This window comes from Pseudomonas oplopanacis, from assembly GCF_057128725.1.
The window spans coordinates 1-115,343 of the sequence record NZ_JBSKHV010000009.1 but is presented as its reverse complement, the minus strand read 5'-3'; the positions used below and the strand labels follow the sequence as shown (position 1 = coordinate 115,343).

Below are 115,343 nucleotides of genomic sequence, written 5' to 3'. Positions count from 1 at the left end.
CAGGGCTTGATCAACGCTCGAACCACGCTTCGGGTTCGTCTTAAAGATCGGCAAGGTCGCCTGGACTCTCTCGTTACCCAAATGAGCGACAACGACAAGAAAGTCAAACAGCTGACCGATACGAAAAAGGTGATCGAACCGCGCAATACGTATGCGGATGAAACGAGCAACATTGTCGAAGCGGTGTCGCTGTTTCTTGAGGCCATCACCGAGGATACCCAAGGCGATATCGTCAAAAAGGGCCGCAAGCTGATAGCGCAAGCCAAGCCTTTCAAACGCTACCTGGAAAACCTTAAAGGCCAGTGGTTGCGCGGTTAACTCAATGGCTGAGCGAGTTGGGAGGCACGCTGGTGATATTCCTGAGCCATCGCTCGAATCCTGGGGTGTGGGGCGTTGTTCAGCGCCTCACCACTCACCCGCAAAAAGTTCTGGTTACCGGCGGCCAATGCCCGACGTAGCCAGGACAGCGATTCGTCAACATGCCCGTCATCGGCCAGCAGGGCCGCATAACTGAACTGCCCACGAAAATCTCCGCCTTCGGCAGAGCGTCGATACCAGACTCGTGCTGCGAGTGGATCGGCGAGGCAAACCTCACCTTCTTCCAGATAACGCCCCAGCAGGTTCATGGATTTAGCATGGCCCAGTTCGGCCGCCTCTCGATACAGACTCAAGGCTTGCGCCTGATTCACCAGCACTCCCCGTCCGGTGGCGAGCAGGTTGGCGTAGTTGTACATCGCCCAATCCAGCCCGGCTTCTGCTGCGATTCGGTAGTGCCGTGCAGCAACCGAAGCATCCGCCGCACAACCCCAGCCGTGTTCGTGACAACGGCCGAGCATGTTGCGCGCCATCAGGTGCCCGCCACGAGCGGCAATCTCGAACCAGCGCAATGCCAACGGCTGATCCAGCGCGATGCCGTTGCCGTCCAGCAGGATTTGCCCAAGCAGCGCCTGAGCATCGAGTGTGCCTTCGCGAGCCGCGATCAAAATCGCCTGGGCTGCGCGCGCCGGGCTTTCCGCCAGCATGGCCTTGAGCGCATCACCGTCGAGAACTTCCTCGCGGCGCAGTTGATAGCTCATACCTCAACCCAACGACGCAGCAGGTTGTGATACGTGCCGGTGAGGCGGATCAGCGAGGGGTGATCGGGCATGTCCTGGGTCAGTTGCTGGATCGCGCCGTCCATCTCGAACAGCAAGGCGCGCTGACTGTCTTCGCGCACCAGGCTTTGCGTCCAGAAAAATGAAGCGTAACGCGTACCGCGAGTGACGGCGTTGACCTTGTGCAGGCTGGTGCCCGGATACAAAACCATGTCGCCGGCGGGCAGCTTCACCCGTTGTGTGCCGAAGGTGTCCTGGATTTCCAGCTCACCGCCGTCGTAGTCCTCAGGCTCGCTGAAAAACAGCGTTGCCGACAGATCAGTGCGCACTCGCTCGATGCTGTTTTTGGGCTGGCGCACCGCGTTGTCGATATGGAAATCGAAACTGCCGCCGGCCGTGTAACAGTTCAGCAACGGAGGAAACACCTTGTGCGGTAACGCCGCGGACATGAACAACGGATTTTTCCACAGCCGTTCCAGCATCGCCGCGCCGACTTCCTTGGCCAGCGGATGGCCTTCAGGCAGCTGCAAATTGTGCTTGGCCTTGGCCGACTGGTAACCGGCGGTAATCTTGCCGTCCGCCCAATCGGCCTGCTCCAGAGCCTCGCGGATGCGCTGCACTTCTTCTTTCGCGAACAAGCCGGGAACGTGCAGCAGCATGGCAAAGGCACCTGGAACCAAAGGGGCGCTAATGGTATTGATTCTTATTGCTCGTGTAAAACCCTTGCGACGGACGAAACAGCAAAAACCGTAAGGTTAAATTGTAAAGAATGTAAATTCTTCGCGAATAATAACGTTTCGCAATTGATACAAATACGCGTCTACCCTATATTCCGCGGCCTCAAATCCTTGGGGAGGGGAATTCAAATGTCACGTCAACAACCACACGTACCGGTCAGTTCACCACGTTTGCTCGCGTCGGCCATCGGCATGGCGATTACTGCCGGCTCTGCGGGACACATGGTTTTCGCGGCGGAAAAAGCCGACGAAAAGGCACCGAGTAATGTGATTTCGCTGGGCGCAACCGCCATCACTGGTGAGGCCCAGGACGAGACTTCGTACAACGTCGAAAAAGCCTCCTCATCCAAGTACACCGCGCCGCTGGTAGATACCCCGCGCTCGATCACCGTTATTCCGCAACAGGTCCTCAAGGACACCGGCGCCCTCAATATGCAGGACGCGCTGCGCACCGTACCGGGCATCACCTTCGGTGCCGGTGAAGGTGGCAACCCGCAAGGCGATCGTCCGTTCATTCGCGGTTTCGACGCCCAAGGCGACACTTACCTGGACGGCGTGCGCGACACCGGTTCGCAGAGCCGCGAGATCTTCGCCGTCGAATCGATTGAAGTCAGCAAAGGCCCGAACTCGGCCATCGGCGGCCGTGGCGCTGCCGGCGGCAGCATCAACCTGGTGAGCAAAAAAGCCCACTTGGGCAATTCGAATGACGCTGGTTTTACCTGGGGTTCGGACCAGACCCAGCGCTTCACCCTGGACAGCAACTACCAGTTCACCGACACCGCTGCGGGCCGCCTGAACCTGTTGAGCCACGAAAGCAACGTCGCGGGCCGTGACAGCGTCGACTACGACCGCTGGGGCATCGCGCCGTCGCTGGCCTTTGGCCTGGGCACCGACACCCGTGTGAACCTCGATTACTACCATCTGGAAAGTAACGACACCCCGGACTCGGGCATTCCGTACACCATCCCGGTGGCCGGTTCGGCTGCGCGCACCAAGTCCAACCCAGACAAACCAAACGATGGCGGCGACAGCTCAAACTTCTACGGCCTGAACGACCGTGACTTCCGCAAGGGCCGCACCGACACCGCGACCTTCGCCATCGAGCACGACCTGAACGACGCGCTGACCGTCAAGAACACCCTGCGTCACGGCACCAGCATGCAGGATTACATCCTGACCCAGCCGGACGACAGCAAGGGCAACGTCAACAATGGCAGCGTCTGGCGCCGGGCGAATACCCGTGTCAGCAACACCGAGACCACGACCAACCAGACTGATCTTTTCGGTGACATGTACATCGCCGGCTTCAAGAACAGCTTCGCCACCGGTATCGAGTTCACGCACGAGGAAAGTCAGAAATCCTCGTACAACGTCAACACCGACACCACCCCGAGGACAGCAGCCGCCACCACCAACTGCTCCCCGGCCTTGATCGGCGCGCCAAGTGGTTACAACTGCACCTCGCTGTCCAACCCCAACCCGAACGATCCATGGAACGGCGCGATCTCGCGTAACTACGCCGGCACCGACACCAAGGCCAACACCTACGCACTGTATGTGTTCGACACCCTGGAATTGTCCCAGCAGTGGCTGGTAAACATGGGCCTGCGCTACGACCATTTCGACACCGACTACAAAACCTTCAACGGTTCCGACGTGACCACGTCCAAGGGCGATGACACCAGCGAGTTCGTTACCGGCCAGTTCGGCGTGGTGTACAAACCAGCGGAAAACGGCAGCATCTATGCGTCCTTCGCAACGTCTGCCACGCCACCGGGCAACACCCTGGGCGAAGGTTCGGAAGGCAACCCGTTGGGCGGCACGCCGGATCGCAACGGCAACTTGCTGAAAAGCGACCTGGAGCCGGAAACCACCAAGAACTACGAAATCGGTACCAAGTGGGACTTGATGAACGATCGTCTGTCCCTGACCGCCGATATCTTCCGCACCGAGAAAGATAACGCCCGCGTCCAGGTCGACACCACGACCTATGAAAACGCCGGCAAAACCCGCGTGCAAGGTGTCGAACTGTCGGCCACCGGCAAGCTCACCGACAAATGGCAAGTGTTCGCCGGTTACGCCTACATGGACAGCGAGCAAGTCGACGGCGGCCCGCTGGGCGCAGCCAACGATGGCAACGAACTGCCTAACACGCCGAAAAACAGTGCCAGCCTGTGGACGACCTATCAGGTCACGCCGAAGCTGACCATCGGCGGCGGTGCGTTCTATGTCGACGATGTCTTCGGCAGCGTGGCCAACACCACCATGGTTGATTCCTACGTTCGATACGACGCGATGGCGGCCTACAAGCTGAGCAAAAACGTCGACCTGCAACTGAACGTGCAGAACCTGACCGACGAAACGTACTACGACAAGGCCTTCTCGACCCACTTCGCCAACCAGGCAGCGGGCCGTACGGCATTGCTGAGCACCAACTTCCACTTCTGATAGAAGCGGGACGAAAAAGCCCTGCTCATTCGTGAGTGGGGCTTTTGTACGTAAAAAAGAATGTTTCTCGACAACCCACGGCATAATGCGCGCCGTGATGATAATTTTTGAACGAACAAGGCGAGTGACGTGTTGAAGAAAACCCTGTTCCAGTTGCACTGGTTTTTCGGCATCAGCGCCGGGCTGGTCCTGGCCCTGATGGGCATCACCGGGGCGACGGTGTCGTTTCAGGATGAAATCCTGAACGTACTAAACCCTTCCGTGTTGCAGGTCGAGAAGCAGGTCGCCGGCGTCCTGCCGCCCGTCGAACTGGTCGAGCGCATCGAAGCCGCGTCCGGCAAGAAAGTCTCGATGCTCTCCGTCGAGACCGACAGCGGCCACGCGGCCAAGGTGTTTTTCACCCCGCCGCCGGGCCAACGCCGTGGCGAGATGCGCTACTTCGACCCGTATACCGCCGAGCTCATGGGCGATGCCACCGGCCAGGACTTCTTCGGCTTCGTACTGCAACTGCACCGTTTCCTCGCCATCGGCGACACCGGGCGCAACATCACCGGCGCGTGCACGCTGATCCTGGTGTTCTTCTGCCTGTCCGGTCTGTACCTGCGCTGGCCGCGCCAGTGGAACAAATGGCGTGCCTGGCTGACCCTGGACTGGAAGAAAAAGGGCCGCAGCTTCAACTGGGACTTGCACTCGGTCGCCGGCACCTGGTGCCTGGTGTTTTACCTCCTGGCGGCGCTGACCGGGTTGTCCTGGTCGTATGAGTGGTACAACAAAGGCCTGACCCGATTGCTCTCCGACGCCCCGCAAAACGAGCGCGTGCGCGGTGGCCGTGGTCCGGCACCAAGCGGTCCGGCGCCAACCGCCGACTACGCGGCCATCTGGAGCAGCGTCTACAGCGCCGCAGGTCCCGCACTCAGCGCCTACAACATCCGTATGCCGCCCGTGGCCGGCCAGCCGGCGACTGTGTACTACCTGCTGAAAACCTCACCCCACGACCGCGCCCTGAACCAGATCACCCTTGACCCGGCGACCGGCATCGTCAAGCAGCACGATCGCTACAGCGAAAAGAGCCTCAAGGCGCAATTGCTGACCAGCATTTATGCACTGCATGTCGGCAGCTACTTCGGCATTGTCGGGCGCATCATCCTGACCATTACCGCACTGACCATGCCGTTGTTTTTCGTCACGGGCTGGATGCTGTACCTCGATCGTCGGCGCAAGAAAAAGCAGATCAAGGACGCGCGTAAAGGTCTCGAACAACCGGGCAGCGATGCACCGGCATGGCTGATCGGCTTCGCCAGCCAGAGTGGATTTGCAGAGCAATTGGCGTGGCAGACCGCCGGCCAATTGCAGGCCGCCGGCGTGCCGGTGAACGTGCAGCCGCTGGCGAGCGTCAGTGAACAGGATCTGCTGAACTCCACCAATGCACTCTTCGTGGTCAGTACCTTCGGCGACGGTGAAGCACCGGACAGTGCGCGCGGCTTCGAACGCAAGGTGCTGGGTCGGGCGTCGAGTCTTGAGCGTTTGAACTACGCGGTGCTCGGCCTCGGTGATCGCCAATATCAACATTTCTGCGGCTTCGCCCGACGCTTGCACACCTGGCTGGACGAGCACGGCGGCAAAACCTTGTTCGCCCCGGTGGAAGTCGACAGCGGCGACCCGTACGCCTTGCGCCACTGGCAGCAACAACTGGGCCTGTTGACCGGGCAAACGCCGGTCGACACCTGGCAAGCACCGAGCTACGACAACTGGACGCTGACCCGCCGCGAATTGATGAACCCGGACAGCATTGGTTCACCGGTGTACTTGCTCGGCCTCGCCGCCCCGTCCACCAGCAGTTGGCTGGCGGGTGATCTGGTGGAAGTGCTGCCTCGTAACTGCCCGTGGGCCATTGAGCATTTCCTCGACGGCCTGGGAATCGACGGGCGCGCTGCGGTTGCATTGGATGGCTTGTCACAACCGCTGGAGCAAGCCCTCGCCACGCGCCAACTGCCGGAGAACAGAGCCCATCTGGTCGGCCTGCACGCCCAGGCACTGATCGATGCGCTGGTGCCGTTGGCCATGCGCGAATACTCCATTGCTTCGATTGCGGCCGACGGCATTCTGGAACTGATCGTGCGTCAGGAAATGCACGCCGATGGCAGCCTGGGCATCGGCTCCGGCTGGCTGACCGAACACGCTCCCGTAGGTGGCACCATCAGCCTGCGAGTGCGGCGCAACAGCGGGTTCCATCTGCCGGCCGAGCCGGTGCCGATGATCCTGCTGGGCAACGGCACCGGTCTGGCCGGGCTGCGCAGTTTGCTCAAGGCGCGCATTGCCGACGGGCAACAACGGCACTGGCTGTTGTTTGGCGAGCGCAATCGGGAACACGATTACCTGTGCCGCGATGAGCTGGAGGAGTGGTTGATTTCAGGTGACCTCGAGCGACTGGATCTGGCGTTCTCGCGGGATCAGGCCGAGAAGATTTATGTTCAGGATCGCCTGCGTGAGTCGGCGGATGAGTTGAAGAAATGGTTGGCGGATGGCGCCGTCATCTACATCTGCGGCAGCTTGCAGGGGATGGCGTCGGGGGTGGATCACGTGCTCAATGAAGTGCTCGGGATTGCAGAGGTCGATCGCCTGATCGAACAAGGCCGCTACCGCCGCGACGTCTACTGACACCACGCATTCCCTGTGGGAGCGAGCCTGCTCGCGAAGGGGTCATTACATTCAACATCTCGTTGACTGTAAGATCGCCTTCGCGAGCAGGCTCGCTCCCACAGAGGGCGGGTGTACAGACATTAAACCGGCTGCACCTTCTGCTCAAACACCGAGACCCCATCCAGATCCCGCAACACCACGCTCATCTCCCCCGTCTGCCCATCAATATTCACTTCGCCAAAAAACTGAAACCCGGCAAACGGTGAAGTGTTCTGCGCCGGCGGTGCCTTCTCGAATACCACCTGGGGCCCGAACGTTTTATCCAGCGGATTCGGCCCAAAACTCCCCGCGTTCAGTGGCCCGGCGACAAACTCCCAGAACGGTTCAAAGTCCTGGAACGCGGCACGATCCGGGTGGTAGTGATGCGCCGCGCAGTAATGCACATCCGCCGTCAAAAACACGAAGTTACGCACCTGCTGCGCCCGCAGGAAACCCAGCAACTCAGCGATTTCCAGTTCCCGCCCTTGAGCCGGTCCCGGATCGCCATTGGCCACCGCTTCCCAGCGCGCCACACCCGGGCTGACCTCACCGTCGGGCACGCCCAGACCAATCGGCATGTCGGCGGCAATGACTTTCCACTGGGCTTGCGAGCCTTTCAATGCCTGCTTGAGCCAGTCCAGTTGCTCACGCCCGAGAAAGGGTTTGGCCGCGCCGAGGTTGTCGTCGTTGGCGCCGCGGTAACTGCGCATGTCGAGCACAAACACATCGAGCATCGGCCCATAGCTGAGCTTGCGATAGATCCGCCCGCCGTTGTCGGCGCTCTGCAAACGCATCGGTGCATATTCGAGCCAGGCCTGGCGCGCGCGGCCGACGAGGGTGTGGATATCTTTCTCCTGATAGCGCACATCGAGTTGTTTGCCCGGCGACCAGTTGTTCACCACTTCGTGGTCGTCCCATTGCCAGATCTGCGGGACTTCGGCGTTGAAGCGGCGGATGTTCTCGTCCATCAGGTTGTAGCGGTAGTTACCGCGAAAATCGTCGAGGTTTTGCGCGACCTTGCTCTTGGCTTCAGTAGTGATGTTGCGCCACACCCGACCGCTTTCGGTGGGCAGTTGCGCGGGCACCGGGCCGTCGGCGTAGATGGTGTCGCCGCTGTGGATAAAGAAGTCCGGCAGGCGCAATCGCATGGCTTCGTAGATGCGCATACCGCCGATGTCCGGGTTGATGCCGAAGCCTTGGCCAACGGTGTCGCCACTCCAGACAAACCGAATGTCGCGACGGGTTTGCGGCACGCTGCGCAAATGGCCAAACCAGGGTTCGCTGGCGACACCGCTTTGGGCATCTTCGAAGGTCACGCGATAGAAAATCGCCTGATCGGCGGGCAGGCCGGTGAGTTCGACCCGCGCGGTGAAATCGGTGCGCGCATCGGCCAGCGGGGAAACAAATCGACGCGGGTTGCTGAACAGGCTGCGAGTGTCCCATTCCACGACCATTCGCGCGGGGCGGTCGCTGCGGCTCCAGACCATCGCCCGGTCGCCCAGCAGGTCGCCGGACTGCACGCCGTCGGTGAGTAGCGGACGATCCTTGACCGAAGCAATCACGGCCGGCGCCAGCGCCGGCAACAACAGCCCGACGCCCACCGCTTGCATGACCCGACGGCGACCGAGGTCGAATTCGCTCATGGTGTTCTCCCTGAAAAGGAAAACTAAAGCACATACGCATGAAATGACTGTGACATAGCCCCTTGTGGGAGCGAGCAGGCTCGCTCCCACAAGGGTTGATGGGGTTTCAGGCGTTGGCGGGTTCCAGTGCCAGCTCGGCCGCTTCAGGCCGTTTGAGCAGCGCATACGCCACGGCCGTCAGCAAACTCCCGGCAACAATCGCCAGCAAGTACAGCAGCGCATGATTGATCGCATTCGGGATCGCCAGCACAAACAAACCACCGTGCGGCGCCATCAGCTTGCAGCCGAAATACATCGACAACGCCCCGGTCAGCGCACCACCGGCAATGCTCGCCGGAATCACCCGCAGCGGGTCTTTCGCGGCAAACGGTATCGCGCCTTCAGAGATGAAGCACAACCCCAGCACCAACGCCGCTTTACCGGCCTCGCGCTCGGCTTGGGCAAACTTGCGCCGTGCGATGAACGTGGCGATGCCCAGGCCAATCGGCGGCACCATGCCGGCGGCCATGGTCGCGGCCATCGGTGCATAACTCTGTGACGCTAGCAGCCCCACCGAGAACGCGTAAGCGGCCTTGTTGATCGGCCCGCCAAGGTCGACGCACATCATGCCGCCCAGCAACACACCGAGCAGAATCGCGTTGGTGGTGCCCATGCTGTCGAGGAAATGCGTCAGCCCTTCGAGCATCCCGGCCACCGGTTTGCCGACCACGTAAATCATCACCAGGCCGGTGAACAGGCTCGCCAGCAAGGGGATGATCAAGATCGGTTTCAGCGCCTCGAGACTCTGCGGCAAACGCGCGTAGCGGTTGATCGCCTGCGCCGCGTAACCGGCGATAAAACCGGCAATGATCCCGCCGATAAAACCGGCCCCGAGGGTGCTCGCCAGCAGACCGCCAATCATCCCGGGCGCCAGGCCCGGACGGTCGGCAATCGAGTAGGCGATGTAACCCGCCAACAGCGGCACCATCAACTTGAACGCGGTCTCGCCGCCGATCTGCATCAGCGCTGCCGCCAACGTGCCCTGCTCCTTGAAGGCGGTGATGCCGAACACAAAGGACAACGCGATCATCAAGCCGCCCGCCACCACCATCGGCAGCATGAACGACACACCGGTCAACAGGTGTTTATAGACGCCAGTCTTTTCTTGCTTGGCCGGGCCTTGGGCACCGCTGGCAGCGGTTTCCTGCCGACCTTCGGCCAGCGCTTTGTTCAGCGTCGCTTCGGCCTGTTTCAGCGCAATGCCGGTGCCGCAGCGGTAAATCTTCTTGCCGGCGAAACGCTCGGTGGCGACCTCGATATCACAGGCCAGCAGCACCACATCGGCATCGGCAATCGCCGCCGCGCTCAACGGATTGCGCGCGCCCACCGAGCCCTGGGTTTCCACTTGCAGGTCATAGCCCAGACGCTTGGCCGCTTGCTGCAAGGCTTCGGCGGCCATGAACGTGTGCGCGACGCCGGTCGGGCACGCGGTGATCGCGACCAGTCGTGGCGCGTTTTTTGTGGGAGCGACGGGCTCGGCGACCGCTTCGGGGGCCACGTACACCTGAGCCTCTTCAGCACCGCGCCGCAGCACCGCTTCAACTTCTTGCAGGGCTTGCGCCGGGGTGCTCTGAAACACGCGTTTGCCGACGAATCGCGTCATGTCCACCGGCACGCTGCTCACCAGCAACACCCACTCGGCGCCTTCGATCGTGGCCGCCGACAACTGACGCTCCGGATGCGTCGCATCCACCACTTCGACACACGTCATCCAGCCCTGACGCTGAGCCGCCGCATCGAGCAAACGGGCGCACAGCACACTGGTGACCATGCCGTTCGGGCAGGCCGTAACAATGGCTAACTTCATCACAATCCCTCTTATTGTTCTGTCAGGGGGCGCACGCGCACACCCTGTTCGAGCTGCGCCAATTGCGCGGCATCGCCGATGCCGAAACCGATCTGGGTGACCGCCATCGCGGCAATCGCCGTGGCGGTGCGCAGGGTCTGTTCAGGCGTGTCGGCACTGAGCAAACCATGGAGCATGCCGGCCAGTAACGAATCGCCCGCGCCGACCGTGCTGGCGACGCTGACCTTGGGCGGCGTGGCATGCAGCGCCGAGCCGACACTGAACCAGTTCACGCCTTCGGCACCGTGAGAGATCACCACATGCTCGATGCCTTGAGCGTGCAAGCGGCTTGCAGCCTCGGCTTGTGCCGCGACCGAAACAACCTCGCAGCCGAGTGCATCGGCCAGCTCTTCGGTGTTCGGTTTGATTAGCCATGGGCCGGCCTTGAGCGCGGCACGCAACGCTTCGCCGCTGGTGTCGAGGGCGACGTTCAGACCGAGTTTTTTCAAGCGCACGATCAACGCCTGCAACCAGCGCGCACTGACGCCCAGCGGCAGGCTTCCGGCGACGACCACGGCGTCATGCCCCGGGGCGATTTGCTCGAGACGATCAAGCAACGCCTGCTGCGCCGCTTCACTCACCCGCGGTCCCGGGCCGTTGACGTCGGTGATGCGCCCGTCGCTTTCCGCCAGCTTGATGTTGCTGCGAATCTCGCCGGGAACACGGATAAACGCGTCGACAAAACCGCGTTTGGCAAACAGGGTTTCGAACGCCTGCAGATTGTCCTCACCGAGGAAACCGCTGACGGTCAGTTCATGACCAAGGTCCGCCAGCACTTGCGCCACGTTCACGCCTTTGCCGGCGGCGTGGGTGTGCATGGCGTCGCTGCGGTTGACCTGGCCGGGTTCAAGGCGCGGCAACTGGACGGTCAGGTCCAATGCCGGGTTGAGGGTCAGGGTTAAAATCCGGGCCATTACAGAGCCTCCACTAATGCGCGCACTTCATTGGCGCTGCCCACGGCCAAGGCCTCTTGGGCGAGAATTTGCGTCTGGGCGAGGCTGAGTTCGCGAATACGCGCCTTGACCTCGGCAATGCTGCGCCCCGACACGCTGAGTTCGTCCACGCCCAGCCCGACCAGCACCGGCACCGCCAGCGGATCGGCCGCCAATTCGCCGCACACGCCGACCCATTTGCCATGGGCATGCGCCGCACGCACGGTGATGTCGATCAGTTGCAGCACCGCCGGGTGCAAGCCGTCGGCCTGGGCGGACAAGGTCGGATGACCACGGTCGATGGCCAGGGTGTACTGGGTCAGGTCGTTGGTGCCGATGCTGAAAAAGTCGACCTCTTTGGCCAACACCGGCGCCAGCAACGCCGCCGACGGCACTTCGATCATGATCCCCAGTTGCAGATCGGCGACCGGGATTTCCAGGCGCAGGCGCTCGGTCATGTCCCGCGCCTGGCGCCATTCATCGACACTGCCGACCATTGGAAACATGATCCGCAGCGGACGGTTGTCGGCGGCCCGCAGCAAGGCACGCAATTGCGCTTCCATGATTTTCGGACGTTGCAGGGTCAGGCGAATACCGCGCACGCCAAGGAACGGGTTTTCTTCTTTTTCGATCGGCCAATACGGCAGCGGTTTGTCGCCACCGACGTCGAGGGTGCGCACCACCAGCGGCCGACCGGCCAGACCGTCGAGAACGCGACGGTATTCGACTTCCTGGGTGGCCTCGTCCGGGGCTTGCGTATGGGCCATGAAAATCAGTTCGGTGCGCATCAAGCCAATGCCTTCGGCGCCCTGTTCTACCGCACTGACTACACCGGCGCTCTCGCCAATGTTGGCGAACACTTCGACCGCGTGACCGTCGGTAGTCAGCGCCGGTTGATGACGTTGTTCGGCAGCCACTTTCAGGCGCTGTTCGCGGGTGTCGCGTTCTTCGGTGGCGCGCTGCAAGGTCAGCGCATCGGCGTCCACATGCAGGCGCCCGCGCTGGCCATCAATCAGCAACGGCGTGCCCGGCGCCAGCAGCAACACGGCTGCCCCGGCACCGACCAGCGCCGGAATGCCCAGCGCCCGCGCGACAATCGCGCTGTGCGCCGTGGCGCCACCGCGAGCGGTGAGAATGCCGGCGACGCGGGCCGGGTCGAGACGCGCAACGTCGGACGGCCCGACTTCGTCCATCACCAGAATGTAAGGCTGGTCTGGCTCGCTCGGCGTTTCGACGCCGCTCAGTTGCGCCAGCACGCGCCGGCCGATGTCACGCAAGTCCGCCGCACGCTCGGCGAGCAACGCGTCCTGCAACGATTCCTGTTGTTTAGCCGCCGCTTCGATCACCGCCATCCACGCCGCTTCGGCGCTTTCGCCTTGCTTGAGGCGAGTGTCGACTTCATCGGTCAATTCCGGGTCGTCGAGCATTTCCTGATGGGTGATGAAGATCTCGCGGATCGCCTTGGACGTGCTGCGTTCAATCAGGCCTTCGATGTCGCGACGTACCTGCGCCAGCGCCTGTTTCAGACGCTCGCGCTCGATCGCTGCAGACTCACCGCGCAGCGGGTATTCGATGGTTTGCAGCACTTGAATATGCGCCGGTCCGATGGCAATGCCTGGGGCTGCAGCGATGGCTTGAATCAGGCTGCCGGACGCCGGGGCGAGTAGCACTTCGGCGATCTCTGCGATTTCTTCGCGCTGTTGGCTCACGGACGGCAAAGGCTCGACTTCTTCGCCGAGGCCTTCTTCGATGGCGGCCAACAAGGCCGGCAAGGCATCGGCGGCGATGCTCGGCTCGGCAATGAATTCCAGCACCTGACCCCGACGGGCGCCGAGGCTGAGCAGTTTGCTCAAGCTCTTCACCGACACCGCGCTGTCCTGGCCGTCGACGATGCGTACGCGAATTTCGCCTTCAAAACTTTTCGCTAACTGGGCGAGGATCTTCGCCGGGCGCGCGTGCAAACCGTGGGCGTTGGCCAGTGCGATGCGCCCGCTCGGCCAGTCCGCCGGCAGTTCACCGCCAAGGACTTCGAGCACTTTGCGGCTGCTGGTGGCGCGGCCCAATTCGTGGCCACGGCCTTCAATCAGCAACGCACACAGACGTTCGAGCAAGGCCTGATGGGCTTCACCGAGGCTGGCCAGGCAGAACAAGCCGCTAAGCGGCTGGCCGAGGTAGCGCATAGGTTTGTCCGGGGTGACGAAGGCCAGGCCCGGACGCTTGACCGTTTGTTCGCTGTGCAGCCACCACAAGCCATCGCCCAGCGGCAACGCTTCGACCTGTTGCAACACAGCGGAGAAACCGTTGCTCACGCAATCGGCCTGGCGCAGCAAGCGAGCACCACGCCAGACCAGTTCTTCGAAGTCATCGGCCGACACACCCAAGCCGATCATCTGCGCATCCAGCGCCAATTCCTGCGGCGCGCCTTGCAGCAGTTTCAACAAGGCTTCGGCGGAGCTCGCACGACGCAACGCCTGGCCCAGGTCGGTTTCGCCGAGAGCGCGAGTCAACAGTTGCAGCAAGCGTAAATGTTCATCGGACTTGGCCGCGATGCCGATCGCCAGGTACACGATCTGACCGTCGCCCCAATCCACGCCCTCGGGGAACTGCATCAGCCGCACGCCAGTGGAAAACACCAGGTCGCGGGTTTGCGGTGTACCGTGGGGGATGGCAATACCCTGACCGAGAAAGGTCGAGCCCTGAGCCTCACGCGCCTGCAACCCGGCGAGGTACCCGTCGGCGACCAGGCCATCGGCGACCAGATGCTCGGCCAGTAGCTGCAACGCAGCGGACTTATCCACAGCCGACTGGCCCATGGATATCTGCTCTAGAGTGAGCTCGAGCATGCTTTCTCCTTTTTGGCGTCTGAGGGCGCCAGGTATTGTTTTGAATGAATCAGCTTAAGCGCTTAACCGTCACTTTTGGCGGTTTCACGGCAGAACCGGCCAAGGGTGCGTATAACCCTGAAAATACGCTTGCTGAAACGTTTAATCTAGAACACTTGGCACGTTACTCGATAATGTCGCATCCTTGAAGCCCAACTTGTCGGATGTGCTTGGACAATAGTCGCCTGCCGGATTCGGGTAGGATTGGCGAAAATGTCGGGGCAAGCTCGAAAAAACAAGGAAATCCCGAGTTGAAACTCAGTGATATCGCACAGCTGGCCGGTGTGTCCGTAACCACCGCCAGTTATGTCATTAATGGCAAGGCCGAACAGCAACGCATCAGCAGTGCCACCGTCGAGCGCGTGCGCGCGGTCGTCGAACAGCATGGCTTTACGCCCAACCCTCAAGCGGCCGGGTTGCGCAGTCGGCATACGCGCACCTTGGGTTTTATTCTGCCGGACCTGGAAAACCCCAGTTACGCGCGAATCGCCAAACTGCTGGAACAAGGCGCCCGGGCGCGCGGCTATCAGTTGCTGATCGCCAGCTCCGACGATGCACCCGACAGTGAGCGGCAATTGCTCAAACTGTTCCGCGCCCGGCGCTGCGATGCGCTGATCGTCGCCAGTTGCCTGCCGACGGATGACGACAGCTATCGCCAGTTGCAGGCCAAAGGCATGCCGATCATCGCCATCGACCGGGTCATGGAGCCCGAGCACTTTTGCTCGGTGATCAGTGACGACCGTGAGGCCAGCCTGCAATTGACCCGCAGTCTACTGGACCCGCTGCCCAAGCAGATCGCCTTGATCGGCGCGCGCCCCGAGTTGAGCATCAGCCAGGAACGCGCGGCCGGCTTCAAAGAAGCGCTGGACGGGTTCAAAGGCGAGGTGCTGATCGAGCACGGCGAATCGTTCAGCCGCGAGTGCGGCAAACAGTTGATGGAAGAAATGCTCCAGCGTCTGGGCCATCTGCCGGACGCCCTGGTGACCACTTCCTACGTGTTGCTTCAGGGGGTGTTCGATGCCTTGCATGACTACCCGCTGAAAACCCGTCCGTTGCGCCTCGGTACGTTCGGTGACACGCAGCTGCTGGACTTCCTGCCGCTGCCGGTCAACGCCATGGCCCAGCAGCATCAGTTGATCGCCGATAAAGCCCTGGCGCTGGCGCTGGCCGCCATCGAGCAGTCCGATTACCAACCCGGCGTGCAGGCCATCGCGCGGACCTTCAAGCAGCGTATTCATCGGGACTGAACCGTGGAGCTGATCGACAGCCACACTCATCTGGATTTTCCGGATTTCGACGCGGATCGTCAGGCGCTGCTGGCCGAAAGCCGCGCCCTGGGCGTGCGTCGAATGGTGGTGCTGGGGGTGTATCAGGCGAATTGGCAGCGTGTCTGGGACCTGGTGCAAAGCGATCCCGACTTGCATGCGGCATTCGGTTTGCACCCGGTGTATCTGGAGGATCATCGACCTGAAGATCTACTGGAACTCGGTGATTGGCTGACGCGCCTGTCCGGCCATCGGCAGTTGTGCGCCGTGGGCGAGATCGGTCTGGATTACTTCATCGAAACCCTGGACCGCGAGCGCCAGCAGGCGCTGTTCGAGGCGCAACTGCAACTGGCGGCGGACTTCAATCTGCCGGCGCTGATCCATGTGCGGCGCAGCCATGCGGCGGTGATTGCCACGCTGAAACGCTTTCGATTGAAACGTGCCGGGATTATCCACGCCTTCGCCGGCAGCAAAGAAGAAGCGCGCGAGTACATCAAGCTCGGTTTCAAACTGGGTCTGGGCGGCGCCGCCACCTGGCCGCAGGCGCTGCGCATGCACCGCGTGCTCGCCGAACTGCCGCTGGAGTCCGTGGTGCTGGAAACCGACTCACCGGACATGGCACCGGCCATGTTTGCCGGCCAACGCAACAGCCCGGCGCACCTGCCGGCGATCTGCTCGGCACTCGCGCAGATCATGGCGATCAGCCCCGAGCAGTTGGCCGCCGTCAGCACGGCCAATGCCTGCGAGCTGTTCAACTGGTAATTAGTCGGCGTGGGCCTTGGCGGCTTCCAGAATCAGCGTGATGTGTTGCCGGTGATGGGCGAACTGTATAACGACGAAGTAAACCAGAATCGCGGCCAGCGAAAAATTCAGCTGTTCGACGACGCTGAGCATGCCGATCCATTCCATGACCAACGCCACCAGGACTGCCGTGCACACCATCACCAGCGTGCTCGCCCGCAGCAAGCCGAGTGAGTCGAGCGATTTGAAGCGTTTGATCTGTTTCGGGTCGCTCAATTGCAAGGCTTTGTGGCAGTGCGTACAGGCGAATGATTCGTTGATTGCAATCGCGTTGAGTTGCCAGGCTTCCAGCCGCAGGGTGTTCCCGCAGTGCGCGCAGTGCCCCTGTATTCCCATTGTTGCAACAGACATAACCGCGCCTCCTCAGGGCTGGCCAGAGTGAATGATCTTCCTTCATTGAAGACGAAAAATCAGAGCACGGAGGAAAACAGGACATTGCCTGCCTGAAAATGGAAAAAGTACTACAGATTCTGCGTAAAACCTGTGGGAGCGAGCCTGCTCGCGAAAGCGGTGTAACAGTCAGCAAATGTGTTGAAAGTTAAACCGCTTTCGCGAGCAGGCTCGCTCCCACAGAGATATTTTTACACCCGGAAGGCGCTGATCAAGTGCTTGAGTTCTACCACCTGGGCCGACAACGCGCGGCTGGCATCCTCGGTCTGGTGCGCCCCTTCGGCGGTACGCTCGCCAGCGCGGTTGATCTCGACGATGTTCTGATCGATGTCGTGGGCGACGGCGGTCTGCTGCTCGACCGCAGCAGCAATCTGCTGGTTCTGGTCCACGATCATGCCGACGGCGCCGAGGATATTTTCCAGCGCCTGCTGGACCTTTTCCGACTGCCCAACCGTGCCATCAGCCACCTGATGGCTGATGCCCATAGCCTTCACCGCCGCGCCGACGCCGCTGTGAAGCTTGCTGATCATCTGCTCGATTTCTTCGGTCGATTGCTGAGTGCGCTTGGCCAGCGTGCGGACCTCATCGGCCACTACCGCAAACCCGCGCCCCTGCTCACCGGCCCGAGCGGCTTCGATGGCCGCGTTGAGGGCCAGCAGATTGGTCTGCTCGGCGATGCTCTTGATCACTTCCAGCACACGGCTGATGGACTGACTGTCGCTGGCCAGTTGGTTGATTACGATCACTGATTGATCAATCTCACTGGCCAACTGCGCGATGCTGCCCTGCTGGGACGCCACCAGACCGCGACCGCTGATGGTCTCGTCGTTGACGCTGTGGGCGCTGCTGACGGCGGCAGCGGCACTGCGCGCCACCTCAAGGGAGGTCGCCGACATCTGGTTCATGGCCGTGGCGACCTGCTCGATCTGCGAACGTTGCCCCGCCACCGCCTGGTTGCTTTGGGTAGAAACGCTTTGCACCTGCCCGGCCTGGCGCTCGACCTCATTGACGGTCTTGCCGACGCGCTCGATCAGGTCATGGATTTTCTTCACGGTGCCGTTGAACACCTCACCCAACTCGCCGAGCTCATCACGGCTTTCCGCGCGGAAGGTCACCGTCATGTCGCCCGCAGCGACCGTGTCCATCATGGCGCCAAGACGCTTGAGCGTGGTGCGGGTCGACGCGTAGAAGCCGCCGTACAGGTAGAAAATCAACACGAACACCACCGACAACGCCACAGCCTGCAAAACCATGTGGGTGCGGTTCTGTTCCAGTCGCTGCTGCAACTGGGTGCCGAGGAACTTCAGGGTGGCTTCGTTGAGTTGGTAAGTCTGGTCCATCAGGCCGGTGACCTGATCGTAAAAGCCCTGCCAGGGTGCATCGAGGGTGTCGGCCATCACCACTTTTTCTTCGAACAGCTCACTGGCTTTTTTCAGCGACGCCTTGCTGCTGTCGGCTTGAGCGGCGAGGGTTTCACGCGCCGCTTTGCTGGAACCCAGTGCGTCCTGCAACTTCAGGCCGTATTCGCCCTGGAGCTTTTCGATCTGCGCCAACAGCTCATCGAATCGAGTGCTCGAAGCCGAGTTGAGAAAGCCTTGCCCAAGGGAAAAGGAACCCATCGCCCGGCCTTCGCCCAGCAGTTGAGTCACCGGTGGGGTGACGTTGGTAATCAGCTCGCTCAGTTGCCGCATGTCGCTTTGGCTGTCGCGACTGAGGCCGGCCTGGGTGGCGATGATCTGGCTGAAAATCTGTGCGTTGCCCAGCAGTTTGCCGATCATTCCACTTTTGCTTTGCAGGGAAGTTTCCGTTTGCTGGGCCTTGAACGCGGCGATCATTTCATCGCGTTTGCCGTCGAAAACCGTGATCTGCTCAGGATCGGTGGTCATCGCGGTCAGCCCTTGCAGGCGCGCCAGAATACTTTGCTCCAACGTGCCGATCTTCGACTCGACGTTGCCGGCCTTGCCGGACTGGCCGAGCGTGACGTTGATCTGCACCAGATTGTTCAGGGTCTCCAGGTCACGCCGCAGCGTCAGGCCGCTGCCCAGCAGGTCGAGGCTTTGCAGCTCGACTTGCGTGCCCTGAAACTCGCGATAGGAGTCACGCACCAGATAAAAGTTGGTGACCAGCATGGGCACAAGGAACAGCACGCTGATCAAACTGAACTTCATGCCGAAGCTCAGGCGGTTCATCAGTGCGACGGCGGGATAGAGCAAGCTCTTCACTGGAAGTCTCCCATTGCATTCTTATTTTTATTTGGCAGGCGCGGCTCAGCGGCAGATAGCCACTATTCAGCGCTATCCCTGTATATCTTAAATCGGCAGGGGGTTTTGTAACTTAAGGTTAACGAGGGCAGGCAAATCCCTGTAGCCACTGGCGCAGGCTGCGCCAGTGGTTACAGGGATCGGTGTGTTAAGGGAGGACCGTCCACAGCGCAAAACCGGCGTACCAGAGCACTGCCGCCCGCAACAGTAGCTCCCAGATCCGGTCCAGGCTGTTGATGCCATCCGGTCCGACGACCGGTGCCGGGATTTCACCGGCCACCATCCCGACCTTCTCGATCAACTGAGCGGCGCTGATGTTCCAGTTCAGCAATTCATGCAACATCACCCGGCCGACCGCCACAAAGTTGCCGACCAGTGCAAAACTCGCCGCCAGCAACCGCACGGGCACCCAATCAAAGGCGTGACGCAATTGTGCCGCGCGTTCGACCACGGCCGGATTCTGTCCGTGCTCTTCGGCCAGCGCCAGCAAGCGATAGCTCAGGGCGGCCACCGGACCCAGCAGGAAGTACCAAAAAATGACCGCAAAGAAACTCTGGTAAGCCTCCCAGAGCAGGTGCGCTTCGACCCGTTCCAGCAATTGCTCGCCACTTTCGGCGCAAATATCCAGGTCTCGTTTGGCCACATGCGCGGCGGCTTGCAGGTCCTCGCGGCGCCAGGCATCGCGAAACGGCCCCAGCCCGGCCAGCAGATCGCCGCGTCCGAGACTGTAAATCACCACCAGCAAATGCACCGGCAGTGCCAGCAGACCGTAGGCCACCGGCTCCAGCACCACCAGCAGCAATCCCAGCAGCGCGACCGGCAACAACACCATAATGACCAAAACCAGCCAAGGCCGGTTGATCAGGCGTGGCATGACCTCAAGCTTGTTCAGCTCGCGTACCCAACCGCCATCACGCTGAACCCGATGGCGCAGTGCCGAGAACTTCTCGATCCATACCGCCAACAGCAACACCAGAAAACTCATTGTCCTTCCTCTTTTGCCAGGGCCGCGCGATAGCGTGCCCAATCGAACGCCGGTCCTGGATCGGTCTTGCGCCCCGGGGCAATGTCGCTGTGCCCGCAAATGCGCTGCGCAGTGATGCCGGTGTAGGCGTTTTGCAGCTGTCGGGTCAAGGCCGTCAGCGCGTGATACTGAGCATCGGTGAACGGCAGATCATCCGTGCCTTCAAGTTCGATGCCCACGGAAAAATCGTTACAGGTTTCCCGGCCCTCGAAAGTCGAGACACCGGCATGCCAGGCGCGCTCAAGACAAGAGACAAACTGAGTGACCGTGCCGTCACGCTCAATCAGAAAGTGCGCTGACACCCGCAAGTCAGCAATACCTTCAAAATAAGGATGCTCCGTGACATCCAGACGATTCTGGAAGAATTCCTGCACTTTGCCGGTCGCGAACTGCGCTGGCGGCAAGCTGATGTTGTGGATCACCAGCAGGGAAATTTCGCCCGAGGGGCGCGCATTGAAGTTGGGTGAGGGGCATAAACGCACGTCCTGGCACCAACCGCTCGCGGGGTCCAACTGCATACAGGTTCCTTCAACGACGACTGTGTTGGCGCCCAGTATGCCGCGATAGCCCATCGGGACGCGATCACTTGCCGCGATTGAGGCGGCGCAAGTCACCGAGCACCGAGGCCAGCGCCCGGTCAAACAGCAAGGTAGTGTCCAGCGTGCGCACCGCGCCGCGACGAAATTCCAGCGCGAGGCCAGTGCGGCAGCGCTCCAGGACTTTCAGGCCGGTGCGATTGACGAAGATGTAGTTGCCGGTGCCTTCAATGATCGCGGCCAGCTTGCAGCGCAGAGTGTTTTCGTCGTCTTCCTGAAACTCGACCCAGCAACCGGGATGCAGTTTATCCACTTGCAGCAAGCTGGCGTCGTCCACCGGTAAACGGGCGAATGGCGTCTCGACCGGTCCTTCGTCGGCGGTTTGCAGGACGATTTCCTGCGTCATCCGGACCATCACCGGCGCCTCGAAAGACCCGTCGTTTGCCTGCTCCGGATACGTGAACAGTTGAACGTGCAAGGTTTCCAGCGCGCTGAAAAACTCGCTGGTGGCGAAAGGATCGAATGCCGAACTGTTCAGCCCGTCACGCAATGACTTCAGTAGCCCAGGCACCAGCGCCAGCAGGCGCTGGCTCGAATCGGGCTCCTCGTGGCGTTGCACACTCCAGATCAGTTGCTCCATGGTGTGGACATCCGCTCGCCATTCAGCCGACTGATCACCGTGTTTGAGGCAGGTCAACAGCAGCACTTTGCTCCAGGCCTCCTGGACAAACACCACCACCGCTTGCGGCAACACTTTGCCCAACAACGCCTGATTCAGCGCCTGCTCGACGCGCTGGCGAGCCAGTTCGGTCCTGGCACGGCCCTCTTCGGCGTCGCGGGTGCGCTGCTCCAACAATTCACTGCGACGGCGCTCATCACTGGTAAAAGCGAGAAAATCCGCCAGCAGCTCGGAAAAAATCGCCGGGTCGTCAGCAAAGTCATTCAACAGACGCTGCACCACCTGCTCGATGCGCAGGTACAGGCTGTCGCGTTCATGGTCATCGCACTCGCCCCAGCCCATGGCCGCGGCGGCGATTTCATTGAGCAAGCGTCGGGCGGGATGACTGCTTCGGCTGAAAAAACTCTTGTCGAGCACCGCCACTTTCAGCATCGGGATCTGCAGACGACCGATCAGCGCCTTGAGCGAATCCGGCAGGTTGCGGTCATCAAGCATGCATTCAAACAGCATGGCGATCAGGTTGATCACGTCCTCATCAGCGACTCCGACCACGCGCGACTTGCCGCTTTTGACGCTGACCCGCGTTAGCAGTTGTTCAAGCTGGTTACGCAGATCGAAATCGTCCTGAGCCGCCAGTGCCGGCACGTGTTGCTGCAGGTGCGAGAGCATGCGCAACAAGTCCTGCGTGGAAATGGGTCGTGTCTCGGCGCTGGCCTCAAGGGTCGGCGCGACACTGCCGCGCACAGGCAGCAGCAGCTCCTGCAACGCAGCGAACACCTCGTCGATCTGTGCCGAGTCCGAGCGCACGTTCGCCGGTAAAGGCTCATCATCCGCGACGGACATCGTGCGATCTGTCGCACGCCGTCTGGGCGCAGGCTTGAGCTCGGGCAATACGCCGGTGGCGACGAGTAATTGATTGGATTGAGCGTAGAGCTGATCGGCGCTACTGAGCACATAGCGCTCGAACAACTTGAGGATGATCAGCTTGACCTTGATCTCCACCCCGAGATTTCGCCCGGCCTGCAAGAAATACTCGCACAGCATCGCCGGCCCCACGGGGTTGCGCTGATCGTCCAGCGGCTTACCGAGCAACACACCGAGCCGCGCGGTGAGCTGACCAAGGCCAACGCCTTCACGGTTCAGCACTTTATTGACCATCGCCTCCACCGCGACGCTGCGCTCCATGTCGTCGTTGGGGCGTTGTGTCGAGGCGTCAAGGGTCAATGCCTGGGGCAAGGCAGGATGAGTGGTGTCGTATTGAGTGAGGCTGACAAACGCCTCGAAGAAGTGCTCGAGGAACCCGCGCTCGATACTTTTACGCTTGAGGCGCAAGTCGCGCATGGCTTCGAAATAGAGGTTCTGCTCAACGTCATTGCGGGCCCGATCGGCCATTTCGAACAAGGTGTCGTCGGCGTTATCGAACAGATCCTGCAATCCCTGCCGCAGCTGCAGTGCAACCTTGTCGCGAACCTGAAGCAGAATCACAGGCAGGCGGGCGAGCGGCGAGTGCGTCGCCTGATCGGTAGCGCCTTTGTGCAAAGGCACTACATTCCCGTCGTTGTGCATCCAAGCCTCCTGAAAGGGTCATTTCCGGACAGAAAACCATCCAATAAGCACGTCAAAGCCATGACGTCAAAAGCAAGGCGGATTATCTTGCAAGATGTGCCTGCTGTGCCAGCAGACTCTTCATCTCCCCTTCAAATAGACGCAACGGACGGGCGCCGACTTAGGCGATAAATCGACCAAATGCAGGGTTCAGCGCAAACGGAAAGCCTCTGACGCCTTGGGTTGGCTGGTGCCATACCCCTATAATCGGACCACTTTGTTTGTGGAGTCCGTTATGCCGAATCTACGTCTCGCCGACTTGACCGCCGAAATCGAAGCCAACGTACGCCGTGCGCTGCTCGAAGACGTCGGCAGCGGCGATATCACCGCACAGTTGATCCCGGCCGAACGCCTGGCAAAAGCCACCATCATCACGCGTGATGCCGCCGTCATTGCCGGCACGGCGTGGGTCGATGCAGTGTTCCGGCAACTGGACCCGCGGGTCGCAGTGCATTGGCAGGTGCGTGATGGCGAACGGGTGCAACCCAATCAGGCGCTGTTTCACCTCGAAGGTCCGGCGCGCTCGCTGCTCACGGGCGAACGCAGTGCATTGAACTTCCTGCAAATGCTGTCGGGTGTGGCCACGCGTGCGCAGCATCTGGCGGACTTTGTCGCCAGCACCCAGGTCAAGTTGCTCGACACCCGCAAAACCCTGCCGGGCCTGCGCCTGGCGCAGAAGTACGCGGTGACGTGCGGTGGCTGCCACAACCACCGCATCGGTCTCTACGATGCCTTCCTTATCAAGGAAAACCATATCGCCGCCAGCGGTGGCATCCCTGAAGCCATTAATGCCGCGCACAAGATTGCCCCGGGCAAACCGGTGGAGATCGAAGTGGAAAGCCTCAAGGAGCTCAAGGAAGCGCTGGCAGCGGGCGCTGACATCATCATGCTCGATGAGTTGAGCCTGGATGACATGCGTGAAGCCGTGCGCCTGAACGCGGGCAAGGCCAAACTCGAAGCCAGTGGCGGGATCAACGAAAGTACGCTGCTGCCGATCGCTGAAACCGGGGTGGATTACATCTCGATTGGCGCGATGACCAAGGACGTGAAGGCTGTCGATCTGTCGATGCGGTTAAGCCTCTGATCAAGCGTTGTAGAACGAAAAACGCCAGCCTTGTTCAGGCTGGCGTCTTTGTCAGACCACCAGATTGTTCATCTCGCAGTACTCTTCCCACTCGACGCCCAGCACCTCGGCTGCCTCTTTGTGCAGCACCAGGCGCGCAGCCTCGAACTCTTCCGGGGTCGAGGTGTACTTGAGCGTCAATTCCCACGGCTGCAAGCCCTGGGACTCTGCCTCATCCTCGAACGCCCATTGAATCTGGTCTTTCTGATCGTCGGCCGGCAGGTCCTTGATCTCTCCGGCGAGCTGGGGCGAATCCAGCAAGTACTTTTTGAGCGCTTCTTCGTGTCTGGCTTCTTGGGTCAATTCTTTAACGGTCATGTCGTTCTCGCTGATCTGGGGAATGGAAGATGGATCTGGATCATCAAGGATCTCTCTGACGCAAAAAACCGTGTGAAGCCCGGTTTGTCTGGCCTTCAGAACCATTCGGGGATCATCTGAAAACTGCAAGGTGATGCGTGTGCAGGCTCCGAATATAGGACGTTTGGTTGGCGATTTATACGGACTTTTACATCAAATCTACAAAAAAACGCTGGAGGGTACTTTTTGAAAATATTGTCTCGCGTCGCAGGAACAACGCGACAAAGGCAAAGTCATAGCAATGTGCCACCTAGGCACTTCACAAGGAACCCTAGTGATGTCCAGTCTTGCAAAGCGTTCGTCAGCCCTTCTCGCAACCAGCACGGCGGTCGTTCTTCTCGGCAGCCTGGCACTGTCCAGTACCGCCCAGGCCGGTTTGGAGTTCAGCTCCGACAGTTCCAGTTCCAGCGACAAATTCCTCACCTTTCACAATCTGTACGGCAAAGATGTGATGACGAGAAGCGATATCAGTATCGACATGGTGACCCAATTACAGAGCACCGCTAAAACCAACACGGCTGACATCGAGAACCTTGAGAAAACCGTCAAGGAGCAAACCAGACTCATCGAAGAGCTCAAGAAGAATACGGGGTCCAGTTCAAGCTCGAGTGCCAGCGAAGTGAGCGACCTCAAGCGAACTGTCAGTGCACAGAACAGCGAGCTGAAAAGGCTCGCCAGCCAGGTGGAAGACCTCAAGCGCAGTGCCGGATCGAGTTCCAGCTCAAGCTCCAGTGACCTGTCCAGCCTGAAGCGCGAAGTCAGCGATCAGGACAAGCAGCTGGATCAGCTCAAACGTACCGTGGATGACCTGAGCAGAAAGGTGAAATAACAGGGGATGGTGCCCGAGACAGGAGTCGAACCTGCGACCTTCGCGTTACGAGTGCGCTGCTCTACCAACTGAGCTACACGGGCAGTGGGCTAAACCTAGCACCGGGTTCGAAGGCCAGCAACTTCACACCCTGTTTCGCAGACAAAAAAATGCCCCGCAGCGTTCACTGCGGGGCATTTTTTATAACGTTGAAGCAGTCAGGCGTGGGGAGTGATTAAACGCCCGAAGCCTTGGCTGCTGCTACGTCTTTGATGGACAGCTTGATACGGCCGCGGTTGTCCACGTCCAGTACCAGTACTTCCACTTCCTGGCCTTCTTTCAGGATGTCGGTCACTTTCTCAACGCGAGCGTCGCTCAGCATCGAGATATGAACCAGACCGTCCTTGCCTGGCAGGATGTTGACGAATGCGCCGAAGTCGACGATGCGCTCAACCTTACCCACGTAGATTTTGCCGATTTCAGCTTCTGCGGTGATGCCCAGAACGCGCTGACGTGCTGCTTCAGCCGCTTCCTTGGTTTCGCCGAAGATCTTGATCGAGCCGTCGTCTTCGATGTCGATCGAAGCCTTGGTCTCTTCACAGATCGCACGAATGGTCGCGCCGCCTTTACCGATGACATCACGGATTTTGTCGGTGTCGATTTTCATCGCGATCATGGTCGGAGCGTTTTCCGACAGTTCGGTACGCGACTGGCCAATGATCTGGTTCATCTGACCGAGGATGTTCAGGCGCGCTTCCAGGGCTTGGCCCAGAGCGATTTCCATGATTTCTTCGGTGATGCCTTTGATCTTGATGTCCATCTGCAGCGCGGTAACACCTTTAGCGGTACCGGCTACTTTGAAGTCCATGTCGCCGAGGTGGTCTTCGTCACCCAGGATGTCGGTCAGGATGGCGAATTTCTCGCCTTCTTTAACCAGACCCATGGCGATACCGGCAACCGGTGCCTTCATCGGGACGCCAGCGTCCATCAGGGCCAGGGAAGCGCCGCAGACCGAAGCCATGGAGCTCGAACCGTTGGATTCGGTGATTTCCGATACAACACGGATGGTGTACGGGAACACGTCGGCGGCAGGCAGCATGGCTGCAATCGAACGACGGGCCAGACGGCCGTGACCGATTTCGCGACGACCAGCGCCACCCATGCGACCACACTCACCTACCGAGAACGGAGGGAAGTTGTAGTGCAGCATGAACGGGTCTTTTTTCTCGCCTTCCAGGGTGTCCAGCAGTTGTGCGTCACGGGCGGTGCCCAGAGTTGCAACAACCAGAGCCTGGGTTTCGCCACGGGTGAACAGAGCCGAACCGTGGGTCTTTGGCAGAACACCGACTTCGATGTTCAGAGGGCGTACAGTCTTGGTGTCGCGGCCGTCGATACGTGGCTTGCCGTTTACGATGTTTTCGCGAACGGTGCGGTATTCGATTTCGCCAAACGCTGCTTTGACTTCGCTGGAAGAAGGCTGGCCTTCTTCACCGGACAGCTTGGCAACCACCTGGTCTTTCAGCTCACCCAGGCGAGCGTAACGATCGGCCTTGATGGTGATGGTGTAAGCCTGGGAGATCGCGTCGCCGAACTCGGCACGGATAGCGCCCAGCAGAGCCGTGGCTTCAGGCGCAGGAGCCCAGGTCCAGGTCGGCTTGGCAGCTTCAGCGGCCAGTTCTTTAACGGCTTGGATCACAACCTGGAACTCGTCGTGAGCAAACAGTACCGCGCCCAGCATCTGGTCTTCGGTCAGCTCTTTGGCTTCCGATTCAACCATCAGAACGGCTTCCGAAGTACCGGCAACGACCATGTCCAGGCTCGAAGCTTTCTGTTGTTCGTAAGTCGGGTTCAGCAGGTAACCGGTGCTTTCGTGGAACGCAACGCGGGCAGCGCCGATCGGGCCATCGAAAGGAATGCCGGAGATGGCCAGGGCCGCCGAGGTACCGATCATCGCAGCGATGTCCGGATCGGTCTTCTTGCTGGTGGAAACGACGGTGCAGACAACCTGCACTTCGTTCATGAAGCCTTCTGGGAACAGCGGACGGATCGGACGGTCGATCAGTCGGGAAGTCAGGGTTTCTTTCTCGGAAGGACGGCCTTCGCGCTTGAAGAAACCGCCAGGGATCTTACCGGCAGCGTAAGTCTTTTCCTGGTAGTGAACGGACAGAGGGAAGAAGCCCTTGCCTGGATCGGCTTGTTTGGCACCGACTACGGTCACCAATACGCTGACGTCGTCGTCAACGGTGACCAATACTGCGCCGGAGGCCTGACGGGCGATACGGCCAGTCTCGAGGGTAACGGTCGACTGACCGAACTGGAATTTTTTGATTACCGGGTTCACGGTGTCCTACCTTCTTTTGTGGCTCTTGGGGAACTTGTCTTCTTGCGAAATTCTTGGGCAATGTCGGGAGTCGGCCCAACGCCTGTCCAGGCTAAAACGTGTATCCAGATAAAACTTGAGGCTGGGAGCCTGCCATGCGCCAGCGGGAAACCCGCTGACGCACGACAGACAACCAACCTCTAGCGCAATCGCTTATTAGCGACGCAGACCCAGGCGACCGATCAGAGCCTGATAACGACCCAGATCCTTGCCTTTCAGGTAGTCCAGCAGCTTACGACGCTGGTTTACCATGCGGATCAGACCACGACGGGAGTGGTGATCTTTACCGTTGGCCTTGAAGTGACCTTGCAGCTTGTTGATGTTGTGGGTCAGCAGTGCAACTTGCACTTCTGGCGAACCAGTGTCACCAACAGCTTGCTGGTAGTCAGCTACGATTTGAGCTTTTTCTTGAACGTCGAGAGCCATGAGGCAATCCTTTTATCAGGAAACTGTTTCAGAAAAACAGTTTCAACAGGCCAGGGACAAATCCCTGTATCTAAAAATGAGTAGTGACCGTGCCTGTTGACAGCCACCCTCGTCCGGTCATTCTGACCGAATCAGTCGACGTGGCGCGATGCGCCCGTCTTCGCTCACTTCACCGATACCGATGAAGCGACCATTGTGATCCTGTACCCGTACCATGCCGAACTTCGGTGCATCCGGGGCTCGAACCGGCTGGCCGTTAAGCCAGTAGAACGAGCTGTGCTCCGAGAACTGCAACAGTGGCCAATCCAGCAGGCCGCTGTCCGATGGCATCAGGAAGCGATCAACCGCTTCATTGCCGCCTTCGGCATGTACCGCTTCCAACTCTTCCAGCGTGACCGTCTGCGCCAAGGTGAAAGGCCCGGCCTGGGTACGTCGCAATTCAGCAACGTAAGCGCCACAACCGAGTTTCTCACCGATATCCTCCACCAGGGTGCGGATATAGGTGCCTTTGCTGCAATCCACCGCAAGCCGCGCAGTATCACCCTCGAAGGCCAGCAATTCCAAGCGCGCAATAGTAACAGAACGCGGTTCGCGCTCCACTACTTCGCCAGCACGGGCCAGCTTGTACAGCGGCTGCCCGTCACGCTTGAGCGCCGAGTACATCGGCGGTATCTGACTGATTTGCCCACGAAAACCGGGCAAAACAGCTTCGACATCGACGCGACCAACGGTCACCGGGCGTTCCTGCAAAACTTCACCCTCGGCGTCCGCCGTGGTGGTGGTTTTGCCCAATTGCGCCAGGGTTTCATAAGCCTTGTCAGAGTCGAGCAGATACTGCGAGAACTTGGTCGCCTCACCGAAGCACAACGGCAACACGCCGGTGGCCAGCGGATCAAGACTGCCGGTGTGCCCGGCCTTCTCGGCGTTCAGCAACCAGCGAACCTTCTGCAACGCGGCGTTGGAGGTGAACCCCAGCGGCTTGTCGAGCAGGATAATGCCGCTGACGTTACGACGGATACGTTTGACCTGAGCCACCGATTACTCCTTGGCGTCTTCGGGTTCAGCCGCTACCGGGTGCTGATTGTCTTCAGCCACCGCACGCTCGATCAGGGCCGACAGGTGCGCACCACGCACGACGCTTTCGTCGTAGTGGAAGTGCAACTGAGGAACGCTGCGCAACTTCATTTCGCGAGCCAGCTGCATACGCAGGAAACCGGCGGCGGAGTTGAGCACCTTGATGCTTTGTGCAATGTCTTCGGCGTTGTCCTGCCCCATCACGGTGATGAAGATCTTGGCGTGACCGACGTCACGGCTGACTTCAACAGCAGTAATGGTGACCAGGCCGACGCGCGGGTCTTTGACTTCACGACGGATCAGTTGTGCCAGCTCACGCTGCATCTGATCGCCGATACGTTGGGTACGGCTGTATTCTTTTGCCATGTCTTGTTACCTGTTACTGCCCCACGGTGAAACCCGAGGGGTCTGAAAGCGGCAAACGCCCGGCCTGACAAAAGCCAGACCGGGCGTTGCGTTTAGAGTCCTGACGCGGTGCCGCGCATCTGCATGCGGCGGCTCGCCGTGGCCCTTGAAGTGCGCGAGTCAGAGGCTGCGAGCAACCTGAACCTTCTCGTAAACTTCGATCTTGTCGCCAGGTTTGACGTCGTTGTAGCTCTTGACGCCAATACCGCATTCCATGCCGGCACGTACTTCGGAAGCGTCATCCTTGAAGCGGCGCAGGGATTCCAGCTCGCCTTCGAAGATAACGATGTCTTCACGCAGTACACGGATTGGACGGTTACGGTGAACAACACCTTCGATAACCATGCAACCGGCGATCGCGCCAAACTTCGGCGAACGGAACACGTCACGCACTTCAGCGATACCCAGGATGTTCTCGCGAACATCGCTGCCCAGCATACCGGTCAGGGCTTTCTTGACGTCTTCGATGATGTCGTAGATCACGTTGTAGTAACGCATATCCAGACCTTCCTGCTCGACGATCTTGCGAGCGCCAGCATCGGCACGCACGTTGAAGCCGAACAGTACAGCGTTGGAGGCCAGTGCCAGGTTAGCGTCGGACTCGGTGATACCACCCACGCCGCCGCCGACAACACGCACTTGCACTTCGTCGTTACCCAGGCCGTTCAAGGCACCGTTCAACGCTTCCAGCGAACCACGGACGTCGGATTTGAGGACGATGTTGAGCGTCTTCTTCTCTGCCTGGCCCATGTTTTCGAAGATGTTTTCCAGCTTGCCGGCGTGAGCACGGGCCAGCTTGACTTCGCGGAACTTGCCTTGACGGAACAGAGCCACTTCACGGGCTTTCTTCTCGTCCGACAGCACGCTCATCTCATCGCCAGCGTCCGGGGTACCGTCCAGGCCGAGGATCTCGACAGGGATGGAAGGACCGGCTTCCTTGATCGGCTTGCCGTTCTCGTCGAGCATGGCACGCACACGGCCATAGTTCGAACCGACCAGCACCATGTCGCCTTGGCGCAGGGTACCGTCTTGAACCAGAACGGTTGCAACCGGGCCACGACCTTTGTCGAGACGCGATTCAACCACGACGCCACGGCCAGGAGCCGATGGAGTCGCTTTCAGTTCCAGAACTTCGGCTTGCAGCAGAACAGCTTCGAGCAACTCGTCCACACCAGTACCGACTTTCGCCGAAACCGATACGAACGGGGTGTCGCCGCCCCACTCTTCCGAGGTCACGCCGTGAACCGACAGTTCGCTACGGATGCGATCAAGATCAGCGCCCGGCTTGTCGATTTTGTTCACTGCAACAACCAGTGGTACACCGGCAGCCTTGGCGTGCTGAACGGCTTCAATGGTCTGCGGCATCACGCCGTCGTCCGCTGCAACCACCAAGATCACGATGTCGGTCGCCTTGGCACCACGGGCACGCATTGCGGTAAACGCGGCGTGACCCGGGGTGTCGAGGAAAGTGACCATGCCGCGATCAGTTTCAACGTGGTACGCACCGATGTGCTGGGTGATACCGCCGGCTTCGCCAGCAGCTACCTTGGCGCGACGGATGTAGTCGAGCAGCGAGGTTTTACCGTGGTCAACGTGGCCCATTACGGTCACAACCGGTGCACGGGAGAACGTTTCACCTTCAAACTTCAGGGACTCGGCCAGGGAATCTTCCAGGGCGGTGTCGCTGACCAGGGTCACTTTGTGGCCCAGTTCTTCGGCTACCAGCTGAGCAGTTTCCTGATCAAGCACCTGGTTGATGGTCGCTGGAGTACCCAGTTTGAACATGAACTTGATGATTTCAGCAGCCTTGACCGACATCTGATTGGCGAGATCGCCAACAGTGATGGTCTCGCCAATCTGCACATCACGCACGACAGGGCCGGTTGGGCTCTGGAAACCGTGGGCGTTGCGTTTCTTCAGCTTGGCCTTGCCGCGACCACCACGACGGAAGCCATCGCTTTCTTCGTCGGTAGTACGTGGCGCAACACGTGGCGCAGGCGCTTTCTCTTTGACCGAAGCACGATGCGGAGCGTTTTTGCGCTCGCCATCTCCACCGCCGCTGCGACGATTGTTATCGTCGGCACGTGGTTTGTCCGGACGGCGCTGTTCGTTCTGCTTGTTGCGAACGTCAGCAGACGGTGCTGGTGCAGCCGCTACAACCGGCGCGCTTTCACGCACAGGTTCAGCAACTGCAGCAGGCGCTGCAACAGCGTCAGTCGAACCGTTTTGCGCAGCAGCAGGCTGGCGACGCGCTTCTTCTTCGGCGCGACGCTTGGCTTCTTCTTCAGCCTTCTGACGGGCAGCATTTTCTACTGCGCGGCGTTCATCCAGTTCGCGTTTGCGCTCGGCTTCGATTTCTTCCGGGCTGCGCTGTACGAAAACTTTCTTTTTGCGGACTTCAACGCTGATGCTTTTGCTGCCAGCAACACGCAGGGTGCTGGTGGTTTTACGCTGCAGCGTGATCTTGCGTGGTTCTTCCACTTTCGCCTTGTGGCTGCTTTTCAAGTGAGTCAGCAACGATTGCTTCTCACTGTCAGTCACACTTTCTTCGGCGGCGGTGTGCGGCAGACCTGCCTCACGCATCTGCTGCAACAGGCGCTCTACCGGTGTTTTGACCTCATCGGCCAGTTGTTTCACCGTGACTTGCGTCATGCACTTCTCTCCTCAGGCCGCGCCTAATTACTCGAACCAGTGGGCTCGGGCGGCCATGATCAACTTGCCGGCACGATCATCGTCAATGCCGTCGATGTCGAGCAGGTCGTCAATAGACTGCTCGGCCAGGTCTTCGCGGGTAATTACGCCGCGCACCGCCAGTTCCATCGCCAAATCCTTGTCCATACCCTCAAGCGAGAGCAGGTCTTCGGCCGGATGGGCGTCTGCCAGCTTTTCCTCAGTAGCGATGGCTTTGGTCAACAAACGATCCTTGGCACGAGCGCGAAGCTCGTTGACGGTTTCTTCGTCAAAGCCGTCGATGTTGAGCATTTCTTCCAACGGTACGTAGGCAATCTCTTCCAGGCTGGTGAAGCCTTCATCTACCAGCACCTGTGCCAGGTCTTCGTCGACTTCCAGCTCGTCGATGAAGTTGCGCAGGATGTCGCCGGTTTCTGCTTGCTGCTTAGCCTGGATGTCCGATTCGGTCATCACGTTCAGGGTCCAGCCAGTCAATTGGCTAGCCAGACGCACGTTCTGACCACCACGACCGATGGCCTGAGCCAGATTGTCTGCGCCAACGGCGATGTCCATTGCATGGGCATCTTCGTCAACGATAATTGCCGCCACTTCAGCCGGCGACATTGCATTGATCACAAACTGAGCCGGGTTGTCGTCCCACAGGACGATATCTACACGCTCACCGCCCAACTCACCCGACACTGCCTGGACGCGCGAACCGCGCATACCGATGCAAGCGCCCTGCGGGTCGATGCGTTTGTCCTTGGAGCGGACCGCGATCTTGGCACGCGAACCCGGATCACGGGACGCAGCCATAACTTCGATCAGGCCTTCAGCGATTTCCGGCACTTCGATGCGGAACAACTCGATCAGCATTTCCGGCGCGGTACGCGACAGGATCAGCTGCGGGCCGCGGTTCTCGGTGCGGATTTCCTTGAGCAGCGCACGCAGACGCACGCCGACACGGAAGGTTTCGCGAGAAATGATGTCTTCACGAGCCAGCAACGCTTCAGCGTTGTTGCCCAGGTCGACGATCACGTTGTCGCGAGTCACTTTCTTCACGGTGCCGGAGATGATTTCCCCCAGGCGCTCGCGATAGGCGTCAACGACTTGAGCGCGCTCGGCTTCACGAACTTTTTGCACGATGACTTGCTTGGCAGTCTGTGCAGCGATACGGCCGAACTCGATGGATTCGATTTTTTCTTCGACTACATCGCCAACCTTGGAACCAGGATGCGTCTCGGCAACCTTGCTCGGCCAGGTTTCAATGGCCGGATCGTCCAGGTCTGCTTCTTCGACGACCGTCCAGCGACGGAATGTCTCGTAAGCACCGGTGTGGCGATTGATTTCCACACGCAGATCGACTTCGTCCTCAAAACGCTTTTTGGTAGCAGTGGCCAGAGCCAGCTCCAGCGCTTCAAAAATTACGTTTGCCGGTACGCCCTTTTCATTGGATACCGACTCAACAACCAGCAGTACTTCTTTGCTCATCGTACGCCTCGCCTTTCGCAAGCCATTGGATCCGCGGGATCCGCGTCTCAGTCAAAACTGGGAATAATGTTGGCCTTGTCGATCATATCGATCGGCAACAGGAACTCATGGTCTTCTACCTGCACCACGACGTCCTGCTCTTCTACACCGCGCAGAAGGCCCTGAAAGTTGCGCCGTCCTTCAAAAGGCGAGCGCAGCTTGATCTTCACTTGTTCACCGGCAAATTTTGCAAACTGCTCAATAGTGAACAGTGGGCGTTCCATGCCAGGCGAGGAAACTTCAAGGGTGTATTCAACGGCGATCGGATCTTCAACATCCAGGACACCGCTGATCTGACGGCTGACAATGGCACAATCGTCCACCAGCACACCGCCCTCTTTATCGATATAAACGCGCAACATCGAGTGACGACCTTGAGCCGAAAACTCAATACCCCAGCATTCATAGCCCAGGGCCACGACCACCGGGGCCAACAAGGCCTGCAACTCTTCTAGCTTGCTCGACACCTGAACCCCCTCGTGCATGTATGTGCATGCTATGCAAAATAAAAAAATGGGCGAAACGCCCATCCTTGAAACGCCGTCGAACAGCGGCGTAGAAAGTGTCCAGCTAACAAAAAGCCCCTTAAAAGGGGCTCCTTAAACTGGTTGCGGGGGCCGGATTTGAACCGACGACCTTCGGGTTATGAGCCCGACGAGCTACCAGACTGCTCCACCCCGCGACAAAGCTGGGGCGGAAGTATACGACCGATCCCTAACAGGGTCAATGTAACCTTCCACCTACAAGAAAGCCCGCAACAGCGGGCTCTCCTGATAATTGGTACCGAGAAGGGGACTCGAACCCCTACACCCTATGGGCACAACCACCTCAAGGTTGCGTGTCTACCAATTCCACCACCTCGGCAATACTACGTTTGAAACCCTTCTTACTTTTGCTCTTGAGCTGGAGGCACGTCAGTCGCTGGAGTAGCCGACTTTTGCTCTTGAAGCACCGGGACATCATCAGAAGCCGGTTGTTGCTTTGGAACTTCCAACACTGCTGGATTTGGGAGACCTACTTGAGTCAGCTGGTGAGCTTTCTCTTTAGCAAAGTAACCTAACCCTAAGCTGGTTATGAAGAAACCTGCGGCAAGTATAGCAGTAAACTTACTAAGAAAGGTAGAGGAACCTTGGCTTCCGAACACAGTATTTGAAGCACCTGCTCCGAAAGACGCGCCAGCATCCGCACCTTTACCCTGCTGCAGCAATACGAGAGCAACTACGCCCAATGCACCCAGCAGATGAAAAACGACTACGACTGTTTCCAGCATTTTTTCAGTTTCCCGCGGCGCGACAGATCGCACCGAACTCATCTGCATTCAGGGAAGCCCCACCAATGAGACCCCCATCGATATCCGGCATGCCGAACAGTTCGACCGCATTGGCCGCCTTCACGCTGCCGCCGTATAGAAGCCGCACACCTTGTGCGACTTCAGAATTCTTTGCCGCCAACTGCGCGCGAATGGCTGCATGCACATCCTGCGCCTGTTGCGGCGAAGCAGTCAGTCCGGTGCCAATGGCCCAAACCGGCTCGTAAGCGATCACTGCCTTTGCAAACACACCGACACCCAGCTCATCGATGATGCTGTCCAGCTGAGCCGAAACAACCTCAATCGTTTTCCCGGCTTCGCGCTGCTCAAGGGTCTCCCCTATGCACAACACCGGAATCAAGCCAGATGCCTGTGCCGCTGCGAACTTGCGGATCAGCACTGCGTCCTGCTCGCCCAAAATCTGACGGCGTTCGGAGTGCCCGACAAGCACCAGGGAACAACCTGCATCCACCAACTGACTCGGTGCAATTTCACCGGTCAATGCGCCTTGCATGGCTTCCACCGCAGAATTCTGCGCGCCGACCGAAATCGACTTGCCTTGCACGCCATCAATCACTTGATTGATGAACAAGCTAGGCGGGAATACCGCTACATCAACACCGCTCGGCAAGGCCAGATGACTAAGGCCGTTGATCAGCTCAGCGACGCTGGCGCGGGTACCGTGCATCTTCCAGTTACCAGCTACCATAGGGCGACGCATGCTGTACCTCGTCGGTCAAAGTGGGCGCAGATGTTACCCAACACAATCAAGGCTGGCAAGCCGAATTCAGGCAGAAACTTCAGTAACGAGTTTTGCCAGCTCTTCGGCGTAACCGCGAACCTGTGTTTCGTCCTCGCCTTCAACCATGACACGCACCAACGGCTCTGTCCCGGACTTGCGCAACAGCACCCGACCACGACCCGCCATCGCCTTGGTAACACGGTCGCTGGCTTCCTTGACCGCAGGATGATCGAGCGGGCTCGCACCACCACCAAAACGGACATTGATCAGCACTTGAGGGCACTTGCGCAGCGCTTGGCGGGCCTGAGCCAGCCCTTCGGAGCGAGTCTTCAACGCCATCAGCACCTGCAGCGCAGCAATGATCGCATCACCGGTCGTGGTGTGATTGAAGCAAACGATATGCCCCGAGTTCTCACCACCCACCAGCCAGTTGCGCTCAAGCAAGTCAGCGATGACATAGCGGTCGCCAACGTTGGCACGTACAAAAGGAATCGACAGATCCGCCAGGGCCAGTTCCAGCCCCAGGTTACTCATCAACGTGCCGACCACACCGCCTTGCAACTTGTCACGCTCATGCAGATCACGAGCAATGATGTAAAGCAGTTCGTCACCGTCAACAATGGCGCCCGTGTGATCGACCATCAGGACACGATCACCGTCACCATCGAAGGCGATACCCAGGTCTGCGTGTTCGGCCAATACGGCAGCCTGCAATTGACCCATATGGGTCGAACCACAATTGTCGTTGATGTTCAGACCGTTCGGCTGAGCGGACAGCACAACGACTTCAGCTCCCAACTCACGGAATACGCTCGGGGCAACCTTGTAGGTCGCACCGTGGGCGCAGTCGATCACGATCTTCAGGCCCGCGAAACTGGTGCCGGTCGGAACGCTGCTTTTGCAGAATTCGATGTAACGGCCAGAAGCGTCGTTGATGCGCGACACTTTGCCGATCTTGCTCGACTCAACCACGGTCATCGGGGTGTCGAGCAACTCTTCAATCATCAGTTCGACTTCATCCGGCAGCTTGGTGCCCTTTCCGGAGAAGAACTTGATGCCGTTGTCATCATGAGGATTGTGCGAGGCACTGATCACGATACCGGCTTCGGCGTGAAAGGTACGCGTCAGGTAGGCGATCGCCGGAGTCGGCATCGGCCCCAGGAGCATGACGTCAGCACCTGCCGACGTCAGACCGGCCTCGAGTGCAGACTCAAACATGTAGCCCGAAATCCGGGTGTCCTTGCCGACCAATACCTTGCAAGCGCCCATTTTGCGGAACGCCATGCCCGCTGCCCAGCCGAGCTTGAGCATGAAGTCAGGAGTTATCGGGTATTCACCAACGCGACCACGAATACCGTCAGTGCCAAAATATTTTTTGCTCATAAGTGCTCCATCATTCTTATTCGGATGATTCCACTGCGGCGATCATCCGCACAACGTCCACTGTTTCGGCTACATCATGGACGCGCAATATACGCGCCCCCTTGGCTGAAGCCAGCGCTGCGAGCGCAAGACCACCAAAAAGACGCTCACCAACCGGCCGATTCAAGGCCTGACCAATCATGCTCTTTCGCGAAACCCCGACCAACAGGGGCCGCCCCAAGGCATGCAAGGCTTCCATATGCTTAAACAAGCTTAGATTGTGCTGCAAGGTTTTCGCGAAGCCAAAACCCGGATCAAGAATTATCCGCTCCGGCGGGATACCCACCAACGCGCACTCAGCCATTCGTTCAGCGAGAAATTCGCCGACTTCTTTGGTGACGTCCTCGTAGTGCGGATTGTTCTGCATGTCGCCCGGCTCACCAAGCATATGCATCAGGCACACGGGCAACCCGGTGGCTGCAGCCGCATCCAGGGCACCGTCTCGACGCAGCGAGCGCACGTCGTTGATCAAGCCCGCACCCAACCGCGCAGTTTCGCGCATGACCGCTGGCGTGGAGGTATCGACAGAAATGATCACATCGAGTTCGCGATGGATACGTTCAACGATAGGCGCTACGCGCTCCAGCTCCTCAAGCGGTGAAACCGCCCGGGCACCTGGGCGGGTTGATTCGCCACCGACATCAATCAGTGTCGCACCAGCCATGACCATCGACTCGGCGTGGCGCAGGGCCGCATCGAGCTGGCTGTATCGGCCGCCGTCAGAAAAGGAATCAGGAGTGACATTGAGAATGCCCATGACATGCGTCTGGGCCAAATCAAGAACCCGGTTGCCGCAAGGCAACCGGGTCGAGGACTGAACAGAAGTCATTTCAAACCTTATACGTCAGCAGCCGGACCGCCGATCGGTGTTTCCGGACGCTCATCCTGCACCACCGGAGGTGTCCCGGAAGTACCGGTGCCACCTGACCAGTCACGAGGCTCGCGAGGCGCACGACCGGCCATGATGTCATCGATCTGATCAGCATCGATCGTCTCGTACTTCATCAGGGCGTCCGCCATGGCATCAAGCTTGTCGCGGTTGTCCGTGAGGATCTGCTTGGCCGTGCCGTAGCACTGGTCAATGATGCTGCGTACTTCGGAGTCGATCAGCTTGGCTGTCTCACCGGAGAAGCTTGCACTCTGACCACCGCCGCCGCGACCGAGGAACACTTCACCCTCTTCTTCGGCATACATCAACGGACCGAGTTTTTCCGACAGGCCCCATTTGGTCACCATGTTCCGCGCAATCTGGCTGGCACGCATGATGTCGTTGGACGCACCGGTGGTGACGCCATCGAAGCCCAGGGTCATTTCTTCAGCGATACGGCCACCGTACAGCGAGCAAATCTGGCTGATCAGTGCACGCTTGGACAGGCTGTAGCGATCCTCTTCCGGCAGGAACATGGTCACACCCAGCGCACGGCCGCGCGGAATAATCGAGACCTTGTACACCGGATCATGCTCTGGCACGACGCGACCCACGATAGCGTGGCCGGCTTCGTGATAAGCGGTGTTCTGCTTTTCCTTCTCGGACATGACCATCGATTTGCGCTCGGCGCCCATCATGATCTTGTCTTTCGCCAGCTCGAACTCTTTCATTTCGACGATGCGCTTGCCGGCACGTGCGGCGAACAAAGAAGCTTCGTTCACCAGGTTGGCCAGGTCAGCACCGGAGAAACCGGGCGTACCGCGAGCAATCACCGCTGGAGCAACGTCGTCGCCCATTGGCACTTTGCGCATGTGAACTTTAAGAATCTGTTCACGACCACGAATGTCTGGTAGACCGACCACAACCTGACGGTCGAAACGGCCTGGACGCAGCAATGCAGGGTCCAATACGTCCGGACGGTTGGTTGCAGCGATAACGATGATGCCGTCATTCATTTCGAAGCCGTCCATCTCTACCAGCAACTGGTTGAGAGTCTGCTCGCGCTCATCATGACCACCGCCCATGCCGGCGCCACGGTGGCGACCAACGGCGTCGATTTCATCGATGAAGATGATGCACGGCGCGTGCTTTTTAGCCTGTTCGAACATATCGCGAACACGGCTGGCACCGACACCGACGAACATTTCAACGAAGTCGGAACCGGAGATGGTGAAGAACGGGACCTTCGCTTCGCCGGCAATCGCCTTGGCCAGCAAGGTTTTACCGGTACCCGGAGGACCGACCATCAGTACGCCGCGAGGAATACGACCGCCCAGGCGCTGGAACTTGCCCGGATCACGGAGGAACTCGACCAGTTCGCCGACTTCTTCCTTGGCTTCGTCGCAACCGGCAACGTCACCCAGAGTGGTTTTCACCTGATCTTCGGAGAGCAGGCGCGCCTTGCTCTTGCCGAAGCTCATCGGCCCGCCCTTCCCGCCAGCACCGCCCTGCATCTGCCGCATGAAAAACATGAACACGGCAATGATCACGAGGATCGGGAAGCTTGCGACCAGGAGCTGAGTCCAGATGCTTTGCTGCTCAGGCTGCTTGCCTTCGACCACCACATGGTTGTCCACGAGGTCGCCGATCAGACCGTTGTCCTGGATAGCCGGACGAATGGTCTTGAAGCTGTCGCCATCGTTGCGTTTACCGGTAATCACGTAGCCGTCAACCGCTACGCGCTCGACCTTGCCATCCTTGACCTGCTGGATGAAGTCGGAATAGTTGAGGGTCTGCGGCTCGTTAGGGCTGGAGAAGTTGTTCATCACTGTCACCAGGACAGCCGCGATGATCAACCACAGGATCAGATTCTTTGCCATATCGTTCAATTAACTACCCTCTGAAGCAAGCTCCGCTAATGGCGCGCGCTTCGCATGATATTCACCGGCCTAACTTACTACATTACCTACGGCTCTGGCAGGCGCCGTCTGTAACCCTTTGTGAAACACTTTCTACACAATATTCGCTAATGCTCACGGGGCGAAATACGAAAAACCTATCGCCCCGCCAAAAAACCTCGTTTTACTCACTACGCCCGCGGTAACCCCAAGCCAGCATGTATTGCTCGCGGGAACTGCCGCGAGACGAGTCTGGCTTGATCATCTGGATCTTGTCGAATTTCCGACGAGTATCCTTCAGGTAAACATCAAACCCTTCGCCCTGAAAAATCTTGATCACGAAATTACCACCCGGCTTGAGTATCCGCTCCGCCAAATCAAGCGCCAGCTCGCAAAGGAACATGGCTTTCGGCATGTCCACTTCAGGCGTACCACTCATATTGGGGGCCATATCGGAAATCACAAGGTCCACCTGCGAATTACCCACGGCTTCAAGGATCCGCGCGAGCACTTCGTCCTCGGTGAAGTCACCCTGGATGAAAGTCACGTCCGGAATGCTGTCCATTTCCAGAATGTCCGAGGCGATCAGACGCCCCTCACCACCGATCAGGCGGCTAGTCACCTGCGACCAACCCCCAGGCGCCGCACCCAGGTCGACAACGCTCATGCCGGGACGGATCAGCTTGTATTTCTCCTGGACCTCCAGAAGCTTGTAACTCGCACGCGAGCGGTAGCCATCCTTCTGCGCCTGCTTCACATAGGGATCGTTGACATGTCGTTTCAGCCAACCAAGGCTTGTCTTGGAACGCGCCATTGGGCACCTCGATAATAAGGGTCGTGATTAATTGGGCGGATCCACGAGCCCTCGGGTAAAATGGCCGCCATTTTACAGAATCCAGACGAAAGGGTCAGATTATGCCGCTCACTCAAGAGCAGAAGAAACAGTACAAATCCATTGGCCACCATCTGAAACCAGTTTTGATTGTGGCTGACAACGGTTTGACTGAAGGTGTGTTAGCCGAACTTGAACGCGCTCTGGCGGATCACGAGCTGATTAAAATCAAGCTCAACATCCTCGATCGCGAATCGCGCCTGGCGTCCATTGCAGAACTCTGCAAGGTCGGCAAAGCGGATCTGGTTCAAGTCATCGGCAAGATGGCACTGATTTACCGCAAGAACTTCAGCGTCAACAAGCAGCTGTCGAACGTCCATCGCTTCAAGTGATGGCAAGGGTCAAGGGTGTGCTTCGCGCACCCTGCCGCTCCATCCCGGCACCGGTTGCAACACCAACACCAGCCCGGAAAACCCCAGGATCAGATAGCTGAACATCTGCCACCGCACCGCCTCCGGCCAACCAAAGCGCACCGCAAAAAACATCGCGCACGCATACAGCGCCATCAGCAGCATTTGCCCACGAATATCGCGCCATAGACTGGCAAGGCCATCGGCCTGTACCAGCACCAAAGCCTGAAAAATCACACACGCTGCGGCAAACCCCGCCATCAGCGCATTCAGCATGCCTGTTATTTCGTCGATCAGCAGCGGCGCCAGACCTATTTGGCCCAGCGCCGGCACCAGGCCGATGTGTAACAGCCACAAGCCGCCAACCCACAACATCTGAGTCAGCTGCCAAATCATGGCGCCCGCACGCAGCGGACGCAGGCCTTTAGATGTGGCGGACTTCGACAATCTCGTACTCGATCACGCCACTCGGCGTTTTCACGGCAACCACATCACCCTCTTCCTTGGCAATCAAGGCGCGGGCCAGCGGCGAACCGACGGAAATCTTGCCGAGTTTGAAATCAGCCTCATCCTCACCCACGATGTGGTAAGTGACGCGCTCATCCGTCTCGACGTTGGCGATTTCAACGGTGGTGCCGAAAATCACTTTGCCGGTGTGAGGAATGGTCGTGACGTCGATGATGACCTGATTCTGAATCCGGCCTTCGATGTCACGAATCCGCGCTTCAACCATCCCTTGCTGCTCACGGGCAGCATGGTATTCGGCGTTTTCCTTCAAGTCACCCAACTCGCGGGCCGTTCCGATGTCCTGGCTAAGCTTCGGACGAACGACCTTGGTCAGGTGAGCGTGTTCCTCTTCCAGGGCTTTCGCGCCCTGGACGGTCATAGGGTATTTGATCATGCCTTCAATCCTGCGTGTAGATCCTGCAAGCGGCGCACGGTCTTCTCGGGACCGAACTTCAGCGCTTCGCAGATGGCTTCGCCAGCAGCAATAGTCGTGGTGCAGTAGATCTTGTGCTGCAGGGCATTACGACGAATGGAGTACGAGTCGGCGATCGACTGGCGACCTTCGGTGGTGTTGATGATCAGGGTGACTTCGTCATTCTTGATCATGTCGACCACGTGCGGACGACCTTCGGTCACCTTGTTCACACGGCGCACTTTCAGGCCTGCGGCTTCGATCAGCTTGGCAGTACCGGCAGTGGCAACCACTTCGAAGCCCAAGTTGATCAGATCACGGGCTACGCCCGCAACCAGCGGCTTGTCGTCGTCACGCACGCTGATGAACGCGGTACCGCCGGTCGGCAGTACTTCGCTGGCGCCCATCTGGGCCTTGGCAAATGCTTCGCCGAAGGTGTCGCCCACGCCCATCACTTCACCGGTGGACTTCATCTCTGGGCCCAGGATCGGGTCCACGCCAGGGAATTTGGCGAATGGGAACACCGCCTCTTTCACGCTGTAGAAGTTCGGGATGATTTCTTTGGTGAAACCGATTTCCTTCAGGGTTTTACCGGCCATGACGCGAGCCGCGATCATTGCCAGGGAAACACCGATGCACTTCGACACGAACGGTACGGTACGGGAAGCGCGCGGGTTGACTTCGATGACGTAGATGTCTTCGCCTTGCAGCGCCAACTGAACGTTCATCAGGCCGACCACGCCGAGCTCCAGGGCCATTTTCTTGACCTGTTCGCGCATCTCGTCCTGGATGTGGCCAGGCAGCGAGTACGGCGGCAGGGAGCACGCGGAGTCACCGGAGTGAACGCCTGCCTGCTCGATGTGCTGCATGATCGCGCCGATCACCACGTCGGTGCCGTCGCAAACCGCATCCACGTCCATTTCGATGGCACAGTTGAGGAAGTGGTCGAGCAGCACAGGGCTGTCGTTCGACACTTTCACCGCGTCACGCAGGTAGCGCTTCAGCTCGTCTTCTTCGTAAACGATTTCCATCGCACGACCGCCCAGTACGTAGGACGGACGAACCACCAGCGGGTAACCGATCTTCGCAGCAGCACGAATCGCTTCGTCTTCGCTGCGCACGGTGGCGTTTGGTGGCTGACGCAGATTCAGGCGCTCAACCATTTGCTGGAAGCGCTCACGGTCTTCAGCACGGTCGATGGCGTCAGGGCTGGTGCCGATGATCGGCACGCCGGCTTCTTCCAGGGCGCGAGCCAGTTTCAGCGGGGTTTGGCCGCCGTACTGGACGATCACGCCTTTCGGCTTCTCGACGCGGACGATTTCCAGCACGTCTTCGAGGGTCACTGGTTCGAAGTACAGGCGATCGGAGGTGTCGTAGTCGGTGGACACGGTTTCCGGGTTGCAGTTGACCATGATGGTCTCGTACCCGTCTTCGCGCAGGGCCAGTGCCGCGTGTACGCAGCAGTAGTCGAACTCGATACCCTGGCCGATACGGTTAGGACCGCCGCCCAGAATCATGATCTTGTCGCGACCCGATGGCGCGGCTTCGCACTCTTCCTCGTAAGTCGAGTACATGTAGGCGGTGTCGGTGGCGAACTCGGCCGCGCAGGTGTCAACGCGCTTGTAGACCGGGTAAACCTCGAGCTTGTGACGGTGGCGACGCAGCGCTTTCTCGGTCACGCCCAGCAGCTTGGCCAGACGCATGTCGGAGAAGCCTTTGCGCTTGAGGCGGAACATCACGTCGCGGTCGATGCTGGCCAGACCCAGGGTCTTGACCTTCTCTTCTTCCTTGATCAGATCTTCGATCTGGACCAGGAACCACGGGTCGATCATGTTCATGCCGAAGATGTCTTCGACCGACAGACCGGCGCGGAAGGCGTCAGCCACGTACCAGATACGCTCGGCGCCCGGCACGGTCAGTTCGCGCTTGAGCACGCTCATGCTTTCCGGGTTGCTCAGATCGAGTTTCTCGTCCAGGCCGCAAACGCCCACTTCCAGACCGCGAAGGGCTTTCTGCAGGGATTCCTGGAAGGTCCGGCCGATGGCCATGACTTCACCGACCGACTTCATTTGAGTGGTCAGGCGTGCGTCGGCTTTCGGGAATTTCTCGAAGGCGAAACGTGGCAGCTTGGTCACGACGTAGTCGATGGACGGCTCGAAGGACGCAGGCGTAGCGCCGCCGGTAATTTCGTTCGACAGTTCGTCGAGGGTGTAGCCGATCGCCAGCTTGGCGGCGATACGCGCAATCGGGAAACCAGTGGCTTTCGAGGCCAGTGCCGAAGAGCGGGATACACGCGGGTTCATCTCGATCACGACCATACGGCCAGTGTCCGGGCAGATGCCGAACTGAACGTTGGAGCCGCCGGTTTCCACGCCGATCTCACGCAGTACCGCCAACGAGGCGTTACGCATGATCTGGTATTCCTTGTCCGTCAGGGTCTGTGCTGGCGCAACAGTGATCGAGTCACCAGTGTGCACGCCCATCGGGTCAAAGTTTTCGATCGAGCAAACGATGATGCAGTTGTCTTTCTTATCGCGGACAACCTCCATCTCGTACTCTTTCCAGCCGATCAGGGATTCGTCGATCAGCAGCTCTTTGGTTGGCGACAGGTCCAGGCCACGGGCGCAGATTTCTTCGAATTCTTCACGGTTGTACGCAATACCGCCACCGGTGCCGCCCATGGTGAAGGACGGACGGATGATGCACGGGAAGCCCAGGCGTTCGAGAACGGCGTTGGCTTCTTCCATGCTGTGGGCGATACCCGAACGCGGGCAGTCGAGGCCGATGGATTTCATCGCCTTGTCGAAGCGCGAACGGTCTTCAGCCTTGTCGATGGTGTCCGCGTTGGCACCGATCATCTCTACGCCGAACTTCTCCAGAACGCCTTCACGCTCCAGGTCCAGTGCGCAGTTCAGAGCGGTCTGGCCACCCATGGTTGGCAGCAGCGCGTCCGGACGCTCTTTCTCGATGATCTTGGCAACGGTCTGCCATTTGATCGGCTCGATGTACGTGGCGTCGGCCATGTCCGGGTCGGTCATGATGGTGGCCGGGTTGGAGTTCACCAGGATGACGCGGTAACCCTCTTCGCGCAGGGCTTTGCAGGCCTGGGCGCCGGAGTAGTCGAATTCGCAGGCCTGGCCGATAACGATCGGGCCAGCGCCGAGAATCAGGATGCTTTTAATGTCTGTACGTTTTGGCATGGGTTTGTCACTCAAATCCGCAGGTCAGTCGGCAAGCCGTCTTGTTCAATCTTTGAAGCCTTGAGGGGGCCGCCGGTGTGGGGACCGCCCTCAAGCCTTGCACCATCAAGGCGAGCGATCAGCGTCGCTTGGCCATCTCGTTGATGAAGCGATCGAACAATGGCGCTACGTCGTTCGGGCCAGGGCTGGCTTCCGGGTGACCCTGGAAGCTGAAGGCGCTCTTGTCGGTACGCTCGATGCCTTGCAGGGTGCCATCGAACAGCGATTTGTGGATCGCGCGAACGTTGGCTGGCAGGGTCGCTTCGTCTACGGCAAAACCGTGGTTCTGGCTGGTGATCATCACCACACCGCTGTCCAGATCCTGGACTGGGTGGTTGGCACCGTGGTGGCCGTGACCCATTTTCAGGGTCTTGGCGCCGGAGGCCAGGGCCAGCAGTTGGTGACCGAGGCAGATGCCGAACACCGGGATCTCGGTTTCCAGCACATCCTTGATCGCCTGGATCGCGTAGTCGCATGGCTCCGGGTCACCAGGGCCGTTGGACAGGAACACTCCGTCCGGCTTCATTGCCAGCACATCGGCAGCAGGCGTTTGTGCAGGCACGACGGTCACGCGGCAACCGCGCGCGACCAGCATGCGCAGGATGTTCAGCTTGACGCCGTAGTCGTAGGCAACCACGTGGTACGGCAGCTCGGAAGCTTCGATGGTTGCGTGGCTGTCGGTTTTCAGATCCCAGACAGTCGAGCGCCATTCGTACTGTTCTTTGGTGCTGACGACTTTTGCCAGGTCCATGCCTTTCAGGCCAGGGAAACCCTGTGCGGCGGCGATGGCGGCGGCTTCGGAAATGTTGTCACCGGCCATGATGCAGCCGTTTTGAGCGCCTTTCTCACGCAGGATGCGCGTCAGGCGGCGGGTGTCGATACCGGCGATAGCCACAACGTTGTTGGCTTTCAGGTAGTCGGACAGGGACATCGTGTTACGCCAGTTGCTCGCAACCAGTGGCAGGTCACGGATGACCAGGCCAGCGGACCAGACGCGGTCGGACTCGGCATCTTCCGGCGTGGTGCCGGTGTTGCCGATGTGCGGGTAGGTCAGGGTAACGATCTGTTGGGCGTAGGAAGGATCGGTAAGGATTTCCTGATAGCCGGTCATTGCGGTGTTAAACACCACCTCACCAACGGTTTGACCGTCGGCTCCAATGGCTTCGCCGCGAAAAATGCTGCCATCAGCAAGGGCGAGTATGGCTGGCTTAGTCAAGAAGACCTCCCGTAAATAAAGCCTGAAAGGGCGATCGCAGGTTGTAAAAAAGCGGAGTGACGTATGGACACGTCACCCCGCTTCTTCACCGAATAATTCTGCGCGCTTTTAGTGGACACACTAAAGCTGTAGCTTACAGAAAAAGGCTTTTTTGGTCTACCGCCAATGAGCCCGAAAGGCTGGAGAATGCGACAGGTCGTCGCTTGGCGGTGTAAAACCGGGCTCAAACGCTGGGTCTGAGCCCGATTTCGGGCACATCTTAACGCAAATCGAGCACGTCTTGCATGTCGTAAAGACCCGGCTCATGACCATCGAGCCACAACGCAGCACGCACCGCACCCTTGGCGAAGGTCATGCGGCTGGACGCTTTATGGGTGATTTCCAGACGCTCACCTTCGCAGGCGAACAGCACCGTGTGATCACCGACCACATCACCGCCGCGAACCGTGGCAAAGCCGATCGTTTCACGCTCACGCGCGCCGGTATGGCCTTCACGACCATAGACCGCAACCTTCTGCAGATCACGATCCAGGGCACTGGCGATCACTTCACCCATGCGCAACGCGGTACCTGAAGGCGCATCGATCTTGTGCCGGTGATGCGCTTCGATGATTTCGATGTCCGCCTCATCACCCAGCACGCGCGCCGCCATGTCGAGCAACTTCAGTGACAGGTTGACCCCCACACTGAAATTGGCCGCGAACACGATCGGTATGTCTTTGCCCGCCTCGGCCAGCAACTGCTTCTGCGCAGCGTCCAGGCCCGTCGTACCGATGACCATGGCCTTGCCGGTCTTGCGGCAGAACGCGAGGTTTTTCAGCATGACTTCCGGCAGCGTAAAGTCGATCAACACATCGAACTCATCAGCGACCGATTCCAGATTGCCGGACAACGGCACGCCGATTCGACCCAGCGAGGCCAGCTCGCCGGCATCCACACCAATCAGCGTGCTGCCGGGGCGCACGATGGCCGCCGTCAGACCGGTCAGCGGCGCGCGCTGTTGCACAGCCTCGACCAGAATCTTGCCCATGCGCCCGGCAGCGCCCATCACAGCTATACGTCGCATGCCGACTCCTTACAAATCGCCGAAGAAGCGCTTCACGCCTTCGAACCAACCGGTGGTTTTCGGCGAATGGCTATTGTCGTCCGCCAAAGAGCTGCGGAATTCTTCCAGCAGTTCACGCTGACGACGACCCAGGTTGACCGGGGTTTCGACCGCCACACGGCACATCAGGTCACCGGCACCGCCGCCCCGCACTGGCGCAACGCCTTTGCCGCGAACGCGGAACTGCTTGCCGGTCTGGGTCCCCTCAGGGATCTTCAGTTTGACTCGACCATCAAGGGTCGGAATCTCCAGCTCGCCACCCAACGCCGCATCGACAAAGCTGATCGGCACTTCGCAGAACAAATGCTTGCCGTCGCGCTGGAAGATCGCGTGCTCGCGCACATTGATCACCACATACAGGTCGCCCGTCGGGCCACCCTGAGCGCCCGCCTCGCCTTCGCCGGACAGGCGAATGCGGTCACCGGTATCGACACCGGCCGGCACTTTGACGGAAAGGGTTTTGTACTCTTCGACACGACCTTCGCCGTTGCAGGAGTTGCACGGGTCGGAAATGATCTTGCCTTGGCCATGGCAACGCGGGCACGTTTGCTGCACCGAGAAGAAGCCTTGCTGCATACGGACCTGGCCGATACCGCCACACGTCGGGCAAGTGACTGGCGAGGAGCCTTTCTTGGCACCCGAGCCGTCGCACGGCTTGCAGTTGACCAGTGTCGGAACGCGGATATTCACGGTGGTACCGCGCACCGCTTCTTCCAGGTTCAGCTCCAGGGTGTAACGCAGGTCGCTGCCACGCTGGGCGCCGCCACGGGAACCGCCGCGACCGCCACCGAAGAAGTCACTGAAGACATCGCCAAAGATGTCGGAGAAGTTCTGACCGCCAAAACCGGCACCGCCGCCGCCCATGCTCGGGTCGACACCGGCATGACCGTATTGGTCGTACGCCGCGCGCTTGCTGGAATCGGACAATACTTCGTAGGCCTCGTTGGCCTCCTTGAACATCTCTTCCGACGCTTTGTCATCGGGATTACGGTCCGGGTGATGCTTCATCGCCAGGCGACGGTAGGCCTTCTTCAGGTCTGCTTCGCTTGAGCCACGCTCAACACCCAATACTTCGTAATAGTCACGCTTTGCCATATGTCTTTGCACTCTTGAGGACGTTCGGCAAACCTCTCCTGAGCCTTGCCAAACTCGTTGAGCCCCAATACAGGCCCGGACCCAACTCACGTCAATTCAACGATCCTGGTCTTTGATTCATTGCGGTACTTTCGGCTCGAAAAGCAGGAGCATTCCCGGCCATACCAACAGCGCGCGAGCGTTGTCGCATGCTGTAAAAATTCGCATGTTCCAGACACGCCAACGCGGGAGCAAGCTCCCGCGCGGCGACATCCTACCAGTCACCGCCTAAAGGCAGTCAACCGGGCGACCAACAACTTACTTGTGGTCTTTGACTTCTTCGAACTCGGCATCGACAACGTCGTCAGCCTTTTCAGCTTTTTCGTCGTGCGGTGCCGCGCCTTCAGCAGGCTGGGCCTGTTCGGCGTACATCTTCTGCGCCACTGGAGCAGAGACTTTCGACAGCTCTTCAACCTTGGCTTCGATTGCAGCTTTGTCGTCGCCTTTGACAGCGGCTTCCAGAGCAACAACAGCGGCTTCGATTGCAGTCTTCTCTTCAGCCGTCACTTTATCGCCAGCGTCTGCGACCATTTTGCGAGTCGAGTGAACCAGCGCATCGCCCTGGTTGCGAGCGGTTGCCAGCTCTTCGAACTGGCGGTCTGCGTCGACGTTGGCTTCAGCATCGCGAATCATCTGCTGAATTTCTTCCTCGGACAGACCGGAGTTGGCCTTGATCACGATCGACTGAGTCTTGCCGGTGGCCTTGTCTTTGGCGCCTACGTGCAGGATGCCGTTGGCGTCGATGTCGAAGGTCACTTCAATTTGTGGCACGCCACGTGGTGCTGGTGGAATCTCGGCCAGGTCGAACTTGCCCAGGGACTTGTTCTGGGCCGCTTGCTTACGCTCACCTTGCAGCACGTGAATGGTCACAGCGCCCTGGTTGTCGTCGGCAGTCGAGAACACTTGCGATTTCTTGGTAGGAATCGTGGTGTTTTTCTCGATCAGCGCGGTCATCACGCCGCCCATGGTTTCGATACCCAGGGTCAGCGGGCTAACGTCCAGCAGCAGAACGTCTTTAACGTCGCCAGCCAATACCGCGCCCTGGATAGCTGCACCCATGGCAACAGCTTCGTCCGGGTTCACGTCTTTACGAGCTTCTTTGCCGAAGAACTCGGTTACCAGCTTCTGAACCAGTGGCATACGGGTCTGACCACCGACCAGGATCACGTCGTTGATCGCGCCAACGTCGATACCGGAGTCTTTCAGAGCGATGCGGCAAGGTTCGATGGTGCGCTGAACCAGGTCTTCAACCAGAGCTTCCAACTTGGCGCGAGAAATCTTCACGTTCAAGTGCTTAGGACCGGTGGCGTCTGCAGTGATGTACGGCAGGTTCACGTCGGTCGACAGCGCGGAGGACAGCTCGATCTTGGCTTTCTCAGCGGCTTCTTTCAGGCGCTGCATCGCCAGCGGGTCACCTTTGAGGTTCATGCCGCTTTCTTTCTTGAATTCGTCGACGAGGTAGTCGATCAGACGAATGTCAAAGTCTTCACCGCCCAGGAACGTGTCGCCGTTGGTGGCCAATACTTCGAACTGGTGCTCGCCATCGACTTCAGCGATTTCGATCACGGAAACGTCGAAAGTACCGCCGCCCAAGTCGTAAACGATCACGGTGTGATCGCCCTTCGCCTTGTCCATACCGTAAGCCAGAGCAGCTGCGGTTGGTTCGTTGATGATGCGTTTTACGTCCAGACCCGCGATGCGGCCGGCGTCTTTGGTGGCTTGACGCTGGCTGTCATTGAAGTAGGCCGGAACGGTGATCACCGCTTCAGTCACTGGCTCGCCGAGGTAGTCTTCGGCGGTCTTCTTCATTTTCTTCAGAATTTCAGCCGAGATTTGTGGCGGCGACATTTTCTGGCCGTTCACTTCTACCCACGCGTCGCCGTTGTCAGCCTTGGCGATTTTGTAAGGGACCATCTTGATGTCTTTCTGAACGACTTCTTCGTCGAACTTACGACCGATCAGACGCTTCACCGCGTACAGGGTGTTATGCGGATTGGTCACAGCCTGACGCTTGGCCGATTGGCCAACCAGAATTTCGCCATCGTTGGCGTAAGCGATGATCGACGGCGTGGTACGCGCGCCTTCAGCGTTTTCAATAACTTTGGCTACGCCGTTTTCCAGCACGGAGACGCAGGAGTTGGTAGTCCCCAGGTCGATACCGATAATTTTGCCCATGTTCACTCTCCCGAAACTTTGGATTTGGTTGCCGCAGCAGTGGTGGCTAACTGCGGTAGCACTTAAACGCTTGACTTATAAATGGGGGCCTTGCGGCCAATTTCAAGCCTGCTCGTCAATCGAAGGCGAAACTGGCGCCGGGGCCTTGCTGACCACGACCATGGCCGGGCGCAGCAGGCGACCATTGAGCTGATAGCCCTTCTGGAACACCTTGAGCACGCTGTTCGGCTCCAGATCAGCGCTTTCCTGCATGGCCATTGCCTGATGCTGAACAGCGTTGAACGGTTCGCCATGCGGATCGATCGCTTCCAGCTGATAGCGCTTCAGGGTGTCCTGGAACATTTTCAGGGTCAGCTCGATGCCTTCGCGCATTGGGCGGATGCTTTCGTCGTCCGGGTTGGACAACTCCAGGCCACGCTCCAGGCTGTCGATGATTGGCAGCAAGTCGCCTGCGAATTTTTCGAGGGCGAATTTGTGCGCTTTTTCTACATCCTGCTCGGCGCGACGGCGGACGTTCTGCAGATCGGCGGCAACACGCAAAGCCTGATCCTGCGCGCCTGCCAGTTGCTCTTCGAGCACTTGTACACGAGCCGCCAGGTCTTCACCCGAAGCCGCGGAGCCCTGGTTGGCGTCTTGATTTTGCGTATCCACTGTCTGTTCGTCAGCCATAGATTTCTCCTTTCAATATCGTCCGTGAGCTCAACTCACGCTTCTGTCCCGGTATATGGGGCCGCAAAAATCAGCTTCAAGGGGTTGGTTACGATTAACCCTACAAAAAGCGCTGCATTGCGATTACCCGATGCGCCAGGCATTTCGTCAGACCGAGCAAATCGAGCCAAGCGAGGGCATTGTCAGGCACAAATAAAACACTGTATAAATAACCAGACCTAAAGCCTGGGAGCGGCCTTTATGCTGGTGCACCTGTCCGTACATAACTACGCCATCGTTGAACACCTCGATCTCGAACTCGATCGCGGGATGAGCGTGATCACCGGGGAAACCGGTGCCGGCAAGTCGATCATGCTCGACGCCCTGGGCCTGACCCTGGGTGATCGCGCCGACAGCGGCGTGGTTCGTCCCGGCGCAGACAAGGCCGACATTCTTGCGACCTTCGACCTGATCGACATCCCGGAAGCCAGCGCCTGGCTCGCCGAGCGCGACCTTGAAAGCGATGGCCCGTGCATCCTGCGCCGGGTGATCACCGCTGAAGGCCGTTCCCGTGGCTACATCAACGGCACGCCCTGCCCGCTCGGCGACCTCAAGGCCCTGGGCGAGCTGCTGATCGATATCCACAGCCAGCACGAGCACCAATCGCTGCTCAAGACCGACACCCACCGCCGACTGCTCGATGAATATGCCGGGGCCACGGACCTTGCCCGCCAGGTACAGCTGGCCGCCCAACGCTGGCGCCAGACCCGCCAGGAACTGGAGCGCCTGTCCAATTCCGGCGATGAGCAACGCGCCCGCCATCAATTGCTCAGCTATCAACTAGAAGAGCTCGAAAACCTCGGCCTCGGCGAAAACGAGCTGGAGCAGCTGGAACAGGAACACAAGAACCTAACCAACGCCGAAACCCTGCTGGGCATCTGCCGGCAAGTGGTCGAGCAGTGCAGCGAAAGTGATTCCGGCAACGTCCTGAATGCCCTGACCGCCAGCCTCAATCGCCTATCAAGCGTTAACAATTCGATCGGTGCCTTGGGCGAGGCCAGCAGCCTGCTGACCAGCGCACAGATTCAGGTAGAAGAAGCAGTGGGCGAACTGAACCGCTTCCTCGACAACTTCGATGCCGACCCGGCGCGCTTGCAATACCTGGAAGAACGTCTCGATGCGATCTACACCATGGCGCGCAAACACCGCATCCAGCCGACCGAGGTCGCGGAGATGCAACAGCGACTACTGGATGAAATCGAAACCCTGAATGCCAACGATGAATCCATCGAACGGCTGAGCGATGAACTGGCCTCGTATGCCCGTCATTATCAGGAGAAGGCGCGCGAACTGAGCGATTTACGCCATCAAGCATCGAGCAGCCTGGCCAGCGCGGTTGAGCAGGAAATCCAGCGACTGGGCATGCCAGGTGGTCGTTTCACCATCGAATTGCGCCCCAACAGCAGTGATGAACTGCTGCCCAATGGCCTCGAACAGGTCGAATTGCTGGTGAGCGCCAACCCCGGCCAGCCATTAAAGGCCCTGGCCAAAGTGGCCTCGGGTGGCGAGCTGTCGCGGATCAGCCTGGCGATTCAGGTGATCACCGCACAGACCTCTCGTGTCCCGACGCTGGTGTTCGACGAAGTGGACGTGGGCATTGGCGGCCCGACCGCCGAGATCGTAGGTCAGTTGTTACGCCGGCTCGGGGAGCGCGGACAAGTGCTGACCGTCACTCACTTGCCGCAAGTGGCCGCTCAGGGTCACCAACATTTATTTGTGCACAAGGTGCGTGGCGAAGAGGCGACCCACACCGCCGTCTCCAAGCTGAGTAAAAATGAGCGCGTTGAAGAAGTGGCACGGATGCTGGGGGGCATCGACCTGACCAAGGAATCCCTGGCCCACGCGAAAAAGATGGTCGTTACCGCAAAGATTTAAGAACAGCAGACAGCACGAAGGCGACCCTGGGGTCGCCTTCGTTCGTTTCGCGAATATGAAATTCGCGCGACATGCTTACTTTTTCTTACGTACGTACAGCACCAGATTGTGATCAACCATCTCGAAGCCATACTTGTCGACGATGGCTTTCTGCAGGCGCTCGATTTCTTCGTCGAAGAATTCGATCACTTCGCTGGTTTCGACGTTGACCATATGGTCGTGATGCTTGCCGTCATCCAGTTCGAAGACCGCATGGCCTCCGTCGAAGTTGTGCCGCACCACAAGGCCAGCTGCCTCGAACTGAGTCAGTACACGGTAAACCGTGGCCAGACCGACGTCCTCACCAGCCTCCATCAGTGCCTTGTAAACATCTTCAGCACTCATGTGGCGCTGCTCGGCGGAATCGAGCATTTGCAGAATTTTGACCCGTGGAAGGGTCACTTTGAGGCCGGCTTTGCGTAGTTCGCTATTTTCAACCATGGTCAGCTTTCTCGCGATGCTGCTTCGCAGCTTCTCTTAATGCGGGTATGATCGGCGTTTACGTTGTCCCAGCCAAGATAGTGGAAGTCGCCCACCGATGCAAAACACCAAGCTCTTGCTAACCAGTTTCACCTTTGTGGGACTGCTCGCACTCGCCGGTTGTTCATTCCCCGGGGTTTACAAAATCGACATCCAGCAGGGCAATGTCGTCACGCAGGACATGATAGACCAGTTACGCCCGGGAATGACCCGCAAGCAAGTACGGTTTATCATGGGTAACCCTCTGCTGACCGACACGTTCCATGCCGATCGCTGGGATTATCTGTACAGCCTGCAACCGGGTGGCGGTGAACGCCAACAGGAACGCATTAGCGTTATCTTCAACCCAAATGACCAGCTTGTCAGCCTCTCTGGTGATTTCATGCCAGGCGTGAGCCGCGACGAAGCCATTCTCGGCAAGGACAGCGGCACGCAAGTCGCTGCCCCAGCAGAAAACGTCGAGAAGCCGAAACCGGAAAAACCGGTCAAGCCAGGTTCGTTGCTGGACCAGATCCAGAAGGACGTCGACGGTGTAGAAACCGTTCCAGTCCCGACGCCAACACCGCTGGACACTTCGCCGCAATAATTTGCGACGCAATAAAAAACCCGGAATTTCCGGGTTTTTTATTGTCTGGCGTTTAGTGAATCACTGATTCCGCGCTTTGGCCTCGGCCGCCTTGGCGGCACGCAAGCGACGAACCTCCTTGGGATCCGCCAGCAACGGCCGGTAAATCTCGATGCGATCACCCGCATGAACCGGACGCACCTCTGGGTCGGCAACAATCTTGCCGAATATGCCCACCGGGCAATTGCCCAGATCCAGCTCCGGAAACTGCGCATCCACCGCTGATTGGCGCAACGCCTCGCGCATCGATGTGCCCTCAGGCACAGCGACCGTCAGCAATACCTGACGATCAACCGCGGCGTACACCACTTCGACCTCAATCACCGACTCAACCATGAATCTGCTTGGCGCGCTGACAGAAGGCGTCCACCAGTGTATTGGCCGCTTGATTGAACAACGGCCCCAACGTCGCGCGAACGATGGGTCCGGCATAGTCGAATGACAGGTCCAGGCTGATCTTGCAGGCCTTATCCGTCAGCGGCTTGAACACCCAGATACCGTGCAACTGAGTGAAAGGCCCTTCTTCAAGGTTCATCTCGATCGACTGCCCGGGCACCAACGTGTTTCTGGTGACGAAATGCTGGCTCAAACCACCCTTGGCCACACCCACGCTGGCGCGCATGTGCTCCGGTGAGCTTTCCAGGACTTCGGCTGCCGAGCACCACGGCAGAAACTCGGGATAACGCGCTACGTCGTTGACCAGGTCATACAGCGCCTGCGCCGGGTACGGCAGCAGTGCCGAGCGTTGAATATGCGTCGTCATGTCAGCGTCACTTCCACAGCTGGGCGGCAAACACTACGAGAATGCCGATGGGCGCCACATAGCGCATCAAGAACAGGGACAGGCCAAACAGTATCGGGCTGCGGATCGACAACTCGTCGCGCACCGCTTCACGCCCCATGATCCAGCCTGCAAACACCACGAAACACAAACCACCGAGTGGCAACATGATCCTCGAGGTGAAGAAGTCGATCACACCAAAGAAGTCCAGACCGCCGGCCGCGCCCCATTGGTAGAGGTGGAACATCCCGCCTTCGTTCACGAAAAACTTGGCTTCCTTCCAGATATTGAAGGAAAACACGGTGCCCAGACCCACGAACCAGCAAGTAAACGCCAACCAGAACGTCACCCAGGCGCGGCTGACTTTAGTGCGTTCAACCAGGTACGCGACCATCGGTTCGAGCAACGAAATCGCCGAACTCCAGGCTGCAACCGCAACCAGCACGAAGAACACTACGCCCATCAACTGGCCAAACGCTACGTTACCAAAGGCAAAGGGCAGGCTGACGAACATCAGGCCAGGGCCTTCGCTCGGGTTCAGGCCCGCGGCGAACACAATCGGAAACAATGCCAGACCGGCCACCAGCGAAACAAACGTATCGAGCAGTGCGACGCCAACGACGGTGCCGGAAATCGACGAGTTCTTTGGCATATAAGCGCCGTAGATCATGATCGAACCAACGCCCACGCTCAGCGAGAAGAACGCATGACCCATGGCCGGCAGCAAGCCGTCGAGGACTTTCTCCGGATGGAAGTCGAACATGAAATGCACGCCCTCCATGAAATGCCCGGTGGTCATGCTGTAACCCAACAGCACGATAACCATCACAAACAGCAGCGGCATCATGATCCGCAAGCTGCGCTCAAGCCCGGCGACCACGCCTTTGGCGATCACCACGGCGGACAGCAGCATGAAAATCGTGTGCCAAAGTGTCAGGCGCCACGGGTCGGCGATCACGTTGCCGAAGTACGCACCGACCTGATCAGCCGTCACACCCTGGAAGTCACCACGGCCCATGTCGATGATGTAATCCAGCGACCAGCCGCCGACCACACTATAGAAAGACAGGATCAGCAACGCCGTGATCATCCCGGCGAAAGCGCCCCAGGACCACTTGCCCGAATGCCCCGCCTCCACCGCCAGCACCTTCAAGGCATTGGCCGGACTTTGTCGGGCACGACGGCCGATAAGGGTTTCGGCCAGCATGACCGGCACGCCGATCAGCGCGATACAGGCCAGGAACATCAGCACGAAAGCGCCGCCGCCGTAGACGCCAACCATGTACGGGAATTTCCAGATACTACCCAGGCCCACGGCCGAACCGGTCGCGGCGAGTATGAAGACCCAGCGGCTAGCCCAACTGCCGTGGACAGAAACCTTGTCTGTCGACATCGTTATCACGCCCAAGCGTTCAAAAAAGAGGCCGCATTGTCCGGGATTCAATCAACCTGCTCAAGCACGTAGCGATACCGTAGCCGACTCGCTTGCAACTCCCTATAATGCCGCCCCTATGGCTAAACAGAAGAAACACCCAACAGGGACCATCGCGCAAAACAAAAAGGCGCGACACGATTACTTCATCGAGCATAAGTTCGAGGCTGGTCTGGTCCTGGCCGGCTGGGAAGTAAAAAGTCTGCGGGCAAGCAAGCTGCAACTGGTCGACAGTTACGTGCTGCTCAAGGATGGCGAAGCCTGGCTGCTTGGTAGCCACATCTCGCCGCTGATGACTGCCAGCACGCACGTCATCGCTGATCCGACCCGTACCCGCAAATTGCTGCTCAACCGCCGCGAGCTGGAAAAGCTGGCGACTGCCGTGCAGCAAAAAGGCTATGCCTGCGTGTGCCTGTCCTGGTACTGGAGCAAGCACATGGTCAAGTGCGAGATCGCACTGGGCAAGGGCAAGAAGGAATACGACAAGCGTGATACCGAACGCGAACGCGACGCCGGTCGCGAACTGGCGCGTGCGGTGCGCAACAAGGGCAAGGAAGATTAATTCTCCTGCTGCTTGATACCGCCATCGCGAGCAAGCTCGCTCCCACACTGGATTTGTGATCGACACAAAACTAATGTGGGAGCGAGCCTGCTCGCGAAGACGATCGTACAAACACCGCAAAACTCACTGACTACATCCCCTTGCGCCGCTCCGCCCGAGCCATGCGCTGCACTTCCTGACGCACCTCTTCCAGCACTTCCTGCACATACAAAATATGTCGGCTGGAGACTTCCCGCGCCTGCTCCGCCCGCCCTTCGATAATCGCCATGTACAACTCCCGATGCTGTGTTATCAGCATGTCGCGGGTTTCCGTGCGTTGTTTGTACATGCCGCCAATGTTGGTCACCACGTTGCGCTTGAGCAGGTCGAACAGCCCGCGAATCGTGTGCAGCAACACCGCGTTATGACTGGCCTCAGCAATGGCCAGGTGGAAACTGGCGTCCGCCGCGCCCTCTTCGGCCCGGCTTACGTCGTCATGACGCGAATAACAGTCCTGCAACACTTCAAACGCCGCCGTCAGCCGCTCACGATCCACATCGGTGGCGCGCAAAGCTGCGTAATAAGCGCAAGAGGCTTCGAGGGTGTGACGAAACTCCAGCAGATCGCGCTGCGCCTCGGGGTTGTTTTCCAGCAGATGCAGCAATGGATCGCTGAAGGTCGACCCCAGCGAATCGACGACATAGTTGCCACCGCCCTGACGACTGACCAGCAAACCCTTGGCTGCCAGTTTCTGAATCGCCTCGCGCAACGAAGGGCGTGACACGCCGAACTGCTCGGCCAGTGCACGTTCGGCCGGCAAGCGTTCACCGGACTTCAGCGTGCCTTCAAGGATCATCCCCTCGAGCCGCTCGACAATATCGTCAGACAAACGGCGCTGACGTATCTGATCAAACCCCATAACTCACTTCTCCACGATCCCGACCGCTCGCCGGGCTCTCTATTCTGGCCTATTGGCGCGGCGCCAGCACCTGCCAGGAAGACGCTCGATCAAACCGGTCAATGGCTTCGCATACGGCGTATTCGACAAAAGTTTTAGGGCGGCAAATTGACACACCGCACAGAAGGCTTTTACCCTAGCCAACAGCGATTGTAAATTGGTATTACCAATTAACCAAGAACGCTGCCCAGTGCCTGACCAACAACAATTAGGGGCCACCCCATATGCAAACCTGGCAACAGCTCTATACCCCGCTCGGCAGTCTCGGCGTATCCGCCCTCGCGGCCGTCATCCCTATCGTATTTTTCTTCCTGGCGTTGGCGGTGTTCCGCCTCAAGGGCCATGTGGCCGGCAGCATCACCTTGGCGCTGTCCATTGCCGTGGCGATCTTTGCGTTCCAGATGCCGGTCGACATGGCGTTCGCCGCCGCCGGTTATGGCTTCGCCTACGGTCTGTGGCCCATCGCCTGGATCATCGTGGCGGCTGTGTTCCTCTACAAACTGACGGTCAAGAGTGGCCAGTTCGAAGTGATCCGCAGCTCGGTACTGTCGATCACCGACGACCAGCGCTTGCAGGTGCTGCTGATCGGGTTCTGCTTCGGTGCGTTCCTCGAAGGCGCTGCCGGTTTCGGTGCGCCGGTGGCGATTACCGCCGCCCTGCTCGTCGGCCTGGGCTTCAATCCGCTGTACGCGGCCGGCCTGTGCCTGATCGCCAACACCGCGCCCGTCGCATTCGGCGCCTTGGGGATTCCGATCATCGTGGCCGGGCAAGTCACCGGCATCGACGCGTTCAAGATCGGCGCCATGACCGGTCGCCAGTTGCCGCTGCTGTCGCTGTTCGTGCCGTTCTGGCTGGTGTACATGATGGACGGCATGCGCGGCGTGAAAGAAACCTGGCCTGCTGCGCTGGTGGCCGGTTTGAGCTTCGCCATTACTCAATACTTCACGTCCAACTTCATTGGCCCGGAACTGCCGGACATCACCTCGGCCTTGGTCAGCCTGATTTCCCTGACCCTGTTCCTGAAAATCTGGCAGCCGAAACGCGCCGCCGGCCAACACATTGCCGGCGCCGTCTCGGCGTCCGTGGTGACCGCCAGCGTCGGTGGTTTCGGTCAGAAACGCACCACCGTCGCATCGCCTTACAGCCTCCTGGAAATCTTCAAAGCCTGGTCGCCGTTCCTGATCCTCACCGTACTCGTCACCATCTGGACCCTGAAACCGTTCAAGGCGATGTTCGCGGCTGGCGGATCGATGTACAGCTGGGTGTTCAACTTCGCCATTCCGCACCTGGATCAAATGGTGATCAAGGTGGCACCGATCGTGGCGGCCCCGACGGCCATCCCGGCAGTGTTCAAGCTCGACCCGATTTCCGCGACCGGCACGGCGATTTTCTTCTCTGCGCTGATCTCGATGCTGGTGCTGAAGATCAACTTCAAAACTGGTCTGACCACTTTTAAAGAAACCTTCTACGAACTGCGCTGGCCGATCCTGTCCATCGGCATGGTGCTGGCGTTCGCCTTCGTCACCAACTACTCCGGCATGTCGTCGACCATGGCGCTGGTGCTGGCGGCAACGGGTGCAGCGTTCCCGTTCTTCTCGCCGTTCCTCGGCTGGCTGGGCGTGTTCCTGACCGGTTCCGACACCTCGTCCAACGCCCTGTTCAGCTCGTTGCAAGCGACCACCGCGCACCAGATCGGTGTCAGCGATGTATTGCTGGTGGCGGCAAATACCAGCGGCGGCGTGACCGGCAAGATGATCTCGCCACAATCGATCGCCGTGGCCTGCGCCGCGACCGGTCTGGTGGGCAAGGAATCGGATCTGTTCCGCTTCACCCTCAAGCACAGCCTATTCTTTGCAACGATAGTCGGCTTGATCACCTTGGCTCAGGCCTATTGGTTCACCGGCATGCTGGTGCACTAAGTACTACAGGTTAAAACGCAAAAACCGACGCCGGACCACGATTCCGGCGTCAGCAATTCACAACCCGGTCTGCAAGGCTGCTGAAAGCTTCCCGCTCTATATTCAGCAGCCTCAGCGGACGGATAACCGGGACCACCCGGAGACGCCTGATGAGCGAGCTTTTTTACAACGCCGTGCCGAACGCGACCCGCGTCGCTCCGCCACTGCCCGAGCCTCGGCAATACCCCAGCGAGAAACCGTCACGGGTGTACCTGTTTGGAACTTGCGTGGTGGATTTGTTCTACCCGGAAGCCGGGATGGACGCGATCCACTTGCTGGAGCGCGAAGGCATTCGTGTCGAGTACCCGCAAGGGCAAAGCTGCTGCGGACAACCGGCCTACACCTCGGGTTACACCGAGCAGGCAAGGACCGTGGCGCGCTCGCAACTGGCGCTGTTCGCCGGGGATTATCCGGTGGTGGTGCCGTCGGGATCGTGTGCCGGGATGTTGCGCGAACACTACGCCGACTTGTTCAAGGACGAGCCGGACACGTTGAAGCAAGTCCAGGCGCTCGCCGCCCGGACGTATGAACTGGCCGAGTTCCTGCTGTTTGTCTGCAAGGTGCAGCTCAAGGACAGCGGCGAGCCGGTCAAAGTGGCGTTGCACACGTCGTGCTCGGCACGCCGTGAAATGAACACCCACCTGCACGGTCGCGAGTTGTTGGCGCAATTGAGCAACGTGGAACGGGTCAATCACGACCACGAAAGTGAATGTTGTGGCTTTGGCGGGACGTTCAGCGTCCGTATGCCAGACATTTCCGGTGCAATGGTGGCGGACAAGACCCGGTCGTTGAAGGAATCCGGCGCGCACAAGGTACTCAGTGCCGACTGCGGTTGCCTGATGAACATCAACGGCTCGCTGGAGAAACAGCAGCAAGCGTTGCGCGGCCAACACCTGGCCAGTTTCCTCTGGCAACGAACCGGAGGTGCCCGATGAGCACTTCCACGATTATTCCGACGGTCAGCGTCGAAGAAGATTTTCGCGCCCGGGCTCACAAGGCTTTGGACGACAAGCAATTGCGAAACAACTTTCGCACTGCGATGGATTCACTGATGACAAAACGGGCAGCGTCCTTCAGCGATGCCCACGAAAGAGAACATCTGCGATCGCTGGGCAATGCTGTCCGCGCCCGCGCGTTATCCAAGTTGCCCGACCTGCTCGAGCAACTTGAACAGAACCTGACCCGCAACGGTGTGACAGTGCACTGGGCGGAAACGGTGGACGAGGCCAATGGCATCGTCCTCTCGATCATCCGCGCTCACGAGGGGCGGCAAGTGATCAAGGGCAAATCGATGGTCAGCGAAGAGATGGAGATGAATCATTTCCTCGCTGATCAGGGCATTGAATGCCTGGAATCGGACATGGGCGAGTACATCGTCCAGCTCGACCATGAGAAGCCTTCACACATTATTATGCCGGCGATCCACAAGAATGCCGGTCAGGTCGCGTCCTTGTTCCACGACAAACTTGGCGTGGAATACACCAAGGACGTTGACCAACTCATTCAGATCGGTCGCAGAGTCTTGCGGCAGAAATTCTTCGAAGCGGACATCGGCGTCTCCGGTGTCAACTTCGCCGTGGCCGAAACCGGCACCCTGCTGCTGGTGGAAAACGAAGGCAACGGGCGCATGACCACGTCGGTGCCACCGGTGCATATCGCCGTGACCGGCATCGAAAAAGTCGTGGAAAACCTGCGCGACGTGGTGCCGCTGCTGTCACTGCTGACCCGCTCGGCGCTGGGCATTCCGATCACCACTTACGTCAACATGATCTCCGGGCCGCGCAAGGAGCATGAGCTCGACGGTCCTCAGGAAGTGCACCTGGTCTTGCTCGACAACGGTCGCAGCCAGGCGTTTGCCGACAGCGAACTGCGCCAGACCCTGAACTGCATCCGCTGCGGCGCCTGTATGAATCATTGCCCCGTCTACACACGAATCGGCGGCCACGCCTATGGGGAGGTTTACCCTGGGCCTATCGGAAAAATCATCACGCCGCACATGGTCGGCCTGGCGAAAGTCCCGGACCACCCCAGCGCTTCATCACTTTGCGGTGCGTGCGGCGAAGTCTGCCCGGTAAAAATTCCCATCCCTGCATTGCTGCGTCGCCTACGGGAAGAGAACGTCAAAGCCCCGGACAGTCCGAATCAAGTCATGCGCGGCCAAGGCAGCAAGTATTCGCGCAAGGAACGGTTCATCTGGAACGCCTGGGCCAGGCTCAACAGTTCGCCGACGTTGTATCGGCTGTTCGGTTTCTTCGCCACTCGCCTGCGCGCGCTCACGCCGAACAACATCGGCCCGTGGACGCAGAACCACAGCGCACCCAAACCCGCCGCCCGCTCACTGCACGACATGGCCCGCGAGCATTTGGCCAAACAGGGAGACCGTTGATGAGCGCCAAGCAAAACATCCTCGCCAAGTTACGGAAAAGTCTGACCGGCACTACGCCTGTGCCTGACGAGTTCGACGTCGAACTGGTGACAGCGCCTTACACCTACACCGCCGAACAACGCATCCCGCAGCTGCGCAAATTAATGGAAGCGGTGCACACCGAAATCCACCTGACGTCGGGTGAAGGTTGGCCTTCATTACTGGCGCAGTTGTTAAAGGATCGTCAGTTGCCCAGCCTGTTGATCGCGCCGACTACGCCTCACGGTCAACACATCACTCAGCACTGGGCGAAAAATCCGGGGCTGCCGACACTCAAGGCCTACGAGCGCCCGATTGAAGAATGGAAAGCCGAGTTGTTTAATGAGACTCCGGCCAGCCTCACCGGCACCCTTGGCGCAATCGCCGCCACCGGCAGCCTGATTCTCTGGCCGACGCGCGAAGAGCCGCGCCTGATGAGCCTGGTGCCACCGGTGCATTTCGCCCTGCTCAAGGCCAGTGAAATCCGCGACAACTTCTATCAGGTCCAGCAGGAATTCAACTGGGCCCAAGGCATGCCGACCAACGCCTTGCTGGTGTCCGGTCCGTCGAAAACCGCCGACATTGAACAGATCCTGGCCTACGGCGCGCACGGTCCGAAAGACCTGGTGGTGTTGATCCTGGAGGACCAATGAGTCTACCGGCGGCTTTCCTGAGAGATGCACAGCAACTGATCCCCCCAGAGCGACGTTTCGACGACCCGCTGTCGACATTGGCCTTCGGCACTGACGCCAGTTTCTATCGGCTGATTCCGCAACTGGTGATTCGCGTCGAGTCGGAAGATGAAGTGGTGGCGCTGCTCAAACTGGCGCAACGGGATCAGGTCCCGGTGACCTTCCGCGCCGCCGGCACCAGCCTGTCTGGCCAGGCCATCAGCGATTCGGTGCTGATCGTGTTGGGGGATAACTGGAACGGTCGCGAGATCCGCGGCCAAGGTACGCAAATCCGCCTGCAACCGGGCGTGATCGGCGCACAGGCCAACGCCTGGCTGGCACCGTTCGGACGCAAGATCGGCCCGGACCCGGCGTCAATCAACGCCTGCAAAATCGGTGGGATCGTCGCCAACAACGCCAGCGGCATGTGTTGCGGCACGGCGCAAAACACCTATCACACGCTGGCCGGCATTCGGCTGGTGCTGGCCGATGGCAGCCGCCTCGATACCGAAGACGCGGCCAGCGTGGCAGCGTTTCGACAAAGCCACGCCCCGCTGCTTGAACGTCTGGCCACGCTGGGCCGCGAAACGCGCACCAATGCCGAACTGGCTGCGCGAATTCGCCACAAATACCGTCTGAAAAATACCACCGGCCTGTCACTCAATGCCCTGGTCGATTTCGACGAGCCTGTGGATATCTTGAGCCACTTGCTGGTGGGCTCCGAAGGCACCCTCGGCTTTATCAGCGCGGTGACCTACGACACGGTGATCGATCACCCGAACAAAGCCTCGGCGCTGATCGTGTTTCCGGACGTGGAAACCTGCTGCAACGCCGTGACCGTGCTGAAAAGCCAACCGGTATCGGCCGTGGAACTGCTGGACCGGCGCAGCCTGCGTTCGGTGCAGGACAAACCCGGCATGCCCGCTTTCGTACAACAGCTGTCGAACAATGCCTGCGCGCTGCTGATCGAATCCCGCGCCGCATCGTCCACTTTGCTGCAAGAACAACTGGCGCAAATCATGGCGTCGTTGACCTCGTTCCCGGTGGAAAAACAGATCGACTTCACCGAAGACCCGGTGGAAAACGCCCGTCTCTGGGCGATCCGCAAGGACACCTTCCCCGCCGTCGGCGCCGTGCGTAAAACCGGCACCACGGTGATCATCGAAGACGTGACCTTCCCGGTGGAACAACTGGCCATCGGCGTAAACCGCCTGATCGAGTTGTTCGACAAACATCACTACGACGAAGCGATCCTTTTCGGACACGCGCTGGAAGGCAATCTGCACTTCGTCTTCACCCAAGGCTTCAACAACCCGGAAGAAGTCGCACGCTATCAAGCGTTCATGGACGACGTGGCGCAGTTAGTGGCGGTGGAATTCGGCGGCTCGCTGAAGGCCGAACACGGCACCGGGCGCAACATGGCGCCCTTCGTCGAGCTGGAATGGGGCAGCGATGCCTACCAGTTGATGTGGCAGCTCAAACGCCTGCTCGACCCCAACGGCATTCTCAACCCGGACGTGGTGCTCAGCGAGGATCCGCAGATCCATCTCAAGCATTTGAAACCATTGCCGGCCGCCGATGAGATTGTGGACAAGTGCATCGAGTGCGGTTTCTGCGAGCCGGTGTGCCCCTCGAAAGGCCTGACCCTGAGTCCGCGCCAGCGCATTGTGATCTGGCGGGATATTCAGGCGAAAAAACGCGCAGGCGTTGATACAACAGAACTCGAAGCCGCTTACGAATATCAAGGCATCGACACCTGCGCCGCCACCGGCCTTTGCGCGCAACGCTGCCCTGTCGGCATCAATACCGGCGAACTGGTGAAAAAGCTCCGCAGCCGCCATGCAACCCGTACGAAAACTGCCAACTGGCTCGAAGGCAATTTCGCCACGGCGCTGCAAGGTGCACGTTTCACCCTGCACGTCGCCAATGGCGCACGGATGCTGCTGGGAGCGCCACGCCTGGCGAAGCTGTCCGCGACGTTGACCAAGTTGTCCAAAGGGCAAGTCCCGCAATGGACCAGCGCCATGCCGCAACCGGAAAAAGCCATTCGCTTCAGCCCGACTGTGTCGGACGAACGCCCTCGGGTGGTGTACCTCGCGGCGTGTGTGTCGCGGGTGATGGGCCCGGCGGCGGGTGATAAAGAGCAGATGTCGCTGTACGACAAAACCCGTGGCTTGTTGGAAAAGGCCGGTTATCAAGTGGTCTTCCCGGACAATCTGGACAACCTCTGCTGCGGCCAGCCATTCGCCTCAAAAGGCTACGCCGAACAGGCCGAACACAAACGCCAGGAACTGATCGGCGCGTTGCTGCACGCCAGTCGCGGCGGGCTCGACCCGATTTACTGCGACACCAGTCCCTGCACATTACGGCTGGTTCAGGATCTGAGCGACGTTCGACTGGACCTGTACGACCCGGTGCGTTTCATCCGTACGCATTTGATGGACCGCTTGGATTTCACACCGCAGGAAGCACCGATTGCGGTACACGTCACGTGCAGCACCCAGCACCTGGGCGAGAGTCAGGCGTTGATTGATCTGGCGCGCAAGTGCAGCAAAACCGTGGTCATTCCTGAAGGGATTCACTGCTGCGGGTTTGCCGGCGACAAGGGTTTCACCACGCCGGAACTGAACGCTCATTCGTTAAGAACGCTCAAGGACGCGGTGCAACAGTGCAGCGAGGGGATTTCCACCAGCCGCACCTGTGAGATCGGGCTGTCACAACATGGCGGCATTGATTACCACGGGCTAGTCTATCTGGTGGACCGCGTTACCCAGGCTAGGGCGAGCTGAGCAGGACCTCAAGGAAGGCGCATTCAGGCGTCTTTTCTAGTGTTTCTTGCCAGAACCGACAGCAGTACCGCAAAAAATTTAGAACCCTGACGTGCCGCCGCAGTCCACTAATTAAGTCCTGCAAACGTGGGACCTTCCCAACATCGGCAGCCCGTCCTGATGGTCAGAATGACTGACATCAGTTCAAGGAGATACACATGAAACGTTCTGTACTGTTTGGTCTGTTCGTTACTGCCTCACTGCTGGCTTCCCCCTCGTTTGCCGCCGAAAAGGATCAATGCGCGGTCAATCTGCAAACCATCGAAGACGCCCAGGCACAGATTCCTGCGGAGTTGTCTGACCAGGTAGCGGACTCCGTCAAGCAAGCCAAAGCGGACCATGCACTAGGGACCAAAAAAGGTACTGACGATTGCATTGGCGAGACCAACGAAACCATCAAGATGATCAAGGATGCGAACAAAGGCGGGAAGTAACCTGGCCGGTTCCATTCAATACGAAGCAAACCAAAACCCGCCAGTTGCGGGTTTTGGTGCATTTGGGGGTTGGTCATTCCTTTTTATTGCCATTGCTTCCATCAGTCCGTTTTTTCATTACTTTTTTTGCGCAAACCGAATTCCTGTGCCGTGCCGTAGTCTTTTAGATAAGCCCATCAATCGTGGCTGACTATCAGTTCGAGGAGATACCCATGAAACGTACCGCACTCGCTGGTCTGTTCATTTGCGCTGCAATGTTGGCCTCTCCTGTATTTGCTGCGGACAACAACCTGTGTACGAGCAAGCTGCAAGAGCTCGAGGCCAAGGTGAATTCGCTGCCAGCGACCGCCACCAATGCGCCGGAAATCAAAAGACTGCTGGCCAGCGCAAAAGCTTCACAGGCCGCCAAAGATGACAAAAAATGCGCCACCGAGGCCAGCCAGGCATTGGCGATGGCAAATTGAACAACGAACGAACCCGTGATCAATTGAGGCCAACCTTGCGGGTGGCCTTCTGAGACGTGTTGGCGTACACTGCGCAGGCCTGTTGCTCACTTTGATTCACCGAGCATCAGGCTCGGGGCCGTTTAGGATTCGACGCCGGTTGCGAAACTTTAGGTGCATGCCGAGTTGGTAACAGAACTCGTAAATCCACTGTTGCAACTACTTATAGTTGCCAATGACGAAACCTACGGCCAGGAATTCTCTCTCGCTGCGTAAGCAGCTTTAGATCCTGAGCTTCTGGTACCTTCGGGTCCAGCAATCACCAGGGGATGTCTGTAAACCCAAAGTGATTGTCATATAGAACAGAATCGCCGTGCAGTACGTTGTGGACGAAGCGGCTAAAACTTACACAACTCGCCCAAAGCACCCTGCCCTTCGGGTCGCTGAGGGTTAACTTAATAGAAACGGCTACGCATGTAGTACCGACAGCGGAGTACTGGCGGACGGGGGTTCAAATCCCCCCGGCTCCACCACTTCATCATCTAAAGACGTCCACGGACGTCTTTTTTTGTGCCTGAAATCCAGTAAATACAGGGGCTTCAGCGCTTATGGGAGCTTTGGAGAATTTCGGAGTTCCAGCCGCTTTGGTATCCCAGGTGGTATCCCGGACTGCCAAATGCTATTTTCAGGATACCAAAACGGTGCTGGAGGTATCCCAATGCCTACTAACGCAACCCGCCTCTCCGATCGCCAGCTCAAGGCGGTCAAGGCAACTGGTAAAGACTTCGTCCTCAGCGACGGCGATGGCTTGCAGCTTCGAGTACGCGCCAGCGGCTCGATGATGTGGAATTTCAATTACCGCGAGCCGTTGACCAGAAGCCGTATCAACATGGCGCTTGGTCCATACCCTGACCTCTCGCTAGCCAACGCCCGGAAGAAAGCCGCAGAGGCACGTGAGCTGCTCGCTTTGGGCACTGATCCCAAAACCCAGCGTGATGAGGTAAGGCAAGCCAAACTTGCTGAGACTGAACACACTTTCGAGAAGGTGGCCACGGCCTGGTTCGAGCTGAAGAAAGACTCCGTAACCAAAGCCTACGCCGAAGATATTTGGAGATCGCTGACGCTTCATGTTTTCCCAAGTATGAAAACAACGCCGCTCTCTCAAATCACTGCTCCGATGGTTATCAAGATCCTTCGTCCGATCGAGGCCAAAGGGAGCCTCGAAACCGTGAAACGATTGAGCCAACGACTCAACGAAATCATGACCTACGGGGTCAACTCCGGGCTGATATTCGCGAACCCCCTCAATGGAATTCGGGCGGTGTTCAAGAAACCCAAGAAAGAGAACATGGCTGCGCTACCACCTGAGGAGCTTCCCGAGCTCATGATGGAAATCGCGAACGCCAGCATAAAGCGCACGACCCGCTGCCTGATCGAATGGCAACTACACACGATGACCCGACCTGCCGAAGCAGCTACCACACGATGGGCAGATATCGACTTCAACAAGCGCATTTGGACCATTCCGCCAGAGCGCATGAAAAAGCGTCGGCCGCACACAATCCCTCTTACCGATCAGGCACTTTCGTTACTGGAGACGCTCAAGCAACTCAGCGGTAACAGAGAGTACGTGTTCCCCTCAGATAGAAACCCCCGTACCCATGCCAATAGCCAGACCGCCAACATGGCGTTGAAGCGCATGGGCTTTCAGGACCGTCTAGTCAGCCACGGCTTGCGCTCGATGGCGAGCACCATCCTGAATGAGCATGGCTGGGATCCGGAGCTGATCGAGGTCGCACTGGCGCATGTCGACAAGGACGAAGTTCGTAGCGCCTACAACCGGACGGATTACATCGAACGCCGACGACCGATGATGGCTTGGTGGAGTGAACATATCCAGAAGGCGGCCACCGGCAGCCTGTCGGCATCGGCCATCAATCAAACCAGAGATCGCAACGTCGTACCGATTCGCTGAACATCCAAAAGGTACGCGCCACCGGCTACGATCCGTGTCGTGTAGTAGGGCGAAAGGAGTGACGACAGTTGCCAGATCTCTGGTATGCCTGCGCCTCTTCAGCCAAGCCCCTGAGTATGGGAAGGCTCCGCATTCCCGTACTCAGGGGCTCACGCTTAAAGCGTCTATCAGGCAACCACGACTTTTGCCTTTCTACGATGGATCAACCCTGCTGTTAACTCGTAGTAGTAGATGGTAGCTGGAGCTGAGCATCGCAAATAGTGCTCCAGAAACCATCTCACGTGCTTTTCTCTCCAGGACCAGGGAGTCGCGCAACCCCAGCGTTCACGAATCACCTCGTGCATCCTTTCTGCTTGCCTGATGTGCCGCTGCTGCGTGGCATGTGCACCTTTGAGCAGGGGGCGCAGGAACAACGCTATGTCGAACTCGGCCGTCATCGCCGACCTCCGATGTAGGCACTCACCACATCGATACGGTTATGTCCCAATTCGTGGCTGATCTGCTGTCGTGCACGCTGATCAAGCTCTCGATCTTCTCGATGAACACGACCGCCATTGACGGGTGCATTCAAGCCAGTCAGTTGCTCATAGCGCTCACAGGCGTAAGCCGCCTGTAGCTCATGAAAGCCTTTCAATCCATGCTCATGCAAGATGTCCCGTGCCGGTCGCACAACTGACTGCATAAACTCTTTGTAGCTCTCGTTGGGGGCCAACAGGTTCCGACTGCCACTGGGTGAAGCCTCCCAGGCCCTATCCAAAGCGCCACGAATTTGATCAGTAACCGCGATCCAACGCGGTGCTGACGCGCCTGATCGACCGCCTTTGGTGCCGTCCTGGATGTTGATCTTGTCCAGTTGCCTGGCCTCACGTTGCAGTCGGGGCAGGTCCGCCAAGATCGCTTCACGCAGGCGCATACCAGTATCCCGGGCCAGACGCACAATTGCGGCCACACGTTGCTGACCTCGCTCTGACAGTACGAGTGCGATCAACTCGATCTGAGCACGATCTTGGCCTTGCGGTGCCTCACTACGCACGCTCGAACGCTGTAGGCCTAGCGCCTTGCTCGGACTGGGGATTTTGACGTACTGATCACCGCGCAGCGCGGCCATAGTGCGGTTCACGCTGGACAGGCGGTTCTGCGCGGTGGCGATGCCGACGCTGCCCTGATCAACCTCCTCCCGCACGTGGACGGCGTACCGCATGAGAATCTCGCGGTCGATCTGGCGCGCGTCATTGAGTCCCGGTCCTTCATCCGATCGACACCATTGCACGAATGCCTGCCAGCGATCGCTATGGGCTTTGACGGTAGCAAAATGGCCGTCGCCAAACAGATCTTTCAAGGCTTGCGGTCCGGCATAGCTGAGCTGGCGACCAAAGCCGAAATTGCGCCCCGCTCGCTTACCGACGCGAGCCATTTTTCTGTTCCTGATCGACTGCAGCGAGCTCATATAGAAGGGCTCGCCAGTGTGCGCTTACGATGGCGAACTGGGCCCAATCAGTAGGGCGAAAACACAGCGTGTTGTCGACGACGTAGAGATGCGCCCCCTCCTTTTCCAACCACTGGATAATGGCTGTCGTCGAGGTGATAGTTTTACGAACGTTGGCGACAGCGGCGACAGCGGCGACAGCCCTTGTCCTACCTGGCTTTGAGCGTGGCGACAAAGTGGCGACACTCGCGGCGACAAACCGCGCTTTCGGCTCCTTTTGACGTTGAGCTAAGTGGTTGCGCAGTGCTTCATCAAGATTGAACATGGCGCACCTCGAAGGTATGGCCGTCGGTAATCAGCCAATGATGATCAAGCAACTCGACCAGAAGCTTGGTGGCATGGCGACTGCTTTTACGGGCAAAGCGGGGACCGTTGCGGTTCAAGTCTCGAATACTAAAGCGCTTCCAATCTTTGACCTGCAGCCAGCGCAACAGCCGGTCCGCCTCCTCCTTAACTCGACAAACTGGCTCCTGCTCAGTCAGGCGCTGGATCTCGGTGAGGTAGTAGCCGACTAAAGCGGAGGCCCGTTGGATATGATCGACCTCTACCATGCCGCTCTCCTCCACAACTGCGAGGATGCCGGCGATGCGCAGTAGGTTATCGGCGGCCTTCGATCCGCTAGGCCGTACGCTGGCCAGTTCTCCAAACTCACCCAGCTGGGCCTCGATAGCATCATGCAGATCAATCCAGCGACGGCGGGCCAACGGACTGAGGGTCAGCGGTGATAGCTGCAGGGCACCGTCAGCAGAAAGAGACCAAGGCTGACAAAACAAGGCCGAAAGGCGGTGGTGATAGCGCTTTAGGGCAGCGTCTTTGGATAAGTCGACAGCCTGATAGCTACGTTGTCCAGCCAGGCTGGTGGGCCAGGTCATCAAGCAGCGTCCGAGGATGCCTTGCCCCTGCAGCAATGGGTCACTGATTAACTGCATAGCCAAGTATGGTTGCAGCATTAGGTGCAGGCTTAAGCGGCGATCGTAGGCTCGCAAGCTTTCACCAACCATGGAGCGCGCGCGATCTATCGGACTGCCATCCCAAAGTGACGACAAGGTCGTGACCGCTTTCAAACGGTTATCTCGACTCATGGTGCTGCTACCGAGGAACTGTCCGCCCTCGTCACAGAACAGGCCCATGCTCGGTAAGTCATGACAGAGCCCCTTCACCAGGGCCTCGATAGTCGGGTCAGTGGTGATCAGCCGAGGGGCCGAGGGCTCCGCTTCGAGCGGTACGTTTATTGTGGGGTCGGGCTCTGCAGGGTTGATGCGCTGCGCCTGTCGCTGGGCGACACGGTGCCGGGAGAGTTGTTCGCGATAACGCTGCCACTGTTCACGCTCCCATTGCCGCGCTGGCAGCAATGCGCATCGATCTGCCGCGGTCTTGCGATCACCGGACGCGGCCACTGTGATCAAGTACAGCGACAGGGGGTAGTTTCTCCCGTCGAGCTGTAAGCCCGCGTGACCTTGGGTGGCCAGCGCCGAAGCGGCCAACACCGACTGAGCGGCCAGCGCCTGGGGCACGCCGATGACCTCGGCCATGCGCTCCACCGCAGGCCCAAGAATCTCACCCAGTGCCTGCACCGGATAAGGCTGGGCCACGGGATTCGCCTCAATCAGCGGTCGAGGCGGTCGTGGTAGTTCAAGCTTCGGATCTAACTGCTGCATGGGTCCTCTCCTCGCTGATTGCTGGCTGTCCTCACGTAGTCCCGCCACGGCTGTTGAGTGTTATCAGGGATCAAGGCCCCTGCGGCCTGTGAGGTATTCACTGACGCGGAACGAACGGCTCCTTCCGACCGGGAGCAAGGGCATGAACCCATAGATCTGGCCTCCTTAGACGCATCCGAAGATGCGGGCGGGTGGAAGCTGTGCCGACTGACGAGTTCGGCACCTAGAGATCTTGGGTGGGAGTAGGCAACAACATCGACACCTGGGGCATGCCTGACTGTCAGTCAGGTGCAGCCTTTCCATAGGCTGCGGCACCGGTGCCTGTGTCGTTGTGAATGGCGACGAATCGGATTTGTCAGGCCGATTGTCACGGGGAGAGTTGCGGCAATGCCTTGTACGACGTGGCTTGCAGCAGCGGTACGAGCGCCCGTCTCTTTCCAAGAGAAAGAGACGGGCGCAGTCTGGCGCAGCGAAGTGCGTCGAGAGGTGAGGTTGCTGCAACGCAGCGAGGTAGGTCCATCGTCTGCCGCAATGGACAGATAAGTCGAGTAGGCATCCACCACTCTTGGGGAGTGACCGTGCGAGCCGCCGGACGCTAATCGCACTTCGGGAGAACCACCAACAAGTGGCGTAGCCTTAAAGGTTCTGGCTACCTGGGTTGGTGCTGTCAACGACAGCGATCCGTGCGCCAATTTTTATACCCACTCGAAAAGGCGGTCAAGCGTCACGGCCAAAGCGCTCAGAAAGTGGCGACTGTCGCCACTTTTGTCGCCACACTTCAGGCCCTGTTCTGCATGGGTTGTCGCCGCTGTCGCCGCTGTCGCCACTCCTCCATCCATGGCCCCACGAAAAGATCCGCTCTGACACTGGAACGGCACTGCGCTCGGTATAGATCGAGGGCATGACGGCGTGATGCTAATTAGAATTGAAATAGGATGGTGGAACGAGGTGGCTTCGATAAAGAGCGAGTGAACCCTCCGATCGGCGCGATCAAAGATCGCTGGATCGGAGGGTTTGGCGGAAAAAGCAAATCTCAAACGTCAAATACAACCTAAAGCATCAAGACTGGTTGATTGGGAGGTGGCGGCTTCACGCCGCAAGATCAGCGCCTGTTGCAAGCGCGAGAAAACCGGCCTCGACGCTTCCTGAGAATCACCTGGGCGATGACGCTTTCGGCTCTGCGCCAGCGCCCACCATAGCGGTATTGATGAACCGTAAAGCCAAGTCTCCGCACAACGAACGCCGTCCTCAATCATCGGGCTGAATTCATTGCCCCATGGAGTTCGGATACCGGGACAACCTTCAGCGGACGGCACTGAGCAGTACTCACCGATCTGTTGACAAACGCGTGGAGCAGGGATACCGGGCATATATCGAAACGTCAGACCCCAGACGCCAAGACGCGCCGTTAGCGACAAAGTTATAGCACCTCGATCTCCTCTTCACGCAGCCATCCTGCCTTGATGACGCTTTGGCGCGCTGCTTCAGGATTCTGGGTATAGAAAACAACTGCCAGGCTTTCCTGTGCACGACTGCAAGTCACGTAGAGCAAGCGACGCGTGCGGGTCAGTGCGTTGTCGGCCCCCTCGGCTTCTTTTTGGAGGTCAGCAGAGGAAGGTAGCTTGACCCCAAGTGCCTTCTCGTAACTCCACAAGAACCCGGCTGCTTCCTCATCGTCGATGATGACCATCACCCGAGGGAACTCCAGCCCTTTCACCCCCTGGTGGGTACCATAAGGTGAGAGCTCGCTACAGTATTTGGCATACGCGTTGAGCTGGGAAAAGGGGCTGCCGATTAGGAGCCGGTAGGCATGGACTTCCAGCACTTCCCGGTCACCACTCTCGGGGAAGTCTGCAGTGGTCGCACCCATCTCGAATGCGGCCTGAAGCCTTTCAGGTACGACCAACAACTGCGTGCGCAGCAACACGCCAACCACGTCCTGAATTAAAGGATCATTATCGACAAAGAGCGCTAACAAATCCTGAGTGCCGGCGCGGGCTTGGTCTATTGTCGTGATCTGGTCTGGCGCTGTGGCTAGGCGCTCCTGGGACAGAAGAGGCGAGCGCAGTCTCACAACTTCCATCAGTTGGAATGAGTCGATCTGAGCCGCTTGGATGATTGGAATGACCCCATCCAGGAACACTCTGAGCGCGGAAAGCGTGCCATCAAGCAAGCCGGTTCTGAGATGTTCAACCTGGTACAGCGGCACGAACATGTCATCGAACCCCATTCGTCGGCTCGCCATCTTGTGTTCAAGAATCAGCGTCTTTCGGCCATCCATCCCTGTCTTCCAAGCGGGGTCGTGAGTGATATCGGCCATGCAGTTGGCAATCTGATTCTCTACCTCGAATGTCGAGGCGGGCTGGCTTCGAACGCAGTACATTCGAACGGTACCCGCCGGCGCATCATCCAGCGGCTTTTGCTGGTGCTTGTCGACCTGCGCTCGGATCGCATTGATGAGCTCGACAACCCGTACCGGGCAACGCCTATTGTAAATCTTTTCGGGCTTCGCCCAGTCGGGTGGAACGGCTGAGTCGAGGTGCTGCTTGCCATGACCGTAGATGCTTTGCATGGTGTCACCCAGCAGGCCTAGGCAGAAGCGATCAGAGGCTTGAGCCTGCACTACCAAAAACGCATCCATAAGTGCGGCCATGGTGTCCTGGCTCTCGTCGATCAGCAGCACCGGATGTTTATCCACCAAGACATCAAGCAGTGGTCGTTGTTGGATGAAGGCTGCCGCCAGTCCTATCACGTCGGAATGATTCAACGCGTGGTGGCCACGGTTTTCGCCCGTAGGGCTGTAGGTAAAGTCAATTACGTGCTCGACGTTATCGAGCCGCTTGATCTTGCGATCCCTCTCTGCCTTGTTAGCCCTAGAGGTTTTGTTGTCCCCCTTAGCCTTTGACAGTTTCCTCTCGAGCTCATCGATGTCTTTGGCCAATTTCACGCGCAACCAAGCGCGGATGTCATCGTTGAAACCCTTGATCATCTCCCAGGCAAAGGAGTGGATGGTTGAAACCCAAACCAATGGGTCATGCTCCAATCGACGCATGACTTCTTCAGCCGCAGCGTTGGTGTAGGTGATGATCGCAATTTGTCGTCCCTCAACCGTCAGTTGCTCATGCGCCCTGCGTTTAAACCCTCGTACTGCCTCAACGAGGGAATAGGTTTTCCCCGAACCGGCGCCGGCGTACAAGAAAAAGCTCCTGGGGTTATCCAGGTCGAGGCATTGCTGGATAACCTCATCGGCATCTGGCAAGGCCGTCATACCTGAACCTCCGCAGAGTTGGTTGTTACAAGCACTAGCTCTGACTGCTTCTTGCGAAGCTTTGACTCAAGCCAAACCAGACCTTCCCGGATGTACTCAGGCACCGTCAGATCCGGAAAGCCCGGATCACCCAGCACCTGCAGAGCAAATTCAGCCTTATTGCCGTCTCTCAACGCTTCAAACAAATCGTCAGCGAGATCTTCCGGGGTCTTGGACGCCTGAAGTGCCTTGGCAAAGCGCCCCACCAAGCCGCGGCCGGAGCGCTCTGCGAAGTGAGCGGCATTGCTAAGCACCAAGCTGTCTTCAAACGTGTTGGCCAGCACTTCCACTGGGCCAGTATTTGCCCCCGGGAGCTGTACAAGGATCGGAGTCTGGTAGGCCACTCGGATTGCAAAGAGCTCATCGAGCTCTTGCCATTTAGCCTCATCAGCCAGCTCCAGCAGGCTGTCTACTTTGACTGACTCATCTTTCATCCTGAGCCAGTGCTTTAACGTAGGGTTATTGGTCGATAGGTCGGCACCTCGACGGACTGGCATTGCGGCTTTGTTCTTGCCTGCATCCAAATCGGTGATGACCAGCGTAACGATGCCGAGAGCATCAACCAGTGGCCTCAGTCGATGGGCATGGCTTCCCCCGATATCAAGGGTCGTGATGTAGCACTGGTCGAGGAACTTGAATTGCGTGCGCAGGAAGTGCGGCAACAGCATCCGCTCGGCAGCCCCTTCAACTAGAATCACCGCATCGGCAAAGAAAAGGTCTGCATGCTGCGCCCTCAGATAACGGGTGACGAACTCCCTCGTATAGGAACCTTCACCGAAGACATTTGAAAGGTTAGACACGGTGGACACGGGCACTTGCACACTGTCCATACCCGCTGGCAGGCGTCGGAAGTAACGAAGGTTCTCGTACTCGACCTCGTGAGTGACGTGACTAGAATGCGTGCTCACGAGCAACTGCGTTTTGAGGTTAGGGTGACGCTTAATCAGCTCATCTTCGCAGAGCACTTCATACGCATGCCGAACGAAGACTTGCTGCACCTGGACGTGAAGGTGAGCCTCCGGCTCCTCGATCAATACCAAGTGGATGGGTTCTAACCCGACAGTGGTCTGCTCATCGGGGTTTCGGTGTTTCTTGAGCCAGTCATCGCGAAAGCTCATTAGACGGAAGATCATCCAGATCAGGTTTTGGTAACCCAGGCCGTTTGAGGTTTCCGGAAGCCGCAAGACTGATGCCCCTGGTGCTGTGTTTTTTGAGTCGACCTCGAACAACACCGCGGCTTCATGATTGAGCCCATCCGTAGCGGCGAGTTTGGCCTGAAGCGTGATGGTAGGGTCACTGCGGCCCGGATACCCGAGTGTTTGCACTTGCAGGAGCGCCGGGCCGAAGCTGGTGCTGAGGCGAGAGTTGAAGGCCGATTGGGCGACCTCGATTGCACGCAGCGCTTCCAGGTCAGACACTTCGGGTGTGTCCCCTGGATCAAGATGCTTGTGATAGTAAGTGCGAAGCTGTTCCGAAAGTTTTTTACCCCCATTTGACTGAGAGTCGGTCTGACCATCATCGCCATGGTCGCCAAACCCCCGCTGGGCGTTAATTTCATGGATTTTGATCAGTCCCTCAAGAGGATTTTTTTCGAGTGGTGACGCTGTTGGCGAAAGCCTCTGGGGCGCCGCTCTGCGCATCATCCTGGGAGGGGTGTGAAGCTTTCCAGGATCCAGCCGGTAAGAGCGCAACTTGAACATTTTACCGAGCCGGCGGTTCAGGTAGTCGGTCAGGTTCTGAGGCCAAAGGCTCAAGCTGCCTTGGGTTTGCATCTGCACAGGAGTATCTGTGCCTGAGGTTGTCTCCCCACCTTGAGGGCGCCCGATCATTTCGGGGTTCGCCGCCAAGACAGCCTCGAGAGTTCCGACCCGATCGCGCTGCTTTCGGTAATCGGTGAATAGTTCGGTCATGTCATCGGGCTCCAACCGGAACCGCATTCCAACGAGACCACCGCTCCATTCGAAGTTAGGGATCAGGTCGCGGATGTAGTGAAATTCGCCAGGCTCAGCTGAGATCCAGATGTCGAGATGGGGGAGCCAGTCGTCCCAGTCATTGGCTATCGGAAGGTCTTCGACGCCGTTTGCTGCTTCCCAAGCACGGCCGATCTCATCAATACGGTCGAAATGGCAGAGGGTCAGATCTTGCAGCCTGATTCCAGAGGCTTTACCGCTCAAAAATTTGCGCAGTGCAAGCATTGCGGAGGACTTTCCACTGTTATTCGCGCCCACCAAAAGAGTTGTTTTCTCGGAAAGATCTATCCGTATCGAATGGAGCTTACGGAAATTGGCAATTTCCAGATGCTTGATCTGCATGCGTCGTCCTTGAGCCTAGGGTAGTGTCACAATGCTAGTGAATGTAGCGTGAAAGAAACGAATGGCAAACCGTCCGACGCCCGTAGTCCGGTGGACAACGTGATCATCAGCTGAAATGGACATGCGTCTCGAGTCCATTGAAGAGAGCTTGAAAGGATGTCTCTGCATCATAGCGAGAAGGACATGTGCAACCACATAGTCCGGTGTCTTCGACAGGGGCCTCACCTAAGCCCATGGCAGCGGCTAAAAGGAGTCGCTCAGGCGCATCGGTAGCGTCATCAAAGCACTGTGTAATGAAGACTCATACCCACTAACACGATGATCACAATTCAAGGAGGCACCATGGTTGTATGTGAAGGGCAGCTCGATGGGGAATTTAAGGGCTTTGAGGATCAGGACACCATCTTCCATTTTTATGGCGGACAGAAGTGGCGCCAGGCGACGTACTACTATTACTACCACTACGCCTACATGCCCAGAGCAAAAGTGGTAAGGGAGGGTGGCAAGCTCATGCTCCATGTCAACGGTCTGAACGTGAGTGTCGAGGTGGTTCAAGCTTGACCTTAACTGTACAGCAGATAGCTCCCCGAGCAGCGTGGGTCGGTGCACCTGCCTTTATTTTGACTTCGAGAGACTCACACCCATACGATAGCTCGATACCCTTTTTGGCGGCCTCCAGCAACTCCTCGATGTTGTGGAGTGACCATTGGTTAGAAGTCGAACGGCAGCCCTTCACATCATTCACGACGAACCCTACCGCGCAGGGTGTGGCCGGATATTCGAGCCACACCACCTGGTTATCCTCTTCATCCGGGGGCGCAAGTGGCCCTGAAGCGATACAAGCGGCCCTTCGTGGTAGGCCGCTATCGGCCCAGGCTGTGTGAAAACGTTTTAGAACAGGTTTTACGGTCAAAACCAGAACAAAAATCGCGTTCCTACGCAAATTTCAGGTCTGCTGATTAACCAAGCACTGGTAGATTTTACGTAGCAACGCAGACTTGAAAATGGTGCCTGCGTTTTTACACAGCCTGGGCCAAAAGCGGTCGCTCGACAGGCGTCACTCACGAGCATTAAGCTCGACCTCATTAGGGTGATGCCGCTAGTGAATACATGGAGTGCGATTTTCGCTCCGATTCAGACCGACGAACCTGCTCGAAAACGTTTTCGCACAGCCTCGGCCAACAGTAGCCATTCGATGCGTCTACGAAAGTAGGTAAGATTCATAGGTACTATTTTGGAAACAGTCATCAATGTATATCACTGAAATTGAAATCACTGACCTCCGAAGCTTCAAAGGTACCCAAAGCGTGTCTTTGGCCCACACAGATGGCGGCTACGCTGGATGGACTGTTTTTGTAGGTAGAAACGGGGCAGGCAAAAGCACTCTTCTTAAGTCGATCGCTCTTACTGTGATCGGCCCATTGGCGTCTAGGTCTCTAGCAGGAACTTTCACGGGATGGGTCCGTACAGGTGAAAAGGTAGGTACCGTGGCCGTTCGGTTAGAAGGCGACAAGAGGGATAGCTTTCAACCTAGTGGTAGAACCACAAAAGAACCATTTTGGGTCGGCCTTCAATGGACTTCAGCTATCCACGGGACATGGTCCAGTCAATCTAGTGACTTTCTCGACCGTTGGATGAGTAAAGAGCCCAAAGGACGTCAGAAGATTCCCGATAGAGGTCCCTGGGCAGATAGCCCAAGTGGATGGTTCATCGCGGGGTATGGTCCTTATCGCCACCTTGGTCCTCCACCTGCAGAAGTAATCAAGCTAAGTGGCGACCCTGTTCTTGCTCGGCTTGTGAATCTTTTCAATGAAACTGCAACGCTTTCAGATGCCATAGATTGGCTGAAGCAACTTCATCACCGTAGCTTGGAAAAAAGACCTGGTGCCGAAGTTCTAAAATCTACAGTTCTTGATATCTTAGGTGAGGGGTTGCTTCCTGACGGAAGCGTCATTAAAAAAGTTAACTCTGATGGATTGTGGATCCAGCGTGACGGCGTTGAACTTCCACTCGAGGAGGTCAGTGATGGTTATAGGACCGTAGCTGCTTTAGTTGTCGACATACTGAGGCGGCTACACGAAGCTTATGGAACACTAGAAATATCGAAAGATGATTCCGGGAAGTCTATCTGCAATCTTCCCGGGGTTGTTATCATCGACGAAGTAGATGCCCACTTACATGTGGTATGGCAGCAGCAAATAGGATTCTGGCTAACAAAAACCTTTCCAGCAATACAGTTTTTAGTTACCACGCACAGTCCTTTCATCTGTCAAGCGGCAAGTGCTAACGGAATTATACGTCTTCCGGCGCCTGGTGACTCGAGAAAAATTGAACATATAAGTGAAGTTACTTGGAGCGCGGTCGTGAATGGTGGAGCCGACGACGCTGTAATGACGGATTTATTTGGTTTAGAGCATGCTCACTCCGAGCGCGCAGAGGAACTGCGTCAGGAAATTGCAGCACTGGAGGCTAAAGTCATACGAAATATGGCTAGTGAAGAAGAGATAACAAGATATGAAGTGCTTAAGGACTGCCTTGGAAACGACATGAGCACTCTAGCGGACCGAAAATTACGAGCTATTTTAGGGGCCAATGGTTAATGCGTCGTCTGATCAGACCGACTCTCACGACAAAAACTGTCAAGGCCCTAGGTAGGGTAACCAACCGAGTGGTGGCAGCTCAGAATCCTAAAGATCAAGCTGAGAAAAGTTGGGATAATAAACCTAATGTAGCGTTCTCAGAAGTACGGATGGAGCTTGAAAACATGGCTTCTGGACGAAGCCGGTGCATGTACTGCGAGGATAGTTTCGGAACTGATATAGATCATTTTTGGCCTAAGGCAGATTATCCTGAACGAGCTTTCCTTTGGGAAAATTACCTTTTAGCTTGCAGTTACTGCAACAGTAATTTGAAGCGAAAGTTATTTCCTGTTGATGCAGCCGGCTCTCCACTGTTGATTAATCCTACAGAAGATGATCCCGAGCTTTATCTTCGCTTATTGCCAAGTACAGGTGAGTATATTTCTCTCGGAGCGAAGGGGGATGAGTCAATAAAGGTGTTTGGCCTAAATGACACTGCATCCGCTAGGAATTTGCCAGATGGTAGAAAGCACGCACTGATCTGTCTACTGGCACTCCTGAAAGATTACGATCGAGTGTTTGCAATCGATGCTGATAAGGCTGAAGAGATTCGATTGGCAGCTAAAGGATTTCCGTTTAGCGCAGTGCTAAGTTGGCTAGTTACAACCGCCAAACTTCCCGTCGGATCAGTAATTTTGGGAGCAGATGTAGTAAGCCTTATTCAGACTCATCAGGTTGAAGGGTGGCTGTAGCTTTAGATCACCCGTAATCGACTTATGCATAATCTGTCTTTGACGACTCATTAGAAAGCTTAGTGGTACGACGCACGGCCATTTCCGATTACTCGCCCGCGCGCCTCGCTGCGGCTCCAGATCTATACCCTGAAAGTGTGTGTGGGGGGCGAGCATATCGGATTATCAACCGTCCTTCTCAATGCCGCGTCCTCAATTTGCAATGGCTAGCTGAAGCATTTGTCATATACCCATTTGAGCAATCCCGCTAGTGTTTGCAATAGGATCAGCAGTCCCGCCTTGATGTAGTCCAGATCTTCAGCCCAGTTCCCAACCCCGACGCCGTGCGCTCACCACGAGATAGAGCAGCGCAAGGCGTTCATATTGCTTTGCAGCAAACCCGGGGGTCGGCGCGTCGTAGTCATTCACTTCCTTTCCGGGGTTGGTATTTTCGGGTCACTGCCAAAGCTTGTTGGCATCAAAATCCAGTTTCGCGGCTTTGAGTTCTTTCACCAGTTTTGTCTGCCAACCATCTGCCGAATCCATCTCGGTATAGATAACGCCATACAGGTCTGAGGGGATTTCAACGTGACCTTTGCGCAAAAGACATACACGGCCTCTGCCCAACTTCCCGGCAAAAAAGCCAAGCTCAAAAATGACGTTCTGTCGAGCTCTAGGATCCGGAGTATCCGATTTTGCGGATTTAGCTAGATCGTCAGGCGTTAACAACACAACAGCAAAACCGACATCACCCGCCGAATTCTCGAATTTCTCGATAATGGTTCGCCCTTGGTCAGGCTGCTCCTTAAGGATAATGGCCTCTAAACCCAGCTTTTCGAGGAAGCGAGCAAGGCCTTGCAGTGCCGCGTCATCGTGGCCATGCACCACAAACACACGACGTGACAAAGTTGACGTGTTGGGACTTACCGTAGGCTCGGGTTCACGGTCAAGTACATGATCGGCAAGATCTTCCCTCAGAGTGCGCTGCGCCTCTGCAAGCATAAGGATCGATTGCTGGATATTATCCTGAGTACCTGTCACGTAATGATGCCTAAGCGGGTAGTCATGCGAGTAATACCCGGGGAAGAAATGCAGTGTTGCTGCGTCTCCTAAGCGGTTGAAAACCGATGTATTTTCGCCAAAACACCGCTCTAAGGTGTCTTTAATTGCGGCCGAGAGGGCCGTTAGCTTTGGAGAGTCGCCCTCATCATTGAGCTCAGATGCATCGAAACTTCTCAACTCGGTGATGCGATCTTGGAGACGTTGAATCCCCCGCTCAATTTGGTCTGGGGCCAATTTCAGTTTGGGAGCAAATCCAGTAGTGCCGGTCGGGGATTTAGCGCGAGCCATCAGGTGAATCCTTTCTTATCCTATGTGTGATAAAGAGCATTATCAGACATTTGATGACCACGAGGTAAGCGAACTGAATTCTCACCGTTTTCGGGCAACTGTGAATGGCCTCTTTTGGCGTTAGCAGCCCTTAACAAGGGGCCGCTTCCGGCCAAAAAACTCCTGCCAGGAATGGGAGCTTTGGGTCCAGGCTGTGTGAAAAGGCATGCATAGTTTTATCTGTATTGCTACGTAAAATGTCTCGGCGACTGGATACTCAGCAGACCTAAAATTTTCGTAGGAACGCGATTTTCGTTGCGTTGCTGGCCATAGAATTTTTCTAAACCGTTTTCGTACAGCCAGGGTCGGGACCAGTCATTTGAATGCAAACCAAGCATACGTTCACGCCCTAGGCCGGAAAAATGGAGTTCTATAGCTTGCTGAACCAAATCCTAACGCGAGAGCCAATCATCAATCAGCTTCTGCACTTTCCGTCCATCTACCAACGGAGCGGAGTGAGGGCGAGCCCTTAAGATAGAGCGCAACTGATCTGGTGTAATGCAATCGAATGTTGCACCTACATCAACCCCGAATCCTTTCTCAAGTTCTAATTTCATGTTTGTTACGACGCTGCAACAACCCATGCATATTTGGTGTATCCCTCTCCAAGCGGTGCTTAGTCGCGTCGGTACATGGGTATGAAAAGCCACCTTACCTTTCATGAACGTCACGACCTCAAACTTCAAGCGCTGGCAAATTGGGCACTTCCAAGACTCCTCCAGCTCGTTCCACATCCGCGCACACCCTGGCAACGACAACAACATAGCCAAGTAATTCGCCGGAGGGATGCTCCCTGCAGGCTTACTTTCGGTACGCCACCGACTACGGTTGGCCTGGTGAACAATATTGCTCCTCGACGTTTCGCGGCTTAATAACGCGCCATTCACTAGCTCCAAACCGCCGTATCTATGGTACCCATTTGATAAAGTCGGAATTGCAACTGTCCCGAACGGATACCTTTCATACCAGTAGTCTTGCAGAACTGCCGCCTTGGCGACCTGATAAACCAATTGCATTCTCGCCACGTACGACGGCCGTGCGAGTCGCCACAGCGCCATCACCTTTGATTCATCTATACGATGTGATACATGCTTACCAACGTTAGTAAATTGCCGAATCTGCCCGATGGAAAAGGATTGCCATTCAACACGATCACCTCTGGCGGACAGGATTTTTTTTGCTGCCGCATCAGCGTTATTACAATCCTCACAAATCAAAACCGCAGCATAAGCTGAAAATGCCGGCGCCATTCGTTCGATCAGCGCTAACCCCGTATTTGTTGGCTCTTCAGTACCACTCTCAATAAAAACCTGATTAAACGCTGCTTTGAGCGCGTCGGCCATGTGATCGTGATGCTCAACTAGCTTCGCAAGTATTTGCCCCTTACTTCCGAGCCTGGAAATCTCAAACTTACTTCTTTCACAACATGGGCATCTCCAATGCTGAGAGGTCTCCACCCAATTCCTGTTCATTTCAAAAAGCTCAACCCCGTGGTGCTTTTTTATTTCACAAGACAAAGGTGATCCCACACCATCAAGTGAATCTAATGTTCCATCATTTATGCATTGAACCGCCAATTTCAGCGCGGTCAATCTTTTTTCTTGAATCGCCTCGTAGCACTCCTCATTCTGTTTTGCCCAGACCGCTAACGCATTAAGGTGCCCAGTCGGATTAATTTTCTCTTCGGTTTCGCCCACCCCGCCCCCCCTGTATCACTTTTGAAAATAGCCACAAAAATCAACGCAAATTTGCTCATCGTCGCCCGAGTGGATTGATTGCGCTTACCAATGACGACGTTGGATTTCCGCAGTTTCTGAAGACCAAAAATTTTACTAGAAGTGGGCGTTTCAGGACGCTCTTCGAAGGGTCGCTGAACCTGAAATTTCCACCCTCCACTCTCGTCGTGATTTCACACTGCTAGCATGACAGATTCACTCTAGAGGAAATTGTCATGCTCTATCCGTTATTCGATCAGAACTGTGAATTGATGGCTTGGATTGAGCCGGGTCAGCATATTTTTGACTCACACATGAATTGGATTGCCTACCTTGCAAACAATCATGCTTGGTCTGCTGAAACCGGTAATTGGCTGGGAACGGTTCGTGGGCTGCTATGCATGGATCATGCGGGAAGACCGGTGCTTTGGAACCCAAATGAACGAGTAATGGGCACCGCTCGCCCAACTCGGCCAGCTCGGGCCTCTAGAGCGTCGCGCCCTTCTCGTCCGTCCAGACCTTCGCGTCCGTCGCGACCATCGAGACCTTCTCGCCCTACGGGCGGATGGTCCGACCTAACAATGTTCAGCTGGCTCGCCCAATAAGAGAAACGCTTATGAAATGGCTCCCGGCGGTAACCCGCCGGAAGTCGCGTGAGAATTAAGGATAGATAGCTGCCGCTCACCTTGAACAGCGGTCTTCAATTACACTCCCTATCGCATAGGATAACGGCCTCTCAGAACGTAGCGGTCGGACGCTTCCAGCCTCTTAAGGACTACGGCATGACCACTATTGCGACTAACCCAACCACCCAGCTTGCGTTTTCCATGTATGAAAACAAGGGTGTTTACGCAGTGCTCATTGGGTCGGGCGTGTCGCGCTCCGCCGGCATACCCACGGGTTGGGAAATCACGATGGAGCTGGTGAAGCGCGCCGGCATCGCAGAGGGCGTAGGTCATCAGGATGATTGGCTCGCATGGTACTTAGGTAAGACCGGGCAGCAGCCCAACTACTCTACCCTCTTGGAGGCCTTAGCCAGCACGCAAACAGAAAGGCGCGCAATTATTCAGGGTTTTTTGGAGCCAAACGAGCAGGAATTGGAAGACGGCCTCAAGATGCCAACGTCCGCCCACCGGGCGATCGCGGCCATGGTTAAATCCGGCCATGTGCGCATCATCGTCACCACCAATTTTGATCGATTGATGGAAAACGCTCTTCGTGATTTGGGGATCGAGCCTACAGTGGTGAGTTCGATTGACACGTTGGCAGGCGCGGAGCCACTCACTCATACGCAGTGCTACATCTTGAAAATTCACGGCGATTACAAAGACGCCAGGATCCTTAATACGGATGTTGAACTGGGTGACTACCCGGCCGAATTCAACGACCTTCTTAACCGAATTATCGACGAGTTCGGACTTATCGTTGCAGGCTGGTCAGGAGAATGGGATCACGCTCTGCGCTCCGCGTTCCTTCGCGCACCCAATCGGCGCTACCCTACCTTTTGGCTGGCACGGGGACGCCTATCCGAACGCGGTGCAGAACTCGTGACCCATCGTCGCGCGACTGTCGTCGGTGGCACTGACGCCGACACTTTTTTTGATGGACTGAATCTGAAATTAGAAACCATTCAGCAGTCCCGCTATACCAATCCGCTTGACATAGATTTGGCTATCGCCATGGCGAAGCGTTTCATGGCCAAGCCCGAGCACCGGATTCAACTGGATGACTTGGTGACATCTCAAACTCAACAAGCCATTGCGCACTTCGCCCCCTTGTTTGCCTCCAGCGAGGATCGGAGAAGCCAGTCTTTCACTGACTGGGTGCTTGCGCACGAAGCCGCCATCGAACCATTGGTAAGACTTGCAACAGTATTGGGTCGTTGGGGAAGCGGCGACGAATTGGGCCTGGTGCTCGACTCAATCAAAAGCCTTTACGCCGAGGCGCAAAAAAACCAGTCCGGATATACCCATTGGCTGGCGTTGAAGAACTATCCAGCAGCGTTAGTTTTCTACGGATACGGATTGGGGCTCACAAGGGCGGGACGTCTGAATGAGCTGTATAAGCTCTTCAATACGACCGTGATTAATCGGCGCGAGCTGCCGACCGTTGTCGGTGTTGATCTTTCACCATTCTACTTGGAAGCGGGGAGCAACCTTACACCGCACTGGAAGGGCTTCGAGGGACAGACGAATTCCCAAACGCCTTTGAGCAACCGGTTGGCAAGCGTCCTGTGCCCGAGATGGGCACCCGCCTTCGCCGGCGTCCATGATGCAGACTTGCTCTACGAACGGTTTGAATTTTTGTGTCTCATGAGTTTCGTAAAAGAGCGCGGCGTTACCGAGGAAGTGCTCAACGATATGATTGAGAAAGGACAGTTCCGGCAGATCGCCGTCGGACGTCTGTCTTGGCATTCGGAAACCATTAATCGCTTTGCACATGAGTACTCGACGCATGAGTACAAGATGCCCCTTCTGGAGGCTGGATTCGCGTTCGGCAGCGAAACCTATCTCCAGAGATTCCTAGAGGGTCTTCAGCGAGTGTCTCGATATTGACCTTGCAAGGGATGCGGGTCCTGCGCCTCTCACCATTACAGGCAAAAGGCGGCCGATTTGCATTCCGTAACGAGGGGCTGCCATCGGTCAAGAGCAGTCGTCGGCTTTCCAGTCACGAACGCCCCAACAACACATACTCAACGGGGGAGTGGCGAGCAAAGAACCGAAGACACTTCGCAGCCTCCTAAGGGCGTCAAGGGTGCAGGGACACAATCGCACGTGAAGCCCTCCGTGCCGGCTGAAGCACATAGCTGTTGTCGCTAATAGATCGATAAAGGCGTAACTATCCTCGTCACAGGACCTGCTACTATCCCGCAGAAATACCATGCATTAGCGCTCAGTGCCTAGAAGATAGAAGATGGATCACCTTGACGATCTGCCAAAGCGTCACAGAAACCATGCAACGGAAAGCAAGGCCGAAGCTGCTTTCCAGAGCTTGTTATCGAATTCGGAAGAATTTGTCCTGCAGGCTTCGGACCGCAAGGATTATGGAACCGACTGCCAGATCGAGGTTATCGATCGCGAAAGCGCGACCAACGTCAGGATCCACGTCCAATTAAAAGGAACGGAAAGGGACGCAAATGCTGACGGGTCGGTCAGTATCGAGATAAAGCGGGCCAATCTTAATTACCTGCTGATGCAGCCTCATTCCTTCTTCGCCTGCTTTCACATTCCGACCGACACGCTGAGGTTCTGCTCCGCCGACACTGTGATACGGAAGTACGAGCATAGCGGACAGAATTGGACGCAGCAGCAAACGCTCACCGTGACCTTCGCGGAGCTCCTTACTGACGCACGCCTAAAGTCCCTGGCGGCTTTGACGAAATCCGGTGCAGCGTCATTGAGGGGCATGCGGGTCGCACAAACAACTGCTCGTCCCGAAGATCTGCCCAGCATCGTAAAAGCTGCCCGCCCAGACCTGCATGTTCCGGAAGATGGAGCGCAGGCTGCAGCGATGCTTTCTAGCCTTTATAACAGCGGCGCGGACGACATGATCAGCTCCGCGTTTGAGAAGTTCGCCTCCGTTCTACCTCAAGATAATGATGCGCTGATTTTTTGCTACCTGGCGGAGATCAATCTCGGCATGACTGGGCGGAGCGGCAAGGCTGCACGCATCTCGGATGGCATTTCCTATCTCATGTCCAAGCTCGACACTGGCGGGCTTGATGTGGGAAACCTCCAATACTCGATTGGCAACGGGCTCTCGGCGCTAGGACGCGAAGATGAAGCCATTAAGGCATATGAGATCGCTCTTCAGCACCTGACTGGCGACGACGGCAAAATACTTCTGGCGGAGTGCTACAAGAACCTCGGTTCCAGCTACGAGAAGCTAGGTGACGGGGAGAACGCAGCCGAATCTTTCTGCGAGGCGTTGCATCACAACCCTCAACTTCCAGAAGCGCACTTCGCCCTGGGACTCCATTGCCACCGAAAGGGCGAATACGGAGAGGCGCTCGAGCATTTCGACAACGTGGTTTTCGCCGAGCCTACTCTGGGAAAACGATCTTCGGTCTCGGGGTGGCGAGTAAACGTCCTCTTCAATCTCGGTGACGGGAAGGCGGCGTTTCGCGAGATCAATACGCTACTGAGCGATGCGGGAGAGGAAGCCTGGATCTGGCCATGGTGCAGTCAACAGGTCGCCAGTTTCGGGCGCACCTCGCTAGAGAATGCGCGGCTAAGTATTCCGTTCTGGGATCGATATCTGAGGGCTCATCCGGACTGTCCCAGCGGTGTGCGAGAACGGCTACTGAACAGGCTGTACTTACGGTCGGAAGGTTCGGCCGTGGATATGACCTATCCCGCGTTCAAGACTGAGTTCGAGGCAAATATCCAGCATGTACGGGCCGATGAAGCCGCTTATTTGTGGGATCGTCTGGGACATTGGGCGCAGGACAACGATAACTGGAACGAAGCAGAGAGCTGCTTTCGGGTCGCATATGATCTCGAGGGCGGGCACTATGGCTATTGCCTCGGCACGGCGCTGAACTTCCTCAATCGACCCGAGGAGAGCTTGCCGATTTTGCTGCCCCAAGCCGAGGAGATCCAGCCGGACGATATGAGTTGGTTCCAGGTCGCAGTAGCCTACGAGAAACTGGGACGCGTGCGCGATTCGATCGATGCCTATATGAAGGTCATTACGCTGAACTCCAACTACGAGCTAGCGTGGTTCAATATGGGCGGAGTACATTGGAACGTCGGGGAATTGGAAGAAGCTAGCCGGGTGTGGAAGACTGCTGTAGACAGATTTCCAGATCACGAGCTGACGGCTCTGCTCCGCCGCGATCTTCCCTTTGCCCTTCGCTAGGTGCGATATGCTTTATTGCCGCCGTCAGACAAATCATCACCTACTTTTTGGCCAACTGCAGTAGCCTAAGGCGATCCTCCGCCAGAATTCTCTGCACATTCTCCAGGCTTCTAAGATCCGCGCGCTGGTTAAAGGCGTCTTCCTGCAAATTCCCTGAAAAACCCGCCATACGCTTGTGCCCAATCAAGCTCGCCAGCCAACCAGTCAACTCATGATTAAAGAATGGATACGCTCGATGTGAATCAAGATGAACCGCTACTGCGCGCAACTCAGTCAGACAAATGACATCAACGATGTCCTCATCGAAGGTGATTAAGCGGTCTAGGCAGAAATCTACTCCCTCCAAGTGTCGGGGATTCGACAGCGACTCGATGAGCCTCAGTATGTACAAATCCCAGGCGCAGTTATTGATGATGTGGAGCGGATCTTTCTTGTCCAGCACCGAGTTCAGTTTTTCGGAAAGCTTTGTTTTCTTGGTATGGAAGAGAATATCGGCACATACAATTAGCTCGCGCAGCATGAAGATTCGCAGCTCATCGTGCATGAAGCTGAGCAGCGCCTCCATCTTGGCCTCCGGTGACGCTGAAGAGCTACACTCGAGAATCTTGGCACGTAGAATCATGCATTCTGCGGCCGCAGCTTGCTGGGCAATCGCGACGCCCAACCCTGCTTCCAGATTGCGCGAAAACCCGTCGATCCACTCCTCGGCGAACGCCTCGGCACGTTTTTGGTAAAGGGTGCGAAACCGTTCTCCCCAACCCTCACTCAATGGGGCTTCATCAAGCGACAGCGCATGTACAGCAGCAACCGTTTCTTTGCAAAACTGCCGGGTCTCGGGGGACCACTTTTTCTGCGCTTCACACAGGTACACATATGAATTCAGCCTCGCGAGATCATCCACGGAGAACATCCGCTGCAGATCTGCACGCACAGCGTCGAGTTCAGGTGAAATACGTTCTGCATACGACAGTTTGCGAATGTAGCTGGCCGCATTCGAATCCAAAAAAAGCGAGCCACCCAGTATGTAGTTAACCCGTGTTTCGGACAAAGCGAAGGCTTTGTCCAGAATCCAGACGGACTTCCCGCGCAGCATGGTCGAAACGAAACCTTTCTGAGAAAACTTCTCCCGTACCAAGCCAAATGGCCCACCAGCTTCATCCGCCGCGTACATGATGCGCCAGTCACCTAGCAGCTCAACATGTTCCTGGAAGCGGTCCAGCGCTTCTCCTGGGTTATCTGCGGAGCATACATAATGAAGCGCTTGTTGGATCTCGAACTCGCCGTATCCCTTCATCAGAACCTCATCTTTCCTTAGTTTAATTAGCTACCGCGCAATCTAAGTTATCTTTGCACTCGAGAGGATGCCGCTTTGTAGCGCGCGACGATTTCCCCACCACAGCACAAGAGTGGCATCCGAGAAGTTCTATAGGGAGACTCAGCTCTGTCTCTTAACCCATGCCACCCGAAAATGGCGCCCATACGAGCACCATTAAATCGAGCAATTGTTCAGAGGAAGAATTGTTGCCCAGAAAGCTGCGACCAGTTGCTGTCAAGCATTGGGCGTAGGGGCTGGAGCTGCCGAAGGCTCTTGAGAGGCTTAAGCTGCTTGAGACCTTTCAGGGGCTTCAACTGGCACAAAGGTCTCATGGGGCCGCCAGTAGCATTGTTTGAAAAAAACACTACCTGACCGCGGTTGTCACGTATCAACCCATTAGTAATCCGGCCGAGATGTTGTCCCGTGTACGAGTACAGGGAGTCATCATGAAAATACCCAACTGGTGATCCACCGAAGGTAAAGATATGGACACCGTCATCGGTATAGGCGATAGGGACGCCGCTGCGATCGTAAAAATCCTGACTCATAGGATTGCTCCATTCTAAAGGGAGTGCAGGGCATCAACTGATGCCCTGGGTCAAGCGGGGCGGCTTGTTAAGCCGATTTGGGGCGAAGAACGATGCGAAACGGCTGGCCGTTCGCTCGTCGTATCACCTTCCCAGACTTGGTGCGGATGGTCATGCGGTAGATGACCTGCCCTTCCTCGTCCGGTTTTTCGAACATCTCTAGCTGGGACATGATTCGTCTCTCACAGAGATAGGCTCGAACACAGAACTCGCTCCCTTGCGAAAGGACCCTATAGGGGCTACCATCACAACGCTTTTTCTGAAGCGCGAGAGACATCTGGAGCCTGTTCAGACGTCTTTTTTCAAAAGCCGATCAAGTTCGTACCTTGGTCGGCTTTTCTATTTCCGGGTCACTCTCTACCTCTGGCCAACCTCTTTTGGAGATTGTTCACCTGCTCAAGGCGAGCATGAACCCCATCCATAACGAGATACTATCATCATCATTTTGATTACGTCAACCAATCATGTGTTATCTTTGACACATGAGTGATTGGTTTCATTCGATGGTCGGCCAAACGGAGAAAACATGATTGACCTCAGCGATTACAGCAAGGCGCAACAGGAGCGCCTCGCCTTCATAGACTTCCGTTTGTTTTTTTTGGGGGTTGTATCGCGCATGGATTTAATGGAGCGTTTTGGCGTGGCTTCAGCGGCAGCTACGCGGGATTTTGCGCTTTACCGTGAGCTTGCCCCCGAAAACACTGAGCTTGATCCGGTTACCAAGCATTACATTATTCGTGAGCAGTTTGTCCCCCAGGTAGCGCATAATTCCGAGCGCGTGCTAGTTACGCTTTCGCAAGGGTTCGGCGATGGCGTCGACTCTGGGGAGGGCTCGTTGATCCGACACGAGTCTGTGTCGTTACTTAGCCGTCCTAAGATCGAAATCCTTGCACCAGTGACGCGCGCAATTCACCTCAGGCAGGTGGTAAAAATCGACTACATGTCGAAATCTGGGCATTCAACGCGAGAGATTGTTCCCTTTGCTATCGGCTGTGATGGCCTTCGTTGGCATGTCCGGGCATTTGATCGCAAAGGCAAACGTTTCTCAGACTTTGTGTTCACTCGCATGAGCAATGCCGAGATCTCTGTCGGTGAGAAACCTAGGACTGAAGAGAGCTGGGAACAGGATGATCAGTGGAATCGTATGCTGGATCTCCCTATCATTCCACACCCAGACAAAGACTCCACTGAATTAGTCGTATTGGATTACGGGATGCGCGACGGACTTATGCGGCTTCGTGTGCGTGCCGCGATGGCTGGTTATGTGCTGCAGCAATACCATATCGACTGCTCACCCGATCACAGCATCAAAGATTATGCCTATCGTTTATGGTTGAGCGATCCGCTGGCTCTTTATGGTGTAGAGAGCGCAATTTTTGCACCAGGATACACAAAGCCTACAAACAGCGTCTGATCAGTGCTACGCGTGGCGCGAAGCGAGAGGAAATCGCACGCTTCACGTGTTAAGCGTGGGCAACTCAACGTCGGCCATTGTCATTTATCAAGTAGGCCGACGCATTACTACATTGCATCTTTGATCCCGATTAGATGATGATCTAGGGCGGTACAGGTATTCAAACCCTGCCTTACCTTATTCGGTTGGCTGCTTTTTGACGTTTGCGCCTGTCGCCACCGAGAGCGATGCACAGTTCACTGCTAATCATGACCTCGAAGTAAGCTGGTCAGCCTTAATGCGTTCAATTGTCAGATTAAGTACAAGCGGGCGCGGGGATAAATTAGAGTGTAATTTCGCAAGGTATTCCAGTTGGTATTCCACCTAAAAATAAAAACCGATATTAATCATACAAATCAATAATATAGTGGCTTGATTCAAATTACCCCGGCCCACCAAATACGAAGCAAGACAAAACCCGCCAAGTGCGGGTTTTGTTGCATCTGGGGTTTGGTATCTGGTGGTCCGCCCATCCCCGGCAAACATCGAACCCGGAGCCCTCCATGCGTCAAGCCCTGCTGATCATCGACGTCCAGCCCAGCTTCGCCCCGCCGCAATGGCTTGTCGACGGCATCCAGACGCTCATCGGCACCCTACCCAGCGTCGCTACCGTCGAGCGTCACGACGAAACCAAAACCCATTCCAAAAACAACTCGGCTGTCACCCGGCGCCGGATGATGCCAGCCTGATCGCGGCCGACCGCATCTTCATCAAGCACGGCTACGCGCCAACGCCCGAAACCATCGAATACCTGAAAAACCTGCAAGTGGATCGAATATTGGTCTGCGGACTGCAAACCGAGACCTGCTGCCTGGCCGCCGGGTTTGCGTTGTTTGACGCTGGGTTGCAGCCAACGTTGATTACGGATTTGACGGAGGGGTCATCGCTGGATCGAACCGGCGAGCTGGGCATCAGGCTTTGGGAACACCATTTCAAGCACACGGTGAAATCGACCGAGTTGTAATGCGCACAGGTATTGGGCGGTTCTACACAATCAGGCCTATGCTGGCGTTCTATTCGCAAGGAAGCCGCCATGAAATTCAACATGCTGATTGTCGCGTTAACCCTTTCCCTGTCGTCCGGGTGTGCGTACTACAACGACCGCACTACCGACACCAACAAGACCGGGCGAATTACCTGTGATGCCGAACCGGCCAATCAGCCGGGCTGTTATACGAAACAATCGAAGGATTGGAATTGGGGCGGGTTGAAGTTTGGGGTTGGGGCTTCGAATTAGTTTCAGGTCCTACATCGCGATGGCGGTATGTCAGTCGGCATCCATGTTGAATGAACAACCGCCATCGCGATCAGGCTCACTCCCACAAAGGCGAATCCAGTGTGAGTCAGGGTCTAGACCACTTTCAGATCCACCTCAACATGCCCACGGGTCATCCGCGAATACGGGCAGATCTGATGCGCAGCCTCAGCCAGTTCACGCTTCACCCCGTCCTCCAGCCCGGGAAAGTTAATGTTCAACCTGACCGCCAACTGAAAGTCCCCACCACTGGTTTTACCCAGATCCACCTCGGCGTCCACCGAGGTATCTTCCGGCAATTTGATTTTCATCTTGCCCGCCGCCACCTGGATCGCGCCGATAAAGCACGCCGAATAACCCAGCGCAAACAGTTGCTCCGGGTTGGTGCCGGGTTTGCCCGAGCCGGGTGAGCTGAAGGCGATGTCGAGTTCGCCGTCGCTGGTTTTGCCGGTGCCGGTGCGGCCGCCGACGGTGTGGGTTTTTGCGGTGTACAGAACGGTTTCCAGTGCGGTACTCATGGCCGTGACTCCTGAAGGGAAGCGACAGAGTAGGCAAGCCTAGCAGCGCAGCGGCCGCACACCGGTGACGTTGGTCGGATGAAAAAAAAGGCACTGAGCGATGATCGCCAGTGCCTTTTTTGTGCCCGGACAAACCGTCAGCGCGACAACATGAACGTGTCGTACTCCAGATCTTCCAGCGCCGTGGTCAGCCGGTGTAAACCCAGCAATACGCAGATCAGCAGCGACAGCGTAAACCCGTATCCGAAGAAACTCGGGCCCAGGTACATGCTGAACAGCGTCAGCATCGCGTTCAACACCGCGAACAGCACGCACAGTTCCAGCACCACGGTGCGTTTGTCCAGATAGAAGAACACGTTGAGCAAAGCCATGAACACCACTTGAATGCTCACGCCGATCAGGTCGATGTAGAACAGCGGCAGGTAGTAACTGGAGATGCCCAGCCAGTCGAGCAAACGAGGTGCGAACAGGAACAACAGCACCGCCGTCAGCCCCTGGACCTTGCAGATTTCCAGCAGCCCTTGACGGATCGACAAGGTCATTTCGGTTTTCAACTGACCGATGTGCTGCAAGGTTTCACCTTCGCGGATCGCCCGGAACAGACGGTCGTACCACTCGGCAAAATCGGTTTCGATGCGCACCAGAAACACCGCCATGCCGGGGATGATCGCCAGGTACGCGAGGAAGATCGGCAAGTCGTACAGGATCGATGCACGCAGCGGGCCGACGATTGCGTTGGAGGTCCCGGGGTTGAACCAGAACATGAACTTGTCGATCCAGATGCCCAGGTTGTAGAAGAAACCGGTGGCCAGCAGGCTGAGGAAAACGTTGCGTCGTGCGAGGAAATCGAAGGCGATGAGTTTCTCGGCCCGGTACTCGCGCAGGATGTCATAGAGGAACAGAAACAGCAGCGTGCTGTGCCCGATCAACAGCGCCAGCAACAAGCCCGGCATCTGCAGAAAGCTCAGCAGGTAAGCACTCGCGACCATCAGCGCGTAACCCACCAGCATCACCAACAAGATGCGGTTATAGGCCTTCATCCCCGAGAGGAAGATGATCACCAGCCACAGGTTGCACAGCACCACAAAGTTGGCCAACACCAATACGCGGTAGATCAGCGGTTGGTCGAACAACAGGCCCAGCACGACGATGCCGAGCAGCCCGGCGCCCAGGGTGACCAGCAACAACACGCCCAACAGGTTGGGCAGGATCTGATCGTACTTGTGTTCAAACAAGCGGTCGGACACGAACCGGGTGAAGAACAGCTGCAGGCCGCCCGTGAGGATCAGCGAGGTGGCCATCAGGTACGTCACCGTCACCAGAAACTGCCCGACCAACGCGTTCGGCAGCAACAAGCCGATACTGATGATCCCCACCAGCATCACACTGATGATCGACAACACCCAAGGCCCGGAGCTGATCAGCCCCGCGTAGACGTAGGCGTGCAACGTCGCGGTGTAGGAATCCCGCGAAAGGATTTTTCGCAGTTCGAAGCCAATCCCGGCCATTTAACTGTTCTCCATGGCAGCTTGATACAAGTCGCGATAACGCTGCAGCATCAAGGCTTCGGTGTAGTAACGAGTGACCCGCAACAAGCCGCTGGCCTGCGCGGCCTGCCAGCGTTGCGGGCTGCGCAGCAGTTCGAGGATCGCCGCGCTGGTGGCTTGCGGGTCGGCAATCGCCACCACCTTGCCGGCGTGCCCGAGGTCACGGTCTTCGGCGCTGCCGCCTTCGATCAACTCACGGCACGAACCGACGTCACTGCTGACCACCGGCGTACCGGCGGCCCAGGCTTCCAGGATCACCAGCGGTTGCGCCTCGCTGATCGAGGTCAGCACCATCAGGCCGAGTTTCGGCAGGATGTCCTGAATGCGCTGGAAGCCGAGGAAATGCACCTTGCCCTCCAGGCCCAGGCTGGCCATCAGGCTGCGGCATTCGCTGACGTATTCCGGGTCTTCCTCTTCCGGGCCGACGATCCAGCCTTCGGCGTGGGGCATGGCGCTGATCACGCCGCGCATGGCCCGCAGAAAGGTTTTGACGTCCTTGATCGGCACCACACGGCCGATCAGGCCGACGACCGGCGCAATGCCGTGGGCACGGGATTCCAGCGCGGCGGTCCACACCGGCAGGTCGATACCGTTCGGAATCACCTGGGTGCGGGACGCCATGGCGCCGTCCTTGATCTGCCGCTGACGGTTGCCGTCGTAGAGCGCGATGATGTTGTCGGCGCTGTTGTACGTCAGTTGGCCGATGCGCTCGAAGAAGCGTACCCACAAGGTGCGGATGTAACCGGAGCCGGCATCGAGGCTGCGGTTCAGCGCCTGGCCCGAACTCTCGGCAATCCAGCTGGCCTGCGCCAGGTCGATCTTGCGTTCCTTGGTGTAGATGCCGTGCTCGCTGAGCAAATAAGTGCAGTTCCAGCGCTGCTTGAGAATGCACCCGAGAAAACCCGCGTAGCCGGTGGAAATCGAATGCAGCACCCGCGCTTGCGGCATCCGTCGCGCGGCTTCGGCGAGCATCAGCAACGGCGACTGCATCGAGCGCAGGGTCCAGAAATAATTGACGAAGGACGGGTCGGCGCAATGCTGACGGTAGCCTTCGCTCAGGGTTTCCCAACTGGCGCGGCTGCGCAGCACGTCATCGAGGGTCATGCGGCCTTGGGCGATGCAGTCGAGCAAGCGTTCGCCCATGTCGAGGTCAGGCGCATCCGGGTGATGCAGGAAGCGATACAAATCCTGCAACTGCTGTTCGTCCGCCTCGCGCGGATCGCCCAGCGTCTTGGTCGGATGCGTGGCGTCTTCGAGGAACACTTCTTCGATGTGCAGCACGTTGGCCGGTACTTCATAGCGACGCGCCGAATAAGCCTGACGCTGGCCGCCGATGAACATCACCGAGAAGGTCAATTCCGGCAAGCCGAGGATCATCTGGTGAATCCAGCTGGAAACGCCGCCGCGCACGTACGGCCAGGTGCCTTCGAGCAGCAGGCAAATGTCGGCAACGGGTGCCTGTTCCTTGTGACTCATGTCCAGCTCCTGACCAATGCAGCGAACGGTGGTCGCTGACGGGTTTCTTCGGGGAGGCGTGCGAGCAGTCCGGGAATTTCGTGATAACGACCGGCCTCGAAGGCCAGTTCGGCGTGGAACGGCAGCACCTGCGCTGCGCCCATACCGTTCTCCTGGGCCTGACGGAGCAGCACTTCAGCGCGCTCGATGTCGCCACGCTCCAGCGCGATGCGCCCGGCCAGCAGAAACAGTTCACCGCCCTCGCCGGCTTCCAGGCCGAGCTCGGCATGTTCGCTGGCTTGATTGAGCACGTGGTCGAGCACGCTGCCTTGCGCCAGCCCCAGATACGCCAGTTCCCAATACCAGCGCGCCAGCCGGCCATGCAGCGCACCCGCCGCTTTGACGTTGGCGTCGGGCAGTTCACTCAGCGCGATCTGGATGTGCAGGTTGATGTCGCTTTCCTGCTTGTCGAGCATCGAATACGCCAGCAGCCGCACATCGTCGCTCGGGTCGGCCAGCGCCAGTTTGAGGATCGGCACGGCTTCTTTGCCGGGCATGCGCCGGGTGGCCAGCAACGCAGCCAGACGCTGGTCCGGATCGGGCGCATGACGCAACACGTCCTGCAAACCACCATCGGCAAATACCGGCTTGTGCAATTGCAGCTGCGCCCGATACGGAAGTTTCGGAATGCCCACCGCTTGCCACGCCTGCTTGTCGCGTTTACGGGGCAGGTACAGCGCCGGGAAAATCGCCGCGACCACACCGACCGCCCCGAGCACCGGCACAAAGAACGCCAGGCTGAAGATGAACAGCGGGCTCCACGGCAGCGGCGAACGGTAACGCGCCGGCAGCAGCAACCACACCGCCGCGCACAACATCACGCAGGCCAGGCCATGGCTCAAGGTGAACACCAGCAGTTGTTGTAATTCAGGCGCCGCGACCCACAAGCTGGCCCAACTGCCCGCCTCTAACAACAAGGCTCCGCTAAACAGCCACTTGCTGATCATTCAGGCCACACTCGTTGAACAGGAAATTACGCAGCCCGTTGCGTTCACAGCCAGGCTCCAGGTTGAACGGCAGCACACGCACGCCAAGGCTTTCCAGGCTGCTTTCGATACCAAAGTGCTCGTGCAGCAACAGGTTGATCCGCGCCAGATACCCTTCGGTGCCTTGCGGGCTGGTCAACGGCAACAGCACCAGCAACAACGAATGATCGCGATCGTTACGCAGCGACAATTGCAAATCGAGACCGCGCTGACTGCGCTCAAACAGTCGCGCCAGCTCATCGTTTGGACGGGTCATTTCGAAGGCAAACAGACCGGCCGCCAATTTGTGCTGCTCAACGTCCACCAGCGAGCGCTTGAGTTGCAGCGTGAAGTGCTGCGCATCCGCATCAGCCAGTTGCAGCACTTGCGGGTCGCGGCGCAGCAGGTCGGCAATGTGCCCGGCGAGCAAGGCCAACAGGCTCAACGTGCGATCCTGAAAGGCAAAGAAAGGCATCTGCCGCACTGCCAGAATCGCCAGCAAGCGACCTTCGGCATCGATCAGCGGAATGCACGCCTGCAGCGACGAAAACTGCGCCGAGCTGCCGGCGTCGATCAGTTCCTGACGCACGCTGACCAGTTCACCGCGCTCCAGGCACAGCTTGACCAGACCGTCTTCGGTGCCCAAAGGCCCCATGATGCCGATGGTCGCCAAGGCTTCCGGCAAGACGTTTTCTTCACGCTCATCGACGCGGTACAAACCGGCCACGCGTAACGCGCCGTATTGACCGAGCATGGTCACGATCGGGTCGGCCAGCGCGGCCAATGCATCGCCTTCGTCCGGCATGACTCGCAGCTTGTCGCGCAAGCCGAGCAAGGAGCTGCGCAAACTCTGATCGCTGCCCGCCACGCGCTGCTCAAGCAGGTCATGGGAGACCCGCAAAATCTGGTGCGCGCGGGTGAATTCGTCGAGACGGTACTGGCGGTAATCGTTGGCCATCTGCAGACGCTGCAAGCGCCGCTCCCACAGATCGCGAACCTCGCCCACCAGCATGCCGCTGACCAGAACGCCGACGATGAACGACGGATCGAGCTGCTCATATCCTGCATGCCCGATGTAGCGCAGGGCGAACATCGCCATCACCAGCAGACTGGCGCTGACCAGGCCGCGCACAAAACCGTAGCGCACACCCAGCAGCAATGGCGCGAGCACCGGCCAGGGAAAACCGGCGTGCATTTGCAGCGGGTCCTGCGGGGTCAGCCACAGGCCGAGGCCGATGGCCCCGCCCGTCACCAACAGCGTTTCCAGCCAGGACACCGGGCCGCTGGCACGCGGCGCGAGGCTGTAATCCATGTGAGGAGAATTCATTGCATTCACTCGAACCGAAGGGCGCCAACAAGTGTGTCGAGCACCGTTTGCGCGGTGCCGGCGAGGCTTTCACGGGACCAACCGGCGCGTGCGCCGCTTTTGCTCCAGAGCACACGACCGCTGCTGGCTTCGAGCACGCGCAGGCTGATGCCCACTGCCGGCTCGCCGTCCAGACCGTTCTTGTACTGCCACTCTTCAACGCTGCCGGAGACCACGTAATCGAGTTTCTGATCGCGGGCCCAATCGAGGGCGCCGGCCAGGCGTTCGTTGTCGTCCATCAGCGCTTGTTCGCCCTGGGTGCTGGCCGGGTAAACCCGTGGTTTCAGACCATGGCTGCTGAGGACGCTGAGCAGGATTTGCTCACTGCGTTCGCCCGCCTGCGGCGTCTGCGAATAGTTGACCATCGGCACCACACCCCACTTCGCAGTGCGCGGCAGATTGGGGCTGGTGTCACCGGTGAAGCTGGCGCAACCGGCGACGAACAGGACTGCCAGAGCCAGGCTCAGATTACGAATTGCTTGCATCAGTTTTTCTCCCGTAAACATTTCATGATCAGCGTCCGAATCGCACGCCGTAGCTCACACCCAGTGTTCCGCCCGCCTGACCATCCCCGCCTTGTGGCGCGGACTGGTAGCCGAAGGTCAGGGCCAATTCGTCATCGCCCAGCACTTCGACGCCGATCCCGGTGTTGATGCCGTAGTTGAAGGTTTGATCCAGCCATTGCCAGCCCGCCGTGACGTCCACCAGCCAGGTGTATTGCGGGCGAGTGCGCACCAGCGCGCCCGGCAAACCGCGACGCCAGGAGCTGCCGACATAGAGTTGGCCGTAACGGCTTTGCAGCAGATCTTCGGCCGTGACGACCGCAGGATCATCCGAGTCATCAACGCTTTTCACCGGGCCGCCGTTGGCGCTGGACAGGTAGTCCAGGGTGCGGTCCTTGACGTTGTTGTGCTGATAATCGACACCGCTGCGCACGGTCCAGTTAGGCCCGGCAAATTCCAGCGTGTGGTTGTATTCCATCTTCAGCGCCTGGCCGTTGCCCAGGGAATCGCCAGCACGGGTGGAGAAGGATTTCTGCGCCACTTCCCAACTGATCTGATCCCGCGCCGACAAGCCGTGACGACCGCCAAGCCACACACTGTCGTGCTGGCCGAAAGCGCGCATCAAGCCGCTGTCTTCGCTCTTGCGATTCCAGTCCAGGCCCGCCTCGAGCTGATCGCTGACGTCCAGCTGCCAGATCCGCGACAGGCCCAGGCCATTGCGGTCGTCGTCCTTGCGCTGGCTGGTGTCGGCGAACAGCTTGTAGCTGCCGTCGTCGACAAAACGTTGCAGCGTCAGGCCGGCGTTATTCTCGTCGCCCATGCGCGATTCAATCAGTTGATCGCTGTTGTAAGTGCCCTGCTCCAGCTCAAGGTTTGCGTACCACTGATCGCCCAGGTTGTGCGCCACTTCAAGGCGCGGGCCGTTGAATTCCAGGCCGCCGAAATCCTGTTGATGCCAGGACACCTGCGCACCTTGCGGCGTCAATTCCTGAAGCTCCACGGCTTGACGACGCAACTGCTCACGCACTGCGGCCGGTTGATCGTCGCCCAGCGCAGACTCGCTGAGATCGAGGGCTTCGGCGTATCGGCCAAGACGACTCAACGCCTGTGCACGTTGCGCCGGGTTCAGGTCGTTGCTGGCCAACAGGGTTTCGACCTGCTGTTTGTTGCGGCTGCGCAAGGCTTGTTGAATCTCTTCATAACGCTCGACCTTCAAGCCCTGGCTGCGCGCCCAATCCAGCCACTGGTCTTTCTGCGATTCCTGGTTCGTCGCGTCGAGACGCGCCAGCAACCGCTCGAACCACAATTGCAGCATGGCCGGCGAGCCGTCCTTCCACTGCGCGACTTCATTCGCCGCTTTGCCCGGCGAATAGCTGCTGGCCATGAGGCGCAACCAGATCGCGTAACGCTGGGACGACGGCTTGATCTCTTCACCCTCAGGACTGCGCAGCAACTTCAGGCGCAGGCGTTGGGCCGCATCGCGATAACCGGCGCTTTCAAGGGCATCGGCATACGCCGCGCGCACCAGCCAATCCTGCGGGCTGGTCTTGAGGTACAGGCGATACCAGGCCAGGGCTTCGCTTTCACGACCGAGCAACTGGCTGGCACTGGCGAACGGCAGCCACAGAATCCGGTCTTGCCGCGCCTGCGGACGCCATTCGGTCAGCAACGGTTTCAGCGCAGTAGTGTTGCCCTGATCGATGTAGAGCCACATCAGGCGTTCGCGGAACTGGTTGTCATCCGGGAAGCGCGACAAGCCCAACAGGTACAAGCGCTGCGCTTCTTCGGTTTGCCCTTGCTGAACCGCCAAAGCACCGCGAATCGCCAGCACCTGCGCTTGCTCGCTGGCGTCCGGGTATTGCTCGGCACTCTTGAGCAGGGCGGCGACTTGCGGCCAGTCCTGCAAGTCCTGAGCTTGCTGCAAGGCCTCGACCAGACGCAGCGGATCATGCACGCGCTGCCAACTGCCGACCATCATGGTCAGGGCGCGTTTCGGATCGCTGGTGCGGTACATCGTGATCAGTTGGCTTTCGTCGCCGCTGTTGAGCGAACCCCGAAGGGCGAGGAGTTTTTCCAGGGACGCTTGCAGCTCGTCGTCGAGCTCCAGATCCCAGGCCAGCGACGAGCGCAGGCTCCAATATTCTTCATCGGTAATCTTGCGATTGTCGATCTGCACCACGCCCCACGCCGACTGATTGTCAAACAGCTTCAAGTAGGTGTTGGCCCAATCGATGCGTTCGGTGGTGGTCAGCGCAAAACGTTTCGAATAGCTCTTGTAGGTCTCGGCCTTGTGCGCGTACTGCCCGGTGTTTTCCAGGTTCTGCACCAGGCGCGTCCACGCCAGGCGATGGCTCGGGTACTTGTTCAGGTAAGCGCGCAACCAGGCTTCGGCTTCGGTCGGGGTGCCCCGTGATTCGTGGCCATAGATCAGCGCATCGAGTTCGACGTCGGTCAAGGCACGCTGCTGCATGATCTCGGCGAGCAACGGAATCGCCTGATCGAAGTCGTACTGCTGGCTTGCCAGACGCCACGCGTGTTCGCGGGTTGTTGGGTCTTCGTGCAGTTTCAGCAAGCGAATCCAATAGGCCAGGGCTGCCTGACCATCGCCACGCCATTCGCCCAGATGCGCCATTTGCTCGAGCAAGGCCAAGTCATCCGGGTGTTCGGCCACGAGTTGCTCACCGCTTTCCCAGGCACCGGGCAGATCGCCAAGCGCCAGGCGCATGCCGAATTCTTTCCTGAGGATTTGCGGGTTGTCTGGCTGCAAGACACGCCACTGATCAAGGAATCGCTGCGCCAGGTCGAAGCGCTGGCTGCCGACGGCGACATCGACGCCCTGCTCCAGCCACGCCGCATCATTTTGCGGATCCTTGAGCTGATCCAGTTCATCGGCGAGCACCTGCGCGGCCTGGTCACCGTGACCGGCGGCCAAAAGGCTGTTGAAGGCCAGTTGCGCGTATTCACGTCGCTCGGGACCTTTACTGTCCTTTTTCAGTTGCAGGTAAATCTCGGCGGCGCGATCCGGTTTCTCACCGGCCAGATACCACTGCGCGGCGGATTTGAGCGACTCGATGCGCTGCGCCGGATCGCGCCCGGCGATTTCTTCGTAGACGCTGGCGGCGAACGCCGGCGCCTGAAGGGTCAATGCCAGCTTGGCCAGGTTCTGCAATTGCGGCAGCGGCAGCATGCTGTGATCGAAGCCTTGCAGGCGTTCGATCAACGCTTTCTGAGCAACCGGATCGTCAGCCTTCGCCGCTTCCAGTGCGTCCAGTTCCAGACGGTAATAGGCCTGCAACCCGAGTTGCGGTGTCGGCCAACTCTCAAGGTGCTGACGCGCCTTGGTGTAGTCGCCGAGGCGGATCAACAGGTCGACCAATTGCAGGCGCAAATGGTCGTCGTCCGGGTGCGCCGACAACAGCAGTTCGGCGTAATTGGCCGACACCGCATCCGGCTCGCGGCCATCGGGCTGGAACACTTCTTCGCGCTGGAACGTCAGCCAAAGGATGCCACCGACCGCCACTGCCACCACCGCCAATGTCCACGGATTGAGCAGGCGGCCGCTTTTAGTGGCTGAAGACTTAGTTGCAGAAGAGCTGACCATGACTCACCTGCTTCATTGGTAATTGAAAAGTCCACAGGCCGGCGGATGCCTTGCCTGCAAAACGTTGTCCGTCCACTTCAACCCGGCACGTGCCCGAGGCGCGCACGGAGAAGCTCAGGTCGACCTGCCCGGCGAACGAAAAGTCCACCTGGCGCTCATCCACGTAGCGCCAGTCCACCAGCGGCAGATTGGCGTCCTCCAGTGCCGGTCTTTCATCCCGATCGGGGCGCAACACCAGCAACGCGTGGTCGCCGCTCAAGGCCACGTAACGGCCCTGCGGCAAGTCGCGAACACCGGCCACGCCTTGCGAACGCATCAGGTCCGGCCAGCCCATTTGCGGGTCGAGCCGCACGGTGCGCAGCGCGTCCAGCCCACGAATCTGCCAGGCGCCATCGGCGGTGCGCGCCATGCTCACTTGATACAAACCGTGCAAACGATCGAGGTAATCGCTCATCCACAGCGACATCGGCTGCTGGGTTTTCATGTAGCCGTAGATCTCGCCCATGGCCTTGATCGAGGCCTGCTTGGTGCTGGAATAGAAGTGGTAATACAGGTGCAGGCCGCGCATACGCCGCGGGCTGTCGGTGAGTTCAAAGGTGTCGATCACATCGCGGAAGCCGTAATACGGGCCCTTCCACAGGTTGGTGTAGAGGTTCTCGTTGATGATCGGCGCGTAGTACTGCAAGCCGCCTTCGGTGGGGCGCAGCAGCGGGTTCAAACCGGTCAGCGACGGATTGGCCTTGGTCATCATGGTCTCGGCGCCGTTGACGTTTTTCAGGCCGGCGTCGTAGGCCAGTTTGATGGTCGCGGCCGAAGGCAATGCATCGCCCGGCCAGAACACCATCTTCACCGGTTTTTCCGGGGTGGTGAGGTGTTGGTTGATGTAGTCGCGGGAGCCAAAAATCTCGCGACGAAAATCGATTTTGTCGTAGCCCGGAATGGCCATTTTCAAGCCGTATTCCGGGTGGAAATTTTCGCGTTTCTTCGCCAGTTCAGGCTGCAGGAAAAACGGATGGCTGAAGGTATGCGTGGCGACTTCGACTTTCGGGTCGGCGAACAGCTCACGGGCAATCGGCTCCAGTTCGCGGGCGAGAAACGGGAACATCCCGCGTGGCGAAATCTCACCTTCGATCACCGACACCGAGGTCAGAAACGGATTGGGCCGAATGAAGTCGTCAAGCACCTGCTTGCCGGCGTACGGCGTGCCGCGCACTTCGGCGCGCGACGGGAAACCATCGCCGTCGATGTGCACGGTGGCAATACGACGACCGTTTTCAGTGGTGGTGTCCGGGCGCGGTTGCACCGGCAGGCGCAGGCTGGCTTGAAGGAACGCGAACGGGTCGAGAATCCAGCGGCTGCGCTCGTTGTTCGCTTCGAGAATGTATGGCGCAAGGGCCAAACCGCCCCAGTCGGCCACGGCGACCGGAGCAAAGGCCTGGCCGTCGGCGGCGGTCAGCAGCAACGCGGCTTTCGGGCCTTTGGGCAGCAGGGAAATCGCGGTCAGGTCACGGGATCGGGGCTGCACCGGTGCTTCGAACGCTCCGATCAGCGCCTTGTCCTGATAGGTGATGCTCAACGCTTGGGTGGCGATGGGCGCTTCGCGGGTCAAGCCCAGACGCTTGAGCAGCAGCGGGTCCAGAATCGGTAAACCGGAAAAGAACACCACCGGGACTTGCTCGTCCAGGTGCTTGCTGATCCAGGTGTTGAACGCCGGGGCGTCCTGCGGCGGGCCGCTGGTCATCCAGGTGATCACGCCGGCGTACAAACCGCTGAAGCGGTACTTGGGCAGGGTGTTGTCCACCGGCAGGTAATCTACGCGGTAGCCGAGGTATTCGAGCAAGCCACCGAGCAGCGTGTGCCCGGCGTTGCGGATCAGGTCGCCTTCGCGCGGGTCGAACAGCAGCGCGACCCGGCGCGGCTGGACTTCGATGTTGCTGACGCCCATCGAGTCCAGCTCAGGGGTGCCGATGTACGGAATAAAACCCTCTTCGCGAAGTTGCTTGGCCAGCTTGCGCGCTTCGTCGCGGCGCTCCGGCGGCAAGTAGTCGATGGCCACCAGCGGGATGCCTTTGGCGCGCAACGGCTGGATCTGGGTTTCCAGCCACGCACGGTCGGCTTCAGGCACCGGGCGATAGCGCTTGGCGGTCGCATCCCAACCGGCGTGGATCGACTCGATCGCCACCGCCGCGGCCACACCATCGAGCTCGGGCAGGACTTCAAAGCCACGGTTGAAAAACAGCTTCAGCGTCGGCTGGCGGTGGTGCAATTCGCGCAGGAAACTGGCGAGCGCCAGACGTTGGGTTTCTCGCTCAGCCTCGGGCTGCAACTGGAAACTGTCGAGGGTGTCGAGGAACAACCCGGCATAGCCTTCGGCCTGCAACGCCTTGGCGCGGCCGAACAAATGTTCACGCCACGCTGGCGCTGCCAGGTTCATCACCTGACTATCCCACGCACCGTTTCGCACCGGGCTGACTGCGCCGGCGAGGTGGGCGTTTTCGATGTCGCCCTTGTTGCCGGCGAACTCGCCGATGGACAAATAGGCAAACGGCTGACTGCCCAAATTGCGCAGGGTTTTGACGTCGCCCTGGGTCATATGCCCGGGCTCGACCACCGACCAATCGAATTGTGCGAGTTCCGGGATCGGCGGTTGATCGGCGTACCAGAACGTCACGCTAGAGGGCTGTGGTAACGCGGCGGCCTGGGCAGCCGGGCCACTCACGATAAGCGCGATGGCAGCCAACAGCCGTTTGGCGGCCGAGCGGACACGCGTCCTGCGAAAAACGATTTCCATAACGCACTCTTGAGTGTGACTGAGTCGATGCTGATTGAACGTCGTGCCGAGTGACCGGCCGCGTTACAGACTGCGGATTAGCTGGGCCAAACCCTTGCCGATAGTGGTCGGCTCAGGGAGTTTGAAACGCTCGAGCAGGCGAGCGTTGTTGGCACGCGAGTGGCGAATGTCGCCTTGTCGAGGTGCGTGATGAATCACCTTCAACGGGGTGCCGACAACAGCCCCCAGTTCAGCGATCAGGTCGTTGAGGCTGGTGGAACGGCTGAGCCCTACGTTGACCGCGCCGGGTTTCGGTTCGTTCACTTCCAGTGCCTGCACGAGAATGCTCACCAGGTCCTGAACGTAAACGAAATCGCGGGTCTGCCCACCGTCACCGAAGATCGCCACCGACTGCTCGGCCATGGCCAGTTTGGTGAAAATGCTGATCACGCCGGAGTACGGCGAAGACGGATCCTGGCGCGGGCCGAAGATGTTGAAGAAGCGGAAGATCATCGGTTCCAGGCCGTGTTCGCGGCGATAGAAATCCAGGTAGTACTCACCGGCCAGTTTGTCGGCGGCGTACGGCGTGAGTGGGGATTTCGGCGTGTCTTCGTGAATCGCCGTGCCTTCACCGTTGTTGCCGTAAATGGCCGCGCTGGACGCATACACCACACGCTTGATCCCAGCCTTCGACATGCTTTCGCAGACGTTCAGGGTGCTGACGAAGTTGCTTTGATGAGTGCTGACCGGATCATCCACCGAAGCCTGCACCGAGGCGACCGCCGCCAGGTGAACGACAGCGCTGCAATCGCGCATGGCCTGTTCAACGACAGCACCATCCGCCGCATCACCGATGACCAGGTTCAGATTGGCATTGTCCATCGGCAGATTAGCCACTTTGCCGGTCGACAAATTGTCCAGCACGCGAACCTTGTAGCCCTTGCCGAGCAATGCTTCGACCAGGTGCGACCCGATAAATCCCGCCCCGCCGGTGACCAGTATTCGCTCGACAAACATCAAATTTCTCCCTGAACAGTTGAGCGGATACAAGTGGTTATTCCGCCGCCTTCATGGCGCAAGGCCACCAAAACGCGGCCGATAATGGGAGTTCAGAGGGGCACTGTCAATAGTTTGTCTAAACTAACGCAGCACGAAAAGATAGTCATTTATTTGACGACATTTATTAGATTCAATGTGTCATGTTATTGCCACGTTTTCCCGACAGACTCGTCTAAACCGGGCTTCTACGTCCGGTTACAAACCCTTCTGCGGACGACGCTGAACTGGCGTCAGTACTTCAATACTTATCGACACAAGCCACTGGACGATGACGGCGGAATCGAGGCGGATCGCGACGACTTCCAGTACGGATTTTCGCGACCGATCAAATCGCTGATTCACCGTTTGCAGTGCCGAATCGAGTCGCTGATCTATTCTTCGCTTCAGTCTTTTCAGGAAAATATTCATGAATCGCTGGATTGCCGTCGGTCTGTTTTCAGCAATCGCTACTTTTGCGCAGGCCGCCTCCGAGGTCGAACCGCGTGTCGAGCAGGTTCCTTTTGATAAGGGAAGCGATAGCGCCAGGATCGACCAATCCATCAAAGGCCCACTCACCGCGCAATACCGCGTCAGTGCGAAAGCAGGCCAGATACTGACCGTCGACCTCAAACCCTCCAACGCCTCGGCCTACTTCAACATCGCCGCCAAAGGCCAGGACACCGCGCTGTTCAACGGCTCGATCATGGGCAATCACTTCATGGGCCCGTTGCCCGTTGATGGGGTGTACACGGTTCAGGTGTACCTGATGCGCAACGCGGCGCGGCGCAACGAAGTGGCCAACTACAACCTTTCTCTAAACCTCAGCCCGACGACGGACAGCGCCCAGCCGTTTGATCAAACACTAGAACTGCAGGGCGTACGTTTTCAGGTGAAGGGCGAATGGGTCGACGGGAATCCAGTGGTGCGCATCTCGCCTCAAGGGCTGGAGATCGACAACTCGGCGATCACTCGACCGCTGACGGGTAACATTGCCCGCGCTGAAGTCGCCGACCTTGATCGGGATGGCTCGCCGGAGATTTACGTGTTCGCCAGAGCACCGGGGCGCGGGATGCCCGGGGAGTTGGTGGCGTACGCGGCTAACCATAAGAAGTCGCTGAGCGAGATTTACCTTCCGCCGGTTGGTGAGAACACGAAAGTGGCCGAGGGGTATCAGGGGGAGGATGAGTTTGCGGTGGTGGAGAATATGTTGGTGCGGCGGTTTCCGGTTTATGACAGTGCGGTGGCTGGCGCGGGGAGGACGGGGAAGATGCGGCAGGTTGAGTATCGGTTGGTGGCTGGGGAGGCGGGGTGGGTTTTGAAGGGGGGTGACGCAACCGACTATTGAGAAGAGAGCAGTCATGCATTCGACAAACTTCGTTCTCAACTTTAGGAAATTTCCCTCACGTTGTGGCGAACACCTTGAACTCGGGCGCAGTAAGCAAACCGGTATGCTTTCAGTCAAACAGACTCGTTGTCTTTTTCTGTTCCACCTTGATGATCTTCATAGCAAAGGAATGGACGAATGACTCCTGCTGAACAGCTAATGCGAGACGAGGCGATTTGCTTTGCTCGATCGAATAAAAAAGCAATAGCTAAGCGCCGGACTGACAAAGCGCAGTACCCGCCGGAACAAGACCCAGTGTCAGTATTTATGGCCGGTTCGCCAGGGGCAGGAAAAACCGAGGCATCAATTGCACTGATAAATCTCTTTGCTGATACGGCGATTCTGAGAATCGATCCTGATGAGCTTCGCAGCGAATTTTCTGAATACACAGGAGGAAACGCATGGATTTTCCAGAGTGGTGTGTCAATTCTGGTCGAGAAAATTCTAGATTTCGCTTTCGAGCAGAGACAGTCTTTTGTGCTAGATGGAACATTGTCGAATATAGATGTCGCTAAAAGGAACGTAGAACGATCCTTGCGAAAGGGGAGATTTGTGCAGATTCTTTATGTCTACCAAAATCCGCTCCTGGCTTGGGAGTTTGTCAAAGCCCGTGAAGAAGCCGAAGGAAGAAAAATCCGCCCAGAGCATTTCGTCGATCAGTATTTTGCCGCACGTGACGTCGTAAACGCTCTTAAGCTAGAGTATGGAGGAGACGTCCATGTGGATTTACTCCTCAAGCATATCGACAATTCAGGACGTCTATACAAGGCTGGGGTCGATAAAATTGACTACCATATCCCTGAGCGACATACGCGAGCTGATTTAATGGCTCAGCTCGGGTTAGGATCAGGAGCACATCTATGATGTCGATCAAGCTAGGTTTTACTAAAGGAGCCAAGAGCTCCTTTGCAGACTTTATTAGGAACGCCAAGGCAGAGCAGAAAAAGCGTGTCTATAGCGAAGTGCTTACAGAAGCCACCAAGCAGCAGAACCTTGTGATGATGGAGGCTGAGGCCAAACGAGGTTAACCCACTGCGCTGATAAGAAGCCCGCCCAATTGTCGGGCTTTTTTTTCGCCAATTTTTGGCTAGTCATCGCCTCCCATCGGACTAGTTCTTGCCGGCGCTCACTTGCTCTGATTCGCAAGCGCAAGCTATCCCAGTGGATGTAGTCCGCGTCCTAGGAAACTTCCCGCAACTCGTATCGACTTTCATGAACTGGCGGAAGCGGTTCTGCGTCGATAGCCTTCAGATGTCGCTACAAAACAGCGATCGGCTTTGACAGGCTGAAACCAGTAACTTTCACTCTTCCTGATAAAACGGCATGCTTACGCGTGTGCATTTTTTTCATGGCGGTTGTGCGTGGGGCATCTTCGGGTGCACCGGTTTCTGGTTTGCCGGTCTGTCAACCCGCGTACGGCTGCCACCCTTCCCTGTTTGACAGCAGGGGCGTGGCGGCTCCTTGAATAAACCAGAGATAGACCATGAAAAAACACAGCCCCAATCCACCGGACCCGGCAACAGAAACTATCGATTTGTCGGCGCTCTCAGAAGCCACCGAACGCACCGTCAGCGCTCGCCTACGCAACCCACAACACCCCGACCCCATCAGCCACGTCTTCACCCTCCTCCCCGACATCGACACACCCACCCTGCTCGCTCACGCTTGCGAAACCCTCGCTTCGCTCAACGTCATGACCACCGACCTTGCCTGCGAACTCGAAGGCTCGCGGCGGAACGTGGCACTGGCCATTCAGCAGTTGAGCGTACTGGCGGAGCTGTTGGTCAACCGTGCGCTGGACAACCTTGATCCGCCTGACGGGCTGCCTGAGGTTCTGTCTGCAGTCATTACTGCTTAGTCAGTTCTTTTACCAAATGGAGGGTTTTGTCATGGATAGATACATGCCTATCACCGGCATCGACTGCACCATCGCGTCGTTGCTGATCGACACCGAAGCACCGCTGGACGTGCTGCACGAAACCGCGGCTTACCGTATCCGCACCGCGACTCAGTTGCTGGAGAGCATCGCGTTTGGCGAGGGTATTCACAGTGAACTGGCGCGGGTACTGGTGACGTCGCTACGCGATGGCTGCGATTTGCTCGATGTCGTAGGCCGGCGATTGCAGGCGCAGGTTTCGACGATCTAACGAAGTGGCCATAGCCCATCAATAAAGAAGGCACCTGACGAGAACATCGCAGGTGCTTTTTTGGCTTTAACTAGAAACCGGATTACCCAAACGTCAGCGCAAAAGGCGCAGCCGCTTGTTGAATGGCACTGACCACATGAGGAGCCCGCTCCCGATGCTGCGGGTGACGATCAATCACAACCTCCAGTGCCGTTAACATCTTCTGAATACGCTCTCTTGGCTGTTCGATGTCACACGTTTGTGCAAACTCCAACAACCCTTGGCGGGAGGCAAATAATGACTTGTTTCCCGCCAGGTCCAGAGCCAAAACGTCTTCCGGAATGTAGGCCGTGGTGTTGACGATATCGTAGGCCGGTGCAAGATGCGCATCACGCTGCGTAGGCTCCGAATACAGCAAGCCAAAGTTCTTCAGATGAGCGTCACCGTTTCCAACAATGCAACTCAAAGCGACGCTATCGAAGAGTTGATCGAGAGAGGATTGCAGGTGTTTTGCGGGACAGAACAACCGTACAGCCTTGGCGATTGCCGCATAACTTTTACTGTACTTCTGCTCAGCCGATAACCCCATCAACGCCGCCATATCCTCGAAACCGATCGGATTTAGTTGCTGGTCTCGGTCAAAGCGTCGCATGACAAACAGCTGAGCGTTATCGGACAGAAAAAACTCAGGAACGGGAATGCCTGCTTCCTTGGCAATGGACATGCAAAGGAACTCATTGATCGCCAATCCAGGGAACTCCTCCCGACCACTTTTGATGATCAAGTCCGAGGTTTTCGAGGTGACTCGCGGCAAATCAGTTTCCTGCTGTTCAGGCACCAACACCTTGGGTTGAACACCGGAAATACCTGCACGCAGAATGTAACGGTCAAGCAGGTCAGCGAAGATATCCTCGGTACCGTCCCACGTCAGGATCTCTTCGAGCTTTTCCCCAGGAAATTGCTGATCAGCCAGTAAAGTATCGATCGTTTCGGAGCGTACCTGGACCCGTCCAATGGGCGAACTGCTACCGGAAAGCGCCAACAACAGCATCGGGTCCACGTTAACGGTTTTAGCCAAGCGATTACGCAATTGCTCCAGGACGTAACCTTCCGGCAGGTTCATCTGAAAAATCGGATGCAGATCGCGTCGACGGAATTCGTCTGGTCGCACAGGCATCGACAAACTGATCGCCATGGAAGGCAATGCATCTTCGTCATAGCGAAACAGGAAGTCCTCAGCACTGGTGAGAATTCTGCCGCTATTGCCCTCTGGGGTACTGACACTGAGAGAAGTCATTTTCATTAGAACAGATCCCCAAGCTCTTCCAGCGTCGGCATCGCCGCCGGAATGACCGATAGCTCACAATCCAGTGCGGCTAGAATTCGCGCAAAAGCGATCATTCCTACGGAAATGGTGCCTTTTTCTACTGCGATAACTTTGTATCGTGTCAGCCCGGCGAGTTCGGCAAGCTGGGCTTGCGTCAATCCACGATTGATACGTTTTTCGCGTATTTGATCGCCAAGGCGAGTGATGATCAGAGAATAGTCCATGTGCAGTTACCGTAACATTTATAGCTCAATGTACCGTATACACAACATTGAAGCGACCTCGGATTCCTGACTTATCAAATTCGCCCACTAATCCGCCTCATCCCAACCCCCACCAATATCCCCAAAACAATCGCCCCCAACGGTACCGCGCCCACCCACGTCATCGTCGGGAACACCAACAAGATCTGCGAATCATTCCCCCCCAGCATCATCGACGCCCCAATCCCCATCAGCACCCCCGCCAGCAAATGCTTCCCCGCAGTCATCACGTCAAACCGCTGGTAACGGAAGGTCCGGCGATGCAGCGTGTAACTGGCCATCCCCAGCAACAGCACGACGAATACCGCCACTCGCCGACCGGTCAGGGAGCTCTCCCCTGAATCCCAGAACATTTGCGAGACGTTGTAAATGAATACGCTCGGGGTCCACAGCGGTTCGAAGGTGTAGAGGGCGCTGGTCAGGGCGCCCAGCAGCATGCAGGAAAGGACCAGGTGTTTGTCACCGTGAACGCGGATCAGCCATAGCAGCACCAGCAGGACGATGCCCAGGGTCAGCCAGTAGTGGCGGCTGGTGATGGTCGGCATTTGCAGGATTTTGTGTTCGGCGAGCATGTTCAGGTGATACCAGAGGACGATCCCCAGCACCCAGCCAAAAATGGTGAAGGCTTTGTTGAAGTTGCCGCTGGCGAGTTTGGTGAGCGTGCCGACGCTGCAACCGTCATTGAGGACCGAGGCGAGACCAAACAACAGCCCGCCGCCGACCAGTGACAGGTAGCCGACCTCTGGAATGAATAGCGGCTGACTGACACCAAACACTGCATAGAGCGGCGCCAGTAACAGGCCGAACAAACCGCATGTGATCAAAGACACAAACAACGTCGGTCGACGCCTGAGCAACAACCCCGTGGCATTGACCAGGCACATGCCCATGCGCTGGGACACCCAGCCGATCAGGAAGGCCAGCAGCAGCGATATCAGGAGTGAGAGCACAAACCTCCTTGTTGCCAGGTTGCGAGAGGGAACGTTGCGAGAGGGAACAAAGGCATGAAGGACAGATTAGTCGCTGCTCAATCACTTCGGATAAGCCTGCAAAGCCCTTCTACACTCAGTTCGATCTCACCTCATAACGTCACCCAAAAAGAGCCCCCATGACCACCCTCAACGACCGTTTGAAGCAAGGCAAGGCTGCTCGCAAAAACTGCTCGCGCAGTGCTCAAGCGTCCATGGGAAAAGTGACCCGTGACCCCATCCCGCTGATCAAACGGTCCAGCGAAGGCCGGATCAAGTCGCTGGTCGAGTTACGGTATGGGCGCATGCTGGTGTCGCCGTTCACCTTCTATCGCGGCAACGCCTTGCTGCAGGCTCACGACCTGGCCACCACGTCCAACATGGGCCTGGTCTCGACGATCTGCGGCGATTGCCACCTGATGAATTTCGGTGGTTTTGCCACGCCCGAGCGCAATCTGTTGTTCAGCGTGAACGATTTCGACGAGGTCCACCCCGGTCCGTGGGAGTGGGATCTGAAACGTCTGGTGGCGAGTTTCATGGTGGCGGCTCGCGACCTGCGTCACGGTGAGACGGTGGAAGAAGACGTCTGCCTCCAGGTTGTGCGCGCCTATCAGGACACCATGCTGGAGTGCGCCCAACAAAGCTCGCTGGAGAACTGGTATGAGTCCATCAGCTACGATGATTTGCTCAAGCAGGCGAGCAAAAGCACGCTGGAGCATGTGGAGCGCGCCATCGAAAAAGCCGAACGGCGGACGCATGCCGAGCTGCTGCCAAAGATCAGCGAGCGTGACGCGAAAGGCCATTTGGTGATTCGCGATGACCTGCCGGAAATTTTCCATCTGCATAAAGACACCACGCTGCTGGACGCCGACGATGACTGGCTGCGCCTCTCGGACTGGCGCCCGCTGTACAAAACATTCATGAGCGATTACCGAAGCACGCTGCAAGCCGACCGTCGTGAGTTGCTGTCACGGTTTCACGTTCACGACATGGCCTTCAAAGTCGTGGGCGTGGGCAGTGTCGGCACCCGTTGCCTGGTGGCGTTGCTGACGGATGAACAGGAGTTCCCGTTGTTCCTGCAATTCAAGGAAGCGCGGCGTTCGGTGCTCGCTGATTACGTGAAGGTCAAATCACGTGTCCGGCATGAGGGTCAGCGGGTGGTCGATGGTCAGCGCTTGATGCAGTCGGCCAGTGACCTGTTCCTTGGCTGGGCCACCGGTCCCAACGGTCGACACTTTTATGTGCGCCAGTTGCGCGACATGAAGATTTCAGCGGAGCTGGAAAACTTCGATGCCGAAGCCTTTGAGGCCTACGGGCGCTTGTGTGGTCGCGCCCTCGCCCGCGCGCATGCCAAATCATCCGGGCACGCCTCGCAGATCAGCGGCTACATCGGCAAGAGCGATGCGCTGGCCGAGGCGCTGGTCAAGTACGCGAAGAACTACACCGACCAGAACGGCCGCGACTATGAACGATTCCAGCAAGCCTGCCGCAAGGGCCAGTTGCGCGCGCGTTCAGAGGCGGATTTTGCGGCGGATCATTTGCCGTAGACGCACCGCGCGCGGGCGTTCATCTACATGAACTTTTCTTCACCCCATCGCGCCTCAACAATCGGTACATTGCCCTCGCTCATTCAAGAAACTACGGTTTGCCCGCCCTCCCGCGGGCTTTTTTTTGGTTCTTCACGGAATCCCGGGAAACACAGAAACAAGAACGCCGATTTGATTGATGATGTTCGTGCGAGCAAACACAT

The 115,343-nt window shown here is 57.8% G+C and carries 96 protein-coding genes, 3 tRNA genes, 1 other RNA gene and 1 pseudogene (1 of these 101 running past the window's edge); 36 read left to right on the top strand and 65 right to left on the bottom strand.

The genetic code is table 11. The features are described from left to right. A protein-coding gene (locus ACWKV5_RS18800; protein WP_483842513.1) for an alpha-xenorhabdolysin family binary toxin subunit B crosses the window boundary here: on the top strand, window positions 1-318 show its final stretch. It extends 684 nt beyond the left edge of the window; 318 of the gene's 1,002 nt are visible here — the last part of the coding sequence; its start codon lies beyond the left edge, outside the window; its stop codon occupies window positions 316-318. Here the strand turns inward: ACWKV5_RS18800 and ACWKV5_RS18795 are convergent. Together ACWKV5_RS18795 and ACWKV5_RS18790 are read right to left on the bottom strand one after the other, a co-directional pair. Continuing rightward, the gene (locus ACWKV5_RS18795) at window positions 315-1,076 is read right to left on the bottom strand and encodes a tetratricopeptide repeat protein (RefSeq protein ID WP_483842512.1); all 762 of its coding nucleotides are present in this window, start codon (window positions 1,074-1,076) and stop codon (window positions 315-317) included. The two genes, ACWKV5_RS18800 and ACWKV5_RS18795, sit on opposite strands and share 4 nt — an antisense overlap. Then, window positions 1,073-1,753: a Fe2+-dependent dioxygenase gene (locus ACWKV5_RS18790; protein ID WP_483842511.1), complete on the bottom strand. Its 681-nt coding sequence runs from the start codon at window positions 1,751-1,753 to the stop codon at window positions 1,073-1,075. The genes ACWKV5_RS18795 and ACWKV5_RS18790 overlap by 4 nt, the downstream gene beginning before the upstream one ends. A gap of 207 nt (window positions 1,754-1,960) precedes the next feature. Between ACWKV5_RS18790 and ACWKV5_RS18785 the strand changes: the two genes are divergently transcribed. After that, entirely contained in the window at window positions 1,961-4,279 is a 2,319-nt protein-coding gene (locus ACWKV5_RS18785; protein ID WP_483842510.1) for a TonB-dependent receptor, read from the top strand. 129 nt (window positions 4,280-4,408) lie between these two features. Next, window positions 4,409-6,937 carry a PepSY domain-containing protein gene (locus ACWKV5_RS18780; RefSeq protein ID WP_483842509.1) on the top strand — a complete coding sequence of 843 codons (2,529 nt, stop codon included), beginning with the start codon at window positions 4,409-4,411 and terminating at the stop codon, window positions 6,935-6,937. Window positions 6,938-7,059: 122 nt separating this feature from the next. On the opposite strand, the gene ACWKV5_RS18775 is transcribed toward ACWKV5_RS18780, so the two are convergent. The 4 genes from ACWKV5_RS18775 to ptsP all read right to left on the bottom strand — a co-directional run bounded on the left by ACWKV5_RS18775 (window position 7,060) and on the right by ptsP (window position 14,261). Next, the gene (locus tag ACWKV5_RS18775) at window positions 7,060-8,601 is read right to left on the bottom strand and encodes an alkaline phosphatase D family protein (RefSeq protein WP_483842508.1); all 1,542 of its coding nucleotides are present in this window, start codon (window positions 8,599-8,601) and stop codon (window positions 7,060-7,062) included. A gap of 106 nt (window positions 8,602-8,707) precedes the next feature. Beyond that, window positions 8,708-10,447 carry a PTS fructose-like transporter subunit IIB gene (locus ACWKV5_RS18770; RefSeq protein ID WP_483842507.1) on the bottom strand — a complete coding sequence of 580 codons (1,740 nt, stop codon included), beginning with the start codon at window positions 10,445-10,447 and terminating at the stop codon, window positions 8,708-8,710. An 11-nt stretch (window positions 10,448-10,458) separates the two neighbouring features. Further along, the gene (gene pfkB / locus ACWKV5_RS18765) at window positions 10,459-11,400 is read right to left on the bottom strand and encodes a 1-phosphofructokinase (protein WP_483842506.1); all 942 of its coding nucleotides are present in this window, start codon (window positions 11,398-11,400) and stop codon (window positions 10,459-10,461) included. After that, the gene (gene ptsP, locus ACWKV5_RS18760; protein WP_483842505.1) at window positions 11,400-14,261 is read right to left on the bottom strand and encodes a phosphoenolpyruvate--protein phosphotransferase; all 2,862 of its coding nucleotides are present in this window, start codon (window positions 14,259-14,261) and stop codon (window positions 11,400-11,402) included. The genes pfkB and ptsP overlap by 1 nt, the downstream gene beginning before the upstream one ends. A 44-nt stretch (window positions 14,262-14,305) precedes the next feature. Between ptsP and ACWKV5_RS18755 the strand changes: the two genes are divergently transcribed. The 3 genes from ACWKV5_RS18755 to ACWKV5_RS18745 all read left to right on the top strand — a co-directional run bounded on the left by ACWKV5_RS18755 (window position 14,306) and on the right by ACWKV5_RS18745 (window position 16,327). After that, the gene (locus ACWKV5_RS18755) at window positions 14,306-14,449 is read left to right on the top strand and encodes a hypothetical protein (protein WP_185045199.1); all 144 of its coding nucleotides are present in this window, start codon (window positions 14,306-14,308) and stop codon (window positions 14,447-14,449) included. A gap of 102 nt (window positions 14,450-14,551) precedes the next feature. Further along, window positions 14,552-15,547, top strand: coding sequence for a catabolite repressor/activator (cra, locus tag ACWKV5_RS18750; protein ID WP_483842504.1), 996 nt, complete (start codon window positions 14,552-14,554; stop codon window positions 15,545-15,547). 3 nt (window positions 15,548-15,550) lie between these two features. Next, window positions 15,551-16,327 carry a TatD family hydrolase gene (locus tag ACWKV5_RS18745; protein ID WP_483842503.1) on the top strand — a complete coding sequence of 259 codons (777 nt, stop codon included), beginning with the start codon at window positions 15,551-15,553 and terminating at the stop codon, window positions 16,325-16,327. Here the strand turns inward: ACWKV5_RS18745 and ACWKV5_RS18740 are convergent, their stop codons facing one another. From ACWKV5_RS18740 to ACWKV5_RS18720, 5 genes are all read right to left on the bottom strand, one after another. After that, complete coding sequence (locus tag ACWKV5_RS18740; RefSeq protein ID WP_483842502.1) at window positions 16,328-16,717, bottom strand: hypothetical protein; 390 nt, start codon at window positions 16,715-16,717, stop codon at window positions 16,328-16,330. It abuts the gene before it with no gap. Between the two features lie 230 nt (window positions 16,718-16,947). Then, on the bottom strand, window positions 16,948-17,652 hold the full coding sequence (locus ACWKV5_RS18735; RefSeq protein ID WP_371258952.1) for a methyl-accepting chemotaxis protein: 705 nt from the start codon (window positions 17,650-17,652) through the stop codon (window positions 16,948-16,950). A gap of 1,513 nt (window positions 17,653-19,165) precedes the next feature. Further along, window positions 19,166-20,002, bottom strand: coding sequence for a regulatory signaling modulator protein AmpE (gene ampE, locus ACWKV5_RS18730; protein ID WP_483842501.1), 837 nt, complete (start codon window positions 20,000-20,002; stop codon window positions 19,166-19,168). Beyond that, window positions 19,999-20,559: a 1,6-anhydro-N-acetylmuramyl-L-alanine amidase AmpD gene (gene ampD / locus ACWKV5_RS18725; RefSeq protein WP_483842606.1), complete on the bottom strand. Its 561-nt coding sequence runs from the start codon at window positions 20,557-20,559 to the stop codon at window positions 19,999-20,001. The genes ampE and ampD overlap by 4 nt, the downstream gene beginning before the upstream one ends. Before the next feature lie 64 nt (window positions 20,560-20,623). Next, window positions 20,624-22,822, bottom strand: a complete 2,199-nt coding sequence (locus tag ACWKV5_RS18720; protein ID WP_483842500.1) for a DUF1631 domain-containing protein — start codon at window positions 22,820-22,822, stop codon at window positions 20,624-20,626. 274 nt (window positions 22,823-23,096) lie between these two features. On the opposite strand from ACWKV5_RS18720, the gene nadC reads away from it, so the two are divergent. After that, the gene (gene nadC / locus ACWKV5_RS18715; protein WP_483842499.1) at window positions 23,097-23,945 is read left to right on the top strand and encodes a carboxylating nicotinate-nucleotide diphosphorylase; all 849 of its coding nucleotides are present in this window, start codon (window positions 23,097-23,099) and stop codon (window positions 23,943-23,945) included. A 51-nt stretch (window positions 23,946-23,996) separates the two neighbouring features. On the opposite strand, the gene ACWKV5_RS18710 is transcribed toward nadC, so the two are convergent. Next, on the bottom strand, window positions 23,997-24,302 hold the full coding sequence (locus ACWKV5_RS18710) for a DUF6388 family protein (RefSeq protein WP_483842498.1): 306 nt from the start codon (window positions 24,300-24,302) through the stop codon (window positions 23,997-23,999). A 316-nt stretch (window positions 24,303-24,618) separates the two neighbouring features. On the opposite strand from ACWKV5_RS18710, the gene ACWKV5_RS18705 reads away from it, so the two are divergent. Continuing rightward, window positions 24,619-25,170: a hypothetical protein gene (locus ACWKV5_RS18705; protein ID WP_483842605.1), complete on the top strand. Its 552-nt coding sequence runs from the start codon at window positions 24,619-24,621 to the stop codon at window positions 25,168-25,170. Window positions 25,171-25,177: 7 nt separating this feature from the next. Here the strand turns inward: ACWKV5_RS18705 and ACWKV5_RS18700 are convergent. The 16 genes from ACWKV5_RS18700 to rlmE form a co-directional block, all read right to left on the bottom strand. After that, window positions 25,178-25,253: transfer RNA gene (locus ACWKV5_RS18700), tRNA-Thr, on the bottom strand. Between the two features lie 131 nt (window positions 25,254-25,384). Continuing rightward, window positions 25,385-27,490: a polyribonucleotide nucleotidyltransferase gene (gene pnp, locus ACWKV5_RS18695; protein WP_123435259.1), complete on the bottom strand. Its 2,106-nt coding sequence runs from the start codon at window positions 27,488-27,490 to the stop codon at window positions 25,385-25,387. A 195-nt stretch (window positions 27,491-27,685) separates the two neighbouring features. After that, window positions 27,686-27,955: a 30S ribosomal protein S15 gene (gene rpsO / locus ACWKV5_RS18690; RefSeq protein WP_003176135.1), complete on the bottom strand. Its 270-nt coding sequence runs from the start codon at window positions 27,953-27,955 to the stop codon at window positions 27,686-27,688. A 117-nt stretch (window positions 27,956-28,072) separates the two neighbouring features. Further along, the gene (truB, locus tag ACWKV5_RS18685) at window positions 28,073-28,990 is read right to left on the bottom strand and encodes a tRNA pseudouridine(55) synthase TruB (protein WP_483842497.1); all 918 of its coding nucleotides are present in this window, start codon (window positions 28,988-28,990) and stop codon (window positions 28,073-28,075) included. Window positions 28,991-28,993: 3 nt separating this feature from the next. Beyond that, window positions 28,994-29,395 carry a 30S ribosome-binding factor RbfA gene (gene rbfA, locus ACWKV5_RS18680; RefSeq protein WP_007942872.1) on the bottom strand — a complete coding sequence of 134 codons (402 nt, stop codon included), beginning with the start codon at window positions 29,393-29,395 and terminating at the stop codon, window positions 28,994-28,996. A 159-nt stretch (window positions 29,396-29,554) separates the two neighbouring features. Next, on the bottom strand, window positions 29,555-32,086 hold the full coding sequence (infB, locus tag ACWKV5_RS18675; protein WP_483842496.1) for a translation initiation factor IF-2: 2,532 nt from the start codon (window positions 32,084-32,086) through the stop codon (window positions 29,555-29,557). Between the two features lie 27 nt (window positions 32,087-32,113). Beyond that, complete coding sequence (gene nusA / locus ACWKV5_RS18670; RefSeq protein ID WP_007942874.1) at window positions 32,114-33,595, bottom strand: transcription termination factor NusA; 1,482 nt, start codon at window positions 33,593-33,595, stop codon at window positions 32,114-32,116. Between the two features lie 47 nt (window positions 33,596-33,642). Then, entirely contained in the window at window positions 33,643-34,101 is a 459-nt protein-coding gene (gene rimP, locus ACWKV5_RS18665; protein WP_010463487.1) for a ribosome maturation factor RimP, read from the bottom strand. Window positions 34,102-34,239: 138 nt separating this feature from the next. Then, window positions 34,240-34,316: transfer RNA gene (locus ACWKV5_RS18660), tRNA-Met, on the bottom strand. Between the two features lie 96 nt (window positions 34,317-34,412). Then, window positions 34,413-34,498, bottom strand: a tRNA-Leu gene (locus ACWKV5_RS18655). 22 nt (window positions 34,499-34,520) lie between these two features. Next, on the bottom strand, window positions 34,521-34,904 hold the full coding sequence (gene secG, locus ACWKV5_RS18650) for a preprotein translocase subunit SecG (RefSeq protein ID WP_017336473.1): 384 nt from the start codon (window positions 34,902-34,904) through the stop codon (window positions 34,521-34,523). A 4-nt stretch (window positions 34,905-34,908) separates the two neighbouring features. Then, window positions 34,909-35,664, bottom strand: a complete 756-nt coding sequence (gene tpiA, locus ACWKV5_RS18645; RefSeq protein ID WP_483842495.1) for a triose-phosphate isomerase — start codon at window positions 35,662-35,664, stop codon at window positions 34,909-34,911. Between the two features lie 66 nt (window positions 35,665-35,730). Then, window positions 35,731-37,068, bottom strand: coding sequence for a phosphoglucosamine mutase (glmM, locus tag ACWKV5_RS18640; protein ID WP_123435255.1), 1,338 nt, complete (start codon window positions 37,066-37,068; stop codon window positions 35,731-35,733). Between the two features lie 16 nt (window positions 37,069-37,084). Then, window positions 37,085-37,936: a dihydropteroate synthase gene (gene folP, locus ACWKV5_RS18635; RefSeq protein ID WP_483842494.1), complete on the bottom strand. Its 852-nt coding sequence runs from the start codon at window positions 37,934-37,936 to the stop codon at window positions 37,085-37,087. Window positions 37,937-37,944: 8 nt separating this feature from the next. Then, the gene (gene ftsH / locus ACWKV5_RS18630) at window positions 37,945-39,855 is read right to left on the bottom strand and encodes an ATP-dependent zinc metalloprotease FtsH (protein WP_483842493.1); all 1,911 of its coding nucleotides are present in this window, start codon (window positions 39,853-39,855) and stop codon (window positions 37,945-37,947) included. A 202-nt stretch (window positions 39,856-40,057) separates the two neighbouring features. Further along, window positions 40,058-40,687 carry a 23S rRNA (uridine(2552)-2'-O)-methyltransferase RlmE gene (gene rlmE, locus ACWKV5_RS18625; RefSeq protein ID WP_027924458.1) on the bottom strand — a complete coding sequence of 210 codons (630 nt, stop codon included), beginning with the start codon at window positions 40,685-40,687 and terminating at the stop codon, window positions 40,058-40,060. 101 nt (window positions 40,688-40,788) lie between these two features. Between rlmE and ACWKV5_RS18620 the strand changes: the two genes are divergently transcribed. Further along, complete coding sequence (locus ACWKV5_RS18620) at window positions 40,789-41,097, top strand: YhbY family RNA-binding protein (protein WP_007942889.1); 309 nt, start codon at window positions 40,789-40,791, stop codon at window positions 41,095-41,097. 9 nt (window positions 41,098-41,106) lie between these two features. Here the strand turns inward: ACWKV5_RS18620 and ACWKV5_RS18615 are convergent, their stop codons facing one another. From ACWKV5_RS18615 to grpE, 8 genes are all read right to left on the bottom strand, one after another. Beyond that, a complete protein-coding gene (locus ACWKV5_RS18615; protein ID WP_483842492.1) occupies window positions 41,107-41,511 on the bottom strand; it encodes an MFS transporter in 405 nt (134 codons plus the stop codon). 28 nt (window positions 41,512-41,539) lie between these two features. Then, a complete protein-coding gene (gene greA / locus ACWKV5_RS18610) occupies window positions 41,540-42,016 on the bottom strand; it encodes a transcription elongation factor GreA (RefSeq protein ID WP_310264040.1) in 477 nt (158 codons plus the stop codon). Continuing rightward, entirely contained in the window at window positions 42,013-45,234 is a 3,222-nt protein-coding gene (gene carB, locus ACWKV5_RS18605) for a carbamoyl-phosphate synthase large subunit (RefSeq protein WP_123435251.1), read from the bottom strand. The genes greA and carB overlap by 4 nt, the downstream gene beginning before the upstream one ends. 118 nt (window positions 45,235-45,352) lie before the next feature. Continuing rightward, window positions 45,353-46,489, bottom strand: a complete 1,137-nt coding sequence (carA, locus tag ACWKV5_RS18600; RefSeq protein ID WP_483842491.1) for a glutamine-hydrolyzing carbamoyl-phosphate synthase small subunit — start codon at window positions 46,487-46,489, stop codon at window positions 45,353-45,355. A gap of 259 nt (window positions 46,490-46,748) precedes the next feature. After that, window positions 46,749-47,555 carry a 4-hydroxy-tetrahydrodipicolinate reductase gene (gene dapB, locus ACWKV5_RS18595; protein WP_483842490.1) on the bottom strand — a complete coding sequence of 269 codons (807 nt, stop codon included), beginning with the start codon at window positions 47,553-47,555 and terminating at the stop codon, window positions 46,749-46,751. A gap of 9 nt (window positions 47,556-47,564) precedes the next feature. Next, window positions 47,565-48,689, bottom strand: coding sequence for a molecular chaperone DnaJ (gene dnaJ / locus ACWKV5_RS18590; protein WP_109627906.1), 1,125 nt, complete (start codon window positions 48,687-48,689; stop codon window positions 47,565-47,567). A 297-nt stretch (window positions 48,690-48,986) separates the two neighbouring features. Continuing rightward, window positions 48,987-50,903, bottom strand: a complete 1,917-nt coding sequence (dnaK, locus tag ACWKV5_RS18585; protein WP_483842489.1) for a molecular chaperone DnaK — start codon at window positions 50,901-50,903, stop codon at window positions 48,987-48,989. A 102-nt stretch (window positions 50,904-51,005) separates the two neighbouring features. Next, window positions 51,006-51,572 carry a nucleotide exchange factor GrpE gene (gene grpE / locus ACWKV5_RS18580; protein ID WP_483842488.1) on the bottom strand — a complete coding sequence of 189 codons (567 nt, stop codon included), beginning with the start codon at window positions 51,570-51,572 and terminating at the stop codon, window positions 51,006-51,008. 240 nt (window positions 51,573-51,812) lie between these two features. Here grpE and recN point away from each other — a divergent pair, with 240 nt between their 5' ends. Then, entirely contained in the window at window positions 51,813-53,486 is a 1,674-nt protein-coding gene (gene recN, locus ACWKV5_RS18575) for a DNA repair protein RecN (RefSeq protein ID WP_483842487.1), read from the top strand. A 75-nt stretch (window positions 53,487-53,561) separates the two neighbouring features. On the opposite strand, the gene fur is transcribed toward recN, so the two are convergent. Continuing rightward, window positions 53,562-53,966, bottom strand: coding sequence for a ferric iron uptake transcriptional regulator (gene fur / locus ACWKV5_RS18570; RefSeq protein WP_003197684.1), 405 nt, complete (start codon window positions 53,964-53,966; stop codon window positions 53,562-53,564). Between the two features lie 97 nt (window positions 53,967-54,063). On the opposite strand from fur, the gene ACWKV5_RS18565 reads away from it, so the two are divergent. Further along, a complete protein-coding gene (locus ACWKV5_RS18565; protein WP_483842486.1) occupies window positions 54,064-54,591 on the top strand; it encodes an outer membrane protein assembly factor BamE in 528 nt (175 codons plus the stop codon). Between the two features lie 60 nt (window positions 54,592-54,651). Here the strand turns inward: ACWKV5_RS18565 and ACWKV5_RS18560 are convergent, their stop codons facing one another. Genes ACWKV5_RS18560 through ACWKV5_RS18550 form a run of 3 tightly spaced genes read right to left on the bottom strand, consistent with a single transcriptional unit; the run spans window position 54,652 to window position 56,804 of the window. Next, entirely contained in the window at window positions 54,652-54,966 is a 315-nt protein-coding gene (locus ACWKV5_RS18560; RefSeq protein WP_483842485.1) for an RnfH family protein, read from the bottom strand. Continuing rightward, window positions 54,959-55,393, bottom strand: a complete 435-nt coding sequence (locus tag ACWKV5_RS18555; protein ID WP_027924446.1) for a type II toxin-antitoxin system RatA family toxin — start codon at window positions 55,391-55,393, stop codon at window positions 54,959-54,961. Before ACWKV5_RS18555 ends, ACWKV5_RS18560 begins: the two co-directional genes overlap by 8 nt. A gap of 7 nt (window positions 55,394-55,400) precedes the next feature. Continuing rightward, window positions 55,401-56,804 (bottom strand): sodium-dependent transporter, encoded by a 1,404-nt coding sequence (locus ACWKV5_RS18550; RefSeq protein ID WP_483842484.1) that lies wholly within the window; start codon window positions 56,802-56,804, stop codon window positions 55,401-55,403. Window positions 56,805-56,922: 118 nt separating this feature from the next. Between ACWKV5_RS18550 and smpB the strand changes: the two genes are divergently transcribed. Next, window positions 56,923-57,405: an SsrA-binding protein SmpB gene (gene smpB, locus ACWKV5_RS18545; RefSeq protein WP_483842604.1), complete on the top strand. Its 483-nt coding sequence runs from the start codon at window positions 56,923-56,925 to the stop codon at window positions 57,403-57,405. Between the two features lie 130 nt (window positions 57,406-57,535). Here the strand turns inward: smpB and ACWKV5_RS18540 are convergent, their stop codons facing one another. After that, a complete protein-coding gene (locus tag ACWKV5_RS18540; RefSeq protein WP_027924443.1) occupies window positions 57,536-58,303 on the bottom strand; it encodes a GntR family transcriptional regulator in 768 nt (255 codons plus the stop codon). A 263-nt stretch (window positions 58,304-58,566) separates the two neighbouring features. On the opposite strand from ACWKV5_RS18540, the gene ACWKV5_RS18535 reads away from it, so the two are divergent. From ACWKV5_RS18535 to ACWKV5_RS18495, 9 genes are all read left to right on the top strand, one after another. Continuing rightward, window positions 58,567-60,261, top strand: a complete 1,695-nt coding sequence (locus ACWKV5_RS18535; protein WP_483842483.1) for a lactate permease LctP family transporter — start codon at window positions 58,567-58,569, stop codon at window positions 60,259-60,261. 149 nt (window positions 60,262-60,410) lie between these two features. Next, window positions 60,411-61,235 (top strand): (Fe-S)-binding protein, encoded by an 825-nt coding sequence (locus ACWKV5_RS18530; protein ID WP_483842482.1) that lies wholly within the window; start codon window positions 60,411-60,413, stop codon window positions 61,233-61,235. Further along, window positions 61,232-62,686 carry a LutB/LldF family L-lactate oxidation iron-sulfur protein gene (locus ACWKV5_RS18525; RefSeq protein WP_483842481.1) on the top strand — a complete coding sequence of 485 codons (1,455 nt, stop codon included), beginning with the start codon at window positions 61,232-61,234 and terminating at the stop codon, window positions 62,684-62,686. The genes ACWKV5_RS18530 and ACWKV5_RS18525 overlap by 4 nt, the downstream gene beginning before the upstream one ends. Continuing rightward, entirely contained in the window at window positions 62,686-63,357 is a 672-nt protein-coding gene (locus ACWKV5_RS18520; RefSeq protein ID WP_483842480.1) for a LutC/YkgG family protein, read from the top strand. The genes ACWKV5_RS18525 and ACWKV5_RS18520 overlap by 1 nt, the downstream gene beginning before the upstream one ends. After that, on the top strand, window positions 63,354-66,164 hold the full coding sequence (locus ACWKV5_RS18515; protein WP_483842479.1) for an FAD-binding and (Fe-S)-binding domain-containing protein: 2,811 nt from the start codon (window positions 63,354-63,356) through the stop codon (window positions 66,162-66,164). Before ACWKV5_RS18520 ends, ACWKV5_RS18515 begins: the two co-directional genes overlap by 4 nt. A 197-nt stretch (window positions 66,165-66,361) precedes the next feature. After that, window positions 66,362-66,637, top strand: coding sequence for a hypothetical protein (locus ACWKV5_RS18510; protein ID WP_123435237.1), 276 nt, complete (start codon window positions 66,362-66,364; stop codon window positions 66,635-66,637). 212 nt (window positions 66,638-66,849) lie between these two features. Beyond that, window positions 66,850-67,101 (top strand): hypothetical protein, encoded by a 252-nt coding sequence (locus ACWKV5_RS18505; RefSeq protein WP_027924436.1) that lies wholly within the window; start codon window positions 66,850-66,852, stop codon window positions 67,099-67,101. A 114-nt stretch (window positions 67,102-67,215) separates the two neighbouring features. Continuing rightward, window positions 67,216-67,613: a transfer-messenger RNA gene (gene ssrA, locus ACWKV5_RS18500) on the top strand. A gap of 185 nt (window positions 67,614-67,798) precedes the next feature. Then, window positions 67,799-69,055 carry an integrase domain-containing protein gene (locus ACWKV5_RS18495; RefSeq protein ID WP_483842478.1) on the top strand — a complete coding sequence of 419 codons (1,257 nt, stop codon included), beginning with the start codon at window positions 67,799-67,801 and terminating at the stop codon, window positions 69,053-69,055. A gap of 167 nt (window positions 69,056-69,222) precedes the next feature. Here the strand turns inward: ACWKV5_RS18495 and ACWKV5_RS18490 are convergent, their stop codons facing one another. The 6 genes from ACWKV5_RS18490 to ACWKV5_RS18465 form a co-directional block, all read right to left on the bottom strand. After that, window positions 69,223-69,492, bottom strand: a complete 270-nt coding sequence (locus ACWKV5_RS18490; protein ID WP_483842477.1) for a hypothetical protein — start codon at window positions 69,490-69,492, stop codon at window positions 69,223-69,225. Continuing rightward, window positions 69,489-70,469 (bottom strand): integrase domain-containing protein, encoded by a 981-nt coding sequence (locus ACWKV5_RS18485; RefSeq protein WP_483842476.1) that lies wholly within the window; start codon window positions 70,467-70,469, stop codon window positions 69,489-69,491. The genes ACWKV5_RS18490 and ACWKV5_RS18485 overlap by 4 nt, the downstream gene beginning before the upstream one ends. Then, window positions 70,453-70,806: a hypothetical protein gene (locus ACWKV5_RS18480; RefSeq protein WP_483842475.1), complete on the bottom strand. Its 354-nt coding sequence runs from the start codon at window positions 70,804-70,806 to the stop codon at window positions 70,453-70,455. Before ACWKV5_RS18480 ends, ACWKV5_RS18485 begins: the two co-directional genes overlap by 17 nt. Next, complete coding sequence (locus ACWKV5_RS18475) at window positions 70,793-72,199, bottom strand: YfjI family protein (RefSeq protein ID WP_483842474.1); 1,407 nt, start codon at window positions 72,197-72,199, stop codon at window positions 70,793-70,795. Before ACWKV5_RS18475 ends, ACWKV5_RS18480 begins: the two co-directional genes overlap by 14 nt. A 1,420-nt stretch (window positions 72,200-73,619) precedes the next feature. After that, window positions 73,620-75,467, bottom strand: a complete 1,848-nt coding sequence (locus ACWKV5_RS18470; RefSeq protein WP_483842473.1) for a UvrD-helicase domain-containing protein — start codon at window positions 75,465-75,467, stop codon at window positions 73,620-73,622. Continuing rightward, window positions 75,464-77,818, bottom strand: a complete 2,355-nt coding sequence (locus ACWKV5_RS18465) for an AAA family ATPase (protein ID WP_483842472.1) — start codon at window positions 77,816-77,818, stop codon at window positions 75,464-75,466. Before ACWKV5_RS18465 ends, ACWKV5_RS18470 begins: the two co-directional genes overlap by 4 nt. Before the next feature lie 342 nt (window positions 77,819-78,160). Here ACWKV5_RS18465 and ACWKV5_RS18460 point away from each other — a divergent pair, with 342 nt between their 5' ends. The 3 genes from ACWKV5_RS18460 (at window position 78,161) to ACWKV5_RS18450 (ending at window position 81,149) form a co-directional block, all read left to right on the top strand. Continuing rightward, window positions 78,161-78,379, top strand: a complete 219-nt coding sequence (locus ACWKV5_RS18460; RefSeq protein WP_105705360.1) for a hypothetical protein — start codon at window positions 78,161-78,163, stop codon at window positions 78,377-78,379. Between the two features lie 689 nt (window positions 78,380-79,068). After that, window positions 79,069-80,418: an AAA family ATPase gene (locus ACWKV5_RS18455; RefSeq protein ID WP_483842471.1), complete on the top strand. Its 1,350-nt coding sequence runs from the start codon at window positions 79,069-79,071 to the stop codon at window positions 80,416-80,418. Further along, on the top strand, window positions 80,418-81,149 hold the full coding sequence (locus ACWKV5_RS18450; RefSeq protein WP_483842470.1) for an HNH endonuclease: 732 nt from the start codon (window positions 80,418-80,420) through the stop codon (window positions 81,147-81,149). Before ACWKV5_RS18455 ends, ACWKV5_RS18450 begins: the two co-directional genes overlap by 1 nt. 435 nt (window positions 81,150-81,584) lie before the next feature. On the opposite strand, the gene ACWKV5_RS18445 is transcribed toward ACWKV5_RS18450, so the two are convergent. Together ACWKV5_RS18445 and ACWKV5_RS18440 are read right to left on the bottom strand one after the other, a co-directional pair. Further along, window positions 81,585-82,478 (bottom strand): TIR domain-containing protein, encoded by an 894-nt coding sequence (locus ACWKV5_RS18445; protein ID WP_105709274.1) that lies wholly within the window; start codon window positions 82,476-82,478, stop codon window positions 81,585-81,587. A gap of 431 nt (window positions 82,479-82,909) precedes the next feature. Continuing rightward, window positions 82,910-84,214 (bottom strand): hypothetical protein, encoded by a 1,305-nt coding sequence (locus tag ACWKV5_RS18440; protein ID WP_483842469.1) that lies wholly within the window; start codon window positions 84,212-84,214, stop codon window positions 82,910-82,912. A 254-nt stretch (window positions 84,215-84,468) separates the two neighbouring features. On the opposite strand from ACWKV5_RS18440, the gene ACWKV5_RS18435 reads away from it, so the two are divergent. The 3 genes from ACWKV5_RS18435 to ACWKV5_RS18425 all read left to right on the top strand — a co-directional run bounded on the left by ACWKV5_RS18435 (window position 84,469) and on the right by ACWKV5_RS18425 (window position 89,092). Then, entirely contained in the window at window positions 84,469-84,837 is a 369-nt protein-coding gene (locus ACWKV5_RS18435) for a 4-fold beta flower protein (RefSeq protein ID WP_483842468.1), read from the top strand. 177 nt (window positions 84,838-85,014) lie between these two features. Then, window positions 85,015-86,787, top strand: a complete 1,773-nt coding sequence (locus tag ACWKV5_RS18430; RefSeq protein ID WP_483842467.1) for an SIR2 family protein — start codon at window positions 85,015-85,017, stop codon at window positions 86,785-86,787. Window positions 86,788-87,145: 358 nt separating this feature from the next. Then, a complete protein-coding gene (locus ACWKV5_RS18425) occupies window positions 87,146-89,092 on the top strand; it encodes a tetratricopeptide repeat protein (RefSeq protein ID WP_483842466.1) in 1,947 nt (648 codons plus the stop codon). Window positions 89,093-89,132: 40 nt separating this feature from the next. Here the strand turns inward: ACWKV5_RS18425 and ACWKV5_RS18420 are convergent, their stop codons facing one another. The 3 genes from ACWKV5_RS18420 to ACWKV5_RS18410 all read right to left on the bottom strand — a co-directional run bounded on the left by ACWKV5_RS18420 (window position 89,133) and on the right by ACWKV5_RS18410 (window position 91,166). Continuing rightward, complete coding sequence (locus tag ACWKV5_RS18420) at window positions 89,133-90,386, bottom strand: hypothetical protein (RefSeq protein ID WP_483842465.1); 1,254 nt, start codon at window positions 90,384-90,386, stop codon at window positions 89,133-89,135. A 212-nt stretch (window positions 90,387-90,598) separates the two neighbouring features. Next, the gene (locus tag ACWKV5_RS18415) at window positions 90,599-90,955 is read right to left on the bottom strand and encodes a 4-fold beta flower protein (RefSeq protein WP_483842464.1); all 357 of its coding nucleotides are present in this window, start codon (window positions 90,953-90,955) and stop codon (window positions 90,599-90,601) included. A 67-nt stretch (window positions 90,956-91,022) separates the two neighbouring features. After that, entirely contained in the window at window positions 91,023-91,166 is a 144-nt protein-coding gene (locus ACWKV5_RS18410; RefSeq protein ID WP_219094506.1) for a hypothetical protein, read from the bottom strand. A 354-nt stretch (window positions 91,167-91,520) separates the two neighbouring features. Between ACWKV5_RS18410 and ACWKV5_RS18405 the strand changes: the two genes are divergently transcribed. The 3 genes and pseudogenes from ACWKV5_RS18405 to ACWKV5_RS18395 all read left to right on the top strand — a co-directional run bounded on the left by ACWKV5_RS18405 (window position 91,521) and on the right by ACWKV5_RS18395 (window position 93,684). Continuing rightward, window positions 91,521-92,408, top strand: coding sequence for a BrxR family transcriptional regulator (locus ACWKV5_RS18405; protein WP_105709267.1), 888 nt, complete (start codon window positions 91,521-91,523; stop codon window positions 92,406-92,408). 542 nt (window positions 92,409-92,950) lie between these two features. Further along, a pseudogene (locus ACWKV5_RS18400) lies at window positions 92,951-93,411 on the top strand (isochorismatase family protein). A 69-nt stretch (window positions 93,412-93,480) separates the two neighbouring features. Further along, a complete protein-coding gene (locus tag ACWKV5_RS18395) occupies window positions 93,481-93,684 on the top strand; it encodes a hypothetical protein (RefSeq protein WP_483842463.1) in 204 nt (67 codons plus the stop codon). A 113-nt stretch (window positions 93,685-93,797) separates the two neighbouring features. On the opposite strand, the gene ACWKV5_RS18390 is transcribed toward ACWKV5_RS18395, so the two are convergent. From ACWKV5_RS18390 to ACWKV5_RS18345, 10 genes are all read right to left on the bottom strand, one after another. Further along, window positions 93,798-94,220, bottom strand: coding sequence for an organic hydroperoxide resistance protein (locus ACWKV5_RS18390; protein ID WP_483842462.1), 423 nt, complete (start codon window positions 94,218-94,220; stop codon window positions 93,798-93,800). Window positions 94,221-94,357: 137 nt separating this feature from the next. Further along, window positions 94,358-95,728: an exopolysaccharide Pel transporter PelG gene (pelG, locus tag ACWKV5_RS18385; RefSeq protein WP_483842461.1), complete on the bottom strand. Its 1,371-nt coding sequence runs from the start codon at window positions 95,726-95,728 to the stop codon at window positions 94,358-94,360. After that, a complete protein-coding gene (pelF, locus tag ACWKV5_RS18380; protein ID WP_483842460.1) occupies window positions 95,729-97,243 on the bottom strand; it encodes a GT4 family glycosyltransferase PelF in 1,515 nt (504 codons plus the stop codon). It lies immediately after the preceding gene. Further along, the gene (locus tag ACWKV5_RS18375) at window positions 97,240-98,229 is read right to left on the bottom strand and encodes a HEAT repeat domain-containing protein (RefSeq protein ID WP_483842459.1); all 990 of its coding nucleotides are present in this window, start codon (window positions 98,227-98,229) and stop codon (window positions 97,240-97,242) included. Before ACWKV5_RS18375 ends, pelF begins: the two co-directional genes overlap by 4 nt. Continuing rightward, complete coding sequence (locus ACWKV5_RS18370) at window positions 98,207-99,574, bottom strand: PelD GGDEF domain-containing protein (RefSeq protein ID WP_483842458.1); 1,368 nt, start codon at window positions 99,572-99,574, stop codon at window positions 98,207-98,209. Before ACWKV5_RS18370 ends, ACWKV5_RS18375 begins: the two co-directional genes overlap by 23 nt. A 5-nt stretch (window positions 99,575-99,579) precedes the next feature. Then, window positions 99,580-100,098 carry a penicillin-binding protein activator LpoB gene (locus tag ACWKV5_RS18365; protein WP_483842457.1) on the bottom strand — a complete coding sequence of 173 codons (519 nt, stop codon included), beginning with the start codon at window positions 100,096-100,098 and terminating at the stop codon, window positions 99,580-99,582. Between the two features lie 28 nt (window positions 100,099-100,126). Beyond that, entirely contained in the window at window positions 100,127-103,717 is a 3,591-nt protein-coding gene (locus tag ACWKV5_RS18360; RefSeq protein WP_483842456.1) for a tetratricopeptide repeat protein, read from the bottom strand. After that, a complete protein-coding gene (locus tag ACWKV5_RS18355) occupies window positions 103,695-106,508 on the bottom strand; it encodes a bifunctional glycoside hydrolase/polysaccharide deacetylase family protein (RefSeq protein WP_483842455.1) in 2,814 nt (937 codons plus the stop codon). Before ACWKV5_RS18355 ends, ACWKV5_RS18360 begins: the two co-directional genes overlap by 23 nt. Window positions 106,509-106,571: 63 nt before the next feature. After that, a complete protein-coding gene (locus ACWKV5_RS18350) occupies window positions 106,572-107,504 on the bottom strand; it encodes an NAD-dependent epimerase/dehydratase family protein (protein WP_483842454.1) in 933 nt (310 codons plus the stop codon). 237 nt (window positions 107,505-107,741) lie between these two features. After that, complete coding sequence (locus ACWKV5_RS18345) at window positions 107,742-107,954, bottom strand: hypothetical protein (RefSeq protein ID WP_483842453.1); 213 nt, start codon at window positions 107,952-107,954, stop codon at window positions 107,742-107,744. Between ACWKV5_RS18345 and ACWKV5_RS18340 the strand changes: the two genes are divergently transcribed. From ACWKV5_RS18340 to ACWKV5_RS18320, 5 genes are all read left to right on the top strand, one after another. Further along, the gene (locus ACWKV5_RS18340; RefSeq protein WP_483842452.1) at window positions 107,953-108,870 is read left to right on the top strand and encodes a hypothetical protein; all 918 of its coding nucleotides are present in this window, start codon (window positions 107,953-107,955) and stop codon (window positions 108,868-108,870) included. The genes ACWKV5_RS18345 and ACWKV5_RS18340 overlap by 2 nt on opposite strands. A 177-nt stretch (window positions 108,871-109,047) precedes the next feature. After that, window positions 109,048-109,773: a zeta toxin family protein gene (locus ACWKV5_RS18335; RefSeq protein WP_483842451.1), complete on the top strand. Its 726-nt coding sequence runs from the start codon at window positions 109,048-109,050 to the stop codon at window positions 109,771-109,773. Beyond that, window positions 109,770-109,937, top strand: a complete 168-nt coding sequence (locus tag ACWKV5_RS18330) for a hypothetical protein (RefSeq protein ID WP_483842450.1) — start codon at window positions 109,770-109,772, stop codon at window positions 109,935-109,937. Before ACWKV5_RS18335 ends, ACWKV5_RS18330 begins: the two co-directional genes overlap by 4 nt. A 455-nt stretch (window positions 109,938-110,392) precedes the next feature. Then, complete coding sequence (locus tag ACWKV5_RS18325; RefSeq protein WP_483842449.1) at window positions 110,393-110,767, top strand: DUF6124 family protein; 375 nt, start codon at window positions 110,393-110,395, stop codon at window positions 110,765-110,767. 31 nt (window positions 110,768-110,798) lie between these two features. Continuing rightward, complete coding sequence (locus tag ACWKV5_RS18320; RefSeq protein ID WP_483842448.1) at window positions 110,799-111,056, top strand: hypothetical protein; 258 nt, start codon at window positions 110,799-110,801, stop codon at window positions 111,054-111,056. A gap of 82 nt (window positions 111,057-111,138) precedes the next feature. Here the strand turns inward: ACWKV5_RS18320 and ACWKV5_RS18315 are convergent, their stop codons facing one another. The 3 genes from ACWKV5_RS18315 to ACWKV5_RS18305 all read right to left on the bottom strand — a co-directional run bounded on the left by ACWKV5_RS18315 (window position 111,139) and on the right by ACWKV5_RS18305 (window position 113,575). Continuing rightward, window positions 111,139-112,338, bottom strand: coding sequence for a type II toxin-antitoxin system HipA family toxin (locus ACWKV5_RS18315; RefSeq protein WP_483842447.1), 1,200 nt, complete (start codon window positions 112,336-112,338; stop codon window positions 111,139-111,141). Beyond that, window positions 112,338-112,586 carry a helix-turn-helix domain-containing protein gene (locus ACWKV5_RS18310; protein WP_483842446.1) on the bottom strand — a complete coding sequence of 83 codons (249 nt, stop codon included), beginning with the start codon at window positions 112,584-112,586 and terminating at the stop codon, window positions 112,338-112,340. Before ACWKV5_RS18310 ends, ACWKV5_RS18315 begins: the two co-directional genes overlap by 1 nt. Before the next feature lie 74 nt (window positions 112,587-112,660). Next, on the bottom strand, window positions 112,661-113,575 hold the full coding sequence (locus ACWKV5_RS18305; RefSeq protein ID WP_483842445.1) for a YeeE/YedE thiosulfate transporter family protein: 915 nt from the start codon (window positions 113,573-113,575) through the stop codon (window positions 112,661-112,663). 158 nt (window positions 113,576-113,733) lie between these two features. Between ACWKV5_RS18305 and ACWKV5_RS18300 the strand changes: the two genes are divergently transcribed. Beyond that, a complete protein-coding gene (locus ACWKV5_RS18300; RefSeq protein WP_483842444.1) occupies window positions 113,734-115,140 on the top strand; it encodes a DUF2252 domain-containing protein in 1,407 nt (468 codons plus the stop codon). The last annotated feature ends 203 nt before the right edge of the window (window positions 115,141-115,343 follow it).

Bases quoted from the DNA above. Each gene is read 5' to 3' on its own strand.
- nadC (WP_483842499.1), top strand. From the start codon at position 23,097: ATGCCGAATCTACGTCTCGCCGACTTGACCGCCGAAATCGAAGCCAAC.
- ACWKV5_RS18520 (WP_483842480.1), top strand. From the start codon at position 62,686: ATGAGCGCCAAGCAAAACATCCTCGCCAAGTTACGGAAAAGTCTGACC.
- ACWKV5_RS18340 (WP_483842452.1), top strand. From the start codon at position 107,953: ATGAATCGCTGGATTGCCGTCGGTCTGTTTTCAGCAATCGCTACTTTT.
- ACWKV5_RS18465 (WP_483842472.1), bottom strand. From the start codon at position 77,818: ATGCAGATCAAGCATCTGGAAATTGCCAATTTCCGTAAGCTCCATTCG.
- ACWKV5_RS18620 (WP_007942889.1), top strand. From the start codon at position 40,789: ATGCCGCTCACTCAAGAGCAGAAGAAACAGTACAAATCCATTGGCCAC.
- ACWKV5_RS18310 (WP_483842446.1), bottom strand. From the start codon at position 112,586: ATGGACTATTCTCTGATCATCACTCGCCTTGGCGATCAAATACGCGAA.
- ACWKV5_RS18360 (WP_483842456.1), bottom strand. From the start codon at position 103,717: ATGGTCAGCTCTTCTGCAACTAAGTCTTCAGCCACTAAAAGCGGCCGC.
- ACWKV5_RS18300 (WP_483842444.1), top strand. From the start codon at position 113,734: ATGACCACCCTCAACGACCGTTTGAAGCAAGGCAAGGCTGCTCGCAAA.
- ftsH (WP_483842493.1), bottom strand. From the start codon at position 39,855: ATGGCAAAGAATCTGATCCTGTGGTTGATCATCGCGGCTGTCCTGGTG.
- ACWKV5_RS18390 (WP_483842462.1), bottom strand. From the start codon at position 94,220: ATGAGTACCGCACTGGAAACCGTTCTGTACACCGCAAAAACCCACACC.
- ACWKV5_RS18345 (WP_483842453.1), bottom strand. From the start codon at position 107,954: ATGAATATTTTCCTGAAAAGACTGAAGCGAAGAATAGATCAGCGACTC.
- ACWKV5_RS18470 (WP_483842473.1), bottom strand. From the start codon at position 75,467: ATGACGGCCTTGCCAGATGCCGATGAGGTTATCCAGCAATGCCTCGAC.
- glmM (WP_123435255.1), bottom strand. From the start codon at position 37,068: ATGAGCAAAAAATATTTTGGCACTGACGGTATTCGTGGTCGCGTTGGT.
- rpsO (WP_003176135.1), bottom strand. From the start codon at position 27,955: ATGGCTCTCGACGTTCAAGAAAAAGCTCAAATCGTAGCTGACTACCAG.
- ACWKV5_RS18405 (WP_105709267.1), top strand. From the start codon at position 91,521: ATGATTGACCTCAGCGATTACAGCAAGGCGCAACAGGAGCGCCTCGCC.
- tpiA (WP_483842495.1), bottom strand. From the start codon at position 35,664: ATGCGTCGCCCTATGGTAGCTGGTAACTGGAAGATGCACGGTACCCGC.
- secG (WP_017336473.1), bottom strand. From the start codon at position 34,904: ATGCTGGAAACAGTCGTAGTCGTTTTTCATCTGCTGGGTGCATTGGGC.
- ACWKV5_RS18535 (WP_483842483.1), top strand. From the start codon at position 58,567: ATGCAAACCTGGCAACAGCTCTATACCCCGCTCGGCAGTCTCGGCGTA.
- ACWKV5_RS18720 (WP_483842500.1), bottom strand. From the start codon at position 22,822: ATGCACAACGACGGGAATGTAGTGCCTTTGCACAAAGGCGCTACCGAT.
- ACWKV5_RS18415 (WP_483842464.1), bottom strand. From the start codon at position 90,955: ATGAGTCAGGATTTTTACGATCGCAGCGGCGTCCCTATCGCCTATACC.
- ACWKV5_RS18420 (WP_483842465.1), bottom strand. From the start codon at position 90,386: ATGAAGGGATACGGCGAGTTCGAGATCCAACAAGCGCTTCATTATGTA.
- ACWKV5_RS18485 (WP_483842476.1), bottom strand. From the start codon at position 70,469: ATGGCTCGCGTCGGTAAGCGAGCGGGGCGCAATTTCGGCTTTGGTCGC.
- smpB (WP_483842604.1), top strand. From the start codon at position 56,923: ATGGCTAAACAGAAGAAACACCCAACAGGGACCATCGCGCAAAACAAA.
- ACWKV5_RS18565 (WP_483842486.1), top strand. From the start codon at position 54,064: ATGCAAAACACCAAGCTCTTGCTAACCAGTTTCACCTTTGTGGGACTG.
- dnaJ (WP_109627906.1), bottom strand. From the start codon at position 48,689: ATGGCAAAGCGTGACTATTACGAAGTATTGGGTGTTGAGCGTGGCTCA.
- ACWKV5_RS18795 (WP_483842512.1), bottom strand. From the start codon at position 1,076: ATGAGCTATCAACTGCGCCGCGAGGAAGTTCTCGACGGTGATGCGCTC.
- ACWKV5_RS18525 (WP_483842481.1), top strand. From the start codon at position 61,232: ATGAGCACTTCCACGATTATTCCGACGGTCAGCGTCGAAGAAGATTTT.
- ACWKV5_RS18475 (WP_483842474.1), bottom strand. From the start codon at position 72,199: ATGCAGCAGTTAGATCCGAAGCTTGAACTACCACGACCGCCTCGACCG.
- ACWKV5_RS18505 (WP_027924436.1), top strand. From the start codon at position 66,850: ATGAAACGTACCGCACTCGCTGGTCTGTTCATTTGCGCTGCAATGTTG.
- ACWKV5_RS18355 (WP_483842455.1), bottom strand. From the start codon at position 106,508: ATGGAAATCGTTTTTCGCAGGACGCGTGTCCGCTCGGCCGCCAAACGG.
- ACWKV5_RS18435 (WP_483842468.1), top strand. From the start codon at position 84,469: ATGCTCTATCCGTTATTCGATCAGAACTGTGAATTGATGGCTTGGATT.
- ACWKV5_RS18335 (WP_483842451.1), top strand. From the start codon at position 109,048: ATGACTCCTGCTGAACAGCTAATGCGAGACGAGGCGATTTGCTTTGCT.
- ACWKV5_RS18455 (WP_483842471.1), top strand. From the start codon at position 79,069: ATGTATATCACTGAAATTGAAATCACTGACCTCCGAAGCTTCAAAGGT.
- recN (WP_483842487.1), top strand. From the start codon at position 51,813: ATGCTGGTGCACCTGTCCGTACATAACTACGCCATCGTTGAACACCTC.
- pelG (WP_483842461.1), bottom strand. From the start codon at position 95,728: ATGGCCGGGATTGGCTTCGAACTGCGAAAAATCCTTTCGCGGGATTCC.
- ACWKV5_RS18350 (WP_483842454.1), bottom strand. From the start codon at position 107,504: ATGTTTGTCGAGCGAATACTGGTCACCGGCGGGGCGGGATTTATCGGG.
- ACWKV5_RS18555 (WP_027924446.1), bottom strand. From the start codon at position 55,393: ATGACGACGCATATTCAACGCTCGGCACTGCTGCCGTACCCGGCGCAG.
- ACWKV5_RS18395 (WP_483842463.1), top strand. From the start codon at position 93,481: ATGAAATTCAACATGCTGATTGTCGCGTTAACCCTTTCCCTGTCGTCC.
- pelF (WP_483842460.1), bottom strand. From the start codon at position 97,243: ATGAGTCACAAGGAACAGGCACCCGTTGCCGACATTTGCCTGCTGCTC.
- ampD (WP_483842606.1), bottom strand. From the start codon at position 20,559: ATGCAGTTGGACCCCGCGAGCGGTTGGTGCCAGGACGTGCGTTTATGC.
- ACWKV5_RS18550 (WP_483842484.1), bottom strand. From the start codon at position 56,804: ATGTCGACAGACAAGGTTTCTGTCCACGGCAGTTGGGCTAGCCGCTGG.
- greA (WP_310264040.1), bottom strand. From the start codon at position 42,016: ATGATCAAATACCCTATGACCGTCCAGGGCGCGAAAGCCCTGGAAGAG.
- ACWKV5_RS18540 (WP_027924443.1), bottom strand. From the start codon at position 58,303: ATGGGGTTTGATCAGATACGTCAGCGCCGTTTGTCTGACGATATTGTC.
- ACWKV5_RS18770 (WP_483842507.1), bottom strand. From the start codon at position 10,447: ATGAAGTTAGCCATTGTTACGGCCTGCCCGAACGGCATGGTCACCAGT.
- ACWKV5_RS18735 (WP_371258952.1), bottom strand. From the start codon at position 17,652: ATGTCGGCGACCTCCCTTGAGGTGGCGCGCAGTGCCGCTGCCGCCGTC.
- ACWKV5_RS18375 (WP_483842459.1), bottom strand. From the start codon at position 98,229: ATGATCAGCAAGTGGCTGTTTAGCGGAGCCTTGTTGTTAGAGGCGGGC.
- ACWKV5_RS18445 (WP_105709274.1), bottom strand. From the start codon at position 82,478: ATGGCTCGCGCTAAATCCCCGACCGGCACTACTGGATTTGCTCCCAAA.
- carB (WP_123435251.1), bottom strand. From the start codon at position 45,234: ATGCCAAAACGTACAGACATTAAAAGCATCCTGATTCTCGGCGCTGGC.
- fur (WP_003197684.1), bottom strand. From the start codon at position 53,966: ATGGTTGAAAATAGCGAACTACGCAAAGCCGGCCTCAAAGTGACCCTT.
- ACWKV5_RS18325 (WP_483842449.1), top strand. From the start codon at position 110,393: ATGAAAAAACACAGCCCCAATCCACCGGACCCGGCAACAGAAACTATC.
- infB (WP_483842496.1), bottom strand. From the start codon at position 32,086: ATGACGCAAGTCACGGTGAAACAACTGGCCGATGAGGTCAAAACACCG.
- ACWKV5_RS18775 (WP_483842508.1), bottom strand. From the start codon at position 8,601: ATGAGCGAATTCGACCTCGGTCGCCGTCGGGTCATGCAAGCGGTGGGC.
- ACWKV5_RS18785 (WP_483842510.1), top strand. From the start codon at position 1,961: ATGTCACGTCAACAACCACACGTACCGGTCAGTTCACCACGTTTGCTC.
- ACWKV5_RS18450 (WP_483842470.1), top strand. From the start codon at position 80,418: ATGCGTCGTCTGATCAGACCGACTCTCACGACAAAAACTGTCAAGGCC.
- ACWKV5_RS18370 (WP_483842458.1), bottom strand. From the start codon at position 99,574: ATGAATTCTCCTCACATGGATTACAGCCTCGCGCCGCGTGCCAGCGGC.
- ACWKV5_RS18705 (WP_483842605.1), top strand. From the start codon at position 24,619: ATGTCCAGTCTTGCAAAGCGTTCGTCAGCCCTTCTCGCAACCAGCACG.
- ACWKV5_RS18615 (WP_483842492.1), bottom strand. From the start codon at position 41,511: ATGATTTGGCAGCTGACTCAGATGTTGTGGGTTGGCGGCTTGTGGCTG.
- ACWKV5_RS18425 (WP_483842466.1), top strand. From the start codon at position 87,146: ATGGATCACCTTGACGATCTGCCAAAGCGTCACAGAAACCATGCAACG.
- ACWKV5_RS18560 (WP_483842485.1), bottom strand. From the start codon at position 54,966: ATGGTTGAGTCGGTGATTGAGGTCGAAGTGGTGTACGCCGCGGTTGAT.
- ACWKV5_RS18495 (WP_483842478.1), top strand. From the start codon at position 67,799: ATGCCTACTAACGCAACCCGCCTCTCCGATCGCCAGCTCAAGGCGGTC.
- ACWKV5_RS18320 (WP_483842448.1), top strand. From the start codon at position 110,799: ATGGATAGATACATGCCTATCACCGGCATCGACTGCACCATCGCGTCG.
- ACWKV5_RS18740 (WP_483842502.1), bottom strand. From the start codon at position 16,717: ATGTCTGTTGCAACAATGGGAATACAGGGGCACTGCGCGCACTGCGGG.
- ACWKV5_RS18430 (WP_483842467.1), top strand. From the start codon at position 85,015: ATGACCACTATTGCGACTAACCCAACCACCCAGCTTGCGTTTTCCATG.
- pfkB (WP_483842506.1), bottom strand. From the start codon at position 11,400: ATGGCCCGGATTTTAACCCTGACCCTCAACCCGGCATTGGACCTGACC.
- ACWKV5_RS18510 (WP_123435237.1), top strand. From the start codon at position 66,362: ATGAAACGTTCTGTACTGTTTGGTCTGTTCGTTACTGCCTCACTGCTG.
- ACWKV5_RS18490 (WP_483842477.1), bottom strand. From the start codon at position 69,492: ATGACGGCCGAGTTCGACATAGCGTTGTTCCTGCGCCCCCTGCTCAAA.
- ACWKV5_RS18710 (WP_483842498.1), bottom strand. From the start codon at position 24,302: ATGACCGTTAAAGAATTGACCCAAGAAGCCAGACACGAAGAAGCGCTC.
- dnaK (WP_483842489.1), bottom strand. From the start codon at position 50,903: ATGGGCAAAATTATCGGTATCGACCTGGGGACTACCAACTCCTGCGTC.
- grpE (WP_483842488.1), bottom strand. From the start codon at position 51,572: ATGGCTGACGAACAGACAGTGGATACGCAAAATCAAGACGCCAACCAG.
- ACWKV5_RS18790 (WP_483842511.1), bottom strand. From the start codon at position 1,753: ATGCTGCTGCACGTTCCCGGCTTGTTCGCGAAAGAAGAAGTGCAGCGC.
- ACWKV5_RS18365 (WP_483842457.1), bottom strand. From the start codon at position 100,098: ATGCAAGCAATTCGTAATCTGAGCCTGGCTCTGGCAGTCCTGTTCGTC.
- ACWKV5_RS18330 (WP_483842450.1), top strand. From the start codon at position 109,770: ATGATGTCGATCAAGCTAGGTTTTACTAAAGGAGCCAAGAGCTCCTTT.
- rlmE (WP_027924458.1), bottom strand. From the start codon at position 40,687: ATGGCGCGTTCCAAGACAAGCCTTGGTTGGCTGAAACGACATGTCAAC.
- ACWKV5_RS18480 (WP_483842475.1), bottom strand. From the start codon at position 70,806: ATGTTCAATCTTGATGAAGCACTGCGCAACCACTTAGCTCAACGTCAA.
- ptsP (WP_483842505.1), bottom strand. From the start codon at position 14,261: ATGCTCGAGCTCACTCTAGAGCAGATATCCATGGGCCAGTCGGCTGTG.
- ACWKV5_RS18755 (WP_185045199.1), top strand. From the start codon at position 14,306: ATGAATCAGCTTAAGCGCTTAACCGTCACTTTTGGCGGTTTCACGGCA.
- dapB (WP_483842490.1), bottom strand. From the start codon at position 47,555: ATGCGACGTATAGCTGTGATGGGCGCTGCCGGGCGCATGGGCAAGATT.
- ACWKV5_RS18530 (WP_483842482.1), top strand. From the start codon at position 60,411: ATGAGCGAGCTTTTTTACAACGCCGTGCCGAACGCGACCCGCGTCGCT.
- folP (WP_483842494.1), bottom strand. From the start codon at position 37,936: ATGACTTCTGTTCAGTCCTCGACCCGGTTGCCTTGCGGCAACCGGGTT.
- ACWKV5_RS18315 (WP_483842447.1), bottom strand. From the start codon at position 112,338: ATGAAAATGACTTCTCTCAGTGTCAGTACCCCAGAGGGCAATAGCGGC.
- nusA (WP_007942874.1), bottom strand. From the start codon at position 33,595: ATGAGCAAAGAAGTACTGCTGGTTGTTGAGTCGGTATCCAATGAAAAG.
- ACWKV5_RS18410 (WP_219094506.1), bottom strand. From the start codon at position 91,166: ATGTCCCAGCTAGAGATGTTCGAAAAACCGGACGAGGAAGGGCAGGTC.
- ampE (WP_483842501.1), bottom strand. From the start codon at position 20,002: ATGAGTTTTCTGGTGTTGCTGTTGGCGGTATGGATCGAGAAGTTCTCG.
- ACWKV5_RS18515 (WP_483842479.1), top strand. From the start codon at position 63,354: ATGAGTCTACCGGCGGCTTTCCTGAGAGATGCACAGCAACTGATCCCC.
- ACWKV5_RS18460 (WP_105705360.1), top strand. From the start codon at position 78,161: ATGGTTGTATGTGAAGGGCAGCTCGATGGGGAATTTAAGGGCTTTGAG.
- rbfA (WP_007942872.1), bottom strand. From the start codon at position 29,395: ATGGCAAAAGAATACAGCCGTACCCAACGTATCGGCGATCAGATGCAG.